The organism is Acinetobacter sp. CS-2 (assembly GCF_016599715.1).
Taxonomy (GTDB): Bacteria; Pseudomonadota; Gammaproteobacteria; order Pseudomonadales; family Moraxellaceae; genus Acinetobacter.
Genome location: NZ_CP067019.1, coordinates 2,296,021 through 2,411,363 on the forward strand (window position 1 = coordinate 2,296,021; position 115,343 = coordinate 2,411,363).

93 protein-coding genes, 8 tRNA genes and 4 pseudogenes (2 of these 105 only partly in view) are annotated in these 115,343 nt (G+C 41.2%); 39 read left to right on the forward strand and 66 right to left on the reverse strand.

Going from position 1 to position 115,343, the window contains the following annotated elements; translation table 11 throughout:
• A protein-coding gene (tnpC, locus tag JFY49_RS11325; RefSeq protein WP_200222996.1) for an IS66 family transposase crosses the window boundary here: on the forward strand, nucleotides 1-265 show its final stretch. 1,340 nt of this gene lie to the left of the window's left edge; the window shows 265 of its 1,605 coding nt (coding positions 1,341-1,605); its start codon lies off the left edge, out of view; the stop codon is at nucleotides 263-265.
• Nucleotides 266-1,053: 788 nt separating this feature from the next.
• On the opposite strand, the gene ppk1 is transcribed toward tnpC, so the two are convergent.
• Nucleotides 1,054-3,135, reverse strand: a complete 2,082-nt coding sequence (gene ppk1, locus JFY49_RS11330; RefSeq protein WP_200223005.1) for a polyphosphate kinase 1 — start codon at nucleotides 3,133-3,135, stop codon at nucleotides 1,054-1,056.
• Between the two features lie 116 nt (nucleotides 3,136-3,251).
• Complete coding sequence (mtgA, locus tag JFY49_RS11335; RefSeq protein WP_200223006.1) at nucleotides 3,252-3,926, reverse strand: monofunctional biosynthetic peptidoglycan transglycosylase; 675 nt, start codon at nucleotides 3,924-3,926, stop codon at nucleotides 3,252-3,254.
• 80 nt (nucleotides 3,927-4,006) lie between these two features.
• Here mtgA and JFY49_RS11340 point away from each other — a divergent pair, with 80 nt between their 5' ends.
• Nucleotides 4,007-4,819, forward strand: a complete 813-nt coding sequence (locus JFY49_RS11340; RefSeq protein ID WP_180082104.1) for a rhomboid family intramembrane serine protease — start codon at nucleotides 4,007-4,009, stop codon at nucleotides 4,817-4,819.
• Between the two features lie 33 nt (nucleotides 4,820-4,852).
• Here the strand turns inward: JFY49_RS11340 and JFY49_RS11345 are convergent, their stop codons facing one another.
• On the reverse strand, nucleotides 4,853-7,333 hold the full coding sequence (locus JFY49_RS11345; protein ID WP_200223008.1) for an ABC transporter permease: 2,481 nt from the start codon (nucleotides 7,331-7,333) through the stop codon (nucleotides 4,853-4,855).
• Between the two features lies 1 nt (nucleotide 7,334).
• Nucleotides 7,335-8,063 carry an ABC transporter ATP-binding protein gene (locus JFY49_RS11350; protein ID WP_086195939.1) on the reverse strand — a complete coding sequence of 243 codons (729 nt, stop codon included), beginning with the start codon at nucleotides 8,061-8,063 and terminating at the stop codon, nucleotides 7,335-7,337.
• A 56-nt stretch (nucleotides 8,064-8,119) separates the two neighbouring features.
• On the opposite strand from JFY49_RS11350, the gene JFY49_RS11355 reads away from it, so the two are divergent.
• A complete protein-coding gene (locus tag JFY49_RS11355; protein ID WP_373456123.1) occupies nucleotides 8,120-8,704 on the forward strand; it encodes an arylesterase in 585 nt (194 codons plus the stop codon).
• Nucleotides 8,705-8,732: 28 nt separating this feature from the next.
• Here JFY49_RS11355 and JFY49_RS11360 read toward each other — a convergent pair whose 3' ends face one another.
• Complete coding sequence (locus JFY49_RS11360) at nucleotides 8,733-9,347, reverse strand: carbonic anhydrase (protein ID WP_086195941.1); 615 nt, start codon at nucleotides 9,345-9,347, stop codon at nucleotides 8,733-8,735.
• Between the two features lie 246 nt (nucleotides 9,348-9,593).
• On the reverse strand, nucleotides 9,594-10,622 hold the full coding sequence (locus JFY49_RS11365) for a transposase (RefSeq protein WP_200224867.1): 1,029 nt from the start codon (nucleotides 10,620-10,622) through the stop codon (nucleotides 9,594-9,596).
• 215 nt (nucleotides 10,623-10,837) lie between these two features.
• Here JFY49_RS11365 and JFY49_RS11370 point away from each other — a divergent pair, with 215 nt between their 5' ends.
• Nucleotides 10,838-11,791 (forward strand): alpha/beta fold hydrolase, encoded by a 954-nt coding sequence (locus tag JFY49_RS11370; RefSeq protein ID WP_251992215.1) that lies wholly within the window; start codon nucleotides 10,838-10,840, stop codon nucleotides 11,789-11,791.
• 15 nt (nucleotides 11,792-11,806) lie between these two features.
• On the forward strand, nucleotides 11,807-12,814 hold the full coding sequence (locus JFY49_RS11375; RefSeq protein WP_180082108.1) for a hypothetical protein: 1,008 nt from the start codon (nucleotides 11,807-11,809) through the stop codon (nucleotides 12,812-12,814).
• Nucleotides 12,815-12,915: 101 nt separating this feature from the next.
• Here the strand turns inward: JFY49_RS11375 and nfuA are convergent, their stop codons facing one another.
• Nucleotides 12,916-13,554, reverse strand: a complete 639-nt coding sequence (gene nfuA, locus JFY49_RS11380) for a Fe-S biogenesis protein NfuA (protein WP_086195944.1) — start codon at nucleotides 13,552-13,554, stop codon at nucleotides 12,916-12,918.
• A 158-nt stretch (nucleotides 13,555-13,712) separates the two neighbouring features.
• Here nfuA and JFY49_RS11385 point away from each other — a divergent pair, with 158 nt between their 5' ends.
• The gene (locus JFY49_RS11385) at nucleotides 13,713-14,330 is read left to right on the forward strand and encodes a rhomboid family intramembrane serine protease (protein WP_166167542.1); all 618 of its coding nucleotides are present in this window, start codon (nucleotides 13,713-13,715) and stop codon (nucleotides 14,328-14,330) included.
• 233 nt (nucleotides 14,331-14,563) lie between these two features.
• Complete coding sequence (locus tag JFY49_RS11390) at nucleotides 14,564-16,114, forward strand: hypothetical protein (protein ID WP_200223011.1); 1,551 nt, start codon at nucleotides 14,564-14,566, stop codon at nucleotides 16,112-16,114.
• 180 nt (nucleotides 16,115-16,294) lie between these two features.
• On the opposite strand, the gene JFY49_RS11395 is transcribed toward JFY49_RS11390, so the two are convergent.
• Nucleotides 16,295-17,914, reverse strand: coding sequence for an inorganic phosphate transporter (locus JFY49_RS11395; protein WP_200223013.1), 1,620 nt, complete (start codon nucleotides 17,912-17,914; stop codon nucleotides 16,295-16,297).
• A gap of 778 nt (nucleotides 17,915-18,692) precedes the next feature.
• Here JFY49_RS11395 and metH point away from each other — a divergent pair.
• Nucleotides 18,693-22,382 carry a methionine synthase gene (gene metH, locus JFY49_RS11400; RefSeq protein ID WP_180176533.1) on the forward strand — a complete coding sequence of 1,230 codons (3,690 nt, stop codon included), beginning with the start codon at nucleotides 18,693-18,695 and terminating at the stop codon, nucleotides 22,380-22,382.
• Nucleotides 22,383-22,734: 352 nt separating this feature from the next.
• Nucleotides 22,735-23,610, forward strand: coding sequence for an IS982 family transposase (locus tag JFY49_RS11405; RefSeq protein ID WP_200222939.1), 876 nt, complete (start codon nucleotides 22,735-22,737; stop codon nucleotides 23,608-23,610).
• A 7-nt stretch (nucleotides 23,611-23,617) separates the two neighbouring features.
• Here JFY49_RS11405 and JFY49_RS11410 read toward each other — a convergent pair whose 3' ends face one another.
• Both JFY49_RS11410 and def read right to left on the reverse strand, forming a co-directional pair.
• The gene (locus JFY49_RS11410; RefSeq protein ID WP_227609448.1) at nucleotides 23,618-24,490 is read right to left on the reverse strand and encodes a GGDEF domain-containing protein; all 873 of its coding nucleotides are present in this window, start codon (nucleotides 24,488-24,490) and stop codon (nucleotides 23,618-23,620) included.
• A gap of 359 nt (nucleotides 24,491-24,849) precedes the next feature.
• Complete coding sequence (gene def, locus JFY49_RS11415; protein WP_180082113.1) at nucleotides 24,850-25,329, reverse strand: peptide deformylase; 480 nt, start codon at nucleotides 25,327-25,329, stop codon at nucleotides 24,850-24,852.
• 219 nt (nucleotides 25,330-25,548) lie between these two features.
• On the opposite strand from def, the gene JFY49_RS11420 reads away from it, so the two are divergent.
• Nucleotides 25,549-25,752 carry an amino acid transport protein gene (locus JFY49_RS11420; protein ID WP_166167563.1) on the forward strand — a complete coding sequence of 68 codons (204 nt, stop codon included), beginning with the start codon at nucleotides 25,549-25,551 and terminating at the stop codon, nucleotides 25,750-25,752.
• 562 nt (nucleotides 25,753-26,314) lie between these two features.
• Here the strand turns inward: JFY49_RS11420 and JFY49_RS11425 are convergent.
• The 3 genes from JFY49_RS11425 to pnuC form a co-directional block, all read right to left on the reverse strand.
• The gene (locus tag JFY49_RS11425) at nucleotides 26,315-26,812 is read right to left on the reverse strand and encodes a DUF2505 family protein (RefSeq protein WP_180082114.1); all 498 of its coding nucleotides are present in this window, start codon (nucleotides 26,810-26,812) and stop codon (nucleotides 26,315-26,317) included.
• 136 nt (nucleotides 26,813-26,948) lie between these two features.
• Entirely contained in the window at nucleotides 26,949-27,224 is a 276-nt protein-coding gene (locus JFY49_RS11430; RefSeq protein WP_180082115.1) for a hypothetical protein, read from the reverse strand.
• A 17-nt stretch (nucleotides 27,225-27,241) separates the two neighbouring features.
• Entirely contained in the window at nucleotides 27,242-27,826 is a 585-nt protein-coding gene (pnuC, locus tag JFY49_RS11435) for a nicotinamide riboside transporter PnuC (protein ID WP_200223016.1), read from the reverse strand.
• A 222-nt stretch (nucleotides 27,827-28,048) separates the two neighbouring features.
• Between pnuC and JFY49_RS11440 the strand changes: the two genes are divergently transcribed.
• Complete coding sequence (locus tag JFY49_RS11440; RefSeq protein WP_180176531.1) at nucleotides 28,049-28,834, forward strand: crotonase/enoyl-CoA hydratase family protein; 786 nt, start codon at nucleotides 28,049-28,051, stop codon at nucleotides 28,832-28,834.
• Between the two features lie 194 nt (nucleotides 28,835-29,028).
• Here the strand turns inward: JFY49_RS11440 and JFY49_RS11445 are convergent, their stop codons facing one another.
• Nucleotides 29,029-29,511: a hypothetical protein gene (locus JFY49_RS11445; RefSeq protein ID WP_166167579.1), complete on the reverse strand. Its 483-nt coding sequence runs from the start codon at nucleotides 29,509-29,511 to the stop codon at nucleotides 29,029-29,031.
• A gap of 117 nt (nucleotides 29,512-29,628) precedes the next feature.
• Here JFY49_RS11445 and JFY49_RS11450 point away from each other — a divergent pair, with 117 nt between their 5' ends.
• Together JFY49_RS11450 and JFY49_RS11455 are read left to right on the forward strand one after the other, a co-directional pair.
• A complete protein-coding gene (locus JFY49_RS11450) occupies nucleotides 29,629-29,772 on the forward strand; it encodes a hypothetical protein (RefSeq protein WP_200223018.1) in 144 nt (47 codons plus the stop codon).
• A 75-nt stretch (nucleotides 29,773-29,847) separates the two neighbouring features.
• On the forward strand, nucleotides 29,848-30,798 hold the full coding sequence (locus tag JFY49_RS11455; RefSeq protein ID WP_200223019.1) for a DMT family transporter: 951 nt from the start codon (nucleotides 29,848-29,850) through the stop codon (nucleotides 30,796-30,798).
• A 79-nt stretch (nucleotides 30,799-30,877) separates the two neighbouring features.
• Here JFY49_RS11455 and pgaD read toward each other — a convergent pair whose 3' ends face one another.
• The 8 genes and pseudogenes from pgaD to JFY49_RS11495 form a co-directional block, all read right to left on the reverse strand.
• Nucleotides 30,878-31,291, reverse strand: coding sequence for a poly-beta-1,6-N-acetyl-D-glucosamine biosynthesis protein PgaD (pgaD, locus tag JFY49_RS11460; protein WP_200223020.1), 414 nt, complete (start codon nucleotides 31,289-31,291; stop codon nucleotides 30,878-30,880).
• The gene (pgaC, locus tag JFY49_RS11465; RefSeq protein WP_180082361.1) at nucleotides 31,281-32,573 is read right to left on the reverse strand and encodes a poly-beta-1,6-N-acetyl-D-glucosamine synthase; all 1,293 of its coding nucleotides are present in this window, start codon (nucleotides 32,571-32,573) and stop codon (nucleotides 31,281-31,283) included. The genes pgaD and pgaC overlap by 11 nt, the downstream gene beginning before the upstream one ends.
• 11 nt (nucleotides 32,574-32,584) lie before the next feature.
• Nucleotides 32,585-34,519, reverse strand: coding sequence for a poly-beta-1,6-N-acetyl-D-glucosamine N-deacetylase PgaB (pgaB, locus tag JFY49_RS11470; protein WP_413784604.1), 1,935 nt, complete (start codon nucleotides 34,517-34,519; stop codon nucleotides 32,585-32,587).
• 336 nt (nucleotides 34,520-34,855) lie between these two features.
• A complete protein-coding gene (locus tag JFY49_RS11475) occupies nucleotides 34,856-36,583 on the reverse strand; it encodes a diguanylate cyclase domain-containing protein (RefSeq protein WP_413784583.1) in 1,728 nt (575 codons plus the stop codon).
• A 273-nt stretch (nucleotides 36,584-36,856) separates the two neighbouring features.
• Nucleotides 36,857-37,195 (reverse strand): FKBP-type peptidyl-prolyl cis-trans isomerase, encoded by a 339-nt coding sequence (locus JFY49_RS11480; protein WP_086176864.1) that lies wholly within the window; start codon nucleotides 37,193-37,195, stop codon nucleotides 36,857-36,859.
• A gap of 159 nt (nucleotides 37,196-37,354) precedes the next feature.
• A pseudogene (locus JFY49_RS17760) lies at nucleotides 37,355-37,536 on the reverse strand (MgtC/SapB family protein); the annotation flags it as partial.
• An 88-nt stretch (nucleotides 37,537-37,624) separates the two neighbouring features.
• A complete protein-coding gene (locus tag JFY49_RS11490; RefSeq protein WP_200223022.1) occupies nucleotides 37,625-38,155 on the reverse strand; it encodes a YaeQ family protein in 531 nt (176 codons plus the stop codon).
• Between the two features lie 63 nt (nucleotides 38,156-38,218).
• Nucleotides 38,219-39,229 carry a CobW family GTP-binding protein gene (locus tag JFY49_RS11495; RefSeq protein ID WP_180082367.1) on the reverse strand — a complete coding sequence of 337 codons (1,011 nt, stop codon included), beginning with the start codon at nucleotides 39,227-39,229 and terminating at the stop codon, nucleotides 38,219-38,221.
• Between the two features lie 479 nt (nucleotides 39,230-39,708).
• On the opposite strand from JFY49_RS11495, the gene JFY49_RS11500 reads away from it, so the two are divergent.
• Complete coding sequence (locus tag JFY49_RS11500; protein ID WP_180174817.1) at nucleotides 39,709-41,316, forward strand: bifunctional 3-(3-hydroxy-phenyl)propionate/3-hydroxycinnamic acid hydroxylase; 1,608 nt, start codon at nucleotides 39,709-39,711, stop codon at nucleotides 41,314-41,316.
• Nucleotides 41,317-41,878: 562 nt separating this feature from the next.
• Here JFY49_RS11500 and JFY49_RS11505 read toward each other — a convergent pair.
• The 9 genes and pseudogenes from JFY49_RS11505 to JFY49_RS11545 all read right to left on the reverse strand — a co-directional run bounded on the left by JFY49_RS11505 (nucleotide 41,879) and on the right by JFY49_RS11545 (nucleotide 51,347).
• Nucleotides 41,879-42,495 (reverse strand): annotated as a pseudogene (locus JFY49_RS11505) (glutathione S-transferase family protein).
• Between the two features lie 144 nt (nucleotides 42,496-42,639).
• Complete coding sequence (gene hcaR, locus JFY49_RS11510; RefSeq protein ID WP_180174816.1) at nucleotides 42,640-43,533, reverse strand: DNA-binding transcriptional regulator HcaR; 894 nt, start codon at nucleotides 43,531-43,533, stop codon at nucleotides 42,640-42,642.
• A 15-nt stretch (nucleotides 43,534-43,548) separates the two neighbouring features.
• Entirely contained in the window at nucleotides 43,549-44,742 is a 1,194-nt protein-coding gene (locus JFY49_RS11515) for an MFS transporter (RefSeq protein WP_180174815.1), read from the reverse strand.
• Nucleotides 44,743-44,769: 27 nt separating this feature from the next.
• Entirely contained in the window at nucleotides 44,770-45,333 is a 564-nt protein-coding gene (locus tag JFY49_RS11520) for a TetR/AcrR family transcriptional regulator (protein ID WP_086195969.1), read from the reverse strand.
• 147 nt (nucleotides 45,334-45,480) lie between these two features.
• Nucleotides 45,481-46,002, reverse strand: coding sequence for an acyl-CoA thioesterase (locus JFY49_RS11525; protein WP_086174788.1), 522 nt, complete (start codon nucleotides 46,000-46,002; stop codon nucleotides 45,481-45,483).
• A gap of 365 nt (nucleotides 46,003-46,367) precedes the next feature.
• The gene (locus JFY49_RS11530; RefSeq protein WP_086196100.1) at nucleotides 46,368-46,550 is read right to left on the reverse strand and encodes a hypothetical protein; all 183 of its coding nucleotides are present in this window, start codon (nucleotides 46,548-46,550) and stop codon (nucleotides 46,368-46,370) included.
• Between the two features lie 330 nt (nucleotides 46,551-46,880).
• On the reverse strand, nucleotides 46,881-47,873 hold the full coding sequence (locus tag JFY49_RS11535) for a patatin-like phospholipase family protein (RefSeq protein WP_200223031.1): 993 nt from the start codon (nucleotides 47,871-47,873) through the stop codon (nucleotides 46,881-46,883).
• A 322-nt stretch (nucleotides 47,874-48,195) separates the two neighbouring features.
• A complete protein-coding gene (locus tag JFY49_RS11540) occupies nucleotides 48,196-49,479 on the reverse strand; it encodes a DcaP family trimeric outer membrane transporter (RefSeq protein ID WP_200223033.1) in 1,284 nt (427 codons plus the stop codon).
• A 650-nt stretch (nucleotides 49,480-50,129) separates the two neighbouring features.
• Nucleotides 50,130-51,347, reverse strand: a complete 1,218-nt coding sequence (locus tag JFY49_RS11545) for a multidrug effflux MFS transporter (protein ID WP_180082317.1) — start codon at nucleotides 51,345-51,347, stop codon at nucleotides 50,130-50,132.
• 135 nt (nucleotides 51,348-51,482) lie between these two features.
• On the opposite strand from JFY49_RS11545, the gene yccS reads away from it, so the two are divergent.
• The 4 genes from yccS to JFY49_RS11565 all read left to right on the forward strand — a co-directional run bounded on the left by yccS (nucleotide 51,483) and on the right by JFY49_RS11565 (nucleotide 57,991).
• A complete protein-coding gene (gene yccS, locus JFY49_RS11550) occupies nucleotides 51,483-53,657 on the forward strand; it encodes a YccS family putative transporter (RefSeq protein WP_180176433.1) in 2,175 nt (724 codons plus the stop codon).
• 85 nt (nucleotides 53,658-53,742) lie between these two features.
• The gene (locus tag JFY49_RS11555) at nucleotides 53,743-54,303 is read left to right on the forward strand and encodes a YcxB family protein (protein ID WP_086195974.1); all 561 of its coding nucleotides are present in this window, start codon (nucleotides 53,743-53,745) and stop codon (nucleotides 54,301-54,303) included.
• 165 nt (nucleotides 54,304-54,468) lie between these two features.
• Complete coding sequence (locus tag JFY49_RS11560) at nucleotides 54,469-57,105, forward strand: PepSY domain-containing protein (RefSeq protein WP_200223034.1); 2,637 nt, start codon at nucleotides 54,469-54,471, stop codon at nucleotides 57,103-57,105.
• Between the two features lie 103 nt (nucleotides 57,106-57,208).
• Entirely contained in the window at nucleotides 57,209-57,991 is a 783-nt protein-coding gene (locus JFY49_RS11565) for a YdcF family protein (RefSeq protein WP_086195976.1), read from the forward strand.
• Between the two features lie 2 nt (nucleotides 57,992-57,993).
• On the opposite strand, the gene JFY49_RS11570 is transcribed toward JFY49_RS11565, so the two are convergent.
• From JFY49_RS11570 to JFY49_RS11620, 11 genes are all read right to left on the reverse strand, one after another.
• Entirely contained in the window at nucleotides 57,994-58,455 is a 462-nt protein-coding gene (locus JFY49_RS11570) for a DUF2750 domain-containing protein (protein WP_086195977.1), read from the reverse strand.
• A 74-nt stretch (nucleotides 58,456-58,529) separates the two neighbouring features.
• Nucleotides 58,530-58,605, reverse strand: a tRNA-Val gene (locus JFY49_RS11575).
• 1 nt (nucleotide 58,606) lies between these two features.
• Nucleotides 58,607-58,682: transfer RNA gene (locus tag JFY49_RS11580), tRNA-Val, on the reverse strand.
• A 104-nt stretch (nucleotides 58,683-58,786) separates the two neighbouring features.
• Nucleotides 58,787-58,863, reverse strand: a tRNA-Asp gene (locus JFY49_RS11585).
• Between the two features lie 27 nt (nucleotides 58,864-58,890).
• A tRNA-Val gene (locus JFY49_RS11590) sits at nucleotides 58,891-58,966 on the reverse strand.
• Nucleotides 58,967-58,987: 21 nt separating this feature from the next.
• Nucleotides 58,988-59,064: transfer RNA gene (locus JFY49_RS11595), tRNA-Asp, on the reverse strand.
• Between the two features lie 27 nt (nucleotides 59,065-59,091).
• Nucleotides 59,092-59,167 (reverse strand) — tRNA-Val (locus JFY49_RS11600).
• A gap of 104 nt (nucleotides 59,168-59,271) precedes the next feature.
• Nucleotides 59,272-59,348: transfer RNA gene (locus tag JFY49_RS11605), tRNA-Asp, on the reverse strand.
• Nucleotides 59,349-59,375: 27 nt separating this feature from the next.
• A tRNA-Val gene (locus JFY49_RS11610) sits at nucleotides 59,376-59,451 on the reverse strand.
• 293 nt (nucleotides 59,452-59,744) lie between these two features.
• Entirely contained in the window at nucleotides 59,745-60,275 is a 531-nt protein-coding gene (gene elsL, locus JFY49_RS11615) for a cell wall-recycling L,D-carboxypeptidase ElsL (RefSeq protein ID WP_086196101.1), read from the reverse strand.
• Nucleotides 60,276-60,282: 7 nt separating this feature from the next.
• Nucleotides 60,283-60,666, reverse strand: coding sequence for a YbaN family protein (locus JFY49_RS11620; RefSeq protein ID WP_086195978.1), 384 nt, complete (start codon nucleotides 60,664-60,666; stop codon nucleotides 60,283-60,285).
• A 96-nt stretch (nucleotides 60,667-60,762) separates the two neighbouring features.
• Between JFY49_RS11620 and JFY49_RS11625 the strand changes: the two genes are divergently transcribed.
• On the forward strand, nucleotides 60,763-61,659 hold the full coding sequence (locus JFY49_RS11625) for a DUF1853 family protein (protein ID WP_086195979.1): 897 nt from the start codon (nucleotides 60,763-60,765) through the stop codon (nucleotides 61,657-61,659).
• A gap of 25 nt (nucleotides 61,660-61,684) precedes the next feature.
• On the opposite strand, the gene JFY49_RS11630 is transcribed toward JFY49_RS11625, so the two are convergent.
• Nucleotides 61,685-62,775 (reverse strand): IS4 family transposase gene (locus tag JFY49_RS11630; protein ID WP_200223036.1). Its coding sequence is split into 2 segments (ribosomal slippage): nucleotides 61,685-62,235 and nucleotides 62,235-62,775, totalling 1,092 coding nucleotides; the frame shifts between segments, so codons are not numbered across the junction.
• 172 nt (nucleotides 62,776-62,947) lie between these two features.
• Between JFY49_RS11630 and JFY49_RS11635 the strand changes: the two genes are divergently transcribed.
• Both JFY49_RS11635 and dapE read left to right on the forward strand, forming a co-directional pair.
• Nucleotides 62,948-63,097, forward strand: a complete 150-nt coding sequence (locus JFY49_RS11635; protein WP_086195980.1) for an entericidin A/B family lipoprotein — start codon at nucleotides 62,948-62,950, stop codon at nucleotides 63,095-63,097.
• A gap of 129 nt (nucleotides 63,098-63,226) precedes the next feature.
• Nucleotides 63,227-64,363 (forward strand): succinyl-diaminopimelate desuccinylase, encoded by a 1,137-nt coding sequence (dapE, locus tag JFY49_RS11640; RefSeq protein WP_180174809.1) that lies wholly within the window; start codon nucleotides 63,227-63,229, stop codon nucleotides 64,361-64,363.
• A 76-nt stretch (nucleotides 64,364-64,439) separates the two neighbouring features.
• On the opposite strand, the gene JFY49_RS11645 is transcribed toward dapE, so the two are convergent.
• The 3 genes and pseudogenes from JFY49_RS11645 to JFY49_RS11655 all read right to left on the reverse strand — a co-directional run.
• A complete protein-coding gene (locus JFY49_RS11645) occupies nucleotides 64,440-64,898 on the reverse strand; it encodes a hypothetical protein (RefSeq protein WP_086195982.1) in 459 nt (152 codons plus the stop codon).
• A 4-nt stretch (nucleotides 64,899-64,902) separates the two neighbouring features.
• Entirely contained in the window at nucleotides 64,903-69,372 is a 4,470-nt protein-coding gene (locus tag JFY49_RS11650) for an Hpt domain-containing protein (protein WP_200223039.1), read from the reverse strand.
• Between the two features lie 173 nt (nucleotides 69,373-69,545).
• A pseudogene (locus JFY49_RS11655) lies at nucleotides 69,546-71,189 on the reverse strand (methyl-accepting chemotaxis protein); the annotation flags it as partial.
• A gap of 176 nt (nucleotides 71,190-71,365) precedes the next feature.
• On the opposite strand from JFY49_RS11655, the gene JFY49_RS11660 reads away from it, so the two are divergent.
• Nucleotides 71,366-72,456, forward strand: a protein-coding gene (locus JFY49_RS11660) for an IS4-like element ISAba33 family transposase (RefSeq protein ID WP_107010211.1) whose coding sequence is annotated in 2 segments (ribosomal slippage) — nucleotides 71,366-71,906 and nucleotides 71,906-72,456 — 1,092 coding nt in all. Because the reading frame shifts where the segments join, the coding sequence is not laid out codon by codon here.
• An 18-nt stretch (nucleotides 72,457-72,474) separates the two neighbouring features.
• Here the strand turns inward: JFY49_RS11660 and JFY49_RS11665 are convergent.
• The 4 genes and pseudogenes from JFY49_RS11665 to pilG all read right to left on the reverse strand — a co-directional run.
• A pseudogene (locus JFY49_RS11665) lies at nucleotides 72,475-72,807 on the reverse strand (chemotaxis protein); the annotation flags it as partial.
• A 45-nt stretch (nucleotides 72,808-72,852) separates the two neighbouring features.
• Nucleotides 72,853-73,389, reverse strand: coding sequence for a chemotaxis protein CheW (locus tag JFY49_RS11670; RefSeq protein WP_086195985.1), 537 nt, complete (start codon nucleotides 73,387-73,389; stop codon nucleotides 72,853-72,855).
• A gap of 5 nt (nucleotides 73,390-73,394) precedes the next feature.
• Nucleotides 73,395-73,763, reverse strand: a complete 369-nt coding sequence (locus JFY49_RS11675; RefSeq protein WP_086195986.1) for a response regulator — start codon at nucleotides 73,761-73,763, stop codon at nucleotides 73,395-73,397.
• A 23-nt stretch (nucleotides 73,764-73,786) separates the two neighbouring features.
• Nucleotides 73,787-74,170 (reverse strand): twitching motility response regulator PilG, encoded by a 384-nt coding sequence (pilG, locus tag JFY49_RS11680; protein ID WP_086195987.1) that lies wholly within the window; start codon nucleotides 74,168-74,170, stop codon nucleotides 73,787-73,789.
• A 280-nt stretch (nucleotides 74,171-74,450) separates the two neighbouring features.
• Here pilG and JFY49_RS11685 point away from each other — a divergent pair, with 280 nt between their 5' ends.
• The 4 genes from JFY49_RS11685 to JFY49_RS11700 all read left to right on the forward strand — a co-directional run bounded on the left by JFY49_RS11685 (nucleotide 74,451) and on the right by JFY49_RS11700 (nucleotide 81,227).
• Nucleotides 74,451-75,095 carry a hypothetical protein gene (locus JFY49_RS11685; protein WP_180082160.1) on the forward strand — a complete coding sequence of 215 codons (645 nt, stop codon included), beginning with the start codon at nucleotides 74,451-74,453 and terminating at the stop codon, nucleotides 75,093-75,095.
• 79 nt (nucleotides 75,096-75,174) lie between these two features.
• On the forward strand, nucleotides 75,175-76,281 hold the full coding sequence (locus JFY49_RS11690; protein ID WP_227609453.1) for an efflux RND transporter periplasmic adaptor subunit: 1,107 nt from the start codon (nucleotides 75,175-75,177) through the stop codon (nucleotides 76,279-76,281).
• Nucleotides 76,282-76,307: 26 nt separating this feature from the next.
• Nucleotides 76,308-79,412 carry an efflux RND transporter permease subunit gene (locus JFY49_RS11695; RefSeq protein ID WP_180174806.1) on the forward strand — a complete coding sequence of 1,035 codons (3,105 nt, stop codon included), beginning with the start codon at nucleotides 76,308-76,310 and terminating at the stop codon, nucleotides 79,410-79,412.
• Nucleotides 79,413-79,508: 96 nt separating this feature from the next.
• Nucleotides 79,509-81,227 (forward strand): proline--tRNA ligase, encoded by a 1,719-nt coding sequence (locus JFY49_RS11700; RefSeq protein WP_180174805.1) that lies wholly within the window; start codon nucleotides 79,509-79,511, stop codon nucleotides 81,225-81,227.
• Nucleotides 81,228-81,278: 51 nt separating this feature from the next.
• On the opposite strand, the gene JFY49_RS11705 is transcribed toward JFY49_RS11700, so the two are convergent.
• Nucleotides 81,279-82,571, reverse strand: a complete 1,293-nt coding sequence (locus JFY49_RS11705) for a DUF6160 family protein (RefSeq protein WP_200223040.1) — start codon at nucleotides 82,569-82,571, stop codon at nucleotides 81,279-81,281.
• A gap of 39 nt (nucleotides 82,572-82,610) precedes the next feature.
• A complete protein-coding gene (locus JFY49_RS11710; protein WP_200223041.1) occupies nucleotides 82,611-83,234 on the reverse strand; it encodes a hypothetical protein in 624 nt (207 codons plus the stop codon).
• 168 nt (nucleotides 83,235-83,402) lie between these two features.
• On the opposite strand from JFY49_RS11710, the gene JFY49_RS11715 reads away from it, so the two are divergent.
• A protein-coding gene (locus JFY49_RS11715) for an IS4 family transposase (protein WP_200223036.1) occupies nucleotides 83,403-84,493 on the forward strand; the annotation gives its coding sequence in 2 pieces (ribosomal slippage) (nucleotides 83,403-83,943 and nucleotides 83,943-84,493; 1,092 coding nt in all).
• On the opposite strand, the gene JFY49_RS11720 is transcribed toward JFY49_RS11715, so the two are convergent.
• The 6 genes from JFY49_RS11720 to JFY49_RS11745 all read right to left on the reverse strand — a co-directional run bounded on the left by JFY49_RS11720 (nucleotide 84,400) and on the right by JFY49_RS11745 (nucleotide 90,540).
• Nucleotides 84,400-85,749, reverse strand: coding sequence for a hypothetical protein (locus tag JFY49_RS11720; protein WP_200223042.1), 1,350 nt, complete (start codon nucleotides 85,747-85,749; stop codon nucleotides 84,400-84,402). The two genes, JFY49_RS11715 and JFY49_RS11720, sit on opposite strands and share 94 nt — an antisense overlap.
• A gap of 60 nt (nucleotides 85,750-85,809) precedes the next feature.
• Nucleotides 85,810-86,124: a DUF6160 family protein gene (locus tag JFY49_RS11725; protein WP_200223044.1), complete on the reverse strand. Its 315-nt coding sequence runs from the start codon at nucleotides 86,122-86,124 to the stop codon at nucleotides 85,810-85,812.
• 28 nt (nucleotides 86,125-86,152) lie between these two features.
• Nucleotides 86,153-86,848, reverse strand: a complete 696-nt coding sequence (locus JFY49_RS11730; protein WP_373423505.1) for a hypothetical protein — start codon at nucleotides 86,846-86,848, stop codon at nucleotides 86,153-86,155.
• 35 nt (nucleotides 86,849-86,883) lie between these two features.
• Nucleotides 86,884-88,989, reverse strand: a complete 2,106-nt coding sequence (locus tag JFY49_RS11735; protein ID WP_180082154.1) for a hypothetical protein — start codon at nucleotides 88,987-88,989, stop codon at nucleotides 86,884-86,886.
• A 246-nt stretch (nucleotides 88,990-89,235) separates the two neighbouring features.
• Nucleotides 89,236-89,805 (reverse strand): dCTP deaminase, encoded by a 570-nt coding sequence (dcd, locus tag JFY49_RS11740; RefSeq protein ID WP_086174816.1) that lies wholly within the window; start codon nucleotides 89,803-89,805, stop codon nucleotides 89,236-89,238.
• A gap of 141 nt (nucleotides 89,806-89,946) precedes the next feature.
• On the reverse strand, nucleotides 89,947-90,540 hold the full coding sequence (locus JFY49_RS11745; protein WP_086195995.1) for a LysE family translocator: 594 nt from the start codon (nucleotides 90,538-90,540) through the stop codon (nucleotides 89,947-89,949).
• A 270-nt stretch (nucleotides 90,541-90,810) separates the two neighbouring features.
• Between JFY49_RS11745 and JFY49_RS11750 the strand changes: the two genes are divergently transcribed.
• Nucleotides 90,811-91,359 carry a DUF2062 domain-containing protein gene (locus JFY49_RS11750; protein ID WP_373423504.1) on the forward strand — a complete coding sequence of 183 codons (549 nt, stop codon included), beginning with the start codon at nucleotides 90,811-90,813 and terminating at the stop codon, nucleotides 91,357-91,359.
• A gap of 118 nt (nucleotides 91,360-91,477) precedes the next feature.
• Nucleotides 91,478-92,179 (forward strand): IS1-like element ISPa14 family transposase, encoded by a 702-nt coding sequence (locus JFY49_RS11755; protein ID WP_001223318.1) that lies wholly within the window; start codon nucleotides 91,478-91,480, stop codon nucleotides 92,177-92,179.
• Nucleotides 92,180-92,338: 159 nt separating this feature from the next.
• On the opposite strand, the gene apbC is transcribed toward JFY49_RS11755, so the two are convergent.
• Entirely contained in the window at nucleotides 92,339-93,616 is a 1,278-nt protein-coding gene (apbC, locus tag JFY49_RS11760) for an iron-sulfur cluster carrier protein ApbC (protein WP_086195997.1), read from the reverse strand.
• Nucleotides 93,617-93,996: 380 nt separating this feature from the next.
• On the opposite strand from apbC, the gene JFY49_RS11765 reads away from it, so the two are divergent.
• Nucleotides 93,997-94,287, forward strand: a complete 291-nt coding sequence (locus JFY49_RS11765) for a hypothetical protein (protein ID WP_200223046.1) — start codon at nucleotides 93,997-93,999, stop codon at nucleotides 94,285-94,287.
• A 314-nt stretch (nucleotides 94,288-94,601) separates the two neighbouring features.
• Here JFY49_RS11765 and JFY49_RS11770 read toward each other — a convergent pair whose 3' ends face one another.
• On the reverse strand, nucleotides 94,602-95,180 hold the full coding sequence (locus JFY49_RS11770) for a hypothetical protein (protein ID WP_180081220.1): 579 nt from the start codon (nucleotides 95,178-95,180) through the stop codon (nucleotides 94,602-94,604).
• 604 nt (nucleotides 95,181-95,784) lie between these two features.
• On the reverse strand, nucleotides 95,785-96,267 hold the full coding sequence (locus tag JFY49_RS11775; RefSeq protein ID WP_200223048.1) for a VOC family protein: 483 nt from the start codon (nucleotides 96,265-96,267) through the stop codon (nucleotides 95,785-95,787).
• Nucleotides 96,268-97,802: 1,535 nt separating this feature from the next.
• On the opposite strand from JFY49_RS11775, the gene hcaE reads away from it, so the two are divergent.
• The 4 genes from hcaE (at nucleotide 97,803) to JFY49_RS17765 (ending at nucleotide 100,955) form a co-directional block, all read left to right on the forward strand.
• Nucleotides 97,803-99,170: a 3-phenylpropionate/cinnamic acid dioxygenase subunit alpha gene (gene hcaE, locus JFY49_RS11780; protein ID WP_166167679.1), complete on the forward strand. Its 1,368-nt coding sequence runs from the start codon at nucleotides 97,803-97,805 to the stop codon at nucleotides 99,168-99,170.
• Nucleotides 99,167-99,685 carry a 3-phenylpropionate/cinnamic acid dioxygenase subunit beta gene (hcaF, locus tag JFY49_RS11785; RefSeq protein WP_180042443.1) on the forward strand — a complete coding sequence of 173 codons (519 nt, stop codon included), beginning with the start codon at nucleotides 99,167-99,169 and terminating at the stop codon, nucleotides 99,683-99,685. The genes hcaE and hcaF overlap by 4 nt, the downstream gene beginning before the upstream one ends.
• Nucleotides 99,686-99,838: 153 nt before the next feature.
• The gene (locus JFY49_RS11790; protein WP_200223049.1) at nucleotides 99,839-100,804 is read left to right on the forward strand and encodes a 3-carboxyethylcatechol 2,3-dioxygenase; all 966 of its coding nucleotides are present in this window, start codon (nucleotides 99,839-99,841) and stop codon (nucleotides 100,802-100,804) included.
• 4 nt (nucleotides 100,805-100,808) lie between these two features.
• Nucleotides 100,809-100,955 (forward strand): hypothetical protein, encoded by a 147-nt coding sequence (locus JFY49_RS17765; RefSeq protein WP_180042445.1) that lies wholly within the window; start codon nucleotides 100,809-100,811, stop codon nucleotides 100,953-100,955.
• 588 nt (nucleotides 100,956-101,543) lie between these two features.
• Here JFY49_RS17765 and JFY49_RS11800 read toward each other — a convergent pair.
• The 4 genes from JFY49_RS11800 to JFY49_RS11815 form a co-directional block, all read right to left on the reverse strand.
• The gene (locus JFY49_RS11800) at nucleotides 101,544-102,992 is read right to left on the reverse strand and encodes an NAD-dependent succinate-semialdehyde dehydrogenase (protein WP_180042446.1); all 1,449 of its coding nucleotides are present in this window, start codon (nucleotides 102,990-102,992) and stop codon (nucleotides 101,544-101,546) included.
• Nucleotides 102,993-103,011: 19 nt separating this feature from the next.
• A complete protein-coding gene (gene gabT / locus JFY49_RS11805; RefSeq protein ID WP_166167689.1) occupies nucleotides 103,012-104,271 on the reverse strand; it encodes a 4-aminobutyrate--2-oxoglutarate transaminase in 1,260 nt (419 codons plus the stop codon).
• Between the two features lie 280 nt (nucleotides 104,272-104,551).
• Nucleotides 104,552-105,733 (reverse strand): hypothetical protein, encoded by a 1,182-nt coding sequence (locus JFY49_RS11810; RefSeq protein WP_180081222.1) that lies wholly within the window; start codon nucleotides 105,731-105,733, stop codon nucleotides 104,552-104,554.
• A gap of 145 nt (nucleotides 105,734-105,878) precedes the next feature.
• Nucleotides 105,879-107,150: a Glu/Leu/Phe/Val family dehydrogenase gene (locus JFY49_RS11815; RefSeq protein WP_180081274.1), complete on the reverse strand. Its 1,272-nt coding sequence runs from the start codon at nucleotides 107,148-107,150 to the stop codon at nucleotides 105,879-105,881.
• 319 nt (nucleotides 107,151-107,469) lie between these two features.
• Between JFY49_RS11815 and JFY49_RS11820 the strand changes: the two genes are divergently transcribed.
• The 4 genes from JFY49_RS11820 (at nucleotide 107,470) to JFY49_RS11835 (ending at nucleotide 113,986) form a co-directional block, all read left to right on the forward strand.
• Nucleotides 107,470-108,972 (forward strand): PLP-dependent aminotransferase family protein, encoded by a 1,503-nt coding sequence (locus JFY49_RS11820; RefSeq protein WP_166167694.1) that lies wholly within the window; start codon nucleotides 107,470-107,472, stop codon nucleotides 108,970-108,972.
• 417 nt (nucleotides 108,973-109,389) lie between these two features.
• A complete protein-coding gene (locus JFY49_RS11825) occupies nucleotides 109,390-110,835 on the forward strand; it encodes an amino acid permease (protein ID WP_180081224.1) in 1,446 nt (481 codons plus the stop codon).
• An 890-nt stretch (nucleotides 110,836-111,725) separates the two neighbouring features.
• The gene (locus tag JFY49_RS11830; RefSeq protein ID WP_086197162.1) at nucleotides 111,726-112,754 is read left to right on the forward strand and encodes a transposase; all 1,029 of its coding nucleotides are present in this window, start codon (nucleotides 111,726-111,728) and stop codon (nucleotides 112,752-112,754) included.
• A 65-nt stretch (nucleotides 112,755-112,819) separates the two neighbouring features.
• Nucleotides 112,820-113,986 carry a RecQ family ATP-dependent DNA helicase gene (locus JFY49_RS11835; RefSeq protein WP_200223051.1) on the forward strand — a complete coding sequence of 389 codons (1,167 nt, stop codon included), beginning with the start codon at nucleotides 112,820-112,822 and terminating at the stop codon, nucleotides 113,984-113,986.
• 14 nt (nucleotides 113,987-114,000) lie between these two features.
• Here JFY49_RS11835 and JFY49_RS11840 read toward each other — a convergent pair whose 3' ends face one another.
• Nucleotides 114,001-114,702 carry an IS1 family transposase gene (locus JFY49_RS11840; RefSeq protein ID WP_004693132.1) on the reverse strand — a complete coding sequence of 234 codons (702 nt, stop codon included), beginning with the start codon at nucleotides 114,700-114,702 and terminating at the stop codon, nucleotides 114,001-114,003.
• Between the two features lie 116 nt (nucleotides 114,703-114,818).
• Between JFY49_RS11840 and JFY49_RS11845 the strand changes: the two genes are divergently transcribed.
• Nucleotides 114,819-115,343, forward strand: the 5' portion of a protein-coding gene (locus JFY49_RS11845; RefSeq protein WP_200223053.1) for a RecQ family zinc-binding domain-containing protein. The gene runs 408 nt beyond the window's last position; the window shows 525 of its 933 coding nt (coding positions 1-525); the start codon lies at nucleotides 114,819-114,821; its stop codon lies off the right edge, out of view.

The window sequence follows — 115,343 nt, forward strand, 5'->3', positions numbered from 1 at the left end:
GGATGATGGCAATCTACCGATTTGCAATAACTGGATTGAAAATCAGATGCGCCCCTGGGCGTTGGGACGTAAGAACTGGCTGTTTGCTGGCTCGCTGCGCAGCGGCCAACGAGCTGCCAATATCATGACTTTAATCCAGTCAGCAAAGCTGAATGGACTGGATCCGTATGCCTATTTAAGTGATGTGCTGAAAAGGCTGCCGACGCATAAAGTGACCCAAATAGAAGAATTACTGCCACACCGCTGGAAATCCGACCAAAATTAAAAAATAGGCATGGGGTTCAGTGGACGCTTACCTTGATAATAGGTATTTTATGTTTCATTTAAAGATGAAAGGTAAAAAAATAGCTTATCCACCTAGATAAGCCATGTAAGGTAAAATATTTCCATTACTCTGATTGTAATAGAAATATTATAGCCCTTGGAGTTGAAACAGTATTGTTGAGTCAACCCAAACAAAAAGCACTGTTATGCTATAAGCTAAATATCACTTCTAATATCCCTATAATTGGGTATTTTTCATCATTTATAAGAATGCCTGTACTTTGCACAAGAAAATAACTCAACCACAAATAAGTCAAAATAAAATAATTTATATCTAAATATTCTTTACTGTACAGCGACTTAAATTTACTTTTATTTTATAAATTCACCAGTTTCAGGAATAGCTGTTTGTTTATTTTTATTACTAAATAACCAAATAACCAAATAACCAAATAACCAAATAACCAAATAACCAAATAACCAAATAACCAAATAACCAAATAACCAAATAACCAAATAACCAAATAACCAAATAAAATATACCACCACTGTGAGTACCAGCTTGTAAGTGAACTGCTATTACCCATTCCTATCATGATGATAGAAGATCAACCCTTTTTTAATCATCCATTAGAAAAGCAATATTAAAAATATCTACAGAAAAATTGCCAGCATAGAACCTTCATTTTTTAAGTTGAGGATGATTTATTGGGAATAATTTATGAATAAATCAATCAAATCAAGGAATCCAAAGACTCCTTGATTTGATATGAGGGACACTATTGTGGATTATTTAATCATCTCTAATAATATACGCTGTGCATTATGTGCTTCTTGCCCTTCAGCAACCTGTGCACGTAACCATGTACCATCACTTTGCAGTAACCACGCTTGCTGATTATCCTTTAAATAATTCAGTAAACCTTGCTGATAAATGCGTTTTTTCAATGCTGCATCTTCAATCGGGAAACAGGCTTCCACACGATTAAACAGGTTACGATCCATCCAGTCTGCACTTGAACAGTAAATCCGGCTATCTCCTCCGTTCAAGAAGTAATAGACACGGGTATGCTCAAGGAAACGTCCAACGATGGAACGTACCCGAATATTTTCAGACAGGTCAGGCAAACCGGGACGCAGGCAGCAGATTGAACGGATAATCAGATCAATTTGCACGCCGGTTTGCGATGCTTCATATAATTTATTGATCAGTTGCATTTCCGTTAAGGCATTCACCTTGACAATAATTTGCGCAGGCTTACCGGCTTTGGCATTAGCAATTTCATCATCAATAAAATTAATCAGCTGAGCATGCAAGGTAAAAGGAGCATGCAATAACTTTTTCAGTTTTGCCATTTTCCCCATACCGGTTAATTCCTGGAAAATGCGGTGCACATCTTCACAAAGCTCTTTGTCTGTGGTCAGCAAGCCATAGTCGGTATAAATACGGGCATTACCGGCATGATAGTTACCGGTACCTAAATGTACATAACGCACCAGTTTATTGTTTTCACGGCGTACCACCAGAATCATTTTGGCATGGGTTTTATAACCGACAATGCCATACACGACGACTGCTCCAGCTTCTTGCAGTACATTCGCTACTTCAATATTGGATTCTTCATCGAAACGGGCACGGAGTTCAATTACCGCCGTCACTTCCTTGCCATTACGTGCTGCTTCCGCCAAGACCTGAACAATTTCAGAATCTGGACCACTGCGATATAGCGTTTGCTTGATGGCTAAAACTTGTGGATCACGTGCCGCTTCACGCAGTAAATTAATGACTGGGGCAAAAGATTCAAAGGGATGATGGAGTAAAATATCCTGTTTCTGCATAGCAGAAAAAATATTTTCAGACTTTCTCAGCACTTTCGGAATAATAGGCGTGTGTGAATCATAGCGTAAATGTGGACGCTTAAAATTGGACAACAACCGCGCCAAGTTAACCGGGCCATCGACCTTATACAGTTGCTCTTCTTCCAGATCAAATTCATCCAGCAAATAATCATAGATATGTTTCGGGCAATTATGAGTCACTTCCAAACGTACCGCACGGCCAAAACGACGCGAATTTAACTCCCCTTTCAGGGCTTTGGCCAGGTCTTCTACATCTTCGTTTAAGGCTAAATCGGCATTTCGGGTGACACGGAACTGGTAACAGCCGGTTGCTGTCATGCCCGGGAACAGGTCTGAAACATGCTCATGAATAATCGCAGACAGCATCACATGATGCTCTTTCCCCCCAGTAAGTTCATCCGGCAAGCGCACGACACGCGGCAATGAACGCGGTGCAGGTACTACAGCCAGATCAATCTGACGGCCAAAAGCATCTTTACCTTCTAGGGTCACAATAAAGTTGAGGCTTTTATTGACCAGACGTGGAAATGGATGTGCAGGATCAAGACTGATTGGCGTCAGTACCGGAGCCACCTGTTCCTGAAAATATTTTTTGATCCAAGCCGACTGTGCCGGAGTTAATTCGCCGCGACGCAAGAAACAGATGTCTTCTTCACGCAGTTTAGGCAAAATTTGTTCATTTAAAATACGGTATTGGCGGTCAATTGCCTCATGCGTGGTTTTGGAAATAATATCCAGCACCTGTTTAGGAGTTAAACCGTCTGGACTACGACTTTCATTACCCAAGTCCAGTTGCTCCATCACCCCAGCAACGCGAATTTCAAAAAATTCGTCCAGATTACGCGAGAAAATCAGCAGGAAATTCATCCGGTCAAGCAAAGGATGCAAAGGATCGACTGCTTGTTCCAATACCCGCAAATGGAAGTCGAGAATAGAAAGCTCACGATTAATGTAGCGATCATTATATGTATATTCTATTTGCGCCGGAGTCGTATTAGCAGCCGTATTCATACCCTAACCTATGATTATTCGAAAGTAGTCCGTATCTTCATAAGTATGCTTCAAATTTATGACAATTTCATAAAAAAAAGCCCAAATCACTGGGCTTTTTGAAAATAAATCCTAAATTAGGGAATATGGCTATAACGCATATATTTTTGAATCATGCGTTTACGATATTGTAATTTTTTATCATGTTGATGATCTTGATAATATTTAGGGTTAGGTAAAATGGCTGCTAAGAATGCCGCCTGTTCACGACTCAGGCTTCGCGCACTTTTGCCAAAATAATGCTGGGTAGCGGCTTCTATGCCATAGATATTGTCACCAAATTCTACCGAGTTGAGATAGACTTCCAGAATACGTTCTTTGGACCACATGCGTTCCATCATCCAGGTGGCAACTGCTTCCTGTCCTTTACGCAGGAAGGAACGCTTATTGTATAAAAACAGGTTTTTGGCCAGTTGCTGGGAAATGGTTGAACCGCCTGCGACCACTTTACCCTTGTCTTTGTTACGTTCTAAGGCGAATTGCATGCCTTCCCAGTCGAAACCTTTATGCTGCAAAAACTTTCCATCTTCCGCAGCAACCACGGCATGTTTCATATAATCACTGATTTGATCATAATCACGCCACTCATGTTTAATCGGTTTCGAAGGTTCGGACCAATAATCCAGACGCATCATCATGGTGGTATCCACCGGATGGGTGCGCCACCACAGCAAACTTGAAAAAATCCACAGTTGAACCAAAAGCACCAGACTGACAAGTATTAACAAACTACGAACAATAAAAGCTTTCATGTCAGTGAGTTACTCCAAAAATCTGTTTTTTTTCGTGCTAAGCTGGATGCTGAATATAGCAAAGATTATAAAAGAATAGCATGGCCGAACTTTCTCCCCCTCCCATTCGAACTAAACCCGAGGTTCATCTTTGGTGGCTAACGGCAGTTTTTATTGCCATCAATGTCGGTTTATTTCTCTGGCAAGTCCTGAGTGGAGTCAATATTACGACTCCAAGTCTGGTCGATGCGATTCATTGGGGTGCTGATTATGCACCTTTAACCTTTTTAGAGGAACCCACTCGCCTGTTTACAAGCATGTTTTTTCATTTTGGCCTGATCCATTTAATGCTAAACATGTGGGCACTGTATATTTTTGGCAGTGTGGCTGAACAGCTGTTAGGCCGGTTTTATTATCTGGGACTTTATATTCTTGCCGGTCTGATGGGCAGTTTACTCAGTGGTTTCATTGATATTCAAAATACCTTTGCACTCTTGCAAAGCAATGATCCTAAGTTTCTTCCCACCGTCAGTGCCGGTGCATCGGGTGCCGTGATGGGTATTGGCAGTGCATTGACTATTTTATCCCTACTCCCCCTATTACCGAAACAACGTTTTATTCTAGATAAAAAAAGCCTGCTGATGATTATGGGCATCAATTTGTTGATTGGCTTTACCATCGCCGGAATTAACAATGCCGCACATATTGGCGGCATGTTGATGGGTGCGGTGCTGACAGCAATCTGGTATGTGGGACAAAGAATACATAAACCGAATTTGGCTTTTGTAGTAGGCATGGCAGTAGGCATCATCAGCTGTTATTTGCTGTATGCTTACTGCATGCAGCAAGTGCAGATTCTGGAACCAGTCTGGCGGCAAATATTAGCCGCTATGCGGGCACAACTGCATTTTTAATGCCCTGAATTTTGTCTACTGAAGATGAATCTGCTATTGATTCATCTCACGTAAACTTTGCAGTGGCGGAATATCACACAGATAACTCAAACGATAACGTCCAATCAGCGCGCACAGTAGCGTCATCAGTATGGGTAAAATCAGCCAGATTTGCCAATGGGGCTGAATCAGCAGATTCATTTTATAACTGGCAATGGCGCTGATGACTTCGGCAAACAGGCAAGATACGATTCCTGCCATGAATCCCATAAAACCAATTTCCAGGGTCATCATCTGCTTAAGTTTTTGTTTGGAACTGCCGAATGAACGTAGCAAAGCCACTTCACGTTTACGCTCATCCATCAACAGGTTTAAACAGGCTATTAACACCAGAATACCCGAAACACTGACCAACAGTGCCAGAATGGTAACAATTTGTACAAGGACATTCACCAGACGTTTGACCTCATCCAGAATCTGGCTAACATCAATAAAAACGGTGTTAGAGAATTGCTGAATCAGCGCAACCATCTGGTTTTTATCCTGTTCCGGTACATAAAAACTGCCTAAATAGCTACCCGCATTTTCATCCATAGTTTTGGGGGCGAAAATAAAGAAAAAATTCGGACTAAAGCTTTCCCATTCCACACTGCGCAAGTTCACTACTTTGGCCTGAATCAATCCTTCAGGCAGGCTGAAAGTCAACCGATCGCCGATTTTGATGCCCAATTCCTCTGCAATTTTGGCTTCAACCGACACCTCACCAGGATGTTTCAAGGCTGCTGTGCCCTGCACAATGATATTGTCAGCCGGATATTCGGTGGTTTGAGTTAAATTCAGTTCACGGCGTAAAGAATTGTTGCTTTTGACCAGATCTGCTGCAAAGGGCTGATCATTCTTCGCCACCAATCGGCCACGAATATTGGGATATAAAGGCGTACTTGGCCATCCATGTTGCTTAATCTGAGCTTTAAAGGCTGGCATATCAAACGGTGGCAGGCCATAAACAAACTGATTCGGTGTGCCTGCAGGCAATTGCTGCTGCCAACGTTCCAGCAAATCTGTCCGCAACACGGTTAACACTGTCATCAGACTCAGGCCCAGTGCCAGAGCAGTAATTTGAAAAGCTGTTTGATACGGCACCCGCACATAGGCTGAAATTGCCCCTTTCAGGTTTTTGATGAACTTTAAACAGCCCCAGATCAATACATAGAGCAGTGTACACAGCAGTACAATCGCCCCCATTACCCAAGCAGTGAGCAAGATATTTTCTGTCAATACGATACTGAACAGGGCCAAGCTGGCTGTGCCCATGATTAACATCCAGAGCATGGATTGTACTGACTTTTCTTGCTGGCGAATGACCCGAATCGGCGGGGTATTGAGCAATTGCCATAAGCTGGGCACAATGAATCCCAATAGCACCACTGCGCTGGTCAGCATGGCAATCGGTAATGGTCCCAGCAGCATCTCTCCTGCTGAAAATGCAATCTGTAAATTTGGAATCAGTTGCAGCATCAATTGCAGCAAACCGTAACCCAAAGCGACACCCACCAGACTGCCAATCAGCATGGCGACCAGCAAAACCACGGCCAGCAAGGTAAGATAGGCATTGAGAATCTGTCCTCGTGTCGCACCGATACAACGCATCAATGCAATATTGTCCTGATTTTGTTGTACATAACGCTGGCTGGTCAGAGCAATCGCAATCCCGCACAGCAAAATGGTCAAGATATTGCTCAGTTGCAGGAAGGTATCCAGATTGGCAATCGGTTTCATTAAACGACTATTGCTTTCGCTGGCATTTCTTAACCTGAGACTATTCTGCTCATCCTGTGTTGGTGCATCGAGTGCTGTTTTCGGCAAGGTCGCGTGCTGCTGTTGCTTAAAATCTTGTTCAAACTGCTTGGTTTGCTCGGGATCACCCGCCATTAACAAACGATACTCGGCACGGCTCCCCACCTGAATGGCATTGGTTTTGGCTACATCATTACGGGAAATAATCACCGTCGGTGAAAAACCAGAAAAACCCATTTCCTGATTGGAATCATACACAATTTTTGCCGTGACCTTAAACTGTCCATCCGCGATATTGACCCTATCACCCAATTTAACATGCAATAAATCTATGGCACGTGGGCTCATCCAGACCTCACCGGACTGGATGGTTTGGGCCTGGGGCAGCACCTGAAACTCGCCGCGTAAGGGAAATGCCTGATCGATGGCTTTGACATTAACCATGACAAATTGATCATCGGTACGCGCCATTGAACTGAAAGCGGTGACTTGGGATAGTTGCAGTTTTAATCGTCTGGCCTGATTCTGCCACTTTTGTTCCAGTGGCTGATTGTCGCTCAGCACCAGGTCAGCTGCCAGCATTTCTGCTGCCTGTAAGGCTACGGCATTCTGAATCTGTTCATTGCTAAATTTCAGCGCAGTGGTGGCACTAATCGCCAGGGTCAAGGCAATAATCAGCAGATAAACACCCGTACTTTTAAAGCTTTGCGTCAACAAGGGCCGAAATAATCGATTCATTTCAGTTCTCTCCCGAGCCATGTTCGATCAAATGGCCATCACGCAACTCAAAATGACGCTGGCATTGCTGGGCCAATGTTGAATCATGAGTGACCAGCACTAGCGTGGTGCCAAACTCACGATTCAGCTGAAACAACAGTTGTTCAATTTCATTGGCGGTTTGCGCATCCAGATTACCGGTTGGTTCATCAGCAAAAATAATTTGTGGATCGCTGATTAAAGCACGGGCAATCGCTACCCTTTGCTGCTCACCACCAGACAAGACTTTGGGAGTTTGGGTGGCCTGACGTTCCAAGCCGACTTTTTTCAGTAAGGCTAAAGCCTTTTTTTCCGCTGCAGCAAAGTTAAAATTTTGCTGTAAGCGTAGCGGTAACATGACATTTTCCACCGCCGTTAAGTGCGGTAGCAGCTGAAAGGACTGAAACACAAAACCGATATTTTTTAAGCGCACCAGCGCACGCTGTTCTTCATTCAATTCGCCAATCGATTGCCCACATACCTGCAATGTTCCTGAACTGGCCTGATCCAGCGTGGCCAGAATACCCAGCAAGGTCGATTTACCCGAGCCGGATCGTCCGGTAATCGCTACCTGTTCACCACGATAAATATCAAAGCTTAGATTTTCAAAGATGCTGAGCTCTTTTTGGGCAAATTTTATCTTTTGGCTAAGCTGCTGTGCAGAGATAATCACTTGTGGCATGATGGAATGGTCGCTATTAACGTAAGTCATAAAATTCCTATATGCAAAATCGCAATCTGAAAACTCTTGTATGGGCTTGCCTGGCCATGCTCAGTCTGGGTCTTAGCCCAGTCATAGCATCTGCGAAAACCATTATGATTGTGGGTGACAGTATTAGTGCAGGTTATGGCCTACAGGCAGGGCAAGGCTGGGTAGCATTATTACAGAAACGTCTAGACCAACAATATCCGAAACAACATAAAGTGGTCAATGCCAGTGTCAGCGGTGAAACCACCAGTGGTGCTGTGGCGCGTTTACCGAAATTGCTGCAAACACATAAGCCACATATTGTGGTGATTGAACTGGGCGGAAATGATGGTTTGCGCGGTCAGCCACCGCTGTTGATTCAAAAAAACCTGACGACTTTAGTACAGCAAAGTCAAAAGGCAAAAGCAAAAGTGATTGTTTTTGGAATGAAAATTCCGCCCAATTACGGCACAGCTTATAGCAAGGCCTTTGAGAAAAATTATAAGATTGTCAGTCAACAACATAAGGTAAAATTGTTGCCGTTCTTTTTAGAAGGGGTTGCTGGCAAAAAAGACCTGATGCAAACCGATCTGGTTCATCCCAATGCATCTGCCCAAAGCATCTTGTTGAACAATGCTTATCCCTATATAAAAGGCGCTTTATAAAGCGCCTTTTATGAATCATGCTTTTTACTTAAAAATCAAAGAAAACCACTTCACCCGTTTCAAGTGAATACTCTGCACCTACTACTTTTAATTTGCCTTGGACAATTAGATTTTCCAATACCGCAGACCCGTGACGCAACTGATTCACAGATGCAAAAACGTTGGAACGTACTGCATGTTTAGACAGTTTATCCAGATCATCTTTAAGTTCAGTCTGCATTAAAATTTCAACTGAAGGACGTACGCGGTTGACAATCGACATCAAGTTTGCTGATGGTGGAGCTGCTGGATTGGTCAAGGCATCAATGGTGGAATGAATGGCACCACAATGCGTATGACCCAATACGATCACTACAGGGCAATGAAAACTTTCTGCTGCAAATTCGACACTTCCCACTTGAGATGGCGCAACAATATTACCCGCTACACGAATAACAAATAAATCACCCAGCCCCTGATCAAATACCATTTCAGCCGGTACGCGGGAATCTGAACAGCCTAAAACAATCGCAAATGGGTCTTGGCTTTCGGCCATTTCTGCGCGCTGTTGGTGAGTCAAAAGCTTCAAATGGGTTGTTTCACCGTTTACAAAACGCTGGTTCCCTTTTTTTAAACGATCCAAAGCTTCTTCTGCTGTTAGCATGCTGGTCTTCCAATGTTTTAAGTTGCAATATTTTAATGCCATCAAAACCGAAAGTCACTTGCAAAAAACATAGCTCTACAGTTTATAATGACCTGAGAAAATATTTTTATTTAGCTTCAAAAAACGACACGGTTCACATTTTTAAAGCTTTCAGGTTACCGAGTTCAAAAAACAATTCAGTGACATTTCTTTAATAATACTTACAATAAACTACAGACATTTTAAAAAAATAGGACTTACGCACTATTATTTATAGATTCTCTGTGGTAGCAGATGATTTTTATCGAGAATAAAGTCATCAATGAAGTTTTTGATCATTGGTCTAAATAATTTCTTCTGCCAACGATATACATTTTCAAAGATCCGCTCAAACTGGTTCTTTTGTATCTCGACGTAGGCCATCAAGGCTGAAAAAATATGATTCAAAATCAGTTTAGATCGTCTTACTTGAAACTTTTCAATATGACAAACCTGTTTAATCACTCGGTGATATTGCTCTATTTTCCAATGACTTGAATGTAATTCATGAAAACCCTCAAAGGACAATAAATCATCTTGATCTTGATGCACAATATAAAACCTCTGCTGTTCTTTTAACTGAGTCTTAAATAATTGTACAAAGCCAAAATCTTTGAGCCAGACCACTTGACCCTGATGGAAATTTGGCAATAAACGCAGTTGAAACCATTGTCCTTTTTCTGGGGAAACCTTACGGTTACAGTCGATACCAAACATAAATCGAATACCATATTTTCTTATGGTTTTTAGATTTCCAGTCGATGAATACCAACTATCACCTGTAATAAATTGAATCTTTGCACCCCAACTGAGTACTTCACTTAACATATCCATAAAGTAATCATTCTTGGTTTTACTTTCAGATTTGTCATAAATTCGGAAATTAATTGGAATATTTTGACCATTTTGATCTGTCGCATACAAGGTAATGAGATTAATACCCTTGACGGATCGGTGGTGTTTGCCTGACCAAAAATAGCTAACTAAGTCCATATGCTGACTATACGGTTTATCTAAAACAGTATCATCAATACTGACTATAAGTTTATTATTATCAATATGTTGAATTGCTTCTTGATATAGGTCGTGAGGTGTGTAGTCTTCACGCTCTAGAAAGCGATTTACACTATCATGCGAGATGTTATAAGTCTCGGCAAGTTGTGTGCAGCTAATAGAGTTCGGTTCTGTCATGAGAAAGCCCATATAAATGGGTAGAGTACAAGTTGCTGTAGAAGCATGTTTAATTCGTCTGATCACAGATACTTTATAAAGCATTTTAATACTTTTTTGAATCTGTCAATGCGTAAGTCCTAAAAAATTAAATGCTGTCTGAAATTAAATATTTTTATTCCCGATTTATAAATATTATCGTCATGAGTCTTCAAGGATGATCGTCAATGACACAGTCTGGTTCAAATTTTGCTCGATTTGTACGCAACCTCTGTTTGGTGAGTGCCTGCTGTTTTACAGGCATGACTATGGCTCAAAACAATAAAGTGAATATAGAAAAAATAAATTTACAAAACTATCTGATCCAGGAGCGCAGTGAAGCGGGTTTAAAAGCTAAAACCATTAAAGTCGGTGAGATTAGCTGGGCCTATAATGAAGGGGGTTCACGGCAAAAACCGACCATTCTGCTCATTCATGGTTTAGCCGGAAATCGCGACAACTGGAATCGGGTGGCTCATTTTTTAACGCCTTACTATCATGTGGTGATTCCCGACTTACCCAATAATGGTGAAACCAGAACACCTGAAAATTTTGATGCTTCTGTACCCAATGTAACAGAAAACTTGCGTCGTTTTGTCGAAGCCATTGATGTCGAAGATAAGTTGAATGTGGCCGGACATTCCCTGGGTGGATCGATTGCCACTGTGTATGCATCACAATATCCGTTTGATACGCAAAGCCTGTTTCTGCTCAATAGCGCCGGTATTTATACCCAGGCCAATACCCGTTATTCTAAAGATCCGCTGACCCTGAAACAGCTGATTGTGTCCAAACCTGGCGATCTTGAACAGGTGATGCATCGGGTCATGCAAAATCCACCCAGCTTACCTAAGGCCGTAAAATCTGCCCAAGAGAACTACCTGATTACTCAGGCAGCAAAGAATGGCAAACTGATTGATCAGCTGGTGGCACTAAACCGCATTTATACGCCAGAATCCTTTGCCCGTCTGACTCGAACGGTGGAAGCACCTACCCTGATTCTTTGGGGTAAACAGGACAAGATTATTAATGTCGAAGTGGCAAATGAATTAAAATCGTTATTGAAACGCGCCGAGGCTCCTGTCATTCTTAACAATGTGGGACATATGCCAATTTTGGAAGCAGAGCAGGAAGTGGCAGCACATTATTTACCTTTTCTTGCCAAAACCCAGAAGATGAAAAACCCGCTTGCGGATAAACTTATTCCATTAAATTAATTTTTTCGAGACAGTATGCAAAAACATCCGATGATTGAGCAGTTAATTGAAGCTCATCTTGACTTTTTAGAACAAGAGTTTTCACATACTGCCACGATTGAAACCGAATTCCTGAATTTTTATCAATGGTTTAGAAAACAGCCACTGCAACAGATCTGGTCCTTTGAGCAAATTAATACACTTTTGCAAAAGCAGATTTTAGCCACGCCAGCGAGTAGCTTTTTGATTGAACAAATCGCTGAGCATCTGCATTTTGCCTTGGTTCATCCGCTTAATGAAGATACTAAAATCGCGGATGTCATTCCGGTTTTAACCATCGACAAAATTGCCCAATATGTCGCGGGCAAAAGTGATCACCGTCAACGCTTGATTAAAAAGGTGGTCAATAATCCTGCTTTTTCCGCCATGATTACCCAGCTCATTCAGCACTCCATTCAAGACTATATGGATAATTCAGTCATGGCCAAACGGGTGCCTGGCGTGTCGCGTTTTATGAAAATGGGCAAATCGGTGTTAGAAACAGTGACCGATTCAAATCTGGATGAAACCATTGCACATTATTTGCAAAAGAATATTTTAAAACTGAGCCAAATGAGTGAGCATGTTCTGAATCAGCACTTTGATAACGAAAAGCTCTATCATTTCCAGGCCAACCTTTGGCATAAAGTCAAGGATATGCCTTTAACGGTACTGAAAAATTATATTGAAGTTCAGGATCTCGGTAACACGGTGAATTTAGGCCATGAAATCTGGGATCACATCCGTCAAACGGATTACCTGAAACAGCAGGTTCATGATGGTGTCTATGCCTGGTATATCCGCAATCAGGAACGCCCTTTTGATTTATTACTGCGTGATCTGAATATTGATGAAGCCCTGATTCAACATGAATTGCAGCAGTTGCTGGCACCTGTCGTGCAAAAACTGGTTTCATCTGCCTATCTACGTGAACGTGCCAGAGCCTATTTAGAGAAATTTTATTATGCCGAAACTGCACAGAAAATTTTAAATCTTGATGCTTAATAAGAACTATATAAATAAAAAAGTCGCATGATGTAGCTTTCTTATCCCCCATATAAAAAATAACCTCCATTCTGGAGGTTATTTTTTGAAATTATTCGGTCTTATTTAAAATAAGCACCTTCGGTGTTGCTGTGGTCGGTTTGGTCAACCACACGCATCAATTCAGGAACATGCTGTTTCAAGGTGGTTTCTACACCCTGTTTTAACGTTAAATCAATTGATGAACAACCCTGGCAGCCACCACCAAATTTCAGTACTGCAGTTAAACCGTGTTCTTCATCTTCAACCACTTCAACCAGTGCACAGTTACCACCATGTCCTGCAAGTCCCGGGTTAATTTCGGACTGAAGCACATAAGTGATACGTTCTTCTACCGATGCATCCGGACCGACACGTGGTACTTTTGAATTAGGTGCACGGAAGGTTAATTGACCGCCAAAACGGTCTTTATTGTAATCAATTACAGCATCCAGCAAATACGGAATTGACGGAGTATCAATAAATGCCGGGAAATCCGGGTAATCCTGTTTATAGTCGGTTGGCACAACTTCGTCAGGTGCACTATATGCCATGCAACATTCAGCACGTGGCGTACCAGGATTTTCCACAAAAACACGCACCCCAATACCGGGTGTGTTTTGCTTTTCTAACAAATCCTTTAAATACTCTTGAGCAGTCGGAGTAATCAATAAGTTTGGAATCTCTTCTACAACTGCAGTGCTGGTGTTCTCAGTCGACATAACAATTTTTCCTCAAGCTGAAGTGTCCATTTTAACTGAAGATGCGGGGTAATTTCATAAATTCAACTAAAATTGTCGGATTTATTGTGAAAGTTCCACTTAAGCTGCCATTTAATGGCATTATGAACGATAAATTTTGAAATGTAGAACTTGCTTTTATGTTGGATTTACCTTTTAACCATACCGTTACACTAATTCTTATTACCGTTATTATCTCGCTGATTGCATTTTCAAACCAGAAAGTCATGAGCCGACTCATTTTCTGGCCACCCGCGATGCAGCGTGGACAATATGATCGTTTTATTACCCATGGTTTTGTGCATGCAGATGGGACTCACCTGTTATTCAACATGATTACCCTGTTCTTTTTTGGCAGCGTGATTGAAAGTTTTTATCGGCAATATATGTACGATCTAGGCTTTGTGCTGTTTTATTTGGGCGGGCTGATTGCAGCAATTATTCCAAGTTATTTAGAACATAAAAATGATCATCGCTGGGCCAGCTTGGGTGCCTCTGGTGCAGTGTCTGCGGTCCTTTTTGCCTATATTCTGTTTGAACCGTGGAAATTGATCTTTGTGTTTTTTATTCCCGTACCGGCGATTATTTTTGCCGTCCTGTATGTCGCTTATAGCGTCTGGTCAGGTAAACGCGGCAATTCCAATATCAACCATAGTGCACATTTATGGGGCGCAGCTTATGGCGTAATCATGACCATCATTATTGAACCACGGCTTATTGGCCACTTTTTGAATAAATTGATGCAATTTCCTTTTTAAGGATATTGAGAAGGATAGAATCACCCTGCATATATGCTTAAAAAATTGCAGGTTTGCTCAATAAGGCGTATTGCTGACATTTAACTATTTAGGAGCGCAATGCTCCTTTTTTATTGTTTATTGCTAAAAGAATATTTACATAATTTTGTCATTAAATGCTACCCCTCAAATCAATTTGGCATAGATAATGTAGACATCTGTATATTAATGCGCAAAAAAAAGAGATCTTTTGCATGTCCACTTCATTAAATGGTCTTCAATTCCCGATTAATGCCACCAGCAAAAAGGCCAGTACCTCACAAACAGGCAAAGAAATTATTGCTGAAGCCCTGTCTATAGTCGACAACAAGTCATCGATGTATGCACTTGCCGAAAAAAATTGGCGCAAGAACTATCCGATTTACTTCAAGGCCTTGGTGGAACAAGGCATTCACACCATCAACAACTCTATTACCATTGCAAAACAAGGCTTGCATAAAGCCCATCATAGCTTTGACTTTTATCGTGATGGTCAACGCTATTTATTGAAAGACATCATGAAAGATGTTGATACCGCCACCTTGTATACCATTCAGCTCAAAGGTGAAAGTGATGCTGCACCAGAATGGTATGTCCCTTATAAAGGGCAAAAATTACAAGGCCAGGCTTTACTAAATCAAATCCAGATCTGGCAAGATGCAGGCATTATCGAATGCAGCCATGCCGATGCCCTGCGTACGGCACAGGCACATCCGGAATGGTTTGATCTTTCTGACCGTACCATGGTGCTATTTGGTGCAGGGTCTGAAGCCGGTCCGCTAACCTGGCTGGCACGCTGGAAAGCCAATATTGTCGCAGTAGATTTACCCAATACCCGGGTGTGGGACAGAATCCTCAACACCATTCAGCAAGGCAATGCCACACTTTATGCACCTTGCACGGAAAAACTGGCAGAAGATACTTCAAGTACAGTGCTGAAAGAAAAATTAGGCGCAGACTTGCTCACTCAAACTCCTGAAATTGCCCATTGGTTAAGCCAAAGTGAACGTCAGCTTGACCTGGCTGCCATTGCCTATCTCGATGGTGAAAAGCATGTCCGTGTTGCCATGGCCATGGACAGCATCATGGAATATGTCAGTGAGCAAAAATCGGATACCAGTTTGATGTTCATGTGCACGCCAACCGATGTCTATGCCATTCCGAAGGAAGTAGTTGAAGCATCTTATGACAAGTTCCAATGTCGTTCCAAAGTCCGGCAGCTTATGAGTAAAGGCATTTCAGCCGTTACCGCTAAGCACTTTTTCCAGCAGAATCTACATATGCTCATTCCTTCCGACAATGGTCAGGAATATGGCATTGCGGACTGTCTGGTGGTCGAGCAAGGCCCAAACTATGCTTTGGCCAAACGGATCCAACAATGGCGTGCAACACTGGCGCGTCATTATGGACAACGGGTCAGTATCAATATTGCGCCGTCTACCACGACCCATTCAGTTACCAAAAATCCGTTATTGAAAGCGGCCTTCAATGGTGCAAGCCTGTTCGATGTGGAATCGTTTAGCCCTGAAACCACCAATGCCTTAATGGCTGCCTTATGGATTTATGACCTGCGTCATCCAGAGTCGGTTGCCAATCCGGAAACCCATCTGGATCATCCGCTGGAACTGATGATGAAAGGCGCCAACCATGGCGGATTGTGGCGTGTGCCTTATTTGGCCCGCACCGCTCTGCCTTTTGCCGCACTGTATGGCTTTGCCAACGAAAAATTGCCGATTAATAAGGTGCTACGCAAGTTAAAGAAATAATCACAAAGCTTCCCCTCTTCTTTAGGAAGATGGGAAGTATGGCTTTAAACCAAGGTGCAAGTGAAGGTCAAACAAAAACAAATGAAGGATATTTGCAGTTTGATTTTCTTTTGATAATAAAACACTGAAAGACATAAAAAAACGCTGTAATTGCAGCGTTTTTTGTTTCTAACAGAAGTCTTAAACGAACTGTAAGAATAGCCAGTACAAACCACCAGATAAACAGATGGTCGCTGGTAAAGTGAAGACCCATGCCGATAAAATCGTACGTACCATTTGCAAATTCAAACCTGATTTATTGGCTACCATGGTACCTGCAACTGCACTGTTCAAAACGTGTGTGGTTGATACCGGCATACCAAAACCATCTGCTGCAGCAATAGTAGTCATCGCAACAAGTTCGGCTGACATGCCTTGACCATAAGTCATATGGTTTTTACCAATACGTTCACCTACAGTGACCACAATACGTTTCCAGCCCACCATCGTACCCAGACCTAATGCCAGGGCAACAGCCACTTTCACCCAGGTTGGAATGTACTGCAGGAATGAATCCAGGTTTTTACGATATTCTTTAACTAGCTTGCTTTGATCTTTTGACATTTCAGGAAGCTGCTCAGCTTTATCTAAACGCTTAAATGCAGTCGTGCTGAGATACATATCATTGCGGATCGCAGAAACTTCAGCCTCTGGAATAGTGTGAATATCACCATATTTGGCAACACGTTCGCCCAAATGATCTGTCAAGCTCGCTAAAGCAGGAACCACTTCAGGGTTCACTTCTTTGGTTTGAATATATTTGGTAATCACAGCACGAGCTTGATCATCCGTAATATTTTCATGCTGAGGATAAATAGCAGCAGCCGTTTGCTGAGACAATTGCTCAAAAGACTGAATATGTGCACTGTCTAAATTCTTATTTAAAGAATAAGCCAATGGTACACAACCAATCAAAATCAGCATAATCAAGCCCATGCCTTTTTGACCGTCATTTGAACCATGCGCGAAACTCACACCAGTACAGGTGAAAATCAAAATCGCACGAATTAAAGGGGGTGGCGGCTTGTTACCTTCAGGCGGATGAAAGAGCTCTAACTGTTTACGGAAGATTTTTTTCACCAGTAAAAACAGGACAGCAGCAAAAGCAAAACCGATCAGCGGAGAAAATAGCAGTGCTTTGCCTACTTTCATCACCTGTTCCATATCTATACCGCTTGCGCCAGCGCCTGAATGAAGCAGGTAGTTCATAATACCCACACCTAAAATCGAACCGATTAGAGTATGTGAGCTTGATGCCGGAATACCCATGAACCAGGTACCCAAATTCCAGAGAATCGCAGCAATCAGCATGGCAAAAACCATGGCAAAGCCTGCGCCAGAACCGACATTCATAATCAGTTCTACAGGTAATAAAGCAATAATGCCGTAAGCGACAGCACCACTTGCCACCATTACCCCTAGGAGGTTACAGAAGCCTGCCCACATTACGGCAACAGGTGCAGATAAGGCATTGGTATAAATAACAGTTGCGACTGCGTTGGCCGTGTCATGAAAACCATTAACAAATTCAAAGCCTAAAGCAATTAATAAAGCAGTCGCCAAAAGAATAACGGAATATGAACTTAATGCTGGCACATGCGCCAAATCGGTCGAAAGCTGAAAACCGATATACACTAAAGTTGAAATAATAACCGTGAGAAACACCGGCATAAAAAATTTCGGTGTAGCAACATGCACATTCGTCGATTTCGCTGGTGCTGATGGCACCTGATTTTGGACGGGAGGAATATTAGAATTCATGCAGACGGTTCAAAGGGATAATAAAATCCCCTTATTGTTCAATTTAATTGTGACAATTATATGACAAAGAGCTGTCATATAAAGCAGTTTTTCATACTTTATTTACTGTTATGCACTCACCAAAACCCATCAAATTATTTCACTTTAATAAAATAAATCAATTGGTTAGAGCACATAATTCACTGTTATTTATTTTGAAAATCAATGTTTCAGCTTATCTGATATAAATTCATATTTATTGTCATATTTGCTCCTGCCTATTGCCCATTTTCCATCATGCCTGATTAATATGACAAATTCGTGAAGCATTCCAAGCATTTATATTAGGGTCTGTTGACAATTCGTCTATGTTTGCGACTACGAGTATTTTTTAGAGGATACGAGGCGTGAAATACGAAATTTAGTCATTCTAAATGCGTAGTTCACAACGACGTAGCATCAAAAATACTCTAGTTCCTAGCTGCGCCTTGCGCTGCAAACAAAGCAGTGCTTTGTTCTGGCTCAGGTTGTGGCTAAAATTATCTCAGACTTCGTCATGAAATTTAAAAATGGAACCACCATTCTTTGCATTTCATTCCTTGTCTGCTCAATTTTAGCCTACAACGCAAGCCATTTATGAAATGTCAACAGACCCTCATTATACTTGGCAATAAATATGTCTAATTATTCAACAACCTAATATATAGTGCGTGCCCCTGGCCTGCGAATATCAATAAAACTGGATTGAATTCTGTTAATATATTTGCCGATTTTATATTCCACCGGATTGGGGTTATTTATGTCCACGCTTGCCACCCTAAAAGAGCTGCTCGCTCAACGGATTCTGATTATCGACGGTGCGATGGGCACCATGATTCAGCGTCACAAACTCGAAGAAGCTGACTACCGTGGTGAGCGTTTTGCTGACTGGGCATCTGACCTGAAAGGCAACAATGACCTTTTGGTGTTGACCCAGCCACACATTATCCAGGGTATTCACGAAGCTTATCTGGAAGCGGGTGCCGACATCATTGAAACCAACAGTTTCAACGGTACACGTGTTTCTATGTCGGATTACCACATGGAAGATCTGGTTCCGGAAATTAACCGTGAAGCGGCACGTATTGCCAAAGAAGCCTGCCAAAAGTATTCAACCCCAGACAAACCGCGTTTTGTTGCCGGTGTACTTGGGCCGACATCGCGTACCTGTTCGATTTCACCGAATGTAAACGACCCTGCTTTCCGTAACATCACCTTTGATGAATTAAAAGAAAACTATATCGAAGCGGCGCATGCGCTGATTGAAGGCGGTGCAGATATTCTGCTGATTGAAACCGTATTCGATACCTTGAACTGTAAAGCGGCGATCTTTGCAGTAAAAGAAGTCTTTAACCAGATTGGCTATGAATTGCCATTGATGATTTCAGGGACGATTACCGATGCTTCAGGCCGTACATTAACAGGCCAAACCGCAGAAGCATTCTGGAACTCGGTTCGTCACGGTGATTTGTTATCAATTGGCTTTAACTGTGCTCTGGGTGCAGATGCCATGCGTCCACACGTAAAAACGGTGTCTGACGTTGCCGATGTATTCGTATCTGCCCATCCAAACGCAGGCTTGCCAAATGCCTTCGGTGGTTATGATGAGACTCCGGAACAAACTGCTGCCTTCCTGAAAGAATTTGCCGAGAGCGGTTTAATCAACATTACTGGCGGCTGCTGCGGTACCACACCGGATCATATCCGCGCCATTGCCAACGCAGTAAAAGACATCAAGCCACGTCAGGTTCCTGAAACCAAACCAGCTTGCCGTTTAAGCGGTTTAGAACCATTTAACATCACAGAAGAATCTTTATTCGTCAACGTCGGTGAACGTACCAACGTCACCGGTTCGAAAAAATTCCTGCGTTTGATTCGTGAAGAAAAATTTGCTGAAGCATTAGAAGTCGCACAGCAGCAGGTTGAAGCCGGTGCGCAAATTATCGACATCAACATGGATGAAGGCATGCTCGATTCACAAGGTGCAATGGTGCACTTCCTGAATCTGGTCGCCTCTGAACCGGAAATTTCACGTGTACCCATCATGATTGACTCATCTAAATGGGAAATCATTGAAGCGGGCTTGAAATGCGTACAAGGCAAACCGGTCGTCAACTCGATTTCCTTAAAAGAAGGTTATGACGAGTTTGTCCATAAAGCACGCCTTTGCCGTCAGTACGGTGCAGCCGTGATCGTGATGGCATTTGACGAAGATGGTCAGGCCGATACTGCCGCACGTAAACGTGAAATCTGTAAGCGTTCATACGATGTTTTAGTGAATGAAGTCGGCTTCCCGGCTGAAGACATCATCTTTGACCCGAACGTGTTTGCTGTGGCAACTGGTATTGAAGAACACAATAACTATGCCGTGGACTTCATTGAAGCGACCGGCTGGATTAAACAGAACCTTCCGCATGCCATGATTTCCGGTGGCGTGTCCAACGTATCGTTCTCATTCCGTGGTAACGAGCCGGTACGTGAAGCGATTCACTCGGTATTCCTTTACCATGCCATCAAGCAAGGCATGACCATGGGGATCGTAAACGCTGGTCAAATGGCAATTTACGATGACATCCCTGCCGAATTGAAAGCTGCAGTTGAAGATGTCATCCTGAACCAAAACCAGGGTGAAAGCGGCCAAGAAGCGACTGAAAAGCTGCTTGAAGTGGCTGAGCAATATCGCGGTCAGGCTGGCGCACAAAAAGCTGTTGAAAATCTTGAATGGCGCAATGAGTCAGTTGAAAAACGCCTTGAATATGCACTGGTCAAAGGTATTACCACCTTTATTGATGAAGACACCGAAGAAGCGCGTTTAAAATCAAAACGTCCGCTGGATGTGATTGAAGGTCCACTGATGGACGGCATGAACGTGGTCGGTGACCTGTTCGGTTCAGGGAAAATGTTCCTGCCGCAAGTGGTGAAATCTGCCCGCGTGATGAAACAAGCCGTAGCTTGGTTGAACCCGTACATCGAAGCAGAAAAATCTGGCGGTGAATCTAAAGGTAAAGTGTTGATGGCGACCGTAAAAGGCGATGTTCACGATATCGGCAAGAATATTGTTGGCGTGGTATTGGGCTGTAACGGTTATGACATCATCGACCTTGGGGTGATGGTACCGTGCGAGAAGATTCTGCAAACGGCAATTGACGAGAAGGTTGATATCATCGGTCTTTCTGGCTTGATTACCCCATCTTTGGATGAAATGGTCTTCGTTGCCAAAGAAATGCAGCGTAAAGGTTTCAATGTACCGTTAATGATTGGCGGTGCAACTACATCGAAAGCGCATACTGCGGTGAAAATTGATCCGCAATATTCAAATGATGCCGTCATTTACGTAGCTGATGCTTCACGTGCGGTGGGTGTAGCAACTACCCTGCTGTCTAAAGAGATGAAACCTGCCTTTGTGGCAGAAACTCGCGCTGAATATGAAAAAGTGCGTGAGCGTATTGCCAACAAACAGCCGAAAGCAGCCAAACTGTCTTATGCAGAATCGGTAGAAAATGGCTTGAAAATTGACTTTGCAGCCAACGCACCTATGAAGCCAAACTTCATTGGTACGCAAACACTGACCAATTATCCTCTGGAAACTTTGGTTAAATACTTTGACTGGACACCGTTCTTCATTTCCTGGAGCTTGGCAGGTAAATTCCCTGCAATTCTGAAAGATGAAGTTGTGGGTGAAGCAGCAACTGATTTGTATGAACAAGCGCAGAAAATGCTGAAAGACATCATCGACAACAAACGCTTTGATGCACGTGCGGTATTTGGCATCTATCCTGCCAACCGTTCAGGTGCAGACAGTGTTGAAGTCTATGATGAAACTGGCGCAACTATTACGCATACTTTCCAGCATATCCGTCAGCAGTCTGACAAAGTCACCGGTAAACCAAACTTGTCATTGGCGGACTTTGTTGCGCCTAAAGGTGTGGCGGATGACTACCTGGGTGGTTTCACCGTTTCGATTTTCGGTGCAGAAGAATTAGCAAATGAATACAAAGCCAAAGGCGATGACTACTCTGCCATTCTGGTGCAATCTTTGGGTGACCGTTTTGCCGAAGCTTTTGCAGAGCACTTGCATGAACGTATTCGTAAAGAGTTCTGGGGCAACCAGGCATCTGAACAGTTGTCGAATGAAGAGTTGATTAAAGAGAAGTATGTCGGTATTCGTCCTGCACCGGGCTATCCGGCTTGTCCTGAGCATTCTGAAAAAGCGCCGTTGTTTGACTGGTTAGGTTCTACTGACAAGATTGGTACGCAATTAACTTCAAGCTTTGCAATGTGGCCACCTTCATCAGTGAGCGGTTTCTACTATGCGAACCCTGAGTCACAATACTTTAATGTGGGTAAGATTGCAGGTGATCAGCTTGAGGATTATGCGAAACGTAAAGGCTGGACTTTAGATGAGGCGAAGCGTTGGTTAGCGCCTAATTTGGATGATTCGGTTCAGTAATTATTAGATGAATAAAAATCCCCTCATTCGAGGGGATTTTTTTATTTGAATCTTTTAATCCCCCTAAATCCCCCTTTGAAAAAGGGGGACTTTCAAGTATCAATAGAATCAAGAGAAAAACTGCTAAAAGTATATGTCGGAAATTTTTACAATTTATGATCATGAACCCCTAGCAATACAAGCTTAAACAGCAGGCTTTAAGTTTAACTCTAAATAATTCCGCACCTGATTACGTCCCTTTTGTTTAGCTAAATAACCTGAGTTCGACATAAAAAAGAAACAAAGAAAAAGCCTTTGAAGTTGTAAGATTTTGGTTCTAAAGACAAAAAACTGCAACAACAAAGGCTTTCCCGTGGATTATATTACTGAAATATTCTGTTTAATAGATGACTTTTGCAAAGATTTTGAATCAACATTAAAAACGGCTCTCATTTCCGACCAACAACCAAGACGACAGAGAGCTAAAGCCCTGTGTTTATCTGAAATCATGACCATCACGGTACTGTTCCATCAATCAGGTTTTAGATTCTTCAAATATTATTACAACCATATGATTCGACCCTTCTGGAAAGAAGCATTTCCTACACTGCCCAGCTATAACAGAATGATTGAATTATTACCTCAATGTCTGACAGCATTAACGTGTTTCTTTCATCAAATTAAAGGTCAATGTACAGGAATTAGCTTAATTGATTCAACTAAACTGATCGTTTGCCATAATCGTCGTATTGCAAGGAATAAGGTTTTTAAGGGCCTGGCAGGACGAGGAAAAAGCAGTACGGGTTGGTTTTATGGTTTTAAATTACACATGGTTATCAATCAATTAGGTGAAATTATTAATATTGCATTTACATCAGGAAATGTTCACGATGTCAAAATGCTGGATGTGTTAGGTCAAGGCTTAAGTGGAGTTTTACTCGCAGATAAGGGATATATCAGTAAAGCTAAAGCCGAAGTTTTATCACAGCGAGGGCTTAAGATTTTAACGACTGGACGTAAGAATATGAAGAACCTGCCTCAATATAATGAGATGGAGAAGCAGCTTCTTTCAAAACGGGGATTGATTGAAACCGTGAATGATCAGCTAAAAAACTTGCATCAGATTGACCATACCCGACATCGCTCGGTTAACAATTTTATGGTCAATCTAATGGCAGCAATCATCGCTTATTGTTTATCACCAAATAAACCAACATTTAAAAACATGCTTAATTATCAATCAAATTAAGTCGAACTCAGGTTAAATATAAAGCCCGGTCTGCCATACGAATGATGTGTTCTTTTTTGGCATTTTCCTGAGAAAGAGCTACCCCAAAACTGGCACTGGTTTTTAAAATTTTCCCTGTTTCCAGCTCAAATTCTTCCTGTTCAATAATTTTTCGGCAGCGTTCTGCAATCTCGATTGCCTGCTGCAAATTTTGATCTTTTAAAATCAGGATAAACTCTTCACCACCAAAACGCCCCACCACATCCTGTATTCGCGTTGTGGTAGATAAAATGGTGGCTACACGCTGCAAAACAGCATCTCCGGTTTCATGACCATAATCATCATTAATTTTTTTAAAATAGTCCAAATCCAGCAACACCACGGCATAGGTCGCTTTTTTCCTGCTTTCCAACGTGCTGAGCTGTTCCCCAATATAACGACGATTAAAGACATTGGTCAGCGCATCGGTCTGACTCATTTTTTTAATCTTCATTTCACGACGGCGCCACTGCGAGAGCAAAATTTCAAAAAATAAAATTGAAGTGAGCAAGATAGGCAGATAGACCTCAGCCATACTTTTGATCCAGAACGGATTATGATAAAACTCGCTATGTGTCAGGGTATCACTGAACACAGGTGCATAGCGAATGACCCCATTAAAAGTTAAATAGCTGATAACAATAGTAAAAATAGAAGCAAAAAGGGCGATGCCATAGATCATTTTACGTGAATAATAGACCAGGCCAATCAGCACAATATTGACAAAACCGGCAATGGTTGCAGGACTAAACATACCCACGGTATAGCCTGCATAAATCATCACTGCACCAAAAAACACCGGTGAAAAATAGGCAATAAATTGACGGAATTTTGCATTGTGTTTATATCTGTAGCTAAGCACAATCATGCCGATAAAAACAATTAAGGTGGCAACTACCGTACTAATACGGACGAAAAAAAAGTCATGATTAATCCAGACCCGATTTTCTTCTGAATAGCAACTAAACAGATACCATTTAATCGCGCTGACTTGGCAAAATGCTCCAAAAAAGCAGAGCAATATGCCCTTGTCAAAATTGGACCAGTTAATAATTAAATTATCGGATTCAAATAGATGAAACTTGACTCTGCCCCAGGAATGAAAAGTCAGCCTGAATATTTTTCTAAAAAATTTCATGTTCGTTATTGTATCTTTATAATTTATAGATTTTTTATTAGCTCAAAATTATACCAAAAGTACAAAAAACAAACAATATATACTTATATCCTGTCGATAAACAGCACTCCATCCAAATGGTCCACTTCATGTTGCACAATTCGGGCAGGAAAACCACTCAAGGTCGTTTCTACCACTGTACCCTCTAAAGTGCAATAACGCAGCTTAATGCTTTCAGCACGAGCGACTTGCCCACGCTCATCCGGTACACTTAAACAGCCCTCTTCACCCAAAACCGTCAACTCAGATTTTTCTAGAATTTCAGGATTTACCATCACCAGCGCATCCATTTCAGGTGCATCGGGATAACGCGGGTTCGGACGTGAGGCCACAATAATGACCCGTTTTGACACATAGACCTGAGGGGCTGCGATCCCTACGCCGTTGCGCGCCAACATGGTGGCATGCATGGCTTCCGCAAGTTCTTTTAGCCAAGGACTATTCAACTCAGTCTTTGCCACTTCTGCCGCTGTTAACGTCAAAATGCTTTCACCACGTTGTGCAACAGCTAAAATGGTGCTCATCTATTTTTTCCTTACCCAGCGATAACGCCAGAATCACTATCTTTTTCAATTCAAAATTCTATAGAAATATTAACCTCAAAATGTGCTGGGTGATATTCAGTTTTAAACTTTCTATTGCATATTTATGAATGATTTATGCTGTTCGAAATGCTCAAACTTTTAAGCCCCTTTTAATTTTTCCTGATTATTATTTGCCAAATTTCTTTATCAATAAAAAATATGACAACTGCCCAACTCCTGCTCGGTGTGCTTTTTAGTTCTATAGGCTTAGGCTATTTTTTGTATGGGAAAAAGCAAAAAGCGGTCATGCCCTGGATCTGTGGCTTGGTTCTGATGATTTTCCCTTATTTTATAGAAAGTACTGGTCTATTGACCACAATCGGTGTTGTTCTATCTATTGCCCCCTATTTTATCCGGCTTTAATTGAGTGACAGATCAGAGTGATTTTATTGATAAAATGAAAATGCCGTGAGTTTTGAGCGTTCCGATGCGTTTAATATATAAAGACAGCTATCATCATGCAAAAGTTTGATTCATATTATTACAAGTTGATTGGCAGACTACATGAGAACGGAAAAAAGTGAGGTTATAGCGTTATTTAGCTAAAGATTAACTATAAAAAAAACCTTCAGTTGAAATAATGCTGATCAGTTAAGGAGTTTAGAAATAAACTCTTTAATTTTTTCGTAATTCATGGCGGAGTCTTACCGTTTTAAATCAAACTCTTGCAGCTCATTTGTTACTTTGGTTTCGCCCTGAGAAGCACTGCTTCGTAAGACCAAAGGCATTTGTCATCCGCAAAACTCGTCAACCACCATCAACCAGAAAATTCGTCGCAGAAACAATCATTTTTTTATGTAGTCCTGCCTCAAACAGTTGCGGATGACTTTCCCACATATCAAATACAGTCATGAATTTAAAAAAGAAAATGCCAATCAATTTCTTAACTGACTGGCATTACTTCAGTTGAAGAGCTTTTTATGGATTAAGCGACTAAACTTTTCTTTAACTCATCTTCCACAATCTGGATTTCCAGCTGGCTAAATTTGCGAATTTCTGTTTCGGCATGTTTTTCCAGCATAGCTGAAATCAAAGGGACTTTTACTTTGACATGCCAATTCAGACTAATGTGAATTTTCTGCTCATCTCCTGTCACCAGACGTTCGCAATTCGCTTCTAAAGGCATATTTGCACCCAAGGTAATATTTGAAGTTAATGCAGCTAAATCGGTAACATCGGTACGTTTGACTCGAAATGCATCTTTAAGGAATTTTTTCGCTATGTCTGGAATGTTGACATCCAAGTTATAGGCACGGCGTAAAGTGTAAATATCACCGCTTGTTTTCGATTCAATAATTTCCAGTTTTTCCCCGGGAATACGTCGGCATACTGCCTCGTGTAAGGCTGTATTTGCTACAAGTCGCTTGAACTGATCAATTGAAACACCCTGAATTGTAGAATTCACAGTAAAACGATGTGCCATATTTTCTAATCCTTTGTTTTTCTAGTGGTTGTTTTAAATTTTTCTAAACCATTCGATCATCACTGATCTAGCCTATTTTTATAGCTCTTTATTTAATTAAATCTTAAAGCTGTTGTCATTGACCCTCTATACCAAACTATTCAGCACGTATGCCACAATGAATGACTATTTTCTCGGCACAGCAAATACTGAGAAAATGCCCACGATATTCAATGATCGCATCAAACTGTTCAGCACCATCATCCAGACCTGTGGCAGTCCAGGTTGTGCCTTGAGGAAAATCCTGCAACCAGGCCGCTTTATAAAAGTCAGAAACAGAATCAAAGTTGAGATATTTTTCCGGCTCGGCTTGAATTCGGGCTGCCAGTTCGTCAAACCTGCGCAACTGATATTGAGTAAAGTCGATCAGCATGCATTACTCCTCAGGGTTTAAACACCTTTGAACTGAGTCAAAGCCTGTTTCTTTTTCACCTGCTCCCACTGCCACCAGCCAAAAGCTGCCAGACCAACAAAAGCCGCATACAAAGCAGCAGTTAAGAATAAGTCTTTATAAATAAACATGCCGACATAAACAATATCGACAAAAACCCACAACACCCAGGTGGCAATATGTTTACGGCTGGTCCAATAGGTGGCCAGCAGGCTAAATGCAGCCAGTTGTGAATCCAGCATAGGCACAGCGGCATCGGTAAAATACTTTAGCGTTAAACCGAAAATTAAACCGCCAATCGCGGCCAGCAACATTTGGAAAATCACTGTTTTTGTGGCGATCGGCTCAATCCGAATTTCATGATCTTGCTGCTTGCCTTTCAGCCAGTGATAGAATCCATAAAAGTTCACCACGATGAAAAAGAGCTGCAAGATGGCTTCGCCATAGAGCTTGAATTGATAAAAGAGATAGGCATATAGTACAAAAGCTGCAAAGTTAAACCACCAGCACCACATATTGCGTTTAATGGTGAGTGTCACCCCAATCAGACTAATAATAACCGCAACAATTTCTAGAGGTGACATGACAATAATCAAACAGCGAATAGGTGTTGCTATTATGAAAAAAAAAGCCCTGAACGCAAGATAAATTATGTCTATTTTGTCCCATCCCTCGCCTATCAATACTGTGCTTTCACCTGCACATTGTGTCATTTCAAAAGTATTGAAAAATTTGCCTGCACTCATTTGACAGTTTTCTAACAAGCGTTTAAAACCTAAAAAAACAGTTCATCTGGAAAAATAACCATGTCACCACAACAAGGAAAAGTCAGTCGGGAAATTCGCGGGTCTCTGTTCCTGATTGGCCTCGACCGTACTGCCAAAAGAAATGCCTTTGATAGCCATATGATTCATGATCTGTCACTGGCCTTAACTGAATATGAAGATGACACGGAATTACGTTGTGCAGTTATTTTTGCCCATGGTGATCATTTCACTGCCGGACTGGATTTGGTTGAATTACAACCTAAACTGGAAACAGGCGTATTTGATTTTGATCATGCGCAAATTAACCCTTGGGGTACCAGCTCAAGAATACGCAAGAAACCGGTGGTTGTTGCCGTACAAGGGATTTGTTATACCGCAGGTATCGAGTTGATGCTGAATGCCGATATCGTCATTGCACAGGACAATTGCCAGTTCGCACAAATGGAAGTACAGCGTGGCATTTTACCCTTTGGCGGTGCAACCGTGCGTTTTGTACAGGCTGCGGGCTGGTCCAAAGCCATGCGCTATTTACTGACTGGCGATCACTTTGATGCAGCAACAGCACTGGATTTAAACCTGATTAGTGAAATTATCCCTGAACCGCCATTACAACGTGCCATTGAACTGGCGGAACATATTGCCCAGGCTGCTCCACTGGCCGTTCAGGCAACCTTAGCTTCTGCCAAAGAAGCAGCTGAACAGGGTGCTGCAACTGCATTTGCCCATTTACAGCAACATCTGGCTCCATTGCTTAAAACTCAGGATGTACAAGAAGGTGTCATGGCCATGCTGCAACGCCGCGCCCCTGAATTTAAAGGCCGATAATTAAATAGCCAAGTGTCGTCTGACTCCAGTCATAACACGAGTTTGCCATGCCAAATCACAAGCAGCAGTGATAAAGCAGTCCTTTTAATCTCACAGTCCAGCTGCCTGTTCAGCGATATCAACAGCAGTATAAAAAGCATATAATTTTGGGGATTTTTATTTTTGTGTATTCAAGTCAAGAGGAATAGTTTCAGTCAGGCATGGCTATGCTGTTCCTTGAATTCACATTTATGCTCACAACCGAAACGGTCAATATGAGTATAAAATACCCCATAACGTCCGACATAATATTCTAAAGACTGGTCATAGAAAGTCCAGTAAACCGACCATTCGCCCAAGTCCAGCTGACGAATCCGGGTTTGGGCTTTGGCAGGCAATTTTCTTAACACACCTTCTTGAACCCCGATGGCCTGACTTAAGTTGCGTTCGGTCAGATGGCGTTCAAAAAATATCTGGCAGACATCATCAAACAGCTGTTGTTCATATTCTTCCACCTCATCTACCCGCGCTTGTGCTGTGGATAAGGGCTGTGCCGAGGTCGCATCGGGTTTGATTAAATCGGCGAGCTGCTTAATTCTAAATTGCTGTAAATGTTGATTGATCTGAATTTTTAAAAATATTTTCCAAAGGACAATCAGCCCAATGCAAACACATAGCCCCAAGAGTATTTTCACCATAGCGTCACTCTCATGAATAAATAATTATTATTTTTATATCATATAAACAATTTGAATAAAAATTATACGATTTTTAAAATTTTATGTTATAAAAAAGAATGCCAAGGAATTTTACTCATGTTCCCTATTTCTTCATCTGCTCAATATACGCTTGTCACTTGTCTCACTTGGGATCTTCAGGTCAACCAGGCCGGTTCACGACGTGTGGAGTTTTTACATGAGGTGCCTTGGAAACTGTACCCTGATGATGATTTAGAATAAATCACTAAGTAAAAAATACCCCAAGGTCGCCTCAATAGCGGCCTTTTTTATTGCCTAAAAACAAGGAAAAAGCTGATGAATCATCCAATTAATAAAAATGGATTCCCCACACCACTGTCCAAACCGGTTGTAGCCCCTTTTAGCCAAAACTCACGCTTTGCTACAGCCGGTCAATTTATTACTGTTGTGCTGATTTGGTCACTCACTCCGCTTTCAGCAGTCTGGACAGTGCATGAAATTCATTGGGCGTGGGGTTTATTTATCCGGTTTAGCTTGGCCATACCGATTGCACTAGCCTGTCAGGCCTACTTCAAGGTCAAAGTACCGGTGCACCCGCAAGCTTTGCTCAGCTATGCCGCGGGTGCTCTCGGCCTGTTTGCCTCCATGGCCTTCTGCTATATGGGCGCCTCCAGGGTACCTTCCACGGTGATTTCAATCATTTATGGTAGTGCTCCCTTTGTCTCGGGTTTAGTGGCCATTTATATTTTTCGCAGTGAAAAGTTTAGTGCCTATCAATGGTTGGGCTTGCTATTGGGTATGTTGGGCTTATATTTTGCACTGGGCTTAAACGAGCAAAACCTGTTATTGGATAGATTTGGCATTGGTTTGGAAATCGTGGCCATGCTTTTGTATGTATTTTCTGCATTTGCTGTGCATGCGGTTGCTGCAAATATCCATCCGATCAGTCAGATGACCGGTGCTACGATTGTGTCATGGCTGGGTTATTGTAGCTTGCTGCCCTTTTTCTCCTCCGACATGCCAGATGAGCTGCCGTCGTTAGATACCGCTATCGCAATTGTCTATAGCGCAGTATTTTCATCTGTACTGGCAATGATTTTTTATTATCAGCTGCTGAACAAAGTCAAGCCCACTACACTGATGCTGATGAACATCATTTGCCCCGTACTGGCCACGCTGTGGAGCACATGGCTTAATCATGAACTGCTCAGCTCACATTTCATCCTGGGGCTGCTGTTACTGTGTATGGGTTTAGCCTGCTATGCGTTGCGCGTACCGGGCAAATAGCAGATAAAATAAAATAGAAAAATCCCGGGCTGGATGCCAACCCGGGATTTTCTTGGTTCTGGATACAGATAAAAATCTGTTATTCAATATGAATGATTTTGCCGTGTTCATCATGATGAACCACGCTGACCTTTTGCTGGCGTCCCTGTTCGATTTCTTCCACAGCCAAACCAAAATGCTGTCCATAATCGGCAATATTTTTGGCAGAGCTTGTCTTTACTGTTTTTGCAGGAACAAAATTTGCCCATAGCAGCAAGCCCACAGCACAGGCCAATAATGCACTCACGCCATGTTCAATGCCCAAACCAAAGGCAGAAAAAAGCTGATGCAACACATGCTGTTTTTGCAGGCTCACAATCCCCAGCACAATCAACAACGGTCGCCATAACAACAGCCATACCGCCCACATCATGGCGGTAGAGGTATGTGATGCATAACGTTTATGCCATGGCAAGCAATGACGTAAATCAATAATTAAAGGATTATTTTTCATGGATGACTTCTTCATTATTGAGTTTGGAATTACGCATCCCGCGGTCTGGACTGACCCAGCGTGCGCGCTGGCCATTGCCGCGTAACAATACTTTAGGAAATGCCACGATACTGGCCGTCAGAGTGATCAGCCAGAATACAAAGGGATACCAGATCATCCAGAAGTAATTTTTGCCTAGCGAAGGTTCATAACGGCTGTCCATCCATTTGCTGATCGCAAACTGCAGCAGGCAGGTCACGCCCAAGAGCATGCCGGTGCCATAGGGTAAAAATGGTGAACTAATGCCCGATATACCCAATGGAACCACAAAATGGATTAACCAGAGGACGGCCATAAACAGCATCAAATAAGACCATACCAAAGTCAGCACCAGCTCACACAGCAGCGGCCATAAAAAATTCAGTTTCGGTTGAAACAGCACATCTATATTTTTAATCAGCACCTGTGCCCCGCCCATGGCCCAGCGTAGCCGCTGTTTCCACAAACCCTTGAATGTTTCCGGCATTAAAATCCAGACCAGGGCATTCGGTTCGAAGTGAATATTCCAGCCTGCCCGTTGCAGCTTCCAGGTAATGTCGATATCTTCGGTCAGCATGTCAGGTGACCAGTAGCCGACCTCATGTACCGCACTTTTACGAAAGGCAGTAATCACACCAGAAACGGTAAACAGCCGACCAAAGCTGCGTTGTGCCCGTTTAATCATGCCAACAATGGAGGAAAATTCTCCCACCTGAATACGTCCAATCAAAGTCGAACGGGTACGAATTCGCGGATTACCGGTGACCGCAGCCACGGTTTCATCCTGCAGAAAATGCCGTAACATCCAGGTCGCTGCATGCGGATCAAGCAAGGCATCACCATCAATGCCCAGAAGATATTCAGCATCGGTGAGCAAGCTTCCCGCCTGCAGTGCCATGGCTTTGCCCTGATTCTGTGCCAAATGCACTACACGCAATTTTTCATACCGGTCTGCCAGACGGTTTAACACGGCTGCGGTGTTATCGGAACTGCCATCATTGATCGCAATGACCTCAAAATTTGGATAATCCAGCGCAAGTGCATGACCCAATGTTTCTTCGGCATTATCACCTTCGTTAAAACAAGGTACCAGTACAGCCACCTTAGGATAATCAGGTAATGCCTCAGGCTGCTGATACGGCGGATCCTGTCGTTCTTTCCAGTAGAAAATCAGTGCACCGATCATCCATAAATACGACATAAATAATGGATAATAAAAAACAAAGTGCAATGCAGAATGCCAAAAATGCTGCAGCGTTGACATATGGAATTCCTTTAAGGAATAAGTTTGCTGGATTTCATATCAAAGGCTTTGCGTAACACGCCTGTATCAGGATAGTCCTGAATCGGATCATCCGGATAATACGCTTCATGCATCACCCCTTGGGTATATAAAGACTCAATGGTTCTGGCTATTTCATCGGAAGGAACACGTTGATTGGTTCGCCAGTTCACTGACTGCAATTCAAACACCGTTTTCTTTATGCCATTGGGATATTGCTTCACGCGATTAACAATGTCCCGATAAAAAGCATCGCTATCTGCGGCCTGCTCCATATAGGGCATTGCCATGATTGCAGTGAAGTCATAACGGTTGATCGACTGTTCCAGAGACTGTGAATACCAGTTTTCAGCATAAGGCCGCAGGGCAACCTGAGCATATAAATTGCGTGCAGTCAGCAAGAATGGATGATACTGACGGACTTCTTGCGCCAGTTGCATGGCAAAGTCATCAATGTATCTGGTTTTAAAGCCGGTCCATTTTTCCAGCTCGGCATCGTTATTACGGATTTTGGCCAGATCGGTCGGTAAGCCTATCGCAGCATAGGCTTTTAAAGCATCAGGGCTGGCATCTTCATAGTCCGATAAAGTGGTGTCATCGTGGAATAAAATGCCGTTAAATGGCACTGATTTGGCCAGATCCTGATAAATACCGGCAATGGTTTTACGCGCATCGGCAGAAAAAGGACTTAAACGATGATAGCCCATATTCAGATGGTTGGAATCATCAGCTTGCTGGGTCACTACCACATCTTTGGACACCGGGTTATCTTTTGGTAATTCCCAGGCCAGTAATGGCATCCAGGCATAGACCCGGCTGACTTGGGTACGGGTTTGAATTTGCCAGGCAGCACGGTTAAACAGGTCGGCACGCATGGGCAAATAATGGTTCGGGAAATACACCATATCCGCAGAACCATTGGCATCCGGATCAGAAAAGGCTTGTAAATACACGGTATTGACTTTCATCGCCACAATCCGGTCAAGCAAGTGATCCAGATTACGTTCCTGCTGAATAGGATCTTTGTCGTAAATGTAATCCAGATCGATATGCATGATTTTTTGCGGACGGTTATTGTCGCCTAAATGTTGCTGGCGATTTTGAATTTCCTGAGCCAAATCTGCCGTGGTCATATTGCCTTCAATCAGAATACGGTTGAGCTGCCCTAATGAATCTTTAGCCGAATCTGCACCATCGTCCAGACTAATGGCTACAGGCATACCTAACTGTTTGGCAATTTTTACGGTTTGCATATTATAGTGACCATAGGGCCAAACCATCACACGAGGTGATTTCAAACCATGTGCAGTCAATAACTGGTTATTCTGCTTTAAGTCACCTGTAATCCGTTGCTGATAATGACGTTCGGTTTCATAACTGGCAGATTTAGGATCGTATAACCGTGTCACTGCCGCCGGTTCCATATTGCCCTGCGGATTGCCCAAGATGCCGCGATGCAGGTTATAGCTATGACTGGCAATTTCGACCAGACCACTGTCCTGCATCTCTTTCAATTCAGCCCAGGATAACATTTGACTACGCTGAATTTTCTCACCTGAAAAGTCAACGCTTTGACCTGCTTTAGGCTCTAGCCATGAACCCACGACCGCCAGCACCACGGGAATTTTATTGGCTTTGGTCACCGGATAGGCACTTTTATAAAATGATGCATAGCCATCATCCACCGTTAATAAAACCGGTTTGCTCGGCAAGCGATATTTCCCTTCGTGCGCTTTAATCAGCTGATCGACATTAATAAAATGAAAACCGTTATTTTTAAGCCAGCTGATATGTTGCTGAAACTGCCGGGTCGTTACCGAATAGTCAGGAATCAGGGCCGATTGTCTATCGGTAATTTCATGGTAGCCAATCACCGTAAGGGTGGGATTGCTGGATGGTAGTGTTTTACTCCAGGCTAAATGAGGCATCTGACATAAAACGGCGGAAAGAGAAGCAGAAAGCAAGGTGGACAGCAAGCGAGTCTTCATTGAATGGTGCTCAAAAAACATTTTATGCTCTGAACACGTAGCATCATTGATCAATAGAAAACTACCCTTTTCACGATTTACGACGTTCAGAACTCTGAATCTGTCTTTTTATCCAATCAAGCTGAAATGAAGCTTAAAAAATAATAATTTTTTGAAAATTAAACGTTTAAAAATAGAGGAACTGTGATTAAGATCATCATACTTTAACTGGCATGCCTGCTTTTTATTTTAGTCAAAAGAGCTAAAAAAAAAGCTTAAATATCCACAAAATTTAAACTAAGTTCCAGAGGGCTGATATTGATCCCGTCCGGCATCCTTGGCTGCATAAAGCTGGATATCGGCAGCTTTCATCAGTTCATGAATATCGCTATAGGGATGATTTCGATCCATCCATGCCACACCCATACTTAAAGTCACATACTGTTTTTGATCAGGCCGGTTTAAATGTTCAAATTGAGCATCTCTGACTGCATTTAAAACCTGCTGCAACACATTCAAGACCACTTGACTCGGAATATTATGCAAAATAATGGCAAACTCTTCCCCACCGTAGCGGGCAACATAAGCAGATTCAGGCAAGGCCTGCTGGATCAGCTTGACCAAATCTTGCAAAATTACATCCCCCTTCAAATGCCCATAGTAATCATTATAGTTTTTAAAATAATCTACATCTAACATGGCAAATGCCAGACTATAATGGGTATGATTTTGTGTCAGGGTAAATAATCGCTGAATTTCAGCATTTAAAGCCCGCCGGTTAAAAGCCCCGGTTAATGCATCTATTTGAATTTGTCGCTCTAGCTTCTGGTTCAGTTGATGTAACTGTGAAGTGCGCTCCTGTACTTTATGATCCAGAGAACTATTCAGCTCAAGTAAGCTATTATTCAATTGCTCAATATGCGAGGTATGCTGTGCATAGTTTTTTGACTGCTGAAACATAATCAGCAAGGCATAGAAACTGGTTGAAATAAATGAAAGATTAAATGAATCGAGTAAATTTAAGGTCAACAAGAAATCATGAAAAAAGGTCACACATAATAAAATTATCGCCCATACATTGACGCTAGAATATTGCTCTTTTGATTTCAGGGTCAGATAAAAACCATAGCCAAAATTTACAATGACAATCGGGCTAATGACTGAACTATAAAAGGCAAACCGCTGAAAGATTTCAGGCACAGTAAACAAGGTCACCATCATACCCATGATCAGTATGCACATCGCCACACTGTAAACAATCGGATGCAGATAACGCCGACTGAGTAAAAACATATAACTGATAAAAAAAGTGACTGCCAGATAAGTAAACAGATATTCTAAACGCTCTCCCCATAACCAGCTGATATTGGTAAAGGTGGTATAGGCATAAGGGGCTGAAAATAAATTATGCAAGGCCAGAAACAGAATAAAAACACCAAACACAAAAACCCGGATACTGCTGCGATTAATCACTCCTTGGAATACTGAAAACATTAAGGTAAACATTCCAATACCCAAGACTGCTCCACACACCAGGCCAATACTCATCATCATCTGCTGGAACTGGCGACCAATGGTTGTACCTATGCCTATCCGCATCGGATTTTCAAGACCACCATGCTGAGGATCAAAATTGGATGCCTGAATGGTGATGGTGAAATACTCTTTTTCCACCACAAAAAAGGCAATTTTAGGTGCATTTTCCGTTTGATGATGGCTTGGGTCTTTTCCAACTTCTCCTAAACGCAGTATAAAATCACCATTCAAGAACATTTTATAAGCCCCATATTGATTGGGAATAAAAATGGCTATACGGCGCCCTACAAATTGCTTAGGTATTTTAAAATGGCCAATAAATGTGCCATAAGTCTGGTTAGTTCCAGTGATTTCTTTAAAAGAGACTGGCAAAGTTACGCTAGTCGATTTTAAAACTGAACTGGGTTGGGTGATGAATTGCTCAGGATAATACTGCCATGTCCCCTTAAGAGGCGTAGAGCTATCTTCAGTAAACTGAACATCATTCAAGAATTTTTGATGTAAATAATAAGATTCGGGTGCGGCTTCATAAAGTGCCCAGACCTGCTTCTGCCCCAGACCTATGCATAGACATATTGCTAGAAAAAGTTTTAAAAATGAATTAATTTCTGAATTTTATACAAAAAGCGAATCATCCTTAAATACGCTTAGCTATTTCTTAATGTAGTGGTAAAAAAATAAAATTCAAACTATTTTTCACCTATCTGCAAGATTCATCCTTGTCTCTTGCAGAATATTTTTTAACCGATAATCAAGGCGCACTTAATCACGTGTTTTTACGTCAAATAGTTCAATTTCAAAAATAAGGTTTGAATTGGCAGGAATAATTTTACCCATTTTACGTTCACCATAAGCCAGGTGTGCCGGCACCATTAATTTACGTTTACCACCGACTTTCATGCCCATAATGCCCTGATCCCAGCCTTTAATCACACGACCGGTACCAATCACGGTTTCAAAGTAGTTGCCACGGTCAATGGATGAATCGAATTTGGTTCCATCTTCCAGCCAGCCGGTGTAATGGGTCGTAATCAGCGCACCTTTCACCGCTTCTTTACCTTCACCTACTTTTAAATCGATAATTTCTAATTCATTTATCATGATCATTTACCTAAACTGAGCAGCAATTTTTCAATGCCTAGTATAACCGGATTTGGCTGCATGCTTTAGAATTTAAGAGGTATCCGTTCTTAGCTGTATTTAAAAGCTGAGCTCATGGATATTTGAATCATTCAATAAATAAGCCGTCAATTTTTTATGATTTTCATCTTTAAAAATCACCCCTGCCCGGACAAATCCAGCCCGGTCAGAATATTGGCAGGAACTCAGATGACCATAATCATGGTTCGAAGGCCGGCCGATTTGCTACGATATTCTCGCTCTGCACCAATAATTACCCCAATACCGAGGGCAATCAGCAAACAATAGAGATCCGGATACATATATTTTCCCTTTATTCATTTTTATTGTTTTCAGGTATAGGCAATTTTGTGATCAGGATGCAAGCTTAAGCCTGCAACCTGTATCTATTTATTGTAATTGTTCCCACTCCACCACGACTTGAGCGTGATCCCCAATCAAGGTCCATTCACCATCCATAACATTTAGCTGTAACTGCATAGTACGCTCGCATAATTGTGGCAAGGCATCAGTAGCCGCAGTAGAGAGTTTCCACACTTCGACATTGCTTAAGGTTTTTAATTTGCTGTTGCGTTTGTACCATTCATCTACAGCTGAGCCATAAGTAACCACAGCCACCTGCTTACAACGCGCACTGGCCTTTTTCACCTTATCTTCATCCGGACAGCCCACTTCAATCCATTTAATCAGTTGGCCGGTCAGATCTTTTTGCCATAACGCCGGCTCATTAGTTTCAAACAAATCTTTGGTAAACTCCAGAGCATCATCAGCAAAACGCGCATAAGCCAAAATACGCACCATCAAACGTTCAATGGTTTCTGAAGGATGCAAAGCCATAGTGAGTTGATAATCACCATATTGATGGTCATCCATATTGGCAATATTCAAATCTGCCTTATAAATTGTTGCTTTTAGCGCCATAAAAGAGTCCTCAAATTTGGCGCCTAGCATATAAGATTTGGGCGTATTTTGCTGAAATGTTTTTTAATCCTGATCTGGATTAATCTGGCACTGAAACAGTTGCTGTTCAAATAACTGCCAGTCATGCGGATGCTGCACAATAATTTCAATACGGTTATCCACGCCTTCTTCTACAGACTGATAGTTAAACTGCTCGGGATTAAAATTGAAGGTTTTCCAGCCCTGGTTGGTATTAAAAATCCCTTTAATCCGCAGCCACTGTTGCTGTTCACACAGTAAATCCAGCAAGGCATAAAAGTCGAATTGCCAGCGCTTGGGCAATTTCCATCCCGCTACACTATAGCCTTGTGCAGTTTCAACATAGTGATAAGGCAACTGTTTAATTTCTGGTAGAGGCTGTCCAGCTGAAAATGTTTTTTGGATTTTCAATAAAGGCTGAATTTTACGTCTGGTTCCCACATAAGGCAGGTCAATTTGTTGCAGAGGAATTTTATCTTGCCCACTCATCAGCCAGGTTTGCTGATAAGCCTGATATTCACGCTTTAATGCCTGCAAAGCCTGATCATCTGCAAAACTCATAGTATCCGCATGGGACACCACAATGATTTGTGCTGCTTTTAACTGATCGGCATATAAATTCTGCTTGCTCCAATCACTATCATGCAAACGGGAACCATCGACTACAGTCACCAAGGCACGCATGGCAATACTCGGCTGCCAGTGCGGTTCGGTCAGCTGTTCCAGCAATTGTGCAGGATGTCCTAGCCCTGTGGGTTCGATAAACAACCGGTCCGGTTTGCTTTCTGACAATAATCGCGACAAGGCAATCTGCATCGGTAACTGGCTGCTACAGCAAAGACAACCGCCCAATAGCTCTTTCACTTCATAGCCTTGGGTTTGCGGTAACAACTGCTGATCGACCCCAATTTGCCCAAACTCGTTCATCAACACCGCCCAGACCTCATTTTCTGGCTTCTGACTGAGCAAATGTTGAAGCAAGGTGGTTTTTCCAGCCCCTAAAAAACCAGAAATAATATGAGTCGGTACAGCTTGAGTAGGAGAAATCAGTTTCAAAATCAACTCGCTTTCAGATAGATATAATCAGTTCATCAGTGAGCACAACTCACCCACCCATACGGATCATGATGATGCTCACTTTCATTTTTTCCGTACTGTATAGTAAAGCATCCAATTTATTTTGAATCCGTCATCATTCAATTTTTATTTTTTGACGTTTTTAAAATCTCACTGCAAATCATTCACTCCATGCTGTTGCATGCAAAGCAAGATTAAGTCAAAAAGCGGAATGAGGTAAACTCTTGCGCTTTTTATGTTTAGCAAATATTTATATATGATAGAAAAAAATGATCATTAAGCCCGAAAACCATATAGTAGACAATTTAAATAAATATTTATTTTCAATATCTTATATAATAATATATATTTCCGCTGTTTTGTTTTCATTCAACATATCTACTATGGCATAGCTTGTTTAGACCCTCAAATTCACCGTTAATACGCTTAAATGTGAATTGATTGAATGGGCATTCGCTATGAGCAACAAAACAAATTACACCACTGAAGTGGCAATCTTGGGCGCAGGCCCTGTGGGTTTGACTATTGCGAACTATTTAAGTAAACAAGGCATTCAGGTCACTGTAATCGAACAACTGGACAGTTTGATTGATTACCCGCGTGCGATTGGTATTGATGATGAAGCATTGCGTACTATTCAGTCACTTGGCTTAGTGAATCAAGTTTTACCGCATACCACACCAAATCATGCCATGCGTTTCTTGACGCCTAAAGGTCGCTGTTTTGCTGACATTCAGCCACTCACCCGCGAATTCGGTTTCTCACGCCGTAATGCTTTTATTCAGCCTCAGGTCGATAATGTCTTGCTGCAAGGCTTAAAGCAATATGAAAACACTCAAGTACTGTTTTCACGTCAACTGGGCGAATTTAGCCAAGATGCCAACGGCGTAACGCTTAAAATTCAAGATAAAAACCAGAAAGAAGAAATTGTTCAGGCAAAATATTTAATTGCATGTGATGGCGGTAACTCAATTGTACGTCGTACTTTAAATATTGGTTTTGATGGTAAAACCGCACCAAACCAATGGATTGTAATTGACATTGAAAATGATCCTTTGGCAACACCGCATATTTATCTATGCTGCGACCCGGTACGTCCGTATGTATCTGCTGCCCTGCCTCATGGTATTCGCCGTTTCGAATTCATGGTGATGCCAGGTGAAACTCAAGAAGAGTTAAGCAAACCGGAAAATATTGCCAAATTGCTGTCTAAAGTATTGCCTAATGCTGAAAATATCGAAGTAATCCGTCAGCGTGTTTATACACATAATGCGCGTATTGCCGATAAATTCCGTGTTGACCGCATCCTACTTGCCGGTGATGCTGCACACATTATGCCAGTATGGCAAGGTCAGGGTTATAACAGCGGTATGCGCGATGCCTTTAACCTGGCCTGGAAAGTGGCATTGGTTGTTCAGGGCAAGGCGACTCCAGACCTGCTGGATTCTTACCAGATTGAACGTAAAGACCATGCTAAAGCTATGATCGATCTTTCAGTGATGGCCGGTCATGTACTTGCGCCACCGAAAAAATGGCAAGGTTTCGTGCGTGACGGTATTGCCTATGCATTGAATTACATCAAGCCAATTAAACAGTATTTGCTTGAAATGCGTTTTAAACCGATGCCGAAATATCATGACGGTGCTTTGCTGGCAGACGGCAAGAAAGAGTCTCCGGTCGGCAAGATGTTTATTCAACCGCAAGTGAAACTTGAGTCGGGTGAACAAGTTTTACTGGATGAAGTGATTGGCAACGACTTTGCGATCATTGCTTGGGGAGTCGATCCTCAATGGGGCATCTCGGATACCACCATGCAAGTCTGGAAAAAATTAGGCGTCAAATTTATTCAGGTCATTCCTGAAGTTCAGTTTGGCAATGAAAACCGCAAGAACATTGATGGCGTGATTACCATTGGCGATATCGGAACCGATATTCGCAGCTGGTTTGGTAAAACTTCAGAATCGGTGGTAATTCTACGTCCTGACCGTTTTGTGGCGGCCTTGGCGATTCCACAAACTCTGGATCACGTGAGCCAACAGCTGTTTAAAAAGCTGCATGTAAAATAATACAGATATAAAAACACATTGACTGAATCATATTCAGAGGCCTGACCACGCGAAAGCGTGGTCTTTTTTTATTTTTCACTCATATAAATCTTTAAATTTAAGGTCAATTATTAGACTTCTTCCATACATCATTTTAGAAACTAAAAATTGTTCGTAAAACCAAAATTAAAAAATAGATTTTAGTCAATATCAGATTCATGAGTGTGGCATGGATGCCCAACGTTTCCCATCCCTTACGCTACATTTTAAAGCAGTGCTTAAAACTGGCTCAGGATGTCGTGTATGGGAAATAAAAGGTTTTTCCTGCGGACTCACAATATATTTTGAGATCCTCATTTTGACCTTTCAAAAGTAGAGAGATTGCCTACGAGAAGGTAAAAAATTAAATCAATCAAATGAGGCAGTGCTGATTTAAAAAAATCGAATATTGAACATTTTTTGATTTATGCAAGAGATCTATTCAAGAGAGCTTCAAAATAAATCTATTCCTTTAACTCTTCAAAATCAGCTCAATCACTTTAATATCTTTAGCAATTTCAATTAAAAATTAACAGTAAAAATATTAAGCATTAATCTTCTGCAACCATGGCACACCTTTCATTGAATCACGCTGTGCCAGAAGCTGAATAAACGGCTTGAACTCATCCAGATAAGGCAATATTTTGAGAGAGATAGCAAAAATTACCCAATAACCCAGAAATAAATCTGCTGCTGAAATTTTATCACCCAGCAAATACGGATTTGCTTCTTGCATACCCTTTTTTAGCAATGCCAATACACTCTCTTCATGACCAAAGGTCAGGCTTCGTTTTCTTTGCTCAATTTGCTCGTCCGATACGCCTAGACCTTTTAAATCCATAAACTCAGTCAAAGGACCATGCGCAAAGAACATCCATTTCAGATATGCACCTCGCTTGGGGTCATCCAGGGCAGGCGCCAAACCTTTTTCCATATATTTATCTGCCAGATAAGTAAATATGGCCGCAACTTCAGAAATCACTACGCCCTGATCAACCAGACAGGGGACTTTTCCCATGGGATTAATAGTTAAATATTCAGCCTGATGCATATTTTCATATGGGCACGTTTATCTCTTCAATCTGGTCTTCTATACCCAGCTCTTTTTAATAAAAGCATCACGGTCATGCCACGCGACTGAGCATTGTTATACAGCTTCATCATTTTAATTCGACCTCTGTTGTTATTCTAATTTTTAAGTATAAAGCGCTTTGATTATTTGATGGTGATTATGTGATACATGCACTCTCCTTAACGATGCTTTTTATCGCCTTTAAAAGCATCGTGTGATATCAAACAATTATTTTAAAAGAAACCCATATAAAACTGTTCTTTCAAGATTTTTAAAATAAGTTCAATCAGCTCATTTTTTTGCCCTTTACGATAACTGGCATACAGGTTAATCATCGGTAAGGGCTCAATAGTATTTTTCACGATAATTTTATCGCCCAATAGCGGGATCACATAAGCCGGTACCAAACTCCAGCCGACCCCCATGCCGACTAAATTGACATTTAATAGAATATTGGTCGAGTGCTGGACGATGTTGACATCCAGTTTAGCCTGCTTAAAGAAATCGGTAATAATCTTGTGCAACTGCGGTGAAGCATCTTCATCACTAATAACAAAGTCCTGATGATTAAAACTTTTGATACTAATATGACGTTGCTCGGCAATAGGTGAATCCTTGGGCACGATTAAAGCCAGAGGCTCACTAAAAATCTGTACATGCTCCAGTTCATCCGATTCATCGACATAGCGGGTAAAGGCAATGTCAATATCACCTTTTTTTAAGGCTTTAAGTTGGTGGACATCGGTCAGGCTATGAAAGTTAATTTTGATGTCAGGGAAATGGGCCCGTATATTCGGCATGATATAGGGAAAAATTTTCATTTCTGCCACAGGGACAAAGCCAATATTCAACTGGTCTTTGCTCAAGTTGGCAATTTTCCGTGCAGCATCAATCGCTTTTTCTGCATGCTCCAAACTCAGCAGCGCTTCTTTCAGAAAGACTTTTCCTGCTTCAGTCAACTCAACTTTACGGTTGGATCGAACCAATAACTGAACACCCACCTCATGTTCCAGATCTTTAATCTGCTGGCTCAAAGATGGTTGCACCGTACACATGCGTTGTGCCGCCTTGGTAAAATTCAGTTCTTGTGCAACTGCAACAAAATAGCGTAAATGACGTAATTCCACGTGCCGGACCTCTCTTTATTTAGGTTGCTTCAGTGATGCCGAAACTGTGTATTTATAAACAAATAAAGTCAGCACAGTAATTACAGCACAGAATAAATAACTCAGTTGATAACCATAATAGGCAATCATCAATCCCAAAATGACTGAGCCGATTGCCATGCCCAAATCAAACAGGGTAAAGAATGTGGAAATTGCATGCCCCATACGCTGTTTTGGCACAGACTGAATAGCAATGGTTTGAAAACATGGAAACAGGGAGCCATAACCAATGCCAATAAATATAGCAGATAACCAGAGCAGCCATTGATTGGAGATAAAACTGACCACGACCAGGCCTATGGCAAAGAAAATAAAGGAAGGATAAATGACTGCACTGGCACCTTTACGGTCATAAATTTTGCCTACCCACGGCCGCACTACAATCATGGAAATGGCGAAGACAATAAAAAACAGGCTGGTATACGCGAGTAGAGCTTTAGATTCACTATAAGCGGTAATGAAACTCATAATGCTGGAATAGGCAAATGCAGTCAGCAAGGCAACAAAGCCAATCGGTATAGCACGTGTTTCAATAATATCATGCCAACCCAAACATTTTTTTTCTTGAGTCTCAGCCGTGAAGGCAACCTTATCCTGCTGTTGTACCGGAATGATTAAACAAAAAATAAAACCCAGACTGATCACAGCAGTTAATAGCGCAAATAGCATCTTAAAATCAGTAAACTGCAACACGGTCAAGGCAATTAAAGGCCCAAATACCACGGCAAGATTGGTCGACATGACAAAATAGCCCATGCCCTCGCCCTTACGCCGATCTGGAATAAAATCATTTGCTATGGGCACGGTGACCGTGGTTAATATGCTAAACCAGATGCCATGAATAAAACGGATCAACAATAAAGCCCACATACTGTCGGCAAATAAATAGCTAAAAGCAAACAGTACAAACAGCAATTCCGAGCCGCGGAAGGCTATTTTTTTGCCTAATTTTTCCACAATCAGTCCGGAAAATGGACGAACCGCAATTGAAGAAACCAGAAATAGGGTCAGTGCCAAACCTGCTTCCTTCACCGTCCCGCCTAGATCCTTCATGATATAAATCGGCAAGACAGTTAATAAGGCATAATAATAGGTAAATAAAAACAGGTTATTGCATAGACATAATATAAACGAGCGATTCCATAGACGCTCAGTGTTTGTTGCAGACATAATGACCAACTTAGCGGTAGCCTGGTGCTACTTTTGAACCAGAACAGGTTGCATCACCAAACGTACAAGATTGTGTATGTAAGTTTCATCTGGCATGCAATTAAAGAAAATAATCTGATAATGAATCGGCCCATACAGCGTATCCAGCATCAGTTCAAATGGATAATCGGCAATAATTTCATTACGCTCTATGGCAAGTTGAATCAACTTGCGTGTTTGCTCACGACGCGGTAATAAATACAGCCTGAAAAACTCACCGGCTGCTTCACGATGCTCGGCCATCACCACCAATAAAGCTCGCCCTAACGGATGATTTAGCGCGAGTGACAATTTTAACAGCTGCTGGTTCAGATTAACTTCCAGGCTCTGCTCGAAATCCAGATCAAAGACCGAAGCGGTGTGCTCTTTAAAGGCATCAAAGACCAGATCAGATTTATGCTTCCACCAGCGATAAATGGTCGACTTTCCTACCCCTGCCCGTGCAGCAATATCTTCAACAGTTAAATGACTGTAATCCTCATCTTCCAATGCAGCAGTCACTGCCTGCAAAATACATTGCTTACGACGCGAAGTTTTTTCTAGTTCAGTCATTCATCACCAAAAACGAAACGATACGTATCGTTTTATATTAGGCTAATTTTTGCCTGCTGTATAGTTCCAATCTTCCCGTTAAAATCAAAAAAGACCGCTTTAAAGCAGTCTTTTTAACATCAGCGTTCAGTCTGTTTTAATACAGCATTAGCATTGCGAGGTTTTTTTATAAATACTGCATGAAGGATGATGGCTTTCTTGCAAGCGTGCCACTTTACGATGTTCAGCAGCCTCAAAACGGCAACGTTTCCAGTCATTGTCCAGCTTCAATGGCGGAATCTGTTTCGGTTGACCATTTTCATCTACAGCTACCATAGTGAAGTAACAACTATTGGTATGACGTACGGTACGTTTTTGAATGTTCTGCGCTTCTACGCGAATCCCGATTTCCATTGAGGTACGACCGACATGGTTGACACTGGCAAGAAAAGTAACGAGTTCACCCACATGAATCGGTTCTTTGAAATTTACTTTATCCACAGACAAAGTCACCACATAACTGCCTGAATAACGGCTAGCACATGCGTATGCGACCTGATCCAGTAATTTTAAAATTGTTCCGCCATGAACATTTCCTGAAAAGTTCGCCATATCAGGAGTCATTAAAACTGTCATGGTTAATTCAGACTGGTCATCTAATGCTGGAGCAATTTGATCTAATGGGGACATCGCGTTCTCTAGACTCTTTTACAGACAATAGTATAAGGAATGATTATATCGTTTTTCTATGAAATAAAATGTCGAAATTGCCAATAAACCCATCATTATTATTTATAGTGATTTTGGTATCATTCAAAAAAATATATATCAATTTTACCAACTCACTGAGATATAAACATTTTTCTTATAGCATGATTTTAATAGAATATTTGTTCTAAAAATTAAATTACAAAAAGATGACTATATATTTTAAAACATATCGTGTGATTATTACTTGAATACCTATGAATCAAACAAAATTTAAATCTATTTGGGCACAGGGCTAGTGTTTAACGTGTCATATCAGACCAGTTAAATCTCAGCTTAAACTAATATCAAGGTGTTACATTGCGCAGCATTTCTTTGGAAATATTGCCATAGCTCAATACATTTTGCTGGTCGAGCTGGGTCTCAACACTATAGGTACCATCAGTATTTTCTGAAATCACGGTAAATACCAGATTTTCCATACTCGCCATTTTAACTTTTTGACCTATGGCAAATTTTTCTATGTTCATACTACTGTTATGCATTTAACCATCCTTACAGAAATATGCTTTTATGACTTTAATAAACTCCAGTGTAGAGAATTTTTATTTACTGGTAAACTTAAATCATTGAACAAACACATATTATATAAAAATTGTATAATACAAAAGCTTTCATCACTTAGTTGATTTTATTGAATAATATCAATTGATTAGTTTATCTTTACAGTTAAATTCCATTCATCTTGATTGATTATCCCTCAAAACCTAAATAACGACAGACTAAAACCTAACAGCATTGCAATAATGAATCTGAGACTCTTAGGGATTCGGTTTCATCATTGCAATTGATTGAAGGACTTAATCCTGTGCGCTTAATTGCTGAATGCTATGACCAAATGGATAATGCTTCTGTTTCAATAAAGTGGTAATTTCATTTAACTGACTTTCTGTTGCATCTATTCCGGCTTGCATGGTCATTGCACGACCTTTTACATCAAATATATGCCCTTTTTCCCTTAAATCTGGCTGAATCACAATATCTGCATGCTTTAACTCTTCTTCAGCTAAACGGCTTTGCATGATATTAATATTTTGATTGAACATTCCCCAAACATTACTGGTTTCGGTATGCATTGGTTGCGCCAGAATATCCACAGCAATCACAATATCCGCCCCCAAATCACGTGCCACGCCTACAGGTACCGGGCTCACCAGACCGCCATCCACATATTCATCCGCACCAATTTTGGTTGGAATAAACATGCTGGGAATAGACACGGAAGCGCGTACCGCCTGTCCGGTATTGCCATAGTTAAAGACGACTTTTCTGCCTTGTTTTAATTCCGTTGCGACCACATACATCGGGATTTTTAATGCCTCTAAAGGCGTATTATTGACTTGCTGATTGACATAATTTTCAACTTTTTGGCCATCAAAAAAGCCTTTCATGTCCAGCTTTACATCACGCACATCATTGGCTTTCATGCTTAAAGCAATATCACGCAGTTCTTCTGCTGTTTTACCACTGGCATAAATGGAACCCACAATACTGCCCGCACTGGTACCTACAATCAAATCCGGGTGTATCCCTTGCTGCTCCAGTACCTGAATGACCCCGATATGAGCATAGCCACGAGCGCCACCACTGCCCAGTACCAAGGCAACAATAGGACGGTTTTCCTGCTGTTTGAGTTTTTTAAAATTAATACGCTCTGCCCGAACTTGAGCATCTACAGCAGGTGGCTCTGATAGTCCTGTCGAACCAACAGTAAGCTTAGGTTGGGCAACCGTTTGACAGGCTCCCAACCCCAATACTGCCAAAACAATAAAACTAAATTTGATATTGCTCATGAACCACCTAAAGATAAATAAAGCTGTTCGCAAAAAGGCGTATATTTTAAGAACGATCTATGTGTAACACTGTATTCTTTCGTAAAGTTATCCTTAAAAGCTCTCAGTTTTTAAAAGATCAGGGCTCATATATTTGCCGCCTTCCTCTTAATATTATCTCATCTTTTGACCTTTTTTATAGCCGGCTTTTACCCATCAAATCAGGGCTGATGATTCTCATACGAATGAGATCTCTTAGGTATTAACTGGAGATGAAAAATAATTTTTCAAATAAAAAAAAGAGGCGAACCAGTCGCCTCTTTTTTAAATTTCCAGTTTTGAATTAGAAATTATATTTAGCCATCAAACCTACACGGTTATCTTTATATGACTGACCAGCAAAGGTTTCACGCTTACCATTGATATATTCCACACCTAAATCAATTGGTGTAGCCGGTGAATAGATAATATTCATCCAAGCTTGTTGTACTTTTTCATTCGCATTTGTAGTCAATGCATATTTAGTGCCATCATCTGCAAACAAAGCGCCATAGGCTAAAGTCGAACGTAATTTAGGTGAAATTTTATAGGTTGCACCGACTTGGGCAGCAGTAAATTCATTTTGCTCAATATTATTACCATCAAGCACATAAGCTGAATTGCTGCCATATAAATAGTTGCTGTTACCCACTACATGCGAAACATCAGCAGACACTTTTAAAGGATCAGCAACTTGATAATTAACCCCTGCCGCTACACCCCAGCCAGTTTTATTATCATCAGCTGCTGTTGATTTATAATTTTCAACCAAAGCACGTGCAGATACTAAACCTTTACCCTCCGCAAAACCTTGCACTAATTTCGCAGTTAAATTAGGTAAACGATATTTAATAGTATCCCCTGTAGCCGAACTATCTGCTTCTTCTGCAGACAAGAATAATTGGGTAGCAGGAGCCAGTTTAAGACCATAGCGTACTTGAGGAACACGCAGTGTACCTCCACCCACGTTCGTTGCAAGGTCAATCATTTCTGGTGCATGACTTGACAGGAAGTTTGAAGTGGTTTGACCGAATAACCAGTCATTATAGGTTAAGTAAGCATGACGAATACGCAATGCTTCATTGGTTCCTGCAAAATCAACTTCAACTTTACCACCAACTTTTGCATCACCCACTGGCGTATTAAAATCTAAGCCTAAACGGGTCATTTTTCCGGTAGCACGAAGCTTGTCATTAACTAATGCAGTTGCTCCACCAGATTTGTGTACTGCGTTAAAGTCGTCATCTGCACCTTCAATAATATAGTTAGCATCACCACGAACAAAACCGTATAGGTTTACACTGGCGCCCGCTTTAGTTTTAAAGCCAGTTAATGCTGATTCAGACTTCGCTGCAGGTGCTGCTGCAAGTTGAACAGGCTGTGCCTTGACTTGCTCAATTTGAGTTTGTTGCTGTTGCTGCACTTGCTGTTGTTGTTGGATTAAAGATTTTAATGCTTCAACTTCTTGACGTAATTGTTGAATCTGTTTTTGTTCAGCTGTGCCGGCATGTGCTGTACTAACCATGACTGCTGTAACTGCCAATGCTAAACCTTTAGCAATAAATTTACCGTTACGTAATTGACTCATTCTTAAAATCTCCGATTTGTTAAATTTCGCATTCCATGCATTCAGTGATTTTTTAAAAACCCAATAAATCTATGAAAAAATACCCTTCAAAAATTAATAAGCTTAAAAAACCATTGCATTTTCAGCTTCTGAGTACAGTAAAAAACTTAAAATATTATAATATTACAAATATGTGACATCCACATATCGTGCTAAATCTAGCAATTTTCAGACTTTATTAAAATCAGTTTTCCCGAACATTGATTGAAAAATAATCTCATTTTCAGATCTAATAAAAAAATAATATGGATATTCTTAGACTTAGAAAAATTCATCCTAAAGCCAAACAACCAGACATTCGACTAATGTATATAACTACCCAGCGCTAAAAAACTCATTTCAAAAGACATTTTTATAAATTTACAGCTCATTTCAGCATGTAAACGATGCCATAACGGCCCGCCATGCGGTACGGGCTTTTTGTATCAGACAGGTTGATCCATAAATCATTAAAACATTTTAACCGTGGCAAGCCGGGCCCCCTTAAGAAAACCTTTGCCTAGTTATCCGGAAAAATGAATATTGCCGCGTTTATGGATAAATAAATAGCTTGAATTCAAGCAGACCTTTAGCACGAATAAGTTTAAAGGTCTGTTTTGCTATGCAGATATTTAAATATTTAAACTTTTATCCTGCAATTGTCTGCTGAGCTGTAGAATTGCGAGCAAAGTCACTGCCACAAAGATCAACATCAGAATTCCCATATTGAGCAGTGAATCCCACATCAGAAAATTCAAAATCACGCCGCCGAGCAAACCACAGGCAAACTGCATACTTCCCATAATCGCACTGGCTGTCCCCGCTTGCGCACCCTGTTCCGACATGGCCAAAGCCATCGCATTGGGACCCGTAAAACCAATTCCTGCCACTGCCCAGAACATGCCAATCAATACCAGCCATAAGGGACTATGACCGATTAAACCTGCACTGAATAAAATGCAGACCCCAAGCAACTGGATGATGCCGCCTATTTTCAGGCGACTCAGGACCGAAAATTGCTGGCCAAGTCTTTTATTGAGCGCAGATAACAGCATGATACCAAAGGCATTCAGCCCAAAAGCATAAGCAAATTGCTGTTGCGCTAATCCATAATGATCCATCAGCACAGCAGCAGATGAACTGATATAACAGAATAAAATGCCGCCAGAAAAACAACCAGCCAGCATTGGCCATGTAAAACTCGGGTCTTTAAAAATACTACCGTACAGCTGGATAATCTGAGCAACATTCAGCTTTAAACGGCGTTCAGGTGGCAAACTTTCTTTAAAGAAAAAGTGCACGCAGAATAAACAGATCAGTCCGATCAAGGTTAAAAAGACAAAGACTGCATGCCAGCTAAAGAACGTCAATACCATTGCCCCGACACTCGGCGCAACAATCGGCGCAATCCCCATCACAATCATCATGCTGGCAAAGGCCTGTGCAGAAGCCTGCATATCCAGACGGTCACGAATGGCAGCCCGGGCAATCACCACCCCTACGCAGCCTCCGACAGCCTGTAAAATCCTTGCAGCAATTAAGCTCCATTCATTGCTGGCAAAAATACACAGCAAGCTTGCAACAACATACAGGGTTAATCCAAAATACAATGGTGTTTTGCGCCCAATCCGGTCACTCAAAGGTCCATAGATCAGCTGCCCTAAAGCCAGTCCCAAAAAATAAGCCGGTAAAGTATTGGCTACCATTTGCGTACTGACGCCAAAATCCTGTGCCATTTGCGGCAAGGCTGGCAGGTACATATCAATAGAAAGTGGACCAAGTGAGGTCAATAAAGCCAGCAGCATGATCCATGCTGTGGAATACTGCCGTGTAGATTGCTGTACAGACATAACGATATTCAATTTTTAAATGGGGGCTTTAAAGACAAGCTTACACTGTACATAGTATTATTTTAAGGATTGAAAATGAAATTTCACATAATTTCATTCCCTGATGCATACATCCTTTAGTGATTAGGACATAACTTGAAATCTTGGCTGACGCGTCTTAAACAAGCGACTTACAATACCACCTTCATGTATAACCTGCGCATGATTATTGCATTTGCAGGTACTGCCTTTGTGCCCTATTTTATGGGACAACAGCTTTTTACCATTCCCTTGACCTTAGGGGTAGTGGCTGCCGGTTTAAGTGATATCGATGACCGCTTTTCAGTGCGGATCATGAACCTGATTTATACTTACATCGGTTTCTTTATTACCGCCGCCTCGATTTATTTTTTATTTCCTCATCCCGTTTTATTTGCCATAGGGCTGATTGTGTCCTGCATTGGCTGGATTCTGCTCGGCTCATTAGGACGGCGTTATGCGACCATTTCCTATGGCTGTCTAGTCATTTCAGTCTATTCAATGCTGGGGGTTGGACTGTTTGATCAATGGTATATGCAGGCTGGACTGTTGGTTGCCGGTGCGATGTGGTATGGCCTGCTTTCTACCATCAGTTTTCTGCTATTTCCGGTTCGGCAGGTTCAGGACAAACTGTCCCAGTGCTATTCATCACTGGGAGACTTTCTGTTTGCCAAATCGAACCTGTTTGATGTTGACATGACGCCAGAAAGTTATCAGCAAAGCATGATTGAGCTGTCTTTGGAAAATGGCAAACTGGTCGGTATTTTCAATGAAATGAAAACTGCCCTGTTAACCCGATTAAAAGGTGACCGTGGACAAAAAGATACCCGTCGCAGCCTGCAATATTATTTTGTGGCTCAGGATATCCATGAACGTGCAGATTCAGCGCATATTGATTATCAAAAACTGGTCAAAGTTTTTGAACATAGTGACATTTTATTTCGCTTTCAACGCATTCTTTCTATTCAGGGTAAGGCCTGTAAAGACTTGGGTCACAGTATTTTAAATCGTGAAACCTATCAGCATAACAAGCGCTTTAAACATGCCTTTGCCAACTTAAAAATATCCCTGGAAAAACTCCGTGCCGAGCAGCAATACGATCAAGTTTGGGTCAATGCCTTATTTTCTCTTTATCAAAATTTAAAGTCGATTGATGCCCAGCTTCGCAACGTAGAAACAGAGCGGCATATTAAGTTAGATAAAAGCAAACATATTGAAAACCAGCTAAAAGATGATGATCTCAAAGGCTGGGATGATATTGTGATTCGGATCAAACAGCATTTAACACCAGAGTCGGTGCTGTTTAGACATGCAATTCGTGTCTCTATTGTCTTGTTTATTGGTTATATTTTTGTCCAGATTACCCAGATTCAATATGGCTACTGGATTCTATTAACGGCGCTTTTTGTCAGCCAACCCAATTTTAACGCCACCAAACGTCGCCTGCGTTTACGGATTGTTGGCACCTTGGTCGGCATTATTCTCGGCTATGCCATTTTGTATTTTATTCCTTCGATCGAAGGTCAATTATTACTGCTGATTTTAAGTGGTGTACTGTTCTTTGAATTACGCAGTAAGCAATATGCCCAGGCCACCGCCTTTATCACGATTTTGGCATTAATTAACTTTAACCTCGATGGATTGGGTTTCGCCGCAGCCCTCCCGCGCATGATTGATACCTTGATTGGCTGTGCCTTGGCCTGGTTTGGGGTGAGTTTTATCTTCCCCGACTGGAAATTTCGTCGTTTACCGCGCAATATCCGGCGTTCACTCAACGCTCAATGTGAATATTTGACCGAAGTGATTGAGCAGTACAAAAATGGCCGTAATAACGGTTTGAAATATCGTGTGGTACGTCGTGCTGCGCATAATAACGATGCAGATGTGGCCTCACTGATTTCGACCCTGGCCACAGAACCTGATTTTGATCCGACACAAAAAAGCCAGGCTTTTGAATTTTTGTGCTTGAATCACACCCTGCTCAGCTATATTGCTGCACTGGGCGCACATCGTGAAAAAATTGCAGATCAGGAAGTCTTGCAGCTCCTCGATCAAGCGCTGGACGACATTCAAGGGGCATTGCTAAAAGATGAAGTGCCCGACCTGACGGCACAAAATATGCTGAATACCATACGCCAACGCTTAAACCAAAATAATGAAGAGGATCAAAAATCTCTGATTGTTTTGCAGCAATTATCGTTGATGCTCAGTATTCTGAATCAGCTCAGTCGTTTAAAGCAAAGTCTAAGCCATGACCGTGATGAAAAAGCCACCGAATTAGCCTCATTATAAATAGGATGATTTTGGAACAATATACTCACTGAATTGGTATAAATAATGCTAAACTTTTTACAGTTCTAAATTTGTTATTTTCATTATGACCGCGAAAAATTTATACGCTTATACCTTACAGCCTGTGAACTATGAAATTTCTGAGGCTGAACAACGTCAAGCGCAACTTGCCATCTGGCGTAGCACCAATAAAATCGGCACCAAAGCCTGGATCATCATGGCAGCTGTTGCCCTACTTTCCATTGTCGGTATCATCTTGCTGAAAAACTATTCCACCATTTTCTGCTGGGTGGCTTTGGTCTGTGTGCTTGCATATTTCCTGATCCGTAAATTCGGCCTGGAATGGTATGTAAAACGCAAGATGAATGAATTTCCGGTACAGGAAATTAAAGGTATCCGTTTGGGCGTACAGCCGCACGGCATTATCATGCGTCAGCAAATGGGTGCACAGGAAGGTGTTGGTGCCATTGGCTGGAAAGATATTTATGAGTGGTACAATACCCCTGACTTTATGTTGATTAACTTCAAGGTTAAAGGTCAACAAGGTGCTTATATCTTGCCAAAGCGTATGGATTCAAAGAATTTTTCTTTCAAGACTATCCGCAAGCACTTGAATGAAACTGTGGGCGAAGCAAAACAGATTTAAATGCTACTGCAAGCTAGACATTAAAAAACCTCCAGACTGGGGGTTTTTTAATTCCGATAAAATTAAATGATAATGAGAATAAATATTACCTACTAAATCGATATCATTTTGGGAAAGTTCAGCTATAATTCAGGTTAATTCTGTTTCTCACCCTGTTTTTCGGCTATGTTAAAAAAAATCTTTTTCCAGATTCACTGGTTTCTTGGTATTACTGCCGGGTTAATCCTCTCCATTATGGGGATAACTGGTGCCATTTATTCATATGAACAGCCTATCCAGAAATGGCTCAATCCGGCTAGCTATACCGTCCAGATTGAAAAACAAGATAAATTAACCCCTGCCGAACTGTATCAGCATTTTCAAAAAACTGATCCGGAAATGAAAATTAATAGCATCACCATAGCCAAAGATCCGACAGCATCTTCAAGCATTAATATTGTCAAAGAAGGTGCACGTAAAGGCTATACCATGATGATTAATCCTTACACAGCCGAAGTGTTACCTGAGATTAAAGGACGAGAATTTTTCAAGTTTATCGAGCAGTTGCATCGCAATTTAACCGTTGGACCCGTCGGCAAGCAGATCACCGGGGCCTGTACCCTCATGCTGATCTTTTTTGTACTCAGTGGTCTATATCTGCGCTGGCCGAAAAAACATTCTGTTAAACAATGGTTCATGCTCAAGCCTCAACTAAAAGGCCGTAATTTCATTTGGGACTTACATGCCGTGGTGGGTACCTGGGTGGTGATTTTCTTCCTGATTATCGCCTGTACCGGTTTAACCTGGTCTTATGGCTGGTGGCGTAGCGGCTTGTACACTGTGATGGGTGTTGAACAACCGCAAGCCAAGGGTGAAGCTGAAGCGCCAAAAGGTGGTGAAACAGTCAGCAACAATGAGGGTTCGAGCAAAGCATTACGTAATGCAGCTACAAGCAAACATGAAAAAGCTACTGAAATTCAACCTGTTGAAAAAATTGAGAAAAAAAGCTTAAGCCCGGAACAGATTCATCTGGCTCTTAGTCAAAGCTGGAAAGGCTTTAATGCTCAAGTGGGCCGTGATTATTCAAGCATTACCCTGAATATCACGAAAAAAGCCAATGGTGAACTTGAAATTAGCTTTGTCGATGCCATTCCCCAGCATGAACGCGCACGCAACAAAGCCATATTTGATTATCAGGCATCTAGCATTAAAGAGATGGAACTTTACGAAAATAAAAAACTCAATGAAAAAATCATGAGTAGCATGCTGCCGGTGCACCGTGGTAGCTTCTTTGGTCCGGTTTACCAGTTCTTGGCTATGCTGGCTGCTCTGAGTATGCCATTGTTCTTTGTTACAGGCTGGATGCTTTATCTGAAACGTCGCAAACAGAAGAAACTAACCCAAGCTGCACGTCATGGCTTAACCGCGGTTAATATTGATGGTAATGCAAAACCCTGGCTGATTGTCTATGCGTCACAAACTGGTACGGCAGAACAGCTAGCATGGCGTACAGCAACCAGCCTGCAACAGGCTCATCAGCCTGCTAGCGTGAAATCTGTACAACATTTGAGTCTGGATGATTTAAAAAATACTGAACAGGTTTTATTTGTAGCCAGTACTTATGGTACCGGTGAAGCACCTGATTTAGCAGCGGGTTTTGCCAAAAAAATACTGCGCAAAAAAGCTGATTTAAGCCATCTGCACTATGCAGTATTGGCCTTAGGATCTCATGAATATGCCGACACTTTCTGTCATTTTGGCCATGCAATTGATGACTGGTTAAAACAGAATGGTGCACAGCAGCTGTTTAATATCATTGAAGTGGATAATGCCAATCAAGAGCAGATTCAGGCATGGAATACAACTTTAGCAAAAGTAACCCAGCTTGAATTGCAAACCATGAATATCGAAAAAACCTTCGATTGCTGGACTTTAACCCAACGTGATCTGCTCAATCCGAACAGCCTCGGTGCCCCAGCCTTTAATATCGAGTTAAAGCCGGATCATGAAGTGAGCTGGCAAGCCGGTGATATCGCCGAGATTCAACCCGGTAACAGTGCTGAACGTATTGCCCGGTTTATGCAGCAGCATCAAATTCAGCCGAATACCTCTGTAGATTCGTTAAAGATCAATATTGAACAGGCCTTATGGAACAAAGATTTGACCGGTGAAGTTGAACCTTTTGCCAATATGGATCATTTACTGGAGCAACTTCCGATGCTGCCTTCACGTGAATATTCCATTGCCAGTATTCCTTCACAGCAAGTTCTGCGTTTAGTGGTGCGCCAACAGTCCGATGCTCAAGGCCAATTGGGTCTGGGTTCAGGCTGGCTGACTCGGCATGCCCCGTTAAATAGCAAGATTGCGCTGCATATCCGTAACAATGAATCTTTCCACCTGATTGATGACAACCGTCCTATCATTTGTATTGGTAACGGTACCGGTCTTGCAGGATTAATGAGCTTGCTACATGCACGTATCCGTCAGAACTATACGCAAAACTGGCTGATCTTTGGTGAACGCCAGCGTGAACATGACTTCTTCTATCAGAGCACGATTGAAGCCTGGCAAACCACTGGCATGTTGCAACGCCTGGATTTGGCTTTCTCACGAGATCAGGCAGAAAAAGTCTATGTACATCATAAACTGCGTGAACAGGCACAGGAACTAAAAGCCTGGGTTAAGAATGGTGCGGTGATTTATGTGTGCGGTAGCATCAACGGTATGGCCAGCGATGTCGATCAGGCTTTAACCGACATTCTGGGTGAAGCTGTAGTTGACCAGCTACGCCAAGATGGACGTTATCGTCGTGATGTCTACTAATCATTGAAGTCAATAAAAAAACCGGGTCTCAGAACCCGGTTTTTTTATACTTAAAGTATCCAATTTGTTTAAACTAGCAACAACATTCACCCAGAGTAATTTTATGTCCAGCAGCTTCAAACGTCACCTGAGCTTGATTATCGGCAGTATATTGACTCTCGATGGCTTATGGTTACTGTCACTGGATAAAATTCATCTCGGCATTATTCTTCCGTTGATCATCGGTATTGGACTCATGCTCTATGCCCTGTTTTTTAACCGGATTCAAAGCTTTATTCAGCGCACGCAATTAAGACAGACTTTATGGCGCTGTGCATGGGCGGGATTTTTTCTCTGGCTCAGCACATTGGTGATATTTTTCAGTTATCTGCTATATAGCATTCAGCAGTCCAATACAGTTCAGCCCGCCTCTGCAGTCATTATACTGGGCAGTGGAATCGAAAAGGGTCATCCCTCTCCCACCTTAAAACAGCGATTAGATGTTGGTGCTGCCTATGCCAAACGTTACCCGGAAACCGTGCTGGTCGTGACTGGAGGTTTAGGATTTAAAGAACAAATTGCTGAAGCAACAGTGATGTCTGAATATCTGCAACAACAGCATCATATTGATCCATCACGTATTCTGTTAGAAGCTAAAAGTACCAGCACTGCAGAAAATCTGCGTAATGTGCAGCCTTTACTGGCACAGCAGCATATTTCCCTAAAGCAGCCAGTTGTCATTGTCACCAGTGACTTTCATATTTTACGTGCCAAAGCCATTGCTAAACATCAAGGTTATCAGCAGATATTTACCCTTAGCGCCCCAACACCGCTTTATATTCGCTATAACTCCTGGTTACGCGAATATTTTGCCTTTATCAGTGGCTGGCTGTTACAGGAATACTAAAATCAGTTCAAACGAATGCTACGGGGTAAAGGCAGTTTTTCATCTTTAAACAATTCAGGTTTTTGCAGGTAAATCTGATACAGATAATTTTTGATATCCAATAATAATTTTTCTGGTGCCACCAGCACATTTTGCCCTTCTGGTGTCAAATCCATCGATACACAGGTACTTTCCTGACGTAAAAAAGGAATGACTTTTTCAACAAAATCTTTAAGTGAAATATTCTCAACATGATAATTTGCCCAATTGTCTTTCACCAGCAATTTTGCCAGCCCTTTGCTTTGCCAAATAGCAAATGCACGCTGACCGGTAGGCGTTGCACATAATGCCCAACCATCATCATACAGGGCATGGACGTAACCTTGGCCTACAATCATTTCAACAAATTTTTTATAGATTTCTTGGGCATTATAAGTATTATTTTGGGTCTTAGACGCAGCCTTGCGTTGATATGGATTTCTCATGATTTTTCAATAGTTAAAATTATTATTAACTAAGGATTTTAGGAGAAAAATAGAATTTGATCAAGGAGAATATATGGTGGGCGCTGACGGGATCGAACCGCCGACATTCTGCTTGTAAGGCAGACGCTCTACCAACTGAGCTAAGCGCCCTTGGTGGGCGCTGACGGGATCGAACCGCCGACATTCTGCTTGTAAGGCAGACGCTCTACCAACTGAGCTAAGCGCCCTGAAGAGTAAAAATAACATCGTTATTTTTTATGACGCAAGACAAGCGAAGTGCGTAGTCTTGGTATTGATATCTTAAACTCAGGGATTTAAGACATTTTAAAAATGGCGCAGCGGACGGGACTCGAACCCGCGACCCCCGGCGTGACAGGCCGGTATTCTAACCAACTGAACTACCGCTGCACTAAAGTGTCTTAACGCTAAAGAGCTTGGTGGGCGCTGACGGGATCGAACCGCCGACATTCTGCTTGTAAGGCAGACGCTCTACCAACTGAGCTAAGCGCCCTCAAAAGGTCTATCATGTAAATGGCGCAGCGGACGGGACTCGAACCCGCGACCCCCGGCGTGACAGGCCGGTATTCTAACCAACTGAACTACCGCTGCACTAAAGTGTCTTAACGCTAAAGAGCTTGGTGGGCGCTGACGGGATCGAACCGCCGACATTCTGCTTGTAAGGCAGACGCTCTACCAACTGAGCTAAGCGCCCTGAAGAGTAAAAATAACATCGTTATTTTTTATGACGCAAGACAAGCGAAGTGCGTAGTCTTGGTATTGATATCTTAAACTCAGGGATTTAAGACATTTTAAAAATGGCGCAGCGGACGGGACTCGAACCCGCGACCCCCGGCGTGACAGGCCGGTATTCTAACCAACTGAACTACCGCTGCACTAAAGTGTCTTAACGCTAAAGAGCTTGGTGGGCGCTGACGGGATCGAACCGCCGACATTCTGCTTGTAAGGCAGACGCTCTACCAACTGAGCTAAGCGCCCTTTAAACGTCTTCATCGTTTGATGAGGTGCATTATAGAGAATCCTGACAGACTGTCAAACGCTTTTCTGACTGTTTTTGGTTTTTTACGTTTGAGTGATTAAAAAATAGGTTGTTTGCTATAAAAACAAACAATTTCGATAACTTATTTACTATTTTCCGTAAAAACCCAAAAATCACCGAGTCATTTTTAAGCAAAATATTGCAATATTTTTTGAACTGCTGGCGAATACCGCCATTTTTTATCTGCTATATATTCAGCTGGGTATTAAGCTTTTAATACTTTATCACATTATTAATCGGCGATTGCCTGTGTACCATCCTTCAAATTCAAACGCTGTTCTGAAATAAACACCAAAGCATCCTCAGTGATCAGTTCGAATAATTCAATCACATCCTTATTACGCATCCGGATGCAGCCATGTGACAACGGAATCCCCATAGGCTCTGTATCGGGGGTGCCATGAATATAGATATAACGCTGAAAGGTATCACAGCCCTCACCCTGATTAAAATTTTCTTCCAGACCACTTAACCAAAGGATACGCGATAAAATCCAGTCACGTTCAGGATATTGTGCAGCCAATGCTGCATCATAGACTTCACCAGTTTGCTGCCGTGCTTTAAACACCGCATTTTTCGGAGCATTATGACCAAATTTAAGCGCCACTTTATGCCAGCCCCGAGGAGTCTTGCCGGAATTTTCCTGCTCGCCAATCCCGTTTTTGCCTGTAGAGATGACATAAGTCTTGTCATGTTTCGGTAAGATCAAACTTTGCTCAGCTAAGTCAATCCATATATCCGCCTGTTCTAAAGAATATGCCATAACAAAATCACTCACCATCTTTGATTGGTTCTGCTGAAGGTTCAGGACGTAGCCATAACCAGATGGCCACTGTCAGCATGGTCAGGTCAGTGAAGATTTTCACCAAAAGCGGTGCATTGGTAAATAACATGATGATTCCACTGATCATCATCATGATAGTGGCGAACCATTTTGCCTTGCGTGGTACGGTGCCATTTTCACGCCATGCCCTTAAGGTCGCCCCATATTTAGGATGATTCAGCAACCAGGCATCCATTTGCGGCCAGCCTTTCGAAGCCGACCAGGCAGCTAAAATCAGAAATACTGTTGTTGGCATACCCGGTAAAAGTGCCCCGATAAAGCCCAGGATGACAAAAATCATCACTAAACTTCGCCAAAACAACATTTTCATAGCACTACCCTATACAACTAATTGCGGTAGTATAAAGTGTTTTTGCATATTATCCGTTGTCATTCTGCACTTTTTAATTTATCGCCCGGGGTTGCTATGTTTGCTTTAAATCAAGTCTCTCATATTGAAGAACCCTGGCTGCAATTTAAAAATTTACTGGTTCGGCAACTGGCCTTTTGTGTATGCAGTCCAAATATTTTATCCCACATCCCGTCCGAAATGGTACTCAAGCATGCTTTTCAATTTCATGATGATGCCGTATGGCGTAGCCATTTTCAGAATTATCACTCCAGATTGCTTTATTTAGATCAGCATCCACAAGAATTAGAAAGCTTTTTACAGCAGCTGAAAAGTACACGTTTGGGTCTGCGTTTTGAAATGCTGGTCTGGTTCTGGTTGCTCGACCAAGACTATCATCCGTATCAGTTAATCGGTCATAGCATTCAGAAAATTGCAGGACCCAGAACTCTGGGTGAACTCGATTTTCTGTTATTGAATACCGAAACCCAAGCCATTGAACACTGGGAAGTGGCTTTAAAATATTATCTGGCAGAACGGGATTGTTCTTTGCCCTACTGGTATGGCTTAAACCGCAGCGATACTTTATTGCGAAAATTAAATCACTTTAGCCAAAAGCAGTTTCAGTTTGAGGATGCACTGGAACACAACATTGAGCAGCGTTTCGCAGTACTCAAAGGGCAACTTTATCTACCTATTGGAAGCACAACAAACAGCCTTCCCAACTGGGTCAATCGACAGCGACGTTTAGGCTGTTGGGGAAGCGATATTCCTCCGCAAAATGCTCAATTTTACCGCTTACAGCGACTCGAATGGATCTGTCCAGAGCAGCATATCAGTAGCGATACCGCACAGTGGTGGAGTAACGGCTTATATCTGCAAAAAGATCAAAATAATTTCTATATGTACCGCAATCCACCTTTACTCTCTCAAGCAATACATCGCCAATTTTATGAGAATTGTCTATTTTTATAACAAATGCCTCTGTACACGACAAATTTCACAGAACTCTTATCCTATCAGGCTTTTTCTTTCTTAAAATTGCCAGAATTTCCTTAAACTCTTCTTTTTTCCCAAAACCAATTAAACGCTGAATCGCCATTTGAACATAGTCTAAACCATAGCGAAATAAACTCATTGAGAGTCGTCCATGCTTCTTTATTTTTATCGCTTTTTTTTGATCATGTTGCCATTCACCCGTTAAGTAGCACCAACAGAAGCTTATAGCTAAGACCGCAATCAATTTTTTCACTCGTCTAGGGTCTGTCAAGCGCGTATTTTCAAGATTGAATCCTCGTCCTTTGAGACAACTGAATAAGGTTTCAATTTCCCAGCGTAATGCATAATCCTGAATAGCATTGGCATTAAACTGAGGAGAAACGACGAGTAAAAGCTCTCCATTTTCTAACTGTAGTGCACTCATATATAGTTTCACCCGACCAACCAAAATCCGTCGTTTACGACATTCAATTTGACCAAGTTGAAGATGGCGAAATAAATCACTAATTTTATGATTCTTCCCTAAATGATTGGTGACAATGAAGTTTTTTTAACACGAATGCAGAAGTTGATGTCTTGTTCAATTAACCATGTAAACCACTGCTCACCGATAAACTCTCTGTCTGCGAACACATTCACAATACGGTCTTTACCAAAAATGGATATAAAGCGTTGAATCAAAGCAATCCGCTCTTTCGTATCTGAATTTCCACGTTTATTAAGCAATGTCCAAACGATAGGTATCGCTATTCCACGATAAACGATCGCAAGCATCAGGATATTAATATTTCGTTTTCCCCATTTCCAATTGGTTCTATCTAAAGTCAGTTGCACTTTGTCGAATGAAAACATATTGAAAATCAACTGAGAAATTTGACGATAATCAAAATACTGACCTGCAAAGAAGCGCTGCATACGTCGATAAAATGATTGTGGTAAGCACTTGATGGGCAAGGCTTTAGATGCAGAAGAAAGATTACATGTTTGCTTTAAAATGATCACAAGCATGATGAGCGCAAAGCACTTTAAATGTGACTTGTTCCATTTTAGAGATTTGTTTAAGATAAGATATAACTCATTGAGATGTGTCATAGTATTCGTCGTTAGAAAACAATTATTGTGACATTATTTCAATGAGTTATCTATTTTTGTCGTGTACAGAGAACAAATGCTTACTTTTCTACCATCAAAAAACCCTATTGTTTAGACTGTGTATTAATTAACCTGAATTCACATCAAAATAATGAATGACTTGGAGATGATGATGAAAAAAATTCTTGCTGCTTCCCTCATTATTGCATTTGCTTTAACTGGCTGTAATACGTTTAAAGGTATGGGTAAAGATGTATCTAAAGCTGGAGAGGCTGTAACCGATACTGCAGAAAAAACTTCTGAGGAAATCCGCAAAAACTAGTTTGTCTTCAGCACACAGAACCCTATCCAAGATAGGGTTTTTTTATGCCAATTTTAGGGCAGTCATTCACATTCAAGGACATATTCGCCTATTATAGTGCAGACAAATTTATCGACTTATGAAAATCGCATGACCTCTTCCGCTACCCTTGATTTAAGCCTGCAACTGCTACGTCAGCCTTCTGTAACACCAATCGATCATAACTGCCAAAATATCATGGCGGAACGTCTGGAAAAAATCGGCTTCAATATTGAACCGATGCGTTTTGAAGACGTGGACAATCTGTGGGCACGTAAAGGTACTGAAGCACCTGTTTTATGTTTTGCAGGCCATACCGATGTGGTACCTACCGGGAGTTTAGATGCCTGGAATTCGGACCCTTTTGTACCGGAAATTCGCGATGGTAAACTGTATGGACGTGGCAGTGCCGACATGAAAACAGCACTGGCAGCGATGGTAGTGGCTTCAGAGCGTTTTGTGGCAAAACACCCAGACCATAAAGGTTCTATCGCATTTCTCATTACTTCCGATGAAGAAGGTCCATCCATTAACGGTACCGTGAAAGTTGTGGAAGCTTTAGAAGCCCGTAATGAAAAAATGACCTGGTGTTTGGTTGGTGAACCATCCAGTACCAAACAGTTGGGTGACGTGGTCAAAAATGGTCGTCGTGGTTCATTGAATGCTAAATTAACCGTGAAAGGTAAACAGGGACATGTGGCTTATCCTCACCTTGCCATCAACCCGATTCATACTGCCTCTAAAGCCCTGGCTGAACTGTGCGATACGGTGTGGGACAATGGCAATGAATATTTTCCTGCAACATCTTTCCAAATTTCCAATATCAATGCAGGTACCGGTACAACTAACGTGGTTCCGGGCAGTATGAATCTTTTATTTAACTTCCGTTATTCAACTGAAGTGACTGCTGAACATTTAAAAGAACGTACCTTAGAAATTCTAGACCGTCATAATCTTGATTATGATATTGAATGGACATTATCTGGCTTGCCATTCCTTACCCCAGTAGGCGAATTGGTCAATGCTGCTAAAAATGCCATTCGTAATGTCACCGGTATTGAAACTGAACTTTCTACCAGTGGCGGTACTTCCGACGGTCGTTTTATTGCCCCTACAGGTGCACAGGTGCTGGAACTCGGTGTATTAAATGCCAGCATCCATCAAATTGACGAACATGTAAATGTTGCTGACCTGGAACCGCTTGCTGAAATTTACGAACAAATTCTAGAAGGCTTATTAGCTCGCTAAAACAGTAACCACATAAAATAAAAAAGGAACTGAACAGTTCCTTTTTTATTACCCACCTTTTATAAATGCTTCAACATTACAATCCTAAAGAAGACTGAATGTGTTCGAGATTAGGCACATAAAACACCTGATCTCCCATCCGTACATACTGGAATACATCAGGGTCTGTTGCCGTGCGTTCTTCATCTACCACTTCAGAAATACGCAGACGAATCGTTTTTGGCATCTCATTACACATCAGGGCAAAACGCTGACTGACATCATCGCCTTCAATGACCAATGCTACACCCGTTTTGCGCTCCGGATCATTCACAGCATACACTGGCAGCTTCAATTCATGCCATTCCACAAAAGGCACCTGTGTAGCGCTATCCAGCGCAGACAAGACAATGTTTTGCGGAAGAATCATCGCTTCCTTACCATAACAATCGATAATATAGGTATCGATAAATCCGGTAGATACCGTAATAAGGTGGTGTAACTCCTGTTGTGAAATTCGGTCAACAGCAGAGTTTGAAACACTATTTTGGCTCATTGAGTTATCCCTGACTGATTTCTAACAAACTTTCCACATTTTCCAGCAATTCCGCTTCCTGGAACGGTTTACCCATATAGTGCGTTACCCCAAGACTGAATGCACGTTCACGGTGCTTCTCGCCTGTTCTTGACGTAATCATGATAATAGGCAAGTTTTGATGCACGTCATGGTGACGAACCAGATTCGTGACTTCAAAACCGTCCATGCGCGGCATTTCAATATCCAGCAACATCAAGTCTGGTTTGACATTTTCCAGCTGCTCCATGGCATCAATACCATCTTTGGCCGTCACCACATCAAAGCCTTGACGTTCAAGTAAACGTGAGGTCACCTTACGTACTGTCACCGAGTCATCCACAATCATGATCAGGCGGCGTGTATTACTGTAACGCGAATGCTCACGTTGATCAGACACATGTTTAAGACGTTGGGTGTTCTGAATTTGTCGGGCAATATTCTGACCATCCAGAATCAGACAGACTTGACCATCACCTAGAATAGTCGCTCCGGCAACAGCGCCAACACTTGAGAATTGCTGACCGATCGGTTTCACCACAATTTGTGCACGCGAACCAATCAGCTGATCCACAAGTAGTGCAATAGTTTGACCACTATTGCCTTTAATCAGCAATACAGGTAAAGAATGGGCAACATTACTTAAACGTGGTAAAGGCTGATTGGACACAAATTCGGATAAATAACGCAGTTTGTAACTGGTGTTATCAATTTTAAAGAAGTCGTCTTTACTGTTGAAATATTTTTCCAGTGCTGATGGTGCAATACGTACAATACGGTCAATTTGTGCCAGTGAAATCGCAAACTGCTGGTCGCCTGATTTAACCATCAAGGCGTCACTCACCGCCACCGTAGTTGGTACGCGAATGGTAAAGGTGGTCCCTTTACCCAATTCAGAATCGATGGAAATATGCCCGCCCAGCGCCTTAATTTCGCTTTGCACCACGTCCAGACCTACACCGCGTCCGGAAATTTGGGTCACTTCTTTGGCAGTAGTAAATCCAGGATGGAAAATTAATTGCAGGATTTCCTGCTTATCCATGGATTGATCGGCTTTAATTAAACCCAAGCTGAGTGCTTTTTCTTTAATTTTTGTTTCATCAATCCCTTTACCGTCATCACTGAATGACACCAGTACATCTGTACCTTGACGGCTAATATTGAGAACAATTTTCCCGACTTCAGGCTTTTGTAACTCATGTCGTACGTGAGTGTCTTCCAGACCATGGTCAATCGCATTACGCAGCATGTGCTCGAACGGTGTAACCAGACGCTCTAGAATGTTACGGTCCAATTCACCTTCGGTGTTTTGCACCACCAGCTCGGCCGGACGGTTCAGGGTCGATGAGGTTTGATGCACAATCCGTTGTAACCGTGGCAATAAACGATCAAATGGTACCAGACGGGTACGCATCAGGCTTTCTTGAATCTCGGCTTGAATACGGGATTGTTGTAACAGTAAACCTTCCGTATCACGAATCTTTTCTGACAGGGTCGTCTTGAAATCGACCAAGTCAGATGCAGATTCCGCCAGCGATTTTGACAACTGGTTTAATGATGAATATTGGTCCATCTCCAGGGGATCAAAATCGGCATAACGTGAATTATCACCATGTTTGGCAATAATTTGAGACTCGAGCTCACCTTCCATTCGACGTAACTGGTCAGCCAGACGCTTGATTGCCAGTTCCATTTCGTTCAGGGTATTACTAAACTGTCCCAAGTCCATTTCAATACGTGAACGGTTAATCGCATTTTCACCAGACAAGTCGATCATTTTCTCGACCAGATCGGCAGAAATACGGATCATTTCATTGCTGTTGTCCTGTTGATTACTTGTATCCCACTCACCCATCATTGCTGGAGGTTCGGTACCATCACCCTGAACAAATTCAAAGACTTTAGCCGTAGACAGCGTATCGGATTCGGCCACGCGCTTAGGTAACTGCGCAATGACATCAACAAATTCAATCGACTCTAAACTTAATTTGACGCTGTCAAAATTACTGTAATCATGCTCGAAAATGGCCTGCTTTAACCATGCCAAAGTCGTTTGCAATAACAGGTCATAAACATTGGAGTTGAACTGATGCACCGCAAAGCGTTCGAAGGTGGTTTCCAGCTGGTAAGCAATTGCCCCTACCGGTTCATTTTCCACCATACGTGCGCCACCTTTCAAACTGTGGGCTGCACGCTGTAATTGAAGCAGCAAGCTACGGTCACTACGCTGCTCAAACCACTGTTTCAACAGGCTATCTGTAGACTCCAGAATTTCTTCTGCTTCTTCCCAGAAGGTTTCTTCTGCAATTAAACGGATACTGTCATCTGGCTCTTCAACATGGTCTGGAGTTGCCAAGGCAACTTCAGCAGCTGCTTCAGCTTCGACTTTAGCTTCCACTTCAGTTTCAAGCTGAATCTCAGGTTCAATTTCTGTTTCTAATGTCGTTGCAGTTTCAAGTTCTTCAATTTCAGCTGCAACTTCAGGTTCAGCCTGAACTTCGACTTCCGCAACTGCGGTGCTTACAGCCACACTACCTTGAGCGATCGCCTGAATATTACGCAAAATTTCAATCGATTCAGCACCAGAATAATCAATCTGCTCATCGCGAATGACTTGAATACGGTCTGATACATCATCTTGTACTAAGCGAATAATACTGATGAGTTGTGGATTGACCTCAATTTGATGACGGATCACGCGTTCATAAATGCTTTCCAATTCATGCGCAATTAAGCCAATATGAGTCGCCTGAATCATATTGGCACCCCCTTTAAGGGTATGCAAATAACGCATTAAATTATTCAGTGCTGCAGTATCGGACGGATCTTTCGACCAGGTATTCAAGTCTTGATCGATCCCGCCCAGTAATTCTTCTGCTTCTTCCAGGAAGATATCCAACAAATCTTCATCAAAATCACGATTTGCATCAGCAGCATGCATGTGTTCGCGGTCTGAACCAATTTTTTGTGAAATCTGTGCCAGATCTACAATACCTGAAGCAGCAGCTGGTGAGGCTTCAGCTTGAGTTTCAGGATTCGGTTCCTGAACTTCGAACTGTTCAAGATCCTGCTGAACAAAGGCTGCCAGATCATTCAGAACTTTCTGGATATCTTCCGTTAAAATAACGCGCTGACCTGCCGCCAGTGTATCAAACAGATGAATGAACTCTTGATGTGCCTGCCCAAACAGATCATATGCATAGTCGATATTGAGCAGTTCCGGTTTTAATACCAGAGCTTCATAGCCAGACTTCAATTCATGGGTAAATTGATAGATGCCCATCGCAGCACGATTATCAGTATTGTCCAATAATTGCTGTGCCTGCTGGCTTAAGGCCTGAATGTATTCCGGATATTCTACTTTGGCACGTTTTTCAAATTCGAATTCGGCATCCAGAAGTAAATCAATATTCAATTCGACCAGTTTGGACACCAGACCTTGCGGATTAACGTCCTCATCCACTTCTGCAGAACTGAAACCATAGTCGTCCCATGCCGAATTAAAGGTGGCATATATCGCATCAAGTTTCTGAGTCTGACCCTGTCTTAAAGTATGTAAATAATCACGGACAAATTCAGCATATTGAATTAGCAACGCAGTCTGGCTGGAGGTAGAGACAATTTCTTCTTGTAAAAGTGTTTTAAATAAGTTTTCAACCTTGGTACTGGCTGCAAAAATCTGATCAATATGTGCCATAGAAGAGCTGCCACGCAAGGTATGCAAGGCACGGATCAGGCCATTATAATCCTGATATTGTTCCTGTTCATTTTTCAGGAACTGGTCAATCGTGAGCAGATGTTCTTCTGCTTCTTCAATAAAGATCGCGACCGTTTCTTCAATATCATTGTTGTCGTCTGCTGCGACTGACGCTGCTGTAGCAGTAGTTTCGATTGCCATTTCAGGCGCTGCTTCACTAAATGATTGATCCTGCAATTCCAGACCAGTAAGACTATTGACACTGGTCAGTGTGCTAGACAGTTCAAGCAATTCTTCTAGTGCAGGTTCTAAACTGACCTGCTGCTGAATTTGCTGCCCCAATAATACTAAAGGTCTTAAGTCGATATCAGCATTTTGAACAGTTTTAAAAATTGGGTATAACTTGTATTGATAAATATTAAATACAGTTTGGGCAAATCGTTGAACTGTGCTGTCCAAAGGTACTGTGCCGGAAATAACCCGATTTAAAGTATCTTCAACCGCCCATGCCAACTCACCCGCAGATTTTGCTCCAACCATACGGCCAGAACCTTTAAGGGTATGAAAATGACGGCGAATGGTCGTTAAAGTTTCTTGGTCATTCGGATTTTCCAACCAAGTTGTAAATAAAGTACTTAATTCAACGAAGATTTCTTCTATTTCTTCAACAAAAATTTCTAGAATTTCTGCATCTTGATCAAGATAACTATCTTCAGGAAGCGTAGTCGTTTCAACTAAATTTTTTAATATTTCTTTCATAGCTTAGGCTTCTTACGTTTATCTGCCACCAAGAAGGTTGCTCAAACTTAATTGTCACCATCACGCGAGACCTAACTTTGAAGTTAAGTTCATCTTGTCGATGCTTGATCTGTGTCTTATAGATATCCCCTGCCCAAAAGCAGGGAATATCACTGCAACGCTTTTTAATTAACTTAGTCAGGTAATTTAAAGTCGGTTACAGATTCACGTAATGATTCGGCCATATTTGCCAGTTCCGATACCGAACGTGCTGTATCGAAGGTTGCTGTTGTGGTTTGCGAGGTAATTTCTTGTACGACATTCATCGTTGTCGCAATGTGACCAGCAGAAGCAGACTGAAGTTTTGCAGCATCCGAAATGTTGGCAATCAATCGCGCCAGGTTGGTCGATACGTTTTGAATTTCATCCAGTGCCACACCGGCATCTTTGGTTAAGCTTGCACCACGAACAACCTCGGAAGTGGTTTGCTCCATCGAAATTACGGCTTCGTTGGTATCTGTCTGAATGGTTTTTACCAAGCCTTCAATCTGTTTGGTTGCAGAGGCTGAACGTTCCGCAAGACGCTGTACCTCATCGGCTACCACGGCGAAACCACGACCAGCCTCACCCGCCATAGATGCCTGAATTGCAGCGTTCAATGCCAGAATGTTGGTTTGGTCGGCAATATCGTTAATCAGGGCAACGATGTTACCAATTTCCTGAGAAGATTCACCCAGACGTTTAATACGTTTAGATGTTTCCTGGATCTGCTCACGGATGGTGTCCATACCTTCAATAGAACGGTTTACAACCTCTGCACCATTGGCAGCAATTTGTACCGAACGCTCCGCAACCACTGCAGATTCTTCCGCGTTTGCAGATACCTGGTCAATAGACATCGCCATTTCGTTAATCGCGGCAGATGCACCGGCAATCTCTTGTGCCTGGTGTTCAGATGCTTCAGCAAGCTGGTGGGTAATGCCTTGGGTATTCGCTGTATATTGCGCAACTTCTTGAGACGTTTCAGTAATACGTGATACCAGGTCACGTAACTGGTCAATCGCGAAGTTAATGGAGTCGGCAATTGCTCCGGTAAAATCTTCCGATACCGTTGCATATGAACGCAAGTCACCATCCGCCAAGTCGGCAATTTCATCCAGTAAACGTAAAATCGCATTCTGGTTACGGTCATATTCTTCTTGCAGGTTTGCCACGCGCTGTTTATCTGACTGGCCACGTAATGCAAGCAACTTGAATACAGAAAACAGGAAAGCAACCAGACACAGGATTAAAAGCAAGGCAGGAAGCGCAATAGCCAAGCTCGAACCACCAGATAGCTTATTCAGGTTGGCTAACAATTCATCCGACTGGGCAAAAATTGCAGCAGAAGCTTGACGTACTTTTACAATTTGCGCCGAGTTTGAAAGAATTGTTGCAGAAGCTGATTTTAGTACATCATCATATTCGCTTTTAATGCCTGTCAGTGATTCACGCAATGCCGGATCATCAATACGTTCTACACCCAGTTCTGCACTACCATTGAGCTGGGCATTGAGGTAAGAACCGAAAGTTTCAGTATCGGCACTGAAGTCATCCGCAGATTCACGCGAGTTATCGTTACCTGTGAGTACCGAACTGATCGAACGCAAAATACGTTCCGCAATGAATACCTGGTTTTTGGCAATAACCACCTGGTTAGACGGCATGTTTTGACGCGCCATTTGGTCAACCATCAGGTTATATTCTGCCTGAATTCCCGGAATCGACTCACCAATTGCAATATTGGTATCGTACAGCTTGTTAATCATTTTCTGTTGAGACGAAATTAAATCAATCCCTTCTGATAGCGATTTCCACTGCTTTTCCACCTCAACCAATGCAGCTGTATGTGGATGAATATCTTTAACCGTTTCCAGGTTTTCAGCAAATTCTTTTTGCGATTTCTTTGTACACGACAAAAAAAGATAACTCATTGAAATAATGGCATAATACTTGTTTTCTGACGACGAATATGATGACACATTTCAATGAGTTACATCTCATCTTAAACAAATATCTAAAGTGGAACAAGTCACATGCAAAATGTTTTACACTGATTATGCTTGCATTAATTGTAAAACAGACATGTAATCTTTCTTCTGCATCTAAAGCCTTACCCATCAAGTGCTTACCACAATCATTTTATCGACGTATACAACGCTTCTTTGCAGATCAGTATTTCGATTATCGTCAAATTTCTCAGTTAATTTTCAATATATTTTCATTCGATAAAGTCCAATTAACTTTGGATAGAACTAATTGGAAATGGGGAAAACGAGATATTAATATCTTGATGTTAGCCATCGTCTATCGTGGAATAGCGATACCTATTGTTTGGACATTGCTCAATAAACGTGGAAATTCAGATACAAAAGAGCGTATTGCTTTGATTCAACGCTTTATCTCCATTTTTGGTAAAGATCGTATTGTGAATGTGTTTGCAGACAGAGAATTTATCGGTGAGAAATGGTTTACATGGTTAATTGAAAATGACATTAACTTCTGTATACGTGTTAAAAAAACTTTATTGTGACCAATCACTTAGCCAAGAATCATAAAATTAGTGATTTATTTCGTCATCTTCAAGTTGGTCAAACTGAATGTCGTAAACGACGTATTTGGGTTGGTCGAGTGAAACTGTATATTAGTGCGCTACGATTAGAAGATGGAGAGCTTTTACTTGTTGTTTCTCCTATGTTTAATGCTTCTGCTATTCGTGATTATGCATTACGCTGGGAAATCGAAACGTTATTTAGTTGTCTCAAAGGACGTGGATTCAATCTTGAAAATACTCGTTTAACAGACCCTAGACGAGTCAAGAAATTGATAGCAGTGCTAGCTATCGGTTTCTGTTGGTGCTATTTAACAGGTGAATGGCAACATGATCGGAAAAAAGCGATAAAAATAAAGAAGCATGGACGACTTTCAGTAAGTTTATTTCGCTACGGTTTGGACTATGTTCAAATGGCTATTCTACGTTTGATTGGTTTTGGAAAAAAAGAAGAATTTAAGAAAGTGCTAGCAATTTTAAGAAAGAAAAAGCCTGATAGGACAAGGATCCTATGAAATTTGTCGTGTACAGAGTTGCGATTTAATTAATTTATCAATCGACTCTTTGGTTCCTGAAGCAGTTGCATCAGTTGCCTGACGTGAAATGGTTTGTGACAATAGACGCAAATCACCCACACTACGTGTCAATTCATTATTACGCGGTACACTATAGAATAAGTACAATAACAGGAAGAGTGCTACGACCAGAGAAAATGCTGCCCCCAAAATTAATGGTTTGGACTTTTCACTGTCACCAAATACACGTGATAATTGCTCTGTTTGTGATTGAATCTTTGCGACTAAAGCATTCCCGCCATTATGGCTGGTGCCTTCACCTGTATTTTTCTTTTTAAGTTTAAAGCCCATCCAGCTTCTCCCCGAGTTGCGCTATCATTCTTTAGCTTGCGACTATTAATTTATAAATTTTATAGAGGCATTCATGTATTTTGGGTTTTGCAATAAACGACTAAATAAGAAAACATGCCAGTGCTGATTATGCTGATAAAAATAACCCTGACAATATTCTTGTAAATTGCTATCTAATTCACTGTTTTTAGAAAAGAAACTCTTCTTATTAAAGTGTTGAATCCCCAAAACCTGATCTACCACCAAACCGACATAATGGTCATTATGACTAATACACAATACTTTTTGAGTCGGTGAAAACTGACTTCGATGTCCTGAAATATAATGCGCCAAATCAGCGACGGAAAGTAAACGTCCCCGAATATTGGCCAGTCCCATCACCCATGACTGAGTATTTGGAACCGGAGTATATTTTGGTGGATATATCACTTCAGATACTTCACCCAAAGGGGCAACAAAATATTGCCCCATCATCTCAAAAGCAATGCCTGACCATCGGTTTACTTCATTTTCAGTTGTAACGTAGTTTTTGTTACCACGTTTAGCAATCCGAAGTAATTCGATAAATCCATTTGCTGCCATAGAGCTTATCCTGCATTGAGGTGTTGTTTAATCACATCAATTAATTGGTTTTCGTCTACAGGCTTGGTCAAATAATCACTTGCCCCCTGACGTTTCCCCCAAACGCGGTCAGTGGCTTGGTCCTTGGTACTGACAATCACAATCGGAATGTGTTTAGTAGTAGCACCACGGGCAATCTGACGTGTTGCCTGAAAACCGTTTACACCAGGCATGACCACATCCATGAGCACTAGATCTGGCAATTCTGCTTGTGCCATTGTGACACCATCAGCACCATTTGCTGCTTCAATCACCTCAAAGCCATGCTTGGTTAAAATCTCTCTAAAACGAAATGTTTCCGTAGGTGAATCATCAACGATAAGGATACGTGACATGCTTTTCCCCAATAAAAATAAACTTATGCTGTTACGTGATTGCGGATTGCGTTTAACAATTCATCTTTACTAAAGGGTTTAGTTAAATACTCATCCGAACCAACAACACGACCTTTTGCCTGGTCAAATAAACCATCTTTACTTGACAGCATAATGACTGGAATATTTTGATAATTCTGCGAATTTTTAATTAATGCACAAGTTTGATAACCGTCTAAACGTGGCATCATAATATCTACAAAAACAATATCCGGATTTGCTTCAGCAATTTTTGCCAAAGCCTCAAACCCGTCTACTGCGGTCACGACTTCACAACCTTCACGTTGGAGTAATGTTTCTGCTGTACGACGAATGGTTTTTGAATCATCAATCACCATCACTTTTAGATTTTGGAATTTTTCGTCCATTTAATGATCCTTCCCATTTTTAGAATGTACAAACAATTTTAGTCAAAAATTTTATTACAAGTTACAAACATTTTTAACATATCTTTACTTGCCTTTTCAATGAACATTTTCCGCACGAAGACTCACTTTAGTCTATTTTCAATAACGACTTCACACTTTCCATCGACCAATGATTTTTTTTTGACAGACAGAGGTTTTTTATTACTTATTTTGAGTCTAATATAGCTCATTTATTACTTTTAAAATAAGTAATTTAGTCAACTTTTATTCGGGGGTTACAATGCAAAGTCAGTTTAAATACAAACTTGCTTTCATTGCACAAAAAAAAATGAACTTTAGATTCATTTTTCTTTCTTTTCTGGTTTTGCAATCGGCATTCGCATATGCTGAAAATCCGCCACCTAAAGCCACCTGGTATCGCTATTATGACAGTAAGGGTATAGCCAATATTAGCACCAATGTCACCCCCAATCATATTCGCTATGGCTACGAAGCTTTGGACCAGAACATGCAGGTCATCCGGCGTAATCGTGCCTATAATACTGAAGCCGATATTAAACAGGCACCGCAACGTGCAGCCCACGCCAGACAGCAGGCAGCGGACTTAAAACTAAAAAAGGCTTATGGTAATAGTCAAGTTGCATTCGCAAAACGTAATGACGCATTAACCGGCATCAAAAAGCAAATTGCCTTTCAGCAAGACCAGTTAAAGCAATTACAAACTGACCGTATTTATTTTAAGCGTCAACAGATTGAACATTTACGTAAAGCTGAAGACATTCCAGCCAGCTTGAAAAATACAATCGAGAATAATCAAAAGAATATTGAAGCAAAAAAAGCAACGATTCAATCATTACAAATTAACTATCGAAATACTCAAGCAAAATACGACAATATTATCGCTCGCTTAAAAGCGCTTGAATAAATTGTATTTAGGCTATGAAGCACTTAATTTAAGTCACAATAAATAAAAAGGATGAAGCTACATGCTATCTGGACAGCATATGAAAAAATCTAAATTAAGTGACCATAAGCAATATTTAACCGGCAGCGTTCTGTGTTTAATTTTATTTCTAACAGCTTGCAAAAAAAATGAAATAGAAAAACCTGTAGAAACCACAACAAAAATTGAATTAATTGAAAAAGATCTAGTTTCCGTGAAGAATGGCACTTCTGTCGCAAAAAGTGCTTTTACCGGCACGCTTCGTGCAGTCAATCAAAGTAGCATACAGGCTCAGGTCACTGCCACTGCAACCCAGGTCTATGTCCAGGTCGGACAGTCAGTCGCTAAGGGACAGATCTTGGTTCGCCTGAATAATCAAGATAATGCTGCACGTTTAGCGCAAGCTCAGGCCAATTTGTCAGCAGCACAAGCGCAGGCAAATCTGGCTAAAAATATGATGCAGCGCAAACAACGCTTATTGGATCAAGGTTTTATCTCCAAAGTTGAATATGAACAGGCTGCTGTTGACTATCAGGCGCAACTGGAAAATGTGCATGCGCAACAGGCCAGTGTCAATATTGCCCAAAAAGCCGAGCGTGAAGGGACTATTTATAGTCCCATTTCCGGAGTAATTACACAGCGCCAAGTCGATGCTGGTCAAACCGTTGCTGCTGGCCAGACCCTGTTTGAAATCGTGGATCCGAGTCAGCTAGAAATTCAGGCCAAATTGCCAAGTGACATGCAAGCCGCTTTAAAAGTGGGACAGCATATTGAATACACCATTCAAGGCAATCCAGCTCAACTGACTGCTGTTTTAACACGCATCTCCCCTATTGCCGATCCTGCCAGTCGCCAGATTGAATTCTTTGCCCGACCGAATGAAACCATTAACTCACTGAGTATTGGTTCTTTCGTGGAAGGCAACATTCTTGCTTCGACTCAAGTTTCAGGTCAGCTCATTCCGCTCGATGTGATCCAGAATATCAAAGATAAACCCTATGTCTGGGTGATCCGCCAGAACAAAATTGAAAAGGTCAATCTGGTCATTCTGGAACAGCGCTATCGGGACAATTTGGCTGTCGTGCAAGGACTGCAAAACGCCGACCAGATTAGCCGTATTAAATTTAATGACCAGGACATTCATCAAGCGGTCGTCATCAATAAATAATAAAAAATAAGTACAGGATTGTTCTTATGTGGTTTACCAGAATTAGCGTTAAATATCCTGTTTTCACCATCATGATGATGTTGTGTTTACTGGTACTGGGGCTGGCATCTTGGCAACGCATGGGCATAGAAGAATTTCCCGATGTCGATTTTCCATTTGTTGTGGTCTATACCTCCTATCCGGGTGCCTCCCCTGAAACCATTGAATCTGAAATTACCAAAAAAATGGAAGACCAGATCAATACCATTTCAGGTTTAAAACAGATTATTTCCCAGTCTAGTGAAGGGCTGTCGACCATTATTGTCGAATTTAATCTGGATATGTCTTCTGCAGTGGCCGCCCAGGATATTCGCGATAAGATTGCTCCAGTTACCGCCCAGTTTCGAGATGAAATTCAGGATCCTGTTGTTGAACGTTATGACCCTACTGCCAATGCGGTGATGTCGATTGTGTTTGAATCGGAGACCATGCCGTTACGCGACTTGAGTTCCTATTTAAGTCAGCAGATTGTCCCGCAACTTCGAACCATGCCGGGCGTGGGTACAGTCAATTTACTGGGCGATGCACAACGCCAGATTCGTATTGAAGTCGATCCGCAAAAACTGCAAAGCTTTGGTATTGGTGTAGATAAAGTCATCAATACCTTGAAAGGTGAAAATATTGAAGTTCCGGGAGGCACCTTAAAACAGCCGACGTCTGAACTGGTGGTGGAAATCAAATCCAAAGTGATTCACCCGCAATCGTTTGGTGACCTGATTATTGCCAATAAAAATGGTACTCCTATTTTTCTAAAACAGGTGGCAAGCATTGAAGATGGTCAAGCCAATCTGGAATCAAGTGCTTATTTAAATGGTAAAGCTGCGGTCGCGATTGATATTCTGCGCAATTCGGATTCCAATGTAATTGATGTGGTCAATGCCAGCTATAAAGCCCTAGCAAAAATCGAGCAACAGCTACCCGAGGGTACTGTGGCTAAAGTTGCCGTCGATGGTTCCAAAGGCATTCGTGGCAGTATTAAAGATGTGGCACGAACCATTATTGAAGGTGCGGTTCTCGCTGTTCTGATTGTTTTACTGTTCTTGGGGTCTTTTCGCTCTACCGCCATTACCGGGCTGACCTTACCTATTTCCCTGTTGGGGACATTAACCTTTATTTGGGCTTTCGGCTTCACTATTAACATGATGACCTTACTGGCATTATCTCTCAGTATTGGCCTGTTGATTGATGATGCAATTGTAGTGCGGGAAAATATTGTCCGTCATGCCGATATGGGCAAAGATGCTGTAACGGCAGCACTCGATGGCACTAAAGAAATTGGGCTGGCGGTTTTAGCCACGACACTGACCATTGTTGCGGTATTTTTACCAGTTGCATTTATGGGCGGCATTATCGGTAAATTCTTCTATCAATTTGGAGTAACGGTCAGCGCTGCCGTGCTGATTTCAATGTTTGTCAGTTTTACCCTCGATCCCATGCTTTCTGCACACTGGGCTAAAAAACATAATCCAAACAAGAAACCCAGCAGAATAAAGCGCTTCTTTAACTGGATATCCAATAGGCTTGATCATTTAAGCCATTACTATGAAAAACTGTTAAAACTGGCACTACACTTCCGTATTTTAACCCTGATAGTGGCCGCAGCTTCACTTTTTGGTGCATTGGGTTTATCTAAATTGATTGGTACGGAATTTGTTCCTGTTCCAGATAAAAACGAAATTCGAATTAAATTTGAAACGCCTGTAGATGCCTCACTCGAATATTCACAAGCCAAGTTGTTGCAAGTGGAGAATATTATGCGCCAGTATCCAGATGTACGTAATACCTACAGCATTATCAATGGGGTAACGGATCGTGGTAAAAACCATGTCAGCATACGCGTCAAGGTCACGCCTCGTCTGGAGCGTGATAAGACCCTGACCCAACTGAATAATGAGTTTCGCCAGCGCTTGCAAAGTGTAGCGGGTATTACCATTACCTCGGTGGCTTCGGCAGATGAAACGGTTTCGGGAGGGCAAAAACCGATCATGATTTCCATTAAAGGTACCGACCTGAACGAACTGCAAAAAATCTCCGATCGCTTTCTGGCAGAAATTTCCAAAGTCGAAGGTATCGTCGATCTGGAAAGTTCACTTAAAGAACCTAAGCCCACCTTGGCGGTTCATATCAATCGTGTCCTTGCCAGTGATTTAGGTCTTTCTGTCAATCAAATCGCCAGTGTCATTCGTCCCTTAATTGCAGGCGACAACGTTACCACTTGGCAAGATGAAAAAGGCGAAATCTATGATGTTAATCTTCGCCTGACTGAAAACAGACGCACCTTACCGAGCGATATTGAAAATCTTTATCTGAATTCACAAAAAACCGATGCTTCTGGCCAGCCTATTTTAGTGCCTCTAGCCAGTGTGGCAAACTTCGAAGAAAGTTTGGGGGCATCGCAAATTACCCGCCGTGATTTGGCCCGCGAAGTCCTGATAGAAGCCAATACAGCAGGCCGCCCTGCAGGGGATATCGGTCAAGACATTAAAAAAATTCAAGATAACTTTGATTTACCACCCGGTTATAGCTTTGCCACGCAAGGTGCAAATAAAGACATGGCCGAATCGGCAGGTTATGCCTTAACCGCCATTACCCTTTCCATTGTGTTCATCTATATTGTACTGGGTTCACAATTTAACAGCTTCATTCATCCTGCTGCGATTATGGCTTCCCTTCCCCTCTCGCTGATTGGGGTGTTTCTGGCTTTATTCCTGTTTAATTCCACCATGAACCTGTTTTCCATTATTGGCATTATCATGCTGATGGGATTAGTGACCAAAAATGCCATCCTGTTAATTGACTTCATCAAAAAAGCCATGGATCGTGGGGTTGATCGTTATGATGCCATTATAGAAGCGGGTAAAACCCGTCTACGCCCTATTTTAATGACCACCAGTGCCATGGTGATGGGGATGATTCCTCTTGCATTGGGTCTGGGTGAAGGTGGCGAACAAAGTGCACCCATGGCCCATGCCGTGATTGGGGGCGTAATCACCTCCACCCTATTGACTCTGGTTGTGGTTCCTGTGATCTTCACCTACCTGGATGACTTGAAGAATTTTATGACGCGCCAAATCCGAAAAATCATGGCATAATAAACCCACTTGACATGAGGTGACATTCTGAAATGTTCACCTCATTTTTTATCGTATAATCTTATGCTTTAACGCTTAATTATTAGGACAGTTTCCATGCGCGCGAGTCGCTTTTTATTTGCTACGTTAAGAGAAACCCCAAATGATGCTGAAGTGATTTCACATCAGCTCATGTTACGTGCGGGGATGATTCGTAAATTGGCTTCGGGTTTATACACTTGGTTGCCGATGGGCGTACGCGTGCTAAATAAAGTTGAAGCGATTGTCCGTGAAGAAATGAACCGTGCAGGAGCGCTGGAAGTATTCATGCCAGTAACCCAGCCTTCAAGCCTTTGGGAAGAATCCGGCCGCTTTGTGCAATATGGTCCAGAGTTATTACGTTTTAAAGACCGTCATAATAACGATTTTGTGCTTGGTCCTACACACGAAGAAGTGATCACCGATCTTGCACGAAATGAATTGAAAAGCTACAAACAGCTGCCAATCAATTTCTATCAGGTACAAACCAAATTCCGTGATGAAGTCCGTCCACGTTTTGGTGTGATGCGTTCACGTGAATTTATCATGAAAGATGCTTATTCTTTCCATATCGATCAAACTTCACTACAAGAAACCTATGACGTGATGTATGACACGTACTGCCGTATCTTTAGCCGTTTGGGCTTAGACTTCCGTCCAGTACAGGCCGATACTGGCTCAATTGGCGGTTCAGGTTCACATGAATTCCACGTTTTGGCATCAAGTGGCGAAGATGATATCGCCTTCTCTACCGAATCTGATTATGCTGCCAACGTTGAAATGGCTGAAGCAATTCTTGTCGGTGAGCGTGCGGCCGCAACTCAGGAATTAAAACTGGTCGATACACCAGCTCAAAAAACCATTGCCGATGTATCTGCTTTCTTAGGTACTGATGCTGCACAATCTGTAAAAGCATTGCTCGTACAAGGTGTTGCAACTGAAGAAGGTAAAGAAGCACCTGTTGTTGCTTTATTCCTTCGTGGTGACCATGAACTGAATGAAATTAAGGCTGAAAAGCATCCGTTAATTGCCGCACCTTTAACATTCGCAACTGAAGCTCAAATTCAAGCCCTTGGTTTAACCACTGGCTTCATTGGGCCACAAGGTCTAGTTGAAAAAGGCATTACTGTGATTGTTGACCGTGCAGCATCTGTACTTTCTGATTTTGTTGCCGGTGCCAATGAAGCCGAAAAACATGCAACAGGTGTCAACTGGGAACGTGATGCAACATTTACTGAGGTTTATGACTTACGTAATGTGGTTGAAGGTGACCCATCTCCAGATGGTAAAGGGACACTGCAAATTAAGCGTGGTATTGAAGTCGGTCACATCTTCCAGCTGGGCCAAAAATACTCTGAAGCTTTAGGCTGCAAAGTGCTTGGTAAAGACGGCAAACCGACGATTGTAACCATGGGTTGCTACGGTATTGGTGTAACGCGTGTGGTAGCCTCTGCCATTGAACAGAACTTCGATGACAAAGGGATTATCTGGCCTTCTGCAATTGCACCGTTTGAAGTTGCGATTGTTCCAATGAATGCACATAAATCACCACGTACTTTGGAAGCTGCTGAAGCACTTTATGCAGAACTGCAAGCTGCGGGTTATGATGTGATTTTGGATGACCGTGACGAGCGTCCAGGGGTGAAATTCTCTGACCTTGAAATTACCGGGATTCCACACCGTATTGTAATTGGGGAGAAAGGTTTGGATGCAGGGACTTTTGAATATAAAGGTCGCCGTGATGCTGAATCTGTCAATATTTCAAAAGAAGAATTACTCGCTAAAATTGCAAAGTAGTTGTTCTTAAAATAAAAAATCCCGCTAAGTGCGGGATTTTTTATTTCCTCATTAGCAGAATTTCAGCCCACCAAAGCAGTTAGACTTAAAGTTCTGTCCTTGCAAAGTTAAGTTCTGTAATGGAAAATCAATAAGTGTTGGATTTTTAATTTCACCCACAGATAATCCGGTACCTGCAACACATCCAAACAGTAAATCGCCACATGCACGTGGCTTAGAGGTTAAGTCGTGATTAATTCCTGCAATCGTTTGTTTAAGCACTTCATCGGTAATTTTTACATTGGTTGTTGGACTGATACTCCCTAAATCCACTTCATCTTCAATTGCTAACCACCACCCTCGATTTGCAGCAACCGATGCACCCGGCCACAATATTTGCTGGGTCTGTAGTGATAACGAACTTGCATTATTTAGATACAAAGAATGAATCAAACCTAAATTTTGATTTACTGTAATATCAGTCTTTAAACCAGTTAAATAACCATCGATTTGTTTATTCAAAGTAAGATTTAAACCTAATGCTGAAATCTGTGCAGCTAAAGGTCCAGAAAAATCTATTTGATTTACTGTTCCTGTTCCTTTTAGGACAGCCTCTGTCATACGTGTTCCAGATACGATCGTCGATGGAATGGTAAAAGGTGCAGTTGTTGAAGATAAGTTAAATGAATAATCATTTGACTTGTAATGCAATTCTAAAGGAATACCAACCAATGTTCCCGTTACAGCACCTTCGATATATTGACCCGTTGCTGCATAATCCATAATTCGAGGGTCTGTAATTACCACCCCAGAAGAGGCCTTGGTTTTCATATAACCACTAAAGGAGTTAATACCATTAGGCGTACTACTGTTTTCTGTTCCTATTGTCATTAAGCCAGCAATTTTTTCAGCACTTAAACGAAAGCCAAGAACCTCACGAGTAGAAGCAGATTTTGGATTTTTAATAGCAAACTCAACAAATGGATTGGTAATAAGGGCTGAGCTTGCGGCACGATCATCAGAAGTATAGTTTGCGCCTTGCAAACCACTTAAAGAAATATTATCAATATCAATATCACATTTGCCAATACCATTCACCCCACCACAACCTAATTGCAGCTTTTTAATATTGGCGTTGATTTCCATTTCAGCTTCTAGGCCCAATTTATAAAATCCCAGATTCGTCTGGTCTACATTTTGTCCTTTAGCATCAATAACGTTATAACCCGCGTTATATTCCATAGACAATAATGCTTGACCACTTACATCAGATAATGAATCATCATCCATAGCAACCATTGCATGACTTAAACTTGGTATTGCAATAGATGAAGTAATCAAACTTGCCAATAATAATTTTTTCATAAAATTCTATCCCTATTCTTTTATTTATTCTCAAACAGGTTAACGTGGAGTAATACCTAAATTACTTCTAATACTTCCCCCTGTAATTGCAATATCTGCCATTTTCTGCATTTGATTCGGCATGGTAGACATCGATAATTCGGTTCTGAATACCTGATTCAAAGATTTGGCCGGATTAATATCCACTTTATTATCAAATACCACAGTATCTTTTTGCATCTTGACTTGTGATTCAAGCGCTAGGACACCTTGCAATTTATTCAAATTAATACTTGAAGTTTTCACAACCGTGTTATTCGCATCAACATCTTCGTTAATCAAACTAAAGTAGCTTCCCAAAATATTGGGGTTCAATTTATCTGTGTCTGATAATGCATTAAATTCAAAGTTAGCACGGAAAGATAAGAAGTTATTTTCTGCATTATCATTCATACCGGGAATAATAAACAAATCACCTTTACCATCCAGTTTAAAGGCAATGGAAGTCAGCACATCATCTTTGCGGGCGAAATTATCAACAGGAACGACACTGCCACATTTAACAGAACCACTGGTACAGTTATAGAGCGAACCAGGTAATTGACCAATCGCCATTTCTGCACTTGCAGCGACAAGCAAATCATCGGCGCTAATGTAGATTCCTTGCTCTTCGTAACCAATCACGCCTTTGGCTTTGACAAATGCATCAATATTACGTAAACCGGCATAGTAATTTACTTCTTCATTGTGCAGCCCTTTTTTTCCATCTATTAAAATTAATCTCTGTACACGACAAAAATAGATAACTCATTGAAATAATGTCACAATAATTGTTTTCTAACGACGAATACTATGACACATCTCAATGAGTTATATCTTATCTTAAACAAATCTCTAAAATGGAACAAGTCACATTTAAAGTGCTTTGCGCTCATCATGCTTGTGATCATTTTAAAGCAAACATGTAATCTTTCTTCTGCATCTAAAGCCTTGCCCATCAAGTGCTTACCACAATCATTTTATCGACGTATGCAGCGCTTCTTTGCAGGTCAGTATTTTGATTATCGTCAAATTTCTCAGTTGATTTTCAATATGTTTTCATTCGACAAAGTGCAACTGACTTTAGATAGAACCAATTGGAAATGGGGAAAACGAAATATTAATATCCTGATGCTTGCGATCGTTTATCGTGGAATAGCGATACCTATCGTTTGGACATTGCTTAATAAACGTGGAAATTCAGATACGAAAGAGCGGATTGCTTTGATTCAACGCTTTATATCCATTTTTGGTAAAGACCGTATTGTGAATGTGTTCGCAGACAGAGAGTTTATCGGTGAGCAGTGGTTTACATGGTTAATTGAACAAGACATCAACTTCTGCATTCGTGTTAAAAAAACTTCATTGTCACCAATCATTTAGGGAAGAATCATAAAATTAGTGATTTATTTCGCCATCTTCAACTTGGTCAAATTGAATGTCGTAAACGACGGATTTTGGTTGGTCGGGTGAAACTATATATGAGTGCACTACAGTTAGAAAATGGAGAGCTTTTACTCGTCGTTTCTCCTCAGTTTAATGCCAATGCTATTCAGGATTATGCATTACGCTGGGAAATTGAAACCTTATTCAGTTGTCTCAAAGGACGAGGATTCAATCTTGAAAATACGCGCTTGACAGACCCTAGACGAGTGAAAAAATTGATTGCGGTCTTAGCTATAAGCTTCTGTTGGTGCTACTTAACGGGTGAATGGCAACATGATCAAAAAAAAGCGATAAAAATAAAGAAGCATGGACGACTCTCAATGAGTTTATTTCGCTATGGTTTAGACTATGTTCAAATGGCGATTCAGCGTTTAATTGGTTTTGGGAAAAAAGAAGAGTTTAAGGAAATTCTGGCAATTTTAAGAAAGAAAAAGCCTGATAGGATAAGAGTTCTGTGAAATTTGTCGTGTACAGAGAAAATTAATGATGTAGTACTCGCTGCACCCGTTTTTGTGTCAATTCCATAACCATCGGTAGTTGCCATTACATTGTAGGCAATTCCTTTTTTAGTCCCACCATCCACTTTTGATGTATATTCTGTGCCTGCAAGCGCAATATTCGCATTCAGATTATAAACAGGGATACCAATTCCCCAGCTACTGGTATCATTGGTAATTTCAGCTAAAGAGTTATCCGCAATAAACCGTGCTTTACGTGCAATCGATTGAAAATCCATACTACGTATAGCGATTAATGCAAAGTCATTACCTTTTTCAAGCGATGATAATTGCTGCGTCTGAACTAAATTGCTCACCCCTAAAGTCTTTTTAATTTTATCGTTAATTAAAAAATCTAAACTTTTTGCTTGTATTGCATTAATATAAATGTCACCAAAATCAATATAGGCATTTTTGGTATTTAAATCTGTTTTAGAACTCGAATTACGAACAGTTAAAGGTGATAAATTGGAAAATTCAATGGCATAACTTCCATTACCTGTATGACCAATCTCAAGGGTTGTTGGGGGCTGATTCGTACCTAAAAGTGCATTCCCTTCACGGGTAAAATCGGCAGAAATACCAAAATGCAGCCCGCCTAGCCCTACCGCATCATAACCTGTTAATGTCGCTGTTGAAGTACGGCCAAAATCTGTAATCCCACTTTGATTGGCATTTAAGAAAATTGTGGCATTGGTTACCGCGCCCGATGCCCCCATACGAATTAAATTTCGTTGCTGATTCGGATCACTGCCATGACGCAGGTCAATATTTACCCCTGGATTGGTTGCCTTGGTTCTTGATGAATGTACGGTATCACGACCAGGCAGTGAATTTGCACTGGCGACAGGATCGCTGTCATCTACTCGTCCCAACATTACAACATGATCCGTCACACCATTACGACTCTTTGTAGTCAGAACAATCCCTTCATCCATGTAACTGCTTGATGTTCTTTCTTGATAAGAGTTCAGATACATATAGCCATCACCAGAAAAATTGAAGTTAAAATCTTTCAAAGTGAGCTTTTGCCCGTTTAAACCATGACTGATACTGGCATTTTGCAATTGAAAATTAAGGTGTGCCGTTTCATCTCGATTAAATAATCCTGCTTGCGTTTGAAGAAGTAAACGAAGTGGTGAACTGGTTTTGATATCGAGAGAACCCAAACTTTGTTCAGGAGTCTGACATTTAGTTGCATCAGTACACAGTAACATGAGGTTGTTAACAGCTAATTCAAATGGAGAAATATTGGCTTCTATGCGAATCCCCGCCCCTCAATCAGTTGCCCCCACATCAAAGTCAAGCGTAGAAATAATCGATTGATTATTGACACCTGACAGGGTCACATCTTTCAGCCCCATCTTCATGGTATCAGGACGTAGTAATGAATCGTTGGCATTGCTTTTTGAAGAAGAATCAACCCAATTGACAGCATTTATAGTTGCCTTGGAGATCTCATGTGTAATGCTGATACCATCTTGCCCGGTTACTGAGCCAAGATAATCATCGGAAAGTTGCTCAAATGCATGGCTTTGTTGTGCAATCAAAATGCTTGCCGTAAGTATTTTTAACTTTGTTATTTTTTTCATTCTTATATCCCTATCTGGCTTTATTCAATTAACAGCGCGCAGTTCCTGCACCTGTACAGTTAAAACTGAATATTTTTAAATTGCCTGACATATGCAAATTGCCATGCATATTTAAGCCCATAAAGCCTTTTTCTGTATTTTTATCAAACGTCGGCACATCTAAGCCTGCAACTGTTGTTCCATCAGATTTTTTTTCTGTATAGGTGCTATAAATCATATTATTGGCATACCCTTCAACACCTGCATCACCTGTTTCGACCGCCAAAGTATTAAAACCTAAATTCCTAATTTTCAGTGGCTTATCATCAAAAAAAGAAATTTGTAATGCAGTCTGAGGATTACCATCACGGTTAATAATGGTCGCACCATCTAATGAAAACTGATCAATTTGTAAGGTGCCTTGAATGCCTTTAAAAACCAACCATTTTTTATTACCCGCAGCATCTTTATGATTATTCGGTGCGATCGCTAAACGGCAAAATACATTATCAGTACAACTATAAGTATAAAATGCCTCTGTTGCCTTACCTGTTGCATCAAAAACTGAAATATTTTTTAGAGATAAATCTTTAGCATAGCGATGATTTAACGATAGAGTCCAACTTAAATCTGCACCACCTTGTCCAGATATATCAGTCATCTCATCATTAGCCATACCTACTAACTGTGCATTTGCAATAGGGGTAAAAGCCAACATAGAAATTGAACAAACCAGGTTCAGGATAGAAGTTTTAATACTTGGATACATAGCCTATTCTCCTATAAACCTGTTGTTTTTATTTTTAGGTGCTGAATGAGTACACCATCAATTGCAACTGAGCCTAAATTTGTCGCCTGGCCATTAATATTTTTAAAGACAACACCGGTTGCATCTGCAGTTTTGTTGGCGTTTAACAAATTACCTGTAGCTGACCGTTCTACCGTACCAATACTGATACTACTATGGGTTGCATTTCGACCTTGATAAGTCGTAGTAATATTATTTGCCGTCGTGGTAATTTCAGTACCACAACTATAAACATTACAGGTTGAACCTTTTAAATAATCAGAAAGTTTCGTGTAGGTCACTCCATCTTTATCGATCATCGCAATATTCTGATTATTTTTATCTTTCAATACAGTTGTTGAGTCTGTATCACTGTAATAGGTATAAATTTGTGAATATATTTCTGGCACATTTGGAATACGGGTAATTTCTAAAATAATATTGTTACCTTCAGAACCTAAAATAAAAGGCTGATACATATTCCCCAATACCAAGTTAATATTGGGACTATATAAATACATCCCTTCCACATCATTAAATATAGGAGCTAATGAGCGGTCAATCGCTGGAGTGACGGCGGTACCATCATATAGATCAGGAGTGCTGTCCGGGCCTTTTTTTGCAGCAGTACTCATTCTAATTCCACGAGCATCCAGGTCAGCATCCGTTGCTTTTAGCGTGGATGGATCATCATGAGTATTTAGACGTAAAATTGCAGCCATGCCTAAAGTTTGATTGTAATTGGCATTGCTCGTTGCTGGTAATGTTTGGAATAATCGAACTTGTGACCCATTTAAATTCAAGCCATTGGCAATAAACTGGGTTCTCAAACGATAATCTTTATCTAGTCCAGAAGTGGGTGCTCCAGTTAACGGATCCACCATATTACTTGAATTTAATTGGCGTGAAAAAATATCGCTCCAGAAGCCTAATTTAAAAGTATCACTGGTATCTGTTCCTTTTAGCTTTAAAGGTGCCTCCAATGCAATATAACCGACATTGGCCTTATTGCCTTTTGCAAACTGAATCGTATCCACATTACCTGCACGAATCAGCCATGGATTTGCTGCTGTTCCCCAATTAAAACCTTGATTACTGTACCGGGTACTCAAGGACCCATCACTTTTAGAGAGGGCCAGGCCATAAATAAAAACGTCTGCTTTGGTTCTTAGACTTCCCACTGTAGCTTGAGCTGCTGCTAATTTTGCCAATCGAATGGCTTCAGCTTCAACCTCAGCAAGTGCAGTATTACTTGCTGTAGTGGCTACGCTTTTCGCATATTCAGCGGCTTGTTGATTAAGTACTGCTTGGGTTTTAGCTTCCAGTTGATTCGCAACAGTGGTGTCGATCGTATTTTGCCTGGTTACACTTTGTGAATAGGTAGTTGTAGGTATACTTTCAGTTGAACGATTGCCATAAAGCAATTCAATCATTTCTAATGTATTTTTTGTAGCATATTGTTGGGATTTGTCTTTTAACCATAATGTCGATTCGGCAGACCCCGGTTCAGTTGTACCATCATCTTTTACACTTAATGGCCACAAATTCCCATCATAATAATCATCATAACGTTGTTGATAATATTGCTTCATCAAAGGAGAGTCGACATAACTTTGTACCACATTCCCCCGATATTCTGCTGTATAGTTATTCTTTACAGTTGTGTTAACAGTCGTATAATTATTTGTTCTATAAGTATTATAAGCAGATTGATAAGTATTTTCGTAAACACCGTTATAATTAGCAGCCTTCCCGCTTAAGTAAGCATCCGTATAAGCTTTATTATAAATTTTAGTATAAGCACGCTGACCAAGCAGCTCATAATTTTCACCGGTCGGAATAATTCGGATAAAGCCCGTGTCATACTGTCCCGGATCGACAATTCCTTTGCCATAACTTGAAGCTTGTGAGATTTCGTTTGGACCTTGAAAGACCATCTTAAAATTTTCAAGGGCTAAAGCAACGCCTTCACCTGTAGTTTCAGAAAGATGATCATCTGACAAAGATTCAAGCGCATAAACTGATGGGCTAAGTAAAGCTGCGAGCATGCTCGCCAAACAAGATTTTTTAAATCTTGTATTATTCCAACTCTGAGTCATCACGACCTTCCTTTTTATCAGATGCTCCGCATCATTATTTTTTAATTCGTCCTATGCTTGGTATGTCGAATTTTTATTTATTTGTCATGACGACAATGTTCTGACCAAGTCTGTTCAACTTTTTATTATGCTGAATATTATTGCAATTGCAAAAAAAACTGGGCGAATGAACACAGTTTCCGATGAATGAAGCAAGCAAAAAATAAGCGGACCAAAATGATCCGCTTATTCAATTATTTGTAATATTTATGCTTTTGGCAAAGTCACACCAGTTTGTCCTTGATACTTACCACCCCGGTCTTTATATGAAGTTTCACATACTTCATCAGATTCAAAGAACAACATTTGCGCAACGCCTTCACCTGCATAAATACGTGCTGGCAAGTTGGTGGTATTTGAAAATTCCAGTGTCACATGTCCTTCCCACTCTGGTTCAAGTGGAGTGACATTCACAATAATACCGCAGCGTGCATAAGTCGATTTACCAAGACATACAGTCAAAACATTACGCGGAATACGGAAATACTCTACAGTACGAGCCAAAGCAAATGAATTGGGCGGAATAATACAGACATCGGATTCAATGTCGATAAAGCTTTTATCATCAAAGTTTTTTGGATCGACAATTGCTGAATGAACATTGGTAAATACTTTAAATTCGCGTGCACAACGAACATCATAACCATAGCTTGAAACACCATAAGAAATGAGTTTTTCACCAGTTTCATCATAACGTACCTGGTTTTCCGCATACGGTTCAATCATGCCGTGTTTTTCGCTCATTTCGCGAATCCAACGATCAGACTTAATTGCCATTATTTCAATCCAAAAATAGTTAATTCGATTATTGCGCTGTACTTTAACTGAAATTGGCTACAATGAAAATAATGATCAGGCGATGAGGTGTTTTTTTACAAAATGTATATTTTCATCGCCGTAATTTCAAGACTTAAAAGTTTAAAGACTCAAAATAGCAGAATAACTTAATGGAATTGAAAAACTGATTAAGATGATAGAAGCAGTCTTTTGCAAATTGGATTGATTTAACCAGCGTACTTTATTAGAAGCCAGAATTGATCCAATAAATGTCCAGAACAAGGCAATCGGGACAATGAGAACCAGAAACATTGCAATATGCGCAGCATAATTATTCACACTGAGCCATGCCGTACTTGGAAAAACAGCCGAAGCAAATAGTAAGGCTTTAGGATTGAGTAAAGTTGCACAGAACAATTCGCGGGCACGGATGGTCGGCAGATTAAAACTTGCTTCAATATCGGCAGTTTTCCAAAGTTTAATGGCGAGGAAAATAATATAGAATGCACTCAGTAGCTTTAACAAGGTCGGAAGCATGGGAAATTTAGCTGAAACGCTACCAATGATCATGCCCCAAAGCGTAATTGCAATTAAATAACCAATCGCTTCAGCAGGAATCAATCGTAATGATTTACGTACACCGACCTGAATGCCGGAAGATGCAAGCAAGGTATTTGTTGGACCAGGCGTCAATAAAATGCTAATGACTAAACCAATGAATAACCATGAAATCATATGCGATCTCTCTATAGAGTGCACGAAGAGTAAATCAGTTTATTGTACTTGGCAAATCAGAAATTTCACATCTTTTAAAATTGCCCAATCTGTTTTATTAATTTATTAAATTTCAATAAATTAAAGTTATTTTTGTAGTTTAACTCCTGAGTCATTTGTTAAAAAAAATTTCAACAAATACTATTTTAAGGTTGATCATTTATATTTATCTGGCTTGATCTGTCTCTGAGGGATCGATTCAGGCACAATACATCATCATTTAAGCGGCCTATTTTTATGGCAAAACAGTTCTTTCAGTCCTGGCTTCCCTCACCGCAAAAAGTTGCAGGGATGAAAGTAATGAAAATTTTTGGTGAGCGTACCTTAAATCCTTTACTTTGGTATGTGAACAGAAAGTCCATTTCAAAAGCTGTTTTTATTGGCACGTTTTGGGGCATGCTACCTTTACCATTTCACAGTATTTTGATTGTATTGACGGTATTGCTATTTGAAGTCAATTTACCTGTGAGCTTATGTCTTGCCTGGCTGACCAATCCTTTTACCCTGGTTCCAATTCTGTATCTGGGGTTCTGGTTAGGCAGCAAAATTTTCCAGGTCAATATGATTGATCAGGATATGATGCTGGGGGTGTTGCATCAGATCAGCCACGCTATCACCCACTTTGGGCATGGACACATCGACTTGAGTCTGGCGAAAATTTTATTATTCGGGTTGGTACTAGAGGCTTTCATCTTTGCAATTATATTCTTCGTGATTACCCGATTATTGTGGCGATGGAATATTATTCAGCACCATAAACGGCGCCGATATTTTCAATAATCATTGCATCTTTTAACTATATTTCACTATTTAGCCTATTCATATTCGCTTTAACAATAGGTGGTGTTTCAAAAAGTATGCTGAAACAAAGCAGGTTGAATTTTGATAAAATAGAGAAATGCGAATAACTCTAGAAATCAAATGTCCAACCTGCCTCAGTGACAGTATAAAGAAAAATGGCATCAAAGTAGATGGGAAACAAAACTATCAGTGCAAAGACTGTAAACGTCAGTTTATTGGTGACCATGCTCTGAGCTATCTAGGATGTAATTCAGGCATTACTCGAAAAATATTACAGTTGATGGTCAGAGGTAGTGGTATACGAGATATCGCTGAAGTTGAGCGAATCAGTATCGGTAAAGTTTTACGTACTTTAACCGAATCGACCTACCAAATTCAGCCTAAACAAAGTCATTATGAGTCTCTTGAAGTTGATGAGTTTTGGACTTTTGTGGGAAATAAAAATAATAAACAATGGCTTATTTACGCCTACCATCGAGAAACAGGTGAGATTGTTGCTTATGTTTGGGGTAAAAGAGACTTAGCTACAGTTCAACGATTGAAGACAAAGCTTAAACAATTAGGTATTCACTACACCCGAATTGCAAGTGATCATTGGGACAGTTTCATAACTGCTTTTAAAAACTGCAAGCAAAGTATTGGTAAATTTTTTACTGTAGGTATTGAAGGTAATAATTGCAAAATAAGGCATCGAATTAGGCGCGGTTTTAGAAGGAGTTGTAATTTTTCAAAAAAGATTGAAAACCATTTTAAAGCTTTCGACTTAACCTTTTTTTACATCAATAATGGCTTCATTTAATGTCAGCATACTTTTTGAAACACCACCTAACAATAAAATAAACTTCTGTCTAATTGTTGATCCCCCGATTTATTTCCTCCCATCAAGAGAAAATTAAAGGAATTAAAGCCCAAACAACATTGGGCTTTTCGAAAATATTGCTTTAATCAGACAGTAAATTTAAAAAATTCTATTGTGTGGTTTTTCTACTTTCGGCAATTGATCGGCAATTTTTTGCGCAATCGCCATATAACTTTCAGCTGCATCATCCCCCACGAGTACAGAAGGTTTACCAGCATCGGCATTTTCACGGATTTGCACATTGAGCGGTAAACGCCCGAGTAAAGGAATATGGTATTGTTCAGCCAATTTGTCACCTCCACCTGTACCAAAAATCTGTTCCTCATAACCACAATTAGAGCAGATATGGGTCGACATATTTTCCACTACACCAATTACCGGAATCTGGACCTTATTAAACAGTTCAATGCCTTTGGTTGCATCCAGTAAGGCAACATTTTGCGGGGTGGTGACAATCACTGCCCCGGTCACCGGAATACGCTGCGCCAAAGTTAATTGAATATCCCCTGTCCCTGGTGGCATATCAATCATCAATACATCCAGGTCTGGCCACAAAGTCTGATTAAATAATTGCATTAAAGCGCCAGTCGCTTTGGGACCACGCCAGGCAACCGGGGTATTGTTATCTCCGGTTAGATGTCCAATCGAGAGTACTGCCATACCGTAGGCATCCAGCGGAACAAAGTTTTCTGCTTCAATCATGGGCGTACGTCCGGCATTGCCCAGCATGGTTGGAATACTCGGCCCATAGATATCTGCATCCAGAACACCGACTTTTAAGCCAAGTTTCTGTAAAGCCAATGCAAGATTGACGGTGGTGGTCGATTTGCCCACTCCCCCTTTACCTGATGAAACCAGGATCACATTTTGAATGCGTGGATGCTTGGGCACATCTCTTTGCTGCGGTGCCGGTTTCTGGATTGGTGGGTTATTCGGATCTTCTGCAGCTTTGCTTTCAGCTGGAGCAGTTTGTCCGGCAGCATCTACCACAGGGGGAAGTTTTTGCGCTGAAGCTGCCGTTGAAGCCTGTGCATCACTTGCACAGCTATGCCCCTGTTTGCCATGCTCAGGATTAGAACAGCTTTCATCCTGTTTATGCTTTTGTTGAATAACATGCATATTCAGTTCCCGGATGCCGCATTTTTCCAGTGCATCGGCCAAATCATCATGAATTTGTTGTAAATGATCAGCTTCTTCAGGATAAGTATGAAGAGTGATTTGTAATACCTGACCTTCTACATTGACCTGAGTAATCCGGTCTTTCAGGGCATGCTTGGAATTGGGCAAGATATAGCCCTGTAACACATTCTGGATTTCTTCCTCCTTCACCTCTTGCGCGGGTGAAAACACAGATTTAAGCGAAGAAAGCCACGACATAAGTTTACTCCAAGTACGGACATACAGCTGAATAGTATAGTTTAGCTTTAAATGCCTCGAAGGTTAAGCATAGTTCTCTATAGCTTGATGAATGTATGAATAAATCCAAATAAATCGATAGCTTGGACTATTTCATATTGTATTTTTATTTATGTCTTCAAAACCCTTGTTTAAGTCGTTTACCTAGTAAGCATATAGGGCGGTAAAACAGCTTCAGGTCAGATTAATTTATCCAGCATCCAGCCTTATTTCTGTTAATAATTCTGCTACAGACATGCTGCTATTTTGTTCTTTATATTGATAAATTGTTTTGATTGTCATTTTATTTTGGGGATAACATGTTACTTAAATATATAATTCCAGTGATTTTTTTGTCAGTAGTGTCATTTAATCACGCAGCGAATGAGACATCATCCATCCACACGCCTTCTGGTCAGTCCATCAGTTTGGGAGATTCTTATTCCGACATGCAAAACCGTATGTCTTTATCCCCCAACTCCATGAGCACACATGAAATCAAAGAAGGAAAAAACCATTATCTAGCCATGGACTATACCTATACAGTTGAAAATATGCTTTACACCATTACCATCGTGAACGATCGGGTGAAAAAAATTGAATGGCTGAATACCGATCAGGATATTAATAAAGATCAAATTACAAAAGAATGATGCAAAATCATTCATAGAAATGGCGACACTGGATAGTCCTTAGCGGTAAAATAACTTTAAAAACAAGCAAATCCAAGTCGCATCATTTTTTAATTTGTACAGGTCTTGGTGGCTATATTCTTTAGCTCTTCCAATTGACTACAGGTATAGGTGTTAAGTTCATCACATCTAATCGCAGCGGCATGTTGCAGTCCTGAACGGGATTTAAATTGCAGCGGCATACTCAGCAAACCGCTGCAATACAAGATAAAGTGTTTATCTCCAAAGATAATCTGCGTTTAAAGAATCATGACCACGACAGCGCACGATGACCTTTATTTAACCGGAATCATCAAGTGCTGATAAGGCGTTCCGGGCCACATGACATAAGGTACGGCAGTATCTGGCTGGGCATTTTGGGGATACATGTTATAAAAACCAGATTCGGCACCGACAATCATGACGTGTGGGCCGGTCTTGATCCAATGGTTACCTTTGGTGGGTTTTTGGGCATATGGGTCGGTATTACTGGCATCGGTTCCACCCGCCAACATATACATAAAGCCGATTTTACCTACATTTGGCGGTTTGTGTCCCATCCAGGCTTCTGCCCATTTCAGCGCATCCTTGTCCATGCACATTGGATCTGGACCGGGGGTAGTCGGATTATCAGGCATACAGGTAAAACCATTATTGCCTTTGCGCAAAGTGCGCATCTTGCCATCTTTGCCTATAACCACAATGGTGGCTGCTGCACTGACTTTTTTCGGTGCTGCGCTCATGGCGCTGGCGATAGCCTTCTGGTCAGCTGCGGAGGTACTGCCCGGTTTGCCACCTGTGGTCTCCGCTGCAAGTATGGCCAGTGTGGATAGAACTATCCATCCGCTCATCATTAATATTTTAGCGATGTTCATGGTCTTTTTCTCCAAATAGGAGGTTATGTTTGGACCCCTCACTCAAGTTATAAGATCCAATATTCGCCTTATAACAAAAATAGCTAAAATGGAGAAAAGCATCATTATTGTTTTATGGATTATTTTTAACCACATTTAATTATTCCATCAATATGATGTACCGCAATGCACAGATTTCATAACAAATGAAATCACTAGGACACAATAATTTACCAATATAGAAACCATGCCACTCACGGTATCCTGAACATAAAACGATCTTATTTGGACTGTCCCCAATATTGTGGAAAAATATTGTCTATTCTCTTTTTGAATAGGGAAAGAACATGATAAGTGATCATCACTTCAGATGTAGTGACAGCTTAAATTTTTCATTAAAAACGCAGCTTCAGCTGCTTTAACCTGTGCTAAAAATTATAGAAGGCTTTAATTTTGCAGCTTCTAATCAGGCAACTGATAAAAATTCTCGAACAAGAGTTTTCTAATAAAAGTTTTTTAATATTTGATTTGGTTTTTTAAATATGGTTCTTTTCAACATGTTTTGAGTTGCCCCATCTAAGCAAGCAGCCACAACTTGAAGGAATTGCCAGCTCCTGCCCACATCTCAAGCACGAAATGCGGCTTCTATTACAGAAATGTCAATTTTTTTCATGGTCATCATGGCATCAAATGCACGTTTGGCAGCCGCACGGTCAGGACTGGTATAAGCTTTCGTTAGGACGATTGGGGTAATCTGCCAAGAGATTCCCCATTTATCTTTACACCAACCACATTCGCTTTCCTGACCACCATTTCCGACAATCGCATTCCAGTAGCGATCCGTTTCATCCTGATCCTCGGTCGCCACCTGAAATGAGAACGCTTCGTTGTGTTTAAATGCTGATCCGCCATTCAGTCCGATGCAGGCAACGCCTAGCACGGTAAACTCCACAGTTAAAATATCCCCTGCTTTCCCTGATGGATAATTTCCAGGTGCACAATGTACTGCACCGATCGATGAATCAGGAAAGGTCTCAGCATAAAATCTTGCAGCGCCTTCAGCGTCATTATCGTACCAAAGGCATATGCTATTCTTTGCAATATTCATCATTTCACCTCTTTATAGAGACTAGAGTTGATGTGATTCGTCATCACTGTCCAATATGTCCAATATCGGTCTAAATATGCTATTCAACACTTTTCTATATTTAAGCAAAAAATGGAATAGGCCTATTTCATAATTGTATTTTTATTAATCTAAACGTATTTTTTAGTGAGCAAAACTACTAATTTTTCATAGGATTTAATGAATGATGATAAAAAATTATGAGATAGGTTTGTGGTATTCCTCTATCACTAAAATATTTTCATTTTGATAATTAACGATAATTCATGGGAGTCTGAGAGACGATCATTTTTAGGGGGATTACCGATAATTAAATGATTACTACTTTCATTAAATGCTGATTTAGAGTTAAACATAATTTTCACAATATTTTTGGCGTCTAAATCCCTATTTTTATTCATGAAAACCGTATTAGACTTAAGTAGCAAAAGATAGAGGATATTCGTCAGGAATTGATTAATGTGGGCTTTTTGATAGTTTTTTTTGATGCTGCCATGGTTAGAAAAATAGCTAAAGTTGCTGAATTTGAACGATGGTTGATGATTTAAAAATAAACGATTTATCAAAAGAAATAAAAAACGAGCCTCTGTACTCCTCCGGAGTTCCTTCATATTCACCTAAAGGATAAATTAGCTTTATATCCATGACTGAAGCACACGTTCATCCATACTCAAAGACACAATATAGCCCAGCAAAATAGTACATTCTCAGCTCACCCCGATCGAGATAATAAAGGTTAGACAGGATATTCTTGACCTTTTGTACAATATTGTGCCGAATGCCCTAAGCTTTTAGTAAAGTCAAAAACCGCGTTGTGCAGGGTCAAGTACCCATTTAAGGAAAATACATTTTCCTCAGCAAACTCCTCTTTAGGTTTGATACATTATGGCTTTTCACATCAATGCCTTATTCCTCATCTTTGATTTATTGACTAAGAGAAGTTCACCTCTTCAGCAACGCTCATAAAGTAATGGAGGCACCATAGTTTTATATAACCGACTCGCCGAGTAATAAAAAATCTTACACCTAACACCTAAAAAAATATGCCCACCTTAAATATAAGTATTTTAGTAGGAATTACTACTTTAATTATAATTGTAAATACAAAAATTAAAATAAAACAACACATCCAAAATATGAGTAATTTAGTAGGAATTATTCCTAAAAAACAATGAAAAAACATATCAATAAAAATAGATAATATTAAATTAAATGTTTGTAAATAAACAATAAAAAATTGAAAAACAATATTCTAGTTAAATAATATTAATTAAATTAAAAAAACACACTTTAAATACTATCAATTTAGTAGGAATTACTAAAAAAAATACGTTCATTAAATTAAAAAACAGATTATAATCACGAGCAATTTAATAGGAATTATTACCACAATAATAATCCATTAAATATATTAATTAAAATAAATAAAATATTTCCTAAAATACACCCGAAAATTTCATCATCGTTGAAAAGTTAAGTCTATTACTTTGTGCCAAGATTGGTCGCAGGAGCTTTTCATGAGTGGAAAAATTGATGTGCGCGAAATCGACGCTTTAGTCGATGCACAAAATGGACGTATTACTCCATCTATTTATACAGATCCAGATTTATACGAATTAGAACTTGAACGCGTGTTTGGTCGTACATGGTTATTCCTTTGCCATGAAAGCCAGATTCCTAAAGCAGGTGACTTTTTTAACACCTACATGGGTGAAGATCCGATTATTGTGGCACGCCAAAAAGACGGTTCAGTTAAAGCATTCTTAAACCAATGTCGTCACCGTGCTATGCGCGTAAGCTTCGCAGACTGTGGTAATACCCGTGCGTTCACTTGCCCATACCACGGCTGGTCATACGGTATTGACGGTTCTTTAAAAGACATTCCGCTTGAAGAGCGTGCTTACCCACAAGGGGCTTGCAAAAAAGAATGGGGATTACTTGAAGTAACCCGTGTTAAATCCTACAAAGGCCTGGTATTTGGCTGCTGGGATGAAACAACGCCTGACCTAGAAGAATACATGGGCGATATGGCTTGGTATTTAGATGGTGTTCTAGATCGTCGCCCTGGTGGTACAGTGATTGTTGGTGGTGTACACAAGTGGGAAATCGAGTGTAACTGGAAATTTGCTGCTGAACAGTTCGCATCTGACCAATACCACGCATTGTTCTCTCATGCATCTGCAGTACAGGTGCTTGGTGCAAAACCGGACGATGATGCGTCTAAACACCTTGGTGCAGCACAAACGGCCCGTCCAGTGTGGGAAACAGCGAAAGACGCGATCCAATTCGGTTCACGTGGCCATGGTTCAGGCTTCTTCTTCACCGAAAAACCAGATGCAAACGTTTGGGTAGATGGTGAAGTAGCAAACTATTTCCGTGAAACTTATGAAGAAGTAAAAGAACGTTTAGGTGAAACCCGTGCACTGCGTCTAGCAGGTCACAACACCATGTTCCCGACACTGTCTTGGTTGAACGGTACTGCAACACTTCGTGTATGGCACCCACGTGGTCCAAACAAAACTGAAGTTTGGGCATTCTGTATCTGTGATGCTGATGCACCACAAGACGTGAAAGATGCATTTGAACGTTCTGCAACCCGTGCTTTCGGTCCTGCTGGTTTCCTTGAGCAAGATGACTCTGAAAACTGGGTAGAAATTCAAAAAGTATTACGTGGTTATAAAGCTCGTCAAAACAAACTGATCGTTGAGATGGGTAAAGGCAGCGAAAAAGTACGTGAAGATGGTGTCCCTGGTATCACCAGCTATATTTTCTCTGAAACAGCAGCACGTGGTTTTTATCGTCGTTGGGCAGACCTGCTGATTCATAAAGAATGGGAAGATGTTGAGAAAGCAACTGAAGCATATGAGAAGGAGCTTGTGAAATGAGTCAAATCAGTGTGGAACTTCATTACGAAATCAGTCAGTTCCTTTATCGTGAAGCAAAATTGCTGGATGACTGGAAATTCCGCGAATGGCTGGATGTTATGGCAGACGACGTTTCTTACGTCCTGCGTACGACGCCAAACGCGCAAACCCGTGACCGTCGTCGTTCAGTTGAGCCACCAACAACTTGGGTGTTCAACGACAACAAACATCTGTTGGAACGCCGTGTAGCACGTCTGGAAACAGGTATGGCTTGGGCGGAAGAGCCTCCATCACGTACCACTCACATGGTGAGCAACGTGATTGTCGAGCCAACTGAAGTTGCAGGCGAATACGACGTGTACGTGACTTACCTGTTATACCGTTCTCAAAAAGAGAAAGATATTACGATTTACTGTGGTAAACGTCACGACAAGATCCGTAAAGTTGAAGGTGGTTTAGGCTGGCAAATTTTTGACCGCAAAATCACCCTAGACCAAGTGACTTATACCTCACATAACCTGAGTGTGTTCTTCTGATGAATAAGATTTTTGTTTGTCAAGTTACAGTCTAGATATCCGTAGTTTACGTCAGCTGTATGCTAGATGCTTTGATGAATAAAAATCTAGTCTGATCAAAACGGACTTATCGGCAGCCTGTTCTTAGGCTGCCTTCCTTTTAAGGAGTCTCTTATGGCTATTAAACTTATTTGTGCATCTCATAGCCCTTTAATGGAATTTGCTTCACCTCAGGAAAAACGCAAAGAACAGGTTGTTCGTGATGCCTTTGCCAAACTGGCAGTTGAAGTAAAAGCTTATGACCCTACCCTGATCATTACTTTTGGTCCTGACCATTTTAATGGTTTTTTCTATGACCTGATGCCAAGCTTCTGTGTCGGTGTTCGTGCCAAGGCTGCAGGTGACTGGGACTATGGTAAAGATAATGACCACCTGAATGTACCTCAAGACAAGGCACTGGCTTTGGTTCGCAATGTACTGGATGAAGGTGTGGATGTTGCATATTCTTATCGCATGCAAGCCGACCATGGGGTAACCCAGCCTTTACATTTCCTCTGTGAAGGTCAGCTTGACCGTTATCCAACAATTCCGGTTTTTATTAATGGCGCTGCAGCACCCATGCCCACCACCAAGCGTACCATCGCTTTAGGCCGTGCTGTAGGTCAGTTTATCAAATCTTTAAACCTTGAAAATGAACGTGTACTTGTACTGGGTACGGGTGGCCTTTCACACGATCCACCGACTCCGCAAACGGGTTCTGTGCCACCAGAAGTGGAAGAGTTCCTGATTGCGGGCCGTAACCCGACACCTGAAGCACGTAATGCCCGTCAGGCGAATGTGATTTCTGTCGGTCAGCGTCTGGCTGCAGGCGACAAGAGCATTTCTGTGCCTCTAAACCCTGAGTGGGATCTGGCATTACTTGAAAAATTCAAAAATGCAGATTTCGCTGCACTGGAAGCCATGACTGAAGCTGAAATCCGCCGTGACGGTGGCCGTGGTGGTCAGGAAGTTCGTGCCTGGATGGCTGCATTTGCTGCCTTGAGCGAACTGGGCGAATACGACATGACGACACATTGCTATGAAGAAATCAGTGAGTGGATTGCGGGCTTCGGCATCGTATCTGCTGAGTTAAAAGCTTAATGACATGAGCAACATCGAAACCATCCGTGGCAATAGCGTAAATAAAATCAACGCTGAAGCGCATACGGTTGAATTTCAAAATGGTGACGGTGTTGCTTATCACAAGCTGTTGCTTGTAACGGCTGGTATAGGATGTCACTTGGTAAGCTAAGGATACGTTGAGTAAACATATTTATACTCTGCTTAATCTGGAAGAATCACCGGCACTGGTTCCCATAGTGCAGCCAGGCCGCCCAGACTTTTCAATTTGCCGAAAAAGTTGCCTGAAGGCGAAGGTATTGATTGGAATGTTGGGATTATAGATGCTACAAAAATTCTAATCTAAAGGTCTAAAACAGAAGAAAAACTATAGTGACCAGAAAAAAACGCATTTTCAAACAGCTAAAATTTTTAACAACTGTGCAACTCCCTTAAGAGATGTATTTGAAGTGGCCGTAAAGAATAATATTATTTCTAGAAATCCAATGAATAAAATCAAAAACCGTAAGGTTCAAGTTGAAATACCGGACCCCTTTACAAGAAAAGAAATGGAAACTCTTCTTTCATGGCTAGGATCAGAATAATTTTAGCCAATAAAGATATTTGGCAGAAAATCAATTCCAGTTATTGATATAGACAAATCATGTTGCTTAAAAATATTTTTTAACTGCTGTGTGAGTTAAGTTTAAACAGTTTTTATTGTATAAAAATCAGCCCTGAATGGGCAGGGCTGATTTTTAACTGGTTGATGTAGCATTTATTATGAAGATAAATCTACACACAGATATTTCATTTCGAGATATTCATCAATACCGAATTTAGAACCTTCACGTCCTAAACCAGATTGCTTCACACCACCAAATGGCGCAACTTCATTAGAAATGGCACCGGTATTAATTCCGACCATGCCATATTCCAATGCTTCACCGACACGCCATTGACGCGCTGTACTCTGTGTGAATACATAAGTAGCCAAGCCAAACTCGGTATCATTTGCCATCGCCACCGCTTCTTCTTCCGTGTGGAAGCGGAATAATGGAGCCAATGGACCAAAAGTTTCTTCTTTAGCCACTTTCATGTCCTGGGTTACTTCAGTCAGCACGGTAGGCTCAAAGAAAGTGCCGCCTAGACTTGAACGCTGGCCACCAATTTTAATCTGTGCACCTTTGCTCGCTGCATCTGTAATATGCGACTGCACCTTGGTAATTGCATCTTCATCAATTAACGGGCCTTGAGTGGAACCGTCTTGACGGCCATCACCCACTTTTAAATTGGCTACAGCGGCAGTCAATTTCTCAGCCAGCGCATCATAAATGCCATCTTGCACATAAATACGGTTGGCACAGACACAGGTTTGACCGCTATTACGGAACTTGCTGACCATAATGCCCTGAACCGCCTGCTCCAGATTGGCATCATCAAAAACCAGTACTGGCGCATTGCCACCCAGCTCAAGTGACAGTTTTTTGATGGTTGGCGCACATTGCTGCATCAAAATGCGGCCGACTTGAGTCGAACCGGTAAAGCTCAGCTTTTTCACTGTGTCGCTTTCGCACAAGGTTTTGCCCACTTCAATGGCATCGCCACTAATGTGCAGCAATACATCTTGTGGTAAACCTGCCTGTAAAGCTAGCACTTCCAGAGCATAGGCTGTTAATGGCGTTTGCTCAGCCGGTTTAACCAGCATAGAACAGCCGGCAGCAATTGCAGGCGCAGCCTTACGGGTAATCATGGCTGCAGGGAAATTCCACGGCGTAATTGCAGCGGTGACCCCAATTGCCTGTTTGATGACCAACAAGCGCTGATTCGGCAACGTTGGTGTCAGCACTTCACCGTCAATACGGCGCGCCTGTTCAGCAAACCAGCGGATAAAGGAGGCGGCATAAGCAATCTCACCGCGCGCTTCAGCTAAAGGTTTACCTTGTTCAGCAGTCAAAATCTGAGCCAATGACTCTTTATTTTCCTGCATCAAATCAAACCAGGCCCACAGCACATCAGCGCGTTGTAATGCTGTTTGTGCTTTCCATGCCTTCTGTGCCGTCTGTGAACGAGCAATTGCTTGTTCTACCGATGCACGGTCATGGGATTTCACCCATGCCAGCGTGTCATGTGTTGCCGCATCTTTTACTTCGATGTAATCGCCACTTAAGGGCTGATCCAAGCAAACATCCGGATGCTGTAATAAATATTTCAAATGATCTGGAAGCATTTCAATCCCTCATTCATTCTTATGCAGTTAAAGTTGCAAATCCCTGTTCTAAAATAGCCAGGCCTTCACGGAATTGCGCTGTTGGAATGGTTAAAGGATATAGGAAACGAATCACATTACCAGAACGACCGCAGGTTAAAATCAGCAGGCCATTTGCCATTGCATAGTTTTGCACCGCTTTGGCCTGTTCAGCCGTTTCCAATTCTACTGCAACCATTGAACCCAGCGCGCGAATATCAGTGACTACATTGCTGCTGGCTTTAATGTTATTTAATACCGAAACCAGTTCCGCACCCAAGACATTGGCACGATCACACAGACCTTCACCTTCAATCACATCAATAACTGCATGTGCTGCAGCAACGGCGATCGGACTACCCGCATAAGTACCGCCTAAGCCGCCAGGATTCGGTGCATCCATAACTTCAGTACGACCAACCACGCCAGAGATCGGGAAACCACCGCCCAGGCTTTTTGCCATCGTGATCAGGTCTGCTTTGGTTTCGTAGTGATTCATGGCAAACAGTTTACCGGTACGGGCAAAGCCTGTTTGTACTTCATCTGCAATCATCAAAATACCATGCTGATCACACAATGCACGTAAACGCTTTAAAAATTCTGCCGGTACAACATTAAAACCGCCTTCACCTTGCACAGGCTCAAGTACGATTGCCGCCACATCATGTGCAGCCACATCTTCAGCAAAAATGTCTTCAATGCTTTGGATGGCATCGTCCACAGTAATGCCTTTTGACTCTACCGGATAACGTGCATGGAAAACACCCGCCGGCATTACCCCAAAGTCACGTTTGTAAGGGGCAGTTTTACCCGTCATGGCCATGGTCATGAATGAACGACCATGGAAACCGTTACCAAAAGTTACAATGCCGTGACGGCCAGTATAGGCACGGGCAATTTTAACTGCATTTTCTACTGCTTCAGCACCAGTAGAAAAGAATGAGGTTTTTGCAGGGCCGTCAATTGGTGCACGCTCATTAATACGCTCAGCAAGAGAGACATAACTTTCGTAAGGTACAACCTGATAGGCTGTATGGGTAAATTTTGTTAATTGTTCAGTAACAGCAGCAATAATTTTAGGATGACGATGACCGGTATTCAGTACCGCAATACCACCTGCGAAATCGATATATTGATTGCCTTCAGCATCCCAAATTGTCGAGTTCTCTGCTTTCTCCGCGTACCATTGACACATGACACCAACACCACGAGGCGTCGCTTGCTGTTTACGTGCATTCAGTGCAGAGTGTTTACTGTCCATTTTGTATCCTCATTCTTGATTCATACAGTGTAAAATTTTGGCATCCATATCATGTGATTGATGATATGCAAATGACTGGTTGATCTTCCTCATTTTGCGCTTTTATCGGCCTGACACGAGAGCCACTTTGAATCAGATAGACAGGGCCAATTCACCCTGTCCCGAAGATTTAAAAAATCAAAAAACAGAATAATTAAATACAAATCATAAACTTGAAATTACACCATAAAAAAATAGCACCTTTTTATAAGGTGCCATTTTGATAACTGAGAGCAAAAATTTAGAAATTGTACATAAACAGTAAATTCAGCAGTCGGCTATGGCCTGCTGCATCTCCTTGCGCCAAAGAACCGGCATCACCGCCAATGAATACATCATTTTTACCGATGATATATTCGGCTGCCAGCGAAAACTGCTTAACATCCAGCTGAGCACCCAAAATATTGCGTGTAGATGTGGCGAAACCGGACTTGTCTTTATCAAAGACGGTATAGCTGACATAAGGCGTCAGATCGTAATCCTTATAAAAATCAGTCATTTGATAATCCAGATTCGCCACATAATAATTGGCTTTATTGGCCACATGATACTTCGATTCAAAAGAACCTACCGTCGCATAATTTGGATTATCTACAGCCTGGGTATCTGCGCGATTCTGTCCGGCAGTCAGGGTCAGGTTTGCATTCTGGTAGTTTAAGCGACCAAACACATTCCATGCATTGCGATGCCCAGTTTGACCATTGCGGTTATTTTCCAAATCTGAATACCAATACGAGCCGCCAACATTCAGTTTAACCGGGCTGTCCTGTAGTGGAATCTGCTGATTGATACGTGCAACCCACATGTTTTTTTCTTCAATGTCATCGGTGCTGGCATCTTCCGGCTTGACATAATTGGCCGCATAACGCGCAGCATCGTCACCAGTGCCGGCAAAACTTCCCCCATCACGCACAAAATAAGCCACATTGACTTTGGTATTTGTACCTAGCTGCTGCTGCCAGTTAATACCCAGATTATGCACATCTTCCAGTCCGGCATTGTCCATTGAACTGCCGTACCAGCTGCTGCTCCAGAAGCGGCCAATACCAAAAGGCATATCTTGCAGACCCAAGGTGATGCGGCTGTCATCATTCAGCTTATAGCCCAAGTTGGCATTCACCAAAGTTGAAAAATCACATAGGGTATCATTTTGATAGCAACGGTATTCCACATCGCCGAACAATGACTTGGCATCATATTTCAGGCTGAGTTTCGCCGCATTAAACTTTACTTTATGGTCACTGTCCGAATAATCCTTATCCTGATAATTCGCTCGTAGCCACCCCGATACGGTCAGTTTGCCTAAATCGGTATCGGCATCTCCCCAAGAAAGCGAATCTGCCTGCACGGTGGCAGACATCGTAACGGCACTGGCGACAAGCGCACAGAACGAAAATGGTTTTACTAAAAAACGTTGCGACATTATAGAAGCCCCAAAAAAGAAATAATAATTTTCAAAACCAGGTCGCTGGCAAAAGCAAAGTTTCTGACCAAATGGAATCAGCAAAGGCGTTAAATATCCAAACTTATGCCGGGTCAAATATTGCATCCTGCAAGAGACCCTACCCTTAACCTGGATAGATGCCGCGCTCTTGGCGAGCCATCAGAATTCGTTCACATGCTAAAATATAAGCTGTGGTACGTAAAGAACATCCGGCCTGCATGGCTTTGAGCCAAACGTCATGCACAGCATTTTTCATGATCACATCCATGCGCTGATTGATTTCTTCTTCTGTCCAGAAATAGCTGGCAAGGTCTTGTACCCATTCGAAATAGCTGACAGTCACGCCACCAGCATTGCAGATCACGTCCGGTACAACAGTGATTTGACGCTGACTCAGGATTTCATCCGCTTCAGTGAGGGTCGGACCATTGGCCCCTTCCAAAATGATCTTGGCTTGAATAGTTTGGGCAACATGCACATCAATCACCCCTTCCAGCGCCGCAGGAATAAACACTTCTGCGGGAATTTGCCAGAATTTTGCCATCGCGATTTCGTCGCTTGCAGCAAACCCCTGAATCTTGTGATAGGTGTTTGAATATTCCATTAACTTGGGAATATCAATCCCTTGTTCCTGATATAGGGTTGCGGAGTGATCCTGTACGCAAATCACTTTGCTGCCATTTTCATGAAACAGCAAGGCGGCTTCGCTGCCGACATTACCAAACCCCTGCACACACACCCGGGCATCCTTTAAATCCAGGTCAATTTGCTGCGCCACTTCACGCCCGCTAATATACACGCCACGTCCTGTGGCTTTACTGCGGCCTAAAGAACCGCCAAGATGCACGGGTTTCCCGGTCACCACACCGGTAATGGTAGAACCGGCATTCATGGAAAAGGTGTCCATCATCCAGGCCATAATTTGCGGATTGGTCCCCACATCCGGTGCCGGAATATCCTTTTGCGGCCCAATAACCAAATTGATTTCTGCGGTATAACGCCGTGTCAATCGTTCTAGTTCACGCTTGGATAACTGGCTTGGATCAACCCGTACACCGCCTTTGGCCCCCCCAAAAGGTAAATTCAGTGCCGCACACTTAATCGTCATCCATGCCGACAGTGCCATCACCTCATCTAAATTGACATCAGGATGGAAGCGCACACCGCCCTTGCCCGGACCGCGGGTCAAATTATGCTGAACTCGATAACCTTCAAAATGCTGAACGCTGCCATCATCCATAATCACCGGAATATCCACAATCAGGCTTCGCTTCGGACGTCGCAACATATCCAGTCTTTCGCTGAGTTCACCCAGATAAGGAGCCACTTTATCCAGCTGTTTCAGATAATTGTTCCAGGCCGTCGTACCGTGCTCGGTATAGGTGAGCCCCTTCATCATTGTGTTCATTGCATGATCCTGTTTTTTGTATGCAGACGCATTTCCTTGCGACCGCAAAAAGTATAAATTTATCTCTGCTTGTCGGCATTTATTGATTCAGCTCTGTAGCCAGCGTGATCTGAGCTAAAACATTCAGCTTGGATTTTTCGCTTTGGCTTTAACCAAGATATGTGTATATTGCCTGCCGTTTACAGGCCCGTATTTACATGCACTGTGCAACAACGGGATACTTTACAATTACTGCCTGACCAGATTATTTTGCACATACCGATATCGCTCTCACGAGAGCCACTTTGAATTTGTAGGAGAGAGCCAATTGCGTAGCTTGCTTGGAGACTATTTGCTGCAGCGATTACAGCAAGATATCGATGGAACATTGCAGCTACGATTATTTCGCTGCTTACGTAATGCCATAATTGACGGCGTATTGGCACCCAAGACTCGTCTGCCGGCATCCCGCGATCTGGCCAAAGAGATCAAGGTTTCCCGTAATACGGTATTAAGTGCGTATGAACAATTACAGGCACAAGGGTATGTCGATGCCCGCACAGGACAAGGCACCTGGGTCACAGATAAACTGCCCGAATCCTTTTTAATCAAGGCGGAAAATAGCAACGCCCCTATTCAAGAAAAAAAATCTCAGCAAAGTTACAGCTTGTCTCAGCGTGGTTCTTACTTAATCGGCTATTCAGCAGCCTCGCCTTATCAATGGGGTGCTTTTGTTCCCGGTGCACCGGATGTGACAGAGTTTCCGCATCACATTTTTAGCAAAATTCAGACCCGTTTGAGCCGTGAACCGGAAATTACCCGCTTGATTTACAGCAATGCTGGCGGCTGTCTGGAACTGCGCCAAGAACTTGCGGAATATCTGAAAATTGCACGTTCGGTGCAATGCGATGCCGATCAAATCATTATTACCGAAGGCACGCATCAGGCGATTGATTTAGTCTCGCGTACCTTGAGCGACATTGGCGATGAAGTCTGGATCGAAGATCCAGCCTACTGGGGCGCCCGCAACATTTTGCGCATTAACGGGGTCAATCTGCGTTCACTGCCGGTCGATCAGGAAGGCATTATTCCTGATCTTGATCCGAAAGTACCCCCCAAGCTGATCTTTGTTACACCCTCCCACCAGTATCCGCTAGGTTCACATCTAAGCCTGGAACGACGCAAACAGCTGATTGCAATTGCCCGGCAGCATAAAAGCTGGATTGTGGAAGATGATTATGACAGTGAATTCAGGTTTTCAGGCCAGCCCTATCCGTCTTTACAAGGATTGGAACCTGATTCCCCGGTCATTTATATGGGCACATTCAGCAAAACCATTTATCCTGCACTGCGTATCGGCTATCTGGTGGTTCCGAAGAAACTGTTTTCCCCGCTGCGCATTGTGGCCGCAGAACTCTATCGCGGTGGACATTTAATTGATCAGAAGGCACTGGCAGAATTTATCCGTGAAGGCCATTATGAGGCGCATATCCGACGCATGCGCTTACTCTACAGTAAACGCCATGCATTTCTGATTGATTTAATTCACCGTCATTTAGGTGAAGATTTTCTGCACGAATACAACACGGCAGCAGGCCTACACCTGATTTTAAAACTGCCAAGCAGCAGTGATGATGTCCTGATTGCATCGAATGCACTTGATCAAGGTATTAAGGTCAGAGCCCTATCGCAATACTATACCAAGCACTATTCTACCCGGCAGAAAGGATTACTGCTCGGTTTCGCCTGCGTGAGGGAACAAGAAATATTGGTGGCTTTCGGCGTACTGTTGAAATGCTTGCGCGACAATGGAATTCATACTTTAAACTAGTAAAATTCCGATTCTAATTAAAATTTTATTTTTAAAATCAATATATTATAGGCCAGTTTTTAAACAAGGAGTAAAACCTTTTATGGCCACTTCATTTTATTTAGTCTTTATTTTTCTGTAAACATTTCTTTCTGTAATTTTCACCTTTTTAAAGCAATTGGCTCCCTTCAATAGCTAAAAAATGGCTCTCGTCACCTGACAACAAAAAAGAGAAATTAGCAGCATACATAAACAGCATGTAACAGTTTTGTAATCAAAGTGTGATTTTTCATGTGTTTATAGAAACATCAGCTTTATTAAGTTTAACTTAAAATTAATGAAGTGATTGCGAATTCGGTTACAGTTTCAAAGGATAGATAGTGTACACAAGGTAGAGAGCTCTATTGCTGTTACACTATGGATATTAAGGGAAATTATATGGCAGAACATCAACATGTCTCCACGCCCGATTCATCACACGGCTTAAAAAGTGGACTTAAGTCACGTCATCTTACAATGATCTCGATTGCCGGGGTAATTGGTGGCTCACTGTTCATTGGCTCTGGTAATGTAATCTACTCGGCAGGTCCCGCTGCAATTTTGGCCTATGCTTTTGGTGGGTTGCTCATTCTATTAATCATGCGCATGCTGGGTGAGATGGCCGTTCTCAACCCGGATAGCGGTTCATTCTCAACCTATGCTGATCGTGCAATTGGCCGCTGGGCAGGTTTTACCATTGGCTGGCTGTATTGGTGTTCTTGGGCCTTACTGATGGGCTGGGAAGCGTATGTCGCAGGTAAAATTCTCAACAGCTGGTTTCCGTTTATCCCCATCTGGGGCTATATGCTCCTAGTGATTGTGTCATTGGTTGTAGTTAACTTACAAAATGTCAAAAACTATGGTGAATTTGAGTTTTGGTTTGCACTGATCAAAGTGATTGCAATTGTTATTTTCTTAGTCATTGGTAGCTTGGCCGTCATGCACTTATGGCCATGGAGCCAAGCAGGTGCGACAGGTATTACCCATTTAACCGCTGAAGGTTTCATGCCCAATGGTTTCTCTGCGGTAATCACGGCATTACTCGGAGTTATGTTTGCCTACATTGGCGCTGAAATTGTGACGGTGGCTGCCGCAGAATCACAAAACCCTGCACGTGAAATCCGTAAAGCATCGAACTCAGTGGTATGGCGTATCATGTTGTTCTATGTTGGTTCAATGCTTATTACCGTCTGCCTCATTCCACATAACAATCCACTACTCAAAGACCCAACTTGGGGAACCTATAGTGTGACCTTAACTGCACTTGGTATTCCAGAAGCAAAACACATTGTCAATTTTGTGGTTCTGACTTCAGTGTGTAGCTGTTTTAACTCTGCACTCTATACCTGTTCACGCATGCTGTTTTCATTGTCAAAACGTTGCGATGCACCGAAAAGTTTTGGTTTAATCAACCGTAATGGTAGTCCTTGGATGGGTGTTCTGGTGTCATCATCATTCGCTTTATTGGCAACCTACCTGACGGCCACTGAAAGTATGAATGTCTACGACATCTTTATGTTAGCGACAGGTACAGCGGCACTCTATGTCTATCTCACCATTGCTTTTTCTCAATTACGTATGCGTAAGAAATTAGAAGCGGAAGGACAAGTGATTGACTTTAAAATGTGGTTATTCCCCTGGCTGACTTATCTGGCAATTTTCTTTATTATTTGTGCCCTGATTACCATGCTGGTTGAAGGAACATATTTCAAAGAAGTGACTTATACCAGCTTGCTTGCACTCTTTATTGTGGGATTAGGCATCTGTGCACAAAAATTCAATTGGGGTAAAGATTCACAAAAAAAAATTTCGCAAAATAGAATAAACCTGAGCGACAATATTTAACGCTCAAGCTGATAAAATAAATCTTGGGGACAGAATCAGACCCAGCTGGTAGGTGAATCGTTAATCTAAACTTTCACCTACCAATAACAATAAAAGATCTTTTATCATTCAAAAACTGCTCTTCTTTTTATCGGATATAAATAGTAGCAACGTTCTCAATAGTCGGGCATCATCTGCCTAAAATGCCTTAAATAATCTCCCATTTTATAGATCTTTTTTTCTTGGATAACATGGCGAACAAAATCAAGTTCCCGATAGTCCTTATCTTCAGATTTTAGATTTTCTAATACTGGATCTGATAAAGGGCGCTTTTTAATATCTGAACGCTTTATTGTGTATCACAATGGTTTCAATTACTTATCAATAATACACGATATGATCAAACTCATATACTCGGTTAAGCTCAGTTATATACAGGCATAAAAAAAGCCTAAACCATTGAGATTTAAGCTTCATTTACTTATATATCGTCATTCAACAACATACAAATTTAAGAGGTGGCGTCTACTTAACTTGACAATAATTAATTGTTTTATATATTTTTATTTTTTAATTCAATTCTAAATTGTACATTCAATGTACAAGCTAATTCCCGTGTGAATGGGAATTGAACTGAGGATTTTTTGTTAGATTATTATGTAACAAAACATAAATTTTCATCTTGATTTTAGCATAAATAGCGATGTTTGATCCATCTAAGACCGAACAGGTTATATCACTTGAATCCTGTACTATTTAAGCTCCTAGATTAAAAAAACTAAAAAAACTTAAGTAAACTGATATTAAGGGATGACCATCCCTTAAACAACCACCTCACATTCAACTATACTATCTTAGGACTTACGCATTGACGGATTCAAAAAAGTATTAAAATACTTTATAAAGTATCTGTGATCAGACGAATTAAACATGCTTCTACAGCAACTTGTACATTACCCATTTATATGGGCTTTCTCATGACAGAACCGAACTCTATTAGCTGCACACAACTTGCCGAGACTTATAATATCTCGCATGATAGTGTAAATCGCTTTCTAGAGCGTGAAGACTACACACCTCACGACCTATATCAAGAATCAATTCAACATATTGATAATAATAAACTTATAGTCAGTATTGATGATACTGTTTTAGATAAACCATATAGTCAACATATGGACTTGGTTAGCTATTTTTGGTCAGGCAAACACCACCGATCCGTCAAGGGTATTAATCTCATTACCTTGTATGCGACAGATCGAAATGGTCAAAATATTCCAATTAATTTCCGAATTTATGACAAATCTGAAAGTAAAACCAAGAATGATTACTTTATGGATATGTTAAGTGAAGTACTCAGTTGGGGTGCAAAGATTCAATTTATTACAGGTGATAGTTGGTATTCATCGACTGGAAATCTAAAAACCATAAGAAAATATGGTATTCGATTTATGTTTGGTATCGACTGTAACCGTAAGGTTTCCCCAGAAAAAGGACAATGGTTTCAACTGCGCTTATTGCCAGATTTCCATCAGGGTCAAGTGATCTGGCTCAAAGATTTTGGCTTTGTACAATTATTTAAGACTCAGTTAAAAGAACAGCAGAGGTTTTATATTGTGCATCAAGATGAAGATGATTTATTGTCCTTTGAAGGTTTTCATGAATTACATTCAAGTCATTGGAAAATAGAGCAATATCACCGGGTGATTAAACAGGTTTGTCATATTGAAAAGTTTCAAGTAAGACGATCTAAACTGATTTTGAATCATATTTTTTCAGCCTTGATGGCCTACGTTGAGATACAAAAGAACCAGTTTGAGCGGATCTTTGAAAATATATATCGTTGGCAGAAGAAATTATTTAGACCAATTATCAAAAACTTCATTGATGACTTTATTCTCGATAAAAATCATCTGCTACCACAGAGAATCTATAAGTAATAGTGCGTAAGTCCTATATCTTTTAAAAATTTGTATAAATTAAATCCAGATATTTCAGAGGGTCCATGTTAATTCACGAAGCAGAAAGCTTACTTAAACAAGCTCTTAGCAATCCAACTGCAAAATTTAGAGATGGGCAATGGGAAGCTATTGAAGCACTAACAAATAAACGTGAAAAACTTCTAGTCGTTCAAAGAACTGGTTGGGGAAAAAGCTCAGTTTATTTCATAAGCACTAGAATCTTTAGAGATCAAGGATTAGGCCCAACTATTATTATTTCCCCTCTTCTTGCTCTAATGAGGAATCAGGTTGAAGCCGCAGAAAAATTAGGAGTCAGAGCAGCTACAATTAATACTTCTAATAGAGCTGAATGGAACTCAGTAACTCATCAAATTTTAAACAACGAAATTGATTGCTTACTAATTTCACCTGAACGACTCGCCAATGAAAATTTTATAGAAACAGTATTAATGCCTATTTCAAATACAATTTCCATGCTTGTTATTGATGAAGCACACTGTATTTCAGATTGGGGACATGACTTCAGACCCGACTATAGAAGAATTGTGAACATTCTTAGAAACTTACCAAATAATCTACCTTTATTAGCAACAACTGCAACTGCAAACGATAGGGTTATCTCAGATATTCAGCAGCAACTAGGCGATATAAAAATAATACGAGGCACCTTAACCAGAGATAATCTTGCACTACAAACTATTAAATTAGCCGATCAGCCAAGTAGATTAGCTTGGCTAGTTCAAAATTTACCACTCATACAAAGAACAGGTATCATTTATGTATTAACAAAAAATGATGCTGAATTTGTATCTCAATGGTTAAACTTTAATGGTATTAAAGCTTTACCTTACTATAGTGGTATCAAACACAACGACTTTAAAAACGATGCTGGACAGCTGGATTCCGACTTATATAGAGAACATCTAGAACAACTATTGATTAATAATGATATTAAAGCATTAGTTGCTACTTCAGCCTTAGGAATGGGTTATGACAAACCCGATCTAGGCTTTGTTATTCATTATCAAGCACCAAACTCAGTTATTTCATACTATCAACAAGTGGGTCGTGCTGGACGTGGAATCAACTCAGCTATTGGAATACTTTTAAATGGTTATGAAGATGAACTGATTCATAATTTTTTTAGAAAAAATGCATTTCCTAAAGAGTATGAAATAGTGGGTATATTAAAAGCTTTGGTGGTGTTTTAAAAAGTATGCTGACATTAAATGAAGCCATTATTGATGTAAAAGAAGGTTAAGTCGAAGGCTTTAAAATGGTTTTCAAGCTTTTTGGAGAAATTACAACTTCTTCTAAAACCACGCCTTATTCGATGCCTTATTTTGCAATTATTACCTTCAATTCCTACAGTAAAAAACTTACCAATACTTTGCTTGCAGTTTTTAAAAGCAGTGATGAAACTGTCCCAATGATCACTTGCAATTCGGGTGTAGTGAATACCTAATTGTTTAAGCTTTGTCTTCAACCTTTGGACTGTAGCTAAATCTCTCTTACCCCAAACATAAGCAACAATCTCACCTGTTTCTCGATGGTAGGCGTAAATAAGCCATTGTTTATTATTTTTATTTCCAACAAAAGTCCAGAATTCATCTACTTCGAGAGATTCATAATGACTTTGTTTAGGCTGAATTTGATAGGCCGATTCAGTTAAAGTCCGTAAGACTTTACCGATACTAATGCGCTCAACTTCAGCGATATCTCGTATACCGCTGCCTCTGACCATTAACTGTAATATTTTACGAGTAATGCCAGAATTACATCCTAGATAGCTCAGAGCATGGTCACCAATAAACTGACGTTTGCAGTCTTTGCATTGGTAGTTTTGTTTCCCATCTACTTTGATGCCATTTTTCTTTATATTGTCACTGAGGCAGGTTGGACATTTGATTTCTAGAGTTATTTGCATTTCTCTATTTTATCAAAACTCAACCTGCTTTTTTTTAGCATACTTTTTGATACACCACCAAAGCTTTAGACAATGTCGAAAGCTTATCATTAGAAAAACTAGAAAAATCAGCTAATTTGCCAGCTAAAAGAATTGAACATGCTTTAAAATATTTACGTACGGAAAATCCATCCCCTGTCTCTAGCTCTACAGGTAAATCCTGGTCTAGAAATCCTGTTCATTATAAATTAAATACAGATCATATTAGTAAGATAACTGCTATTAGAGAACAAGAATGGCAACAAATGCTTCAATTTATCAATACTGATAAATGCTATATGCATTTAGTCAGAGAATATCTGGATGACAAAAATACTGATAAATGTGGAATTTGTTCTAATTGTATATCCGAGCCTCTTATAGATATCAAGATTAATTCAAATCTCGCAAATAAAGCTGCGAGTTTTATTAAACATACCGAACAACCTATAGAACCACGTAAGCAAATTGCTACTTCAAATGAAGAACATATAAATACTTTTAAAATATATACACTCCCTAGACAGTTAGGTTCTTTAAGTGCTCAAGAAGGAAGAGTTTTATCTCGCTGGGGTGATGCGGGCTGGGGACATCTCGTTAAAGAAGGTAAAGAAAAAAATTAC

What these genes read in the sequence shown, in the direction of transcription:
- ppk1 (WP_200223005.1), bottom strand. Translation starts at nt 3,135, where the DNA reads ATGAATACGGCTGCTAATACGACTCCGGCGCAAATAGAATATACATAT.
- mtgA (WP_200223006.1), bottom strand. Translation starts at nt 3,926, where the DNA reads ATGAAAGCTTTTATTGTTCGTAGTTTGTTAATACTTGTCAGTCTGGTG.
- JFY49_RS11340 (WP_180082104.1), top strand. Translation starts at nt 4,007, where the DNA reads ATGGCCGAACTTTCTCCCCCTCCCATTCGAACTAAACCCGAGGTTCAT.
- JFY49_RS11345 (WP_200223008.1), bottom strand. Translation starts at nt 7,333, where the DNA reads ATGAATCGATTATTTCGGCCCTTGTTGACGCAAAGCTTTAAAAGTACG.
- JFY49_RS11350 (WP_086195939.1), bottom strand. Translation starts at nt 8,063, where the DNA reads ATGACTTACGTTAATAGCGACCATTCCATCATGCCACAAGTGATTATC.
- JFY49_RS11355 (WP_373456123.1), top strand. Translation starts at nt 8,120, where the DNA reads ATGCTCAGTCTGGGTCTTAGCCCAGTCATAGCATCTGCGAAAACCATT.
- JFY49_RS11360 (WP_086195941.1), bottom strand. Translation starts at nt 9,347, where the DNA reads ATGCTAACAGCAGAAGAAGCTTTGGATCGTTTAAAAAAAGGGAACCAG.
- JFY49_RS11370 (WP_251992215.1), top strand. Translation starts at nt 10,838, where the DNA reads ATGACTATGGCTCAAAACAATAAAGTGAATATAGAAAAAATAAATTTA.
- JFY49_RS11375 (WP_180082108.1), top strand. Translation starts at nt 11,807, where the DNA reads ATGCAAAAACATCCGATGATTGAGCAGTTAATTGAAGCTCATCTTGAC.
- nfuA (WP_086195944.1), bottom strand. Translation starts at nt 13,554, where the DNA reads ATGTCGACTGAGAACACCAGCACTGCAGTTGTAGAAGAGATTCCAAAC.
- JFY49_RS11385 (WP_166167542.1), top strand. Translation starts at nt 13,713, where the DNA reads ATGTTGGATTTACCTTTTAACCATACCGTTACACTAATTCTTATTACC.
- JFY49_RS11390 (WP_200223011.1), top strand. Translation starts at nt 14,564, where the DNA reads ATGTCCACTTCATTAAATGGTCTTCAATTCCCGATTAATGCCACCAGC.
- JFY49_RS11395 (WP_200223013.1), bottom strand. Translation starts at nt 17,914, where the DNA reads ATGAATTCTAATATTCCTCCCGTCCAAAATCAGGTGCCATCAGCACCA.
- metH (WP_180176533.1), top strand. Translation starts at nt 18,693, where the DNA reads ATGTCCACGCTTGCCACCCTAAAAGAGCTGCTCGCTCAACGGATTCTG.
- def (WP_180082113.1), bottom strand. Translation starts at nt 25,329, where the DNA reads ATGAGCACCATTTTAGCTGTTGCACAACGTGGTGAAAGCATTTTGACG.
- JFY49_RS11420 (WP_166167563.1), top strand. Translation starts at nt 25,549, where the DNA reads ATGACAACTGCCCAACTCCTGCTCGGTGTGCTTTTTAGTTCTATAGGC.
- JFY49_RS11425 (WP_180082114.1), bottom strand. Translation starts at nt 26,812, where the DNA reads ATGGCACATCGTTTTACTGTGAATTCTACAATTCAGGGTGTTTCAATT.
- JFY49_RS11430 (WP_180082115.1), bottom strand. Translation starts at nt 27,224, where the DNA reads ATGCTGATCGACTTTACTCAATATCAGTTGCGCAGGTTTGACGAACTG.
- pnuC (WP_200223016.1), bottom strand. Translation starts at nt 27,826, where the DNA reads ATGTCACCTCTAGAAATTGTTGCGGTTATTATTAGTCTGATTGGGGTG.
- JFY49_RS11440 (WP_180176531.1), top strand. Translation starts at nt 28,049, where the DNA reads ATGTCACCACAACAAGGAAAAGTCAGTCGGGAAATTCGCGGGTCTCTG.
- JFY49_RS11445 (WP_166167579.1), bottom strand. Translation starts at nt 29,511, where the DNA reads ATGGTGAAAATACTCTTGGGGCTATGTGTTTGCATTGGGCTGATTGTC.
- JFY49_RS11450 (WP_200223018.1), top strand. Translation starts at nt 29,629, where the DNA reads ATGTTCCCTATTTCTTCATCTGCTCAATATACGCTTGTCACTTGTCTC.
- JFY49_RS11455 (WP_200223019.1), top strand. Translation starts at nt 29,848, where the DNA reads ATGAATCATCCAATTAATAAAAATGGATTCCCCACACCACTGTCCAAA.
- pgaD (WP_200223020.1), bottom strand. Translation starts at nt 31,291, where the DNA reads ATGAAAAATAATCCTTTAATTATTGATTTACGTCATTGCTTGCCATGG.
- pgaC (WP_180082361.1), bottom strand. Translation starts at nt 32,573, where the DNA reads ATGTCAACGCTGCAGCATTTTTGGCATTCTGCATTGCACTTTGTTTTT.
- pgaB (WP_413784604.1), bottom strand. Translation starts at nt 34,519, where the DNA reads ATGCCTCATTTAGCCTGGAGTAAAACACTACCATCCAGCAATCCCACC.
- JFY49_RS11480 (WP_086176864.1), bottom strand. Translation starts at nt 37,195, where the DNA reads ATGATAAATGAATTAGAAATTATCGATTTAAAAGTAGGTGAAGGTAAA.
- JFY49_RS11490 (WP_200223022.1), bottom strand. Translation starts at nt 38,155, where the DNA reads ATGGCGCTAAAAGCAACAATTTATAAGGCAGATTTGAATATTGCCAAT.
- JFY49_RS11500 (WP_180174817.1), top strand. Translation starts at nt 39,709, where the DNA reads ATGAGCAACAAAACAAATTACACCACTGAAGTGGCAATCTTGGGCGCA.
- JFY49_RS11515 (WP_180174815.1), bottom strand. Translation starts at nt 44,742, where the DNA reads ATGTCTGCAACAAACACTGAGCGTCTATGGAATCGCTCGTTTATATTA.
- JFY49_RS11520 (WP_086195969.1), bottom strand. Translation starts at nt 45,333, where the DNA reads ATGACTGAACTAGAAAAAACTTCGCGTCGTAAGCAATGTATTTTGCAG.
- JFY49_RS11525 (WP_086174788.1), bottom strand. Translation starts at nt 46,002, where the DNA reads ATGTCCCCATTAGATCAAATTGCTCCAGCATTAGATGACCAGTCTGAA.
- JFY49_RS11530 (WP_086196100.1), bottom strand. Translation starts at nt 46,550, where the DNA reads ATGAACATAGAAAAATTTGCCATAGGTCAAAAAGTTAAAATGGCGAGT.
- JFY49_RS11535 (WP_200223031.1), bottom strand. Translation starts at nt 47,873, where the DNA reads ATGAGCAATATCAAATTTAGTTTTATTGTTTTGGCAGTATTGGGGTTG.
- JFY49_RS11540 (WP_200223033.1), bottom strand. Translation starts at nt 49,479, where the DNA reads ATGAGTCAATTACGTAACGGTAAATTTATTGCTAAAGGTTTAGCATTG.
- JFY49_RS11545 (WP_180082317.1), bottom strand. Translation starts at nt 51,347, where the DNA reads ATGTCTGTACAGCAATCTACACGGCAGTATTCCACAGCATGGATCATG.
- JFY49_RS11555 (WP_086195974.1), top strand. Translation starts at nt 53,743, where the DNA reads ATGACCGCGAAAAATTTATACGCTTATACCTTACAGCCTGTGAACTAT.
- JFY49_RS11560 (WP_200223034.1), top strand. Translation starts at nt 54,469, where the DNA reads ATGTTAAAAAAAATCTTTTTCCAGATTCACTGGTTTCTTGGTATTACT.
- JFY49_RS11565 (WP_086195976.1), top strand. Translation starts at nt 57,209, where the DNA reads ATGTCCAGCAGCTTCAAACGTCACCTGAGCTTGATTATCGGCAGTATA.
- JFY49_RS11570 (WP_086195977.1), bottom strand. Translation starts at nt 58,455, where the DNA reads ATGAGAAATCCATATCAACGCAAGGCTGCGTCTAAGACCCAAAATAAT.
- elsL (WP_086196101.1), bottom strand. Translation starts at nt 60,275, where the DNA reads ATGGCATATTCTTTAGAACAGGCGGATATATGGATTGACTTAGCTGAG.
- JFY49_RS11620 (WP_086195978.1), bottom strand. Translation starts at nt 60,666, where the DNA reads ATGAAAATGTTGTTTTGGCGAAGTTTAGTGATGATTTTTGTCATCCTG.
- JFY49_RS11625 (WP_086195979.1), top strand. Translation starts at nt 60,763, where the DNA reads ATGTTTGCTTTAAATCAAGTCTCTCATATTGAAGAACCCTGGCTGCAA.
- JFY49_RS11635 (WP_086195980.1), top strand. Translation starts at nt 62,948, where the DNA reads ATGAAAAAAATTCTTGCTGCTTCCCTCATTATTGCATTTGCTTTAACT.
- dapE (WP_180174809.1), top strand. Translation starts at nt 63,227, where the DNA reads ATGACCTCTTCCGCTACCCTTGATTTAAGCCTGCAACTGCTACGTCAG.
- JFY49_RS11645 (WP_086195982.1), bottom strand. Translation starts at nt 64,898, where the DNA reads ATGAGCCAAAATAGTGTTTCAAACTCTGCTGTTGACCGAATTTCACAA.
- JFY49_RS11650 (WP_200223039.1), bottom strand. Translation starts at nt 69,372, where the DNA reads ATGAAAGAAATATTAAAAAATTTAGTTGAAACGACTACGCTTCCTGAA.
- JFY49_RS11670 (WP_086195985.1), bottom strand. Translation starts at nt 73,389, where the DNA reads ATGGCAGCAAATGGATTTATCGAATTACTTCGGATTGCTAAACGTGGT.
- JFY49_RS11675 (WP_086195986.1), bottom strand. Translation starts at nt 73,763, where the DNA reads ATGTCACGTATCCTTATCGTTGATGATTCACCTACGGAAACATTTCGT.
- pilG (WP_086195987.1), bottom strand. Translation starts at nt 74,170, where the DNA reads ATGGACGAAAAATTCCAAAATCTAAAAGTGATGGTGATTGATGATTCA.
- JFY49_RS11685 (WP_180082160.1), top strand. Translation starts at nt 74,451, where the DNA reads ATGCAAAGTCAGTTTAAATACAAACTTGCTTTCATTGCACAAAAAAAA.
- JFY49_RS11690 (WP_227609453.1), top strand. Translation starts at nt 75,175, where the DNA reads ATGAAAAAATCTAAATTAAGTGACCATAAGCAATATTTAACCGGCAGC.
- JFY49_RS11695 (WP_180174806.1), top strand. Translation starts at nt 76,308, where the DNA reads ATGTGGTTTACCAGAATTAGCGTTAAATATCCTGTTTTCACCATCATG.
- JFY49_RS11700 (WP_180174805.1), top strand. Translation starts at nt 79,509, where the DNA reads ATGCGCGCGAGTCGCTTTTTATTTGCTACGTTAAGAGAAACCCCAAAT.
- JFY49_RS11705 (WP_200223040.1), bottom strand. Translation starts at nt 82,571, where the DNA reads ATGAAAAAATTATTATTGGCAAGTTTGATTACTTCATCTATTGCAATA.
- JFY49_RS11720 (WP_200223042.1), bottom strand. Translation starts at nt 85,749, where the DNA reads ATGTTACTGTGTACTGATGCAACTAAATGTCAGACTCCTGAACAAAGT.
- JFY49_RS11725 (WP_200223044.1), bottom strand. Translation starts at nt 86,124, where the DNA reads ATGAAAAAAATAACAAAGTTAAAAATACTTACGGCAAGCATTTTGATT.
- JFY49_RS11735 (WP_180082154.1), bottom strand. Translation starts at nt 88,989, where the DNA reads ATGACTCAGAGTTGGAATAATACAAGATTTAAAAAATCTTGTTTGGCG.
- dcd (WP_086174816.1), bottom strand. Translation starts at nt 89,805, where the DNA reads ATGGCAATTAAGTCTGATCGTTGGATTCGCGAAATGAGCGAAAAACAC.
- JFY49_RS11745 (WP_086195995.1), bottom strand. Translation starts at nt 90,540, where the DNA reads ATGATTTCATGGTTATTCATTGGTTTAGTCATTAGCATTTTATTGACG.
- JFY49_RS11755 (WP_001223318.1), top strand. Translation starts at nt 91,478, where the DNA reads ATGCGAATAACTCTAGAAATCAAATGTCCAACCTGCCTCAGTGACAGT.
- apbC (WP_086195997.1), bottom strand. Translation starts at nt 93,616, where the DNA reads ATGTCGTGGCTTTCTTCGCTTAAATCTGTGTTTTCACCCGCGCAAGAG.
- JFY49_RS11770 (WP_180081220.1), bottom strand. Translation starts at nt 95,180, where the DNA reads ATGAACATCGCTAAAATATTAATGATGAGCGGATGGATAGTTCTATCC.
- JFY49_RS11775 (WP_200223048.1), bottom strand. Translation starts at nt 96,267, where the DNA reads ATGAATATTGCAAAGAATAGCATATGCCTTTGGTACGATAATGACGCT.
- hcaE (WP_166167679.1), top strand. Translation starts at nt 97,803, where the DNA reads ATGAGTGGAAAAATTGATGTGCGCGAAATCGACGCTTTAGTCGATGCA.
- hcaF (WP_180042443.1), top strand. Translation starts at nt 99,167, where the DNA reads ATGAGTCAAATCAGTGTGGAACTTCATTACGAAATCAGTCAGTTCCTT.
- JFY49_RS11790 (WP_200223049.1), top strand. Translation starts at nt 99,839, where the DNA reads ATGGCTATTAAACTTATTTGTGCATCTCATAGCCCTTTAATGGAATTT.
- JFY49_RS17765 (WP_180042445.1), top strand. Translation starts at nt 100,809, where the DNA reads ATGAGCAACATCGAAACCATCCGTGGCAATAGCGTAAATAAAATCAAC.
- JFY49_RS11800 (WP_180042446.1), bottom strand. Translation starts at nt 102,992, where the DNA reads ATGCTTCCAGATCATTTGAAATATTTATTACAGCATCCGGATGTTTGC.
- gabT (WP_166167689.1), bottom strand. Translation starts at nt 104,271, where the DNA reads ATGGACAGTAAACACTCTGCACTGAATGCACGTAAACAGCAAGCGACG.
- JFY49_RS11810 (WP_180081222.1), bottom strand. Translation starts at nt 105,733, where the DNA reads ATGTCGCAACGTTTTTTAGTAAAACCATTTTCGTTCTGTGCGCTTGTC.
- JFY49_RS11815 (WP_180081274.1), bottom strand. Translation starts at nt 107,150, where the DNA reads ATGAAGGGGCTCACCTATACCGAGCACGGTACGACGGCCTGGAACAAT.
- JFY49_RS11825 (WP_180081224.1), top strand. Translation starts at nt 109,390, where the DNA reads ATGGCAGAACATCAACATGTCTCCACGCCCGATTCATCACACGGCTTA.
- JFY49_RS11835 (WP_200223051.1), top strand. Translation starts at nt 112,820, where the DNA reads ATGTTAATTCACGAAGCAGAAAGCTTACTTAAACAAGCTCTTAGCAAT.
- JFY49_RS11840 (WP_004693132.1), bottom strand. Translation starts at nt 114,702, where the DNA reads ATGCAAATAACTCTAGAAATCAAATGTCCAACCTGCCTCAGTGACAAT.